Annotated in this window: 110 protein-coding genes, 3 tRNA genes and 1 riboswitch (1 of these 114 cut by a window edge); of the genes, 68 read left to right on the top strand and 45 right to left on the bottom strand. The window is 57.5% G+C overall.

From position 1 onward, the window contains the following. Window positions 1-493, bottom strand: the beginning of a protein-coding gene (locus PSES9_RS0104290) for a molybdopterin oxidoreductase family protein (protein ID WP_010484477.1). The gene continues 1,616 nt to the left of window position 1, outside the view; only the first 493 of its 2,109 coding nucleotides appear in the window; it begins with the start codon at window positions 491-493; its stop codon lies beyond the left edge, outside the window. Window positions 494-813: 320 nt separating this feature from the next. Here PSES9_RS0104290 and argF point away from each other — a divergent pair, with 320 nt between their 5' ends. After that, window positions 814-1,734 carry an ornithine carbamoyltransferase gene (argF, locus tag PSES9_RS0104280; protein WP_010484475.1) on the top strand — a complete coding sequence of 307 codons (921 nt, stop codon included), beginning with the start codon at window positions 814-816 and terminating at the stop codon, window positions 1,732-1,734. Then, on the top strand, window positions 1,731-2,840 hold the full coding sequence (locus PSES9_RS0104275) for an ABC transporter ATP-binding protein (RefSeq protein ID WP_010484474.1): 1,110 nt from the start codon (window positions 1,731-1,733) through the stop codon (window positions 2,838-2,840). Before argF ends, PSES9_RS0104275 begins: the two co-directional genes overlap by 4 nt. An 18-nt stretch (window positions 2,841-2,858) precedes the next feature. Here PSES9_RS0104275 and PSES9_RS0104270 read toward each other — a convergent pair whose 3' ends face one another. The 4 genes from PSES9_RS0104270 to ybaK all read right to left on the bottom strand — a co-directional run bounded on the left by PSES9_RS0104270 (window position 2,859) and on the right by ybaK (window position 6,591). Continuing rightward, window positions 2,859-3,650 (bottom strand): PhzF family phenazine biosynthesis protein, encoded by a 792-nt coding sequence (locus PSES9_RS0104270; protein WP_010484472.1) that lies wholly within the window; start codon window positions 3,648-3,650, stop codon window positions 2,859-2,861. A gap of 27 nt (window positions 3,651-3,677) precedes the next feature. Beyond that, entirely contained in the window at window positions 3,678-4,505 is an 828-nt protein-coding gene (locus PSES9_RS0104265; protein ID WP_010484470.1) for a substrate-binding periplasmic protein, read from the bottom strand. Between the two features lie 30 nt (window positions 4,506-4,535). Beyond that, the gene (gene glpK / locus PSES9_RS0104260) at window positions 4,536-6,023 is read right to left on the bottom strand and encodes a glycerol kinase GlpK (protein WP_010484468.1); all 1,488 of its coding nucleotides are present in this window, start codon (window positions 6,021-6,023) and stop codon (window positions 4,536-4,538) included. 97 nt (window positions 6,024-6,120) lie between these two features. Continuing rightward, entirely contained in the window at window positions 6,121-6,591 is a 471-nt protein-coding gene (ybaK, locus tag PSES9_RS0104255) for a Cys-tRNA(Pro) deacylase (protein ID WP_010484466.1), read from the bottom strand. A gap of 93 nt (window positions 6,592-6,684) precedes the next feature. On the opposite strand from ybaK, the gene PSES9_RS0104250 reads away from it, so the two are divergent. Both PSES9_RS0104250 and glpD read left to right on the top strand, forming a co-directional pair. Then, window positions 6,685-7,443 (top strand): DeoR family transcriptional regulator, encoded by a 759-nt coding sequence (locus tag PSES9_RS0104250; RefSeq protein ID WP_010484464.1) that lies wholly within the window; start codon window positions 6,685-6,687, stop codon window positions 7,441-7,443. A gap of 162 nt (window positions 7,444-7,605) precedes the next feature. Next, window positions 7,606-9,162 (top strand): glycerol-3-phosphate dehydrogenase, encoded by a 1,557-nt coding sequence (gene glpD / locus PSES9_RS0104245; RefSeq protein ID WP_010484462.1) that lies wholly within the window; start codon window positions 7,606-7,608, stop codon window positions 9,160-9,162. A 32-nt stretch (window positions 9,163-9,194) separates the two neighbouring features. Here the strand turns inward: glpD and PSES9_RS0104240 are convergent, their stop codons facing one another. Both PSES9_RS0104240 and metE read right to left on the bottom strand, forming a co-directional pair. Continuing rightward, entirely contained in the window at window positions 9,195-10,184 is a 990-nt protein-coding gene (locus PSES9_RS0104240) for an alpha/beta fold hydrolase (RefSeq protein WP_010484460.1), read from the bottom strand. 193 nt (window positions 10,185-10,377) lie between these two features. Next, window positions 10,378-12,666, bottom strand: a complete 2,289-nt coding sequence (gene metE, locus PSES9_RS0104235; RefSeq protein ID WP_010484458.1) for a 5-methyltetrahydropteroyltriglutamate--homocysteine S-methyltransferase — start codon at window positions 12,664-12,666, stop codon at window positions 10,378-10,380. Window positions 12,667-12,833: 167 nt separating this feature from the next. Between metE and metR the strand changes: the two genes are divergently transcribed. Next, the gene (metR, locus tag PSES9_RS0104230; RefSeq protein ID WP_010484457.1) at window positions 12,834-13,751 is read left to right on the top strand and encodes a transcriptional regulator MetR; all 918 of its coding nucleotides are present in this window, start codon (window positions 12,834-12,836) and stop codon (window positions 13,749-13,751) included. On the opposite strand, the gene PSES9_RS0104225 is transcribed toward metR, so the two are convergent. Then, the gene (locus PSES9_RS0104225) at window positions 13,748-14,461 is read right to left on the bottom strand and encodes a class I SAM-dependent methyltransferase (RefSeq protein WP_010484455.1); all 714 of its coding nucleotides are present in this window, start codon (window positions 14,459-14,461) and stop codon (window positions 13,748-13,750) included. The genes metR and PSES9_RS0104225 overlap by 4 nt on opposite strands. 283 nt (window positions 14,462-14,744) lie before the next feature. Here PSES9_RS0104225 and PSES9_RS0104220 point away from each other — a divergent pair, with 283 nt between their 5' ends. Next, window positions 14,745-15,158 (top strand): hypothetical protein, encoded by a 414-nt coding sequence (locus tag PSES9_RS0104220; protein ID WP_010484454.1) that lies wholly within the window; start codon window positions 14,745-14,747, stop codon window positions 15,156-15,158. A gap of 69 nt (window positions 15,159-15,227) precedes the next feature. On the opposite strand, the gene PSES9_RS0104215 is transcribed toward PSES9_RS0104220, so the two are convergent. The 5 genes from PSES9_RS0104215 to PSES9_RS0104195 form a co-directional block, all read right to left on the bottom strand. Continuing rightward, window positions 15,228-15,449 (bottom strand): VF530 family DNA-binding protein, encoded by a 222-nt coding sequence (locus PSES9_RS0104215; protein WP_010484452.1) that lies wholly within the window; start codon window positions 15,447-15,449, stop codon window positions 15,228-15,230. 156 nt (window positions 15,450-15,605) lie between these two features. Then, window positions 15,606-17,090, bottom strand: coding sequence for a sodium/proline symporter PutP (putP, locus tag PSES9_RS0104210; RefSeq protein ID WP_010484450.1), 1,485 nt, complete (start codon window positions 17,088-17,090; stop codon window positions 15,606-15,608). Window positions 17,091-17,512: 422 nt separating this feature from the next. Beyond that, on the bottom strand, window positions 17,513-20,692 hold the full coding sequence (putA, locus tag PSES9_RS0104205; protein WP_010484448.1) for a bifunctional proline dehydrogenase/L-glutamate gamma-semialdehyde dehydrogenase PutA: 3,180 nt from the start codon (window positions 20,690-20,692) through the stop codon (window positions 17,513-17,515). 370 nt (window positions 20,693-21,062) lie between these two features. Continuing rightward, window positions 21,063-21,527 (bottom strand): GNAT family N-acetyltransferase, encoded by a 465-nt coding sequence (locus PSES9_RS0104200; protein WP_010484446.1) that lies wholly within the window; start codon window positions 21,525-21,527, stop codon window positions 21,063-21,065. 53 nt (window positions 21,528-21,580) lie between these two features. Further along, window positions 21,581-22,333: an AraC family transcriptional regulator gene (locus PSES9_RS0104195; RefSeq protein WP_010484445.1), complete on the bottom strand. Its 753-nt coding sequence runs from the start codon at window positions 22,331-22,333 to the stop codon at window positions 21,581-21,583. 167 nt (window positions 22,334-22,500) lie between these two features. On the opposite strand from PSES9_RS0104195, the gene lon reads away from it, so the two are divergent. The 5 genes from lon (at window position 22,501) to cmoB (ending at window position 28,017) form a co-directional block, all read left to right on the top strand. Continuing rightward, window positions 22,501-24,888, top strand: coding sequence for an endopeptidase La (lon, locus tag PSES9_RS0104190; RefSeq protein ID WP_010484442.1), 2,388 nt, complete (start codon window positions 22,501-22,503; stop codon window positions 24,886-24,888). 145 nt (window positions 24,889-25,033) lie between these two features. Then, window positions 25,034-25,426, top strand: coding sequence for a protease inhibitor I42 family protein (locus PSES9_RS0104185; RefSeq protein WP_010484440.1), 393 nt, complete (start codon window positions 25,034-25,036; stop codon window positions 25,424-25,426). 127 nt (window positions 25,427-25,553) lie between these two features. Beyond that, window positions 25,554-26,189 carry a lysoplasmalogenase gene (locus tag PSES9_RS0104180; RefSeq protein ID WP_010484438.1) on the top strand — a complete coding sequence of 212 codons (636 nt, stop codon included), beginning with the start codon at window positions 25,554-25,556 and terminating at the stop codon, window positions 26,187-26,189. A 119-nt stretch (window positions 26,190-26,308) separates the two neighbouring features. Beyond that, on the top strand, window positions 26,309-27,052 hold the full coding sequence (cmoA, locus tag PSES9_RS0104175; RefSeq protein WP_010484436.1) for a carboxy-S-adenosyl-L-methionine synthase CmoA: 744 nt from the start codon (window positions 26,309-26,311) through the stop codon (window positions 27,050-27,052). Next, window positions 27,049-28,017 (top strand): tRNA 5-methoxyuridine(34)/uridine 5-oxyacetic acid(34) synthase CmoB, encoded by a 969-nt coding sequence (gene cmoB, locus PSES9_RS0104170; RefSeq protein WP_010484434.1) that lies wholly within the window; start codon window positions 27,049-27,051, stop codon window positions 28,015-28,017. Before cmoA ends, cmoB begins: the two co-directional genes overlap by 4 nt. 255 nt (window positions 28,018-28,272) lie before the next feature. Here the strand turns inward: cmoB and PSES9_RS0104165 are convergent, their stop codons facing one another. Next, window positions 28,273-28,710: a helix-turn-helix domain-containing protein gene (locus tag PSES9_RS0104165; protein WP_029529364.1), complete on the bottom strand. Its 438-nt coding sequence runs from the start codon at window positions 28,708-28,710 to the stop codon at window positions 28,273-28,275. 79 nt (window positions 28,711-28,789) lie between these two features. On the opposite strand from PSES9_RS0104165, the gene PSES9_RS0104160 reads away from it, so the two are divergent. Beyond that, entirely contained in the window at window positions 28,790-29,305 is a 516-nt protein-coding gene (locus tag PSES9_RS0104160) for a DUF2938 domain-containing protein (protein ID WP_010484430.1), read from the top strand. An 80-nt stretch (window positions 29,306-29,385) separates the two neighbouring features. Here PSES9_RS0104160 and pdxJ read toward each other — a convergent pair whose 3' ends face one another. The 12 genes from pdxJ to rpoE form a co-directional block, all read right to left on the bottom strand. Continuing rightward, entirely contained in the window at window positions 29,386-30,132 is a 747-nt protein-coding gene (pdxJ, locus tag PSES9_RS0104155) for a pyridoxine 5'-phosphate synthase (protein ID WP_010484428.1), read from the bottom strand. Then, a complete protein-coding gene (recO, locus tag PSES9_RS0104150; RefSeq protein ID WP_010484426.1) occupies window positions 30,125-30,823 on the bottom strand; it encodes a DNA repair protein RecO in 699 nt (232 codons plus the stop codon). The genes pdxJ and recO overlap by 8 nt, the downstream gene beginning before the upstream one ends. A gap of 98 nt (window positions 30,824-30,921) precedes the next feature. After that, window positions 30,922-31,824: a GTPase Era gene (era, locus tag PSES9_RS0104145; protein ID WP_010484424.1), complete on the bottom strand. Its 903-nt coding sequence runs from the start codon at window positions 31,822-31,824 to the stop codon at window positions 30,922-30,924. Beyond that, entirely contained in the window at window positions 31,817-32,506 is a 690-nt protein-coding gene (gene rnc / locus PSES9_RS0104140) for a ribonuclease III (RefSeq protein WP_010484422.1), read from the bottom strand. The genes era and rnc overlap by 8 nt, the downstream gene beginning before the upstream one ends. Continuing rightward, window positions 32,503-32,880, bottom strand: a complete 378-nt coding sequence (locus PSES9_RS0104135) for a DUF4845 domain-containing protein (RefSeq protein WP_010484420.1) — start codon at window positions 32,878-32,880, stop codon at window positions 32,503-32,505. The genes rnc and PSES9_RS0104135 overlap by 4 nt, the downstream gene beginning before the upstream one ends. Window positions 32,881-32,986: 106 nt before the next feature. Then, the gene (gene lepB / locus PSES9_RS0104130) at window positions 32,987-33,844 is read right to left on the bottom strand and encodes a signal peptidase I (RefSeq protein ID WP_010484418.1); all 858 of its coding nucleotides are present in this window, start codon (window positions 33,842-33,844) and stop codon (window positions 32,987-32,989) included. A 5-nt stretch (window positions 33,845-33,849) separates the two neighbouring features. After that, a complete protein-coding gene (gene lepA / locus PSES9_RS0104125; RefSeq protein ID WP_010484416.1) occupies window positions 33,850-35,649 on the bottom strand; it encodes a translation elongation factor 4 in 1,800 nt (599 codons plus the stop codon). A 204-nt stretch (window positions 35,650-35,853) separates the two neighbouring features. Next, entirely contained in the window at window positions 35,854-37,281 is a 1,428-nt protein-coding gene (locus PSES9_RS0104120) for a DegQ family serine endoprotease (protein WP_029529363.1), read from the bottom strand. A 33-nt stretch (window positions 37,282-37,314) separates the two neighbouring features. After that, window positions 37,315-37,770 (bottom strand): SoxR reducing system RseC family protein, encoded by a 456-nt coding sequence (locus PSES9_RS0104115; RefSeq protein WP_010484412.1) that lies wholly within the window; start codon window positions 37,768-37,770, stop codon window positions 37,315-37,317. Continuing rightward, on the bottom strand, window positions 37,767-38,720 hold the full coding sequence (locus tag PSES9_RS0104110) for a MucB/RseB C-terminal domain-containing protein (RefSeq protein ID WP_010484410.1): 954 nt from the start codon (window positions 38,718-38,720) through the stop codon (window positions 37,767-37,769). The genes PSES9_RS0104115 and PSES9_RS0104110 overlap by 4 nt, the downstream gene beginning before the upstream one ends. Before the next feature lie 8 nt (window positions 38,721-38,728). Next, complete coding sequence (locus tag PSES9_RS0104105) at window positions 38,729-39,322, bottom strand: sigma-E factor negative regulatory protein (protein WP_010484409.1); 594 nt, start codon at window positions 39,320-39,322, stop codon at window positions 38,729-38,731. Window positions 39,323-39,353: 31 nt separating this feature from the next. Continuing rightward, window positions 39,354-39,935, bottom strand: a complete 582-nt coding sequence (rpoE, locus tag PSES9_RS0104100) for an RNA polymerase sigma factor RpoE (protein ID WP_010484408.1) — start codon at window positions 39,933-39,935, stop codon at window positions 39,354-39,356. 376 nt (window positions 39,936-40,311) lie between these two features. Here rpoE and nadB point away from each other — a divergent pair, with 376 nt between their 5' ends. Further along, entirely contained in the window at window positions 40,312-41,928 is a 1,617-nt protein-coding gene (nadB, locus tag PSES9_RS0104095) for an L-aspartate oxidase (protein ID WP_010484406.1), read from the top strand. Here the strand turns inward: nadB and PSES9_RS0104090 are convergent. Beyond that, a complete protein-coding gene (locus tag PSES9_RS0104090; protein WP_029529362.1) occupies window positions 41,897-42,373 on the bottom strand; it encodes a protein YgfX in 477 nt (158 codons plus the stop codon). The genes nadB and PSES9_RS0104090 overlap by 32 nt on opposite strands. Further along, window positions 42,357-42,611: an FAD assembly factor SdhE gene (locus PSES9_RS0104085; protein WP_010484402.1), complete on the bottom strand. Its 255-nt coding sequence runs from the start codon at window positions 42,609-42,611 to the stop codon at window positions 42,357-42,359. Before PSES9_RS0104085 ends, PSES9_RS0104090 begins: the two co-directional genes overlap by 17 nt. Before the next feature lie 180 nt (window positions 42,612-42,791). On the opposite strand from PSES9_RS0104085, the gene ygfZ reads away from it, so the two are divergent. Together ygfZ and PSES9_RS0104075 are read left to right on the top strand one after the other, a co-directional pair. Then, window positions 42,792-43,733: a CAF17-like 4Fe-4S cluster assembly/insertion protein YgfZ gene (gene ygfZ / locus PSES9_RS0104080; protein WP_010484400.1), complete on the top strand. Its 942-nt coding sequence runs from the start codon at window positions 42,792-42,794 to the stop codon at window positions 43,731-43,733. Between the two features lie 96 nt (window positions 43,734-43,829). Next, window positions 43,830-44,666 carry an HDOD domain-containing protein gene (locus PSES9_RS0104075; protein WP_010484398.1) on the top strand — a complete coding sequence of 279 codons (837 nt, stop codon included), beginning with the start codon at window positions 43,830-43,832 and terminating at the stop codon, window positions 44,664-44,666. Between the two features lie 54 nt (window positions 44,667-44,720). On the opposite strand, the gene PSES9_RS0104070 is transcribed toward PSES9_RS0104075, so the two are convergent. Together PSES9_RS0104070 and PSES9_RS0104065 are read right to left on the bottom strand one after the other, a co-directional pair. Continuing rightward, the gene (locus PSES9_RS0104070) at window positions 44,721-46,115 is read right to left on the bottom strand and encodes a sensor histidine kinase (protein ID WP_010484397.1); all 1,395 of its coding nucleotides are present in this window, start codon (window positions 46,113-46,115) and stop codon (window positions 44,721-44,723) included. Beyond that, window positions 46,108-46,779, bottom strand: coding sequence for a response regulator (locus tag PSES9_RS0104065; RefSeq protein ID WP_010484395.1), 672 nt, complete (start codon window positions 46,777-46,779; stop codon window positions 46,108-46,110). Before PSES9_RS0104065 ends, PSES9_RS0104070 begins: the two co-directional genes overlap by 8 nt. A 234-nt stretch (window positions 46,780-47,013) precedes the next feature. On the opposite strand from PSES9_RS0104065, the gene PSES9_RS0104055 reads away from it, so the two are divergent. The 6 genes from PSES9_RS0104055 to PSES9_RS0104030 all read left to right on the top strand — a co-directional run bounded on the left by PSES9_RS0104055 (window position 47,014) and on the right by PSES9_RS0104030 (window position 53,379). Next, window positions 47,014-48,261 (top strand): OprD family porin, encoded by a 1,248-nt coding sequence (locus PSES9_RS0104055; RefSeq protein ID WP_010484393.1) that lies wholly within the window; start codon window positions 47,014-47,016, stop codon window positions 48,259-48,261. A 47-nt stretch (window positions 48,262-48,308) separates the two neighbouring features. Beyond that, window positions 48,309-49,286, top strand: a complete 978-nt coding sequence (locus tag PSES9_RS0104050; RefSeq protein ID WP_010484390.1) for a Bug family tripartite tricarboxylate transporter substrate binding protein — start codon at window positions 48,309-48,311, stop codon at window positions 49,284-49,286. Window positions 49,287-49,390: 104 nt separating this feature from the next. After that, window positions 49,391-49,834, top strand: coding sequence for a tripartite tricarboxylate transporter TctB family protein (locus tag PSES9_RS0104045; protein ID WP_010484388.1), 444 nt, complete (start codon window positions 49,391-49,393; stop codon window positions 49,832-49,834). 1 nt (window position 49,835) lies between these two features. Beyond that, window positions 49,836-51,341 carry a tripartite tricarboxylate transporter permease gene (locus PSES9_RS0104040; RefSeq protein WP_010484387.1) on the top strand — a complete coding sequence of 502 codons (1,506 nt, stop codon included), beginning with the start codon at window positions 49,836-49,838 and terminating at the stop codon, window positions 51,339-51,341. Beyond that, window positions 51,334-52,365: an AbrB family transcriptional regulator gene (locus tag PSES9_RS0104035; protein ID WP_010484385.1), complete on the top strand. Its 1,032-nt coding sequence runs from the start codon at window positions 51,334-51,336 to the stop codon at window positions 52,363-52,365. Before PSES9_RS0104040 ends, PSES9_RS0104035 begins: the two co-directional genes overlap by 8 nt. Before the next feature lie 153 nt (window positions 52,366-52,518). Beyond that, complete coding sequence (locus PSES9_RS0104030; RefSeq protein WP_036988073.1) at window positions 52,519-53,379, top strand: DUF6279 family lipoprotein; 861 nt, start codon at window positions 52,519-52,521, stop codon at window positions 53,377-53,379. Between the two features lie 14 nt (window positions 53,380-53,393). Here PSES9_RS0104030 and ung read toward each other — a convergent pair whose 3' ends face one another. Continuing rightward, on the bottom strand, window positions 53,394-54,101 hold the full coding sequence (ung, locus tag PSES9_RS0104025) for a uracil-DNA glycosylase (protein ID WP_010484381.1): 708 nt from the start codon (window positions 54,099-54,101) through the stop codon (window positions 53,394-53,396). 177 nt (window positions 54,102-54,278) lie between these two features. On the opposite strand from ung, the gene PSES9_RS0104015 reads away from it, so the two are divergent. Further along, the gene (locus PSES9_RS0104015) at window positions 54,279-54,737 is read left to right on the top strand and encodes a PaaI family thioesterase (protein WP_010484379.1); all 459 of its coding nucleotides are present in this window, start codon (window positions 54,279-54,281) and stop codon (window positions 54,735-54,737) included. A 10-nt stretch (window positions 54,738-54,747) separates the two neighbouring features. On the opposite strand, the gene PSES9_RS0104010 is transcribed toward PSES9_RS0104015, so the two are convergent. Next, window positions 54,748-55,629, bottom strand: coding sequence for an AraC family transcriptional regulator (locus tag PSES9_RS0104010; RefSeq protein WP_010484377.1), 882 nt, complete (start codon window positions 55,627-55,629; stop codon window positions 54,748-54,750). A gap of 174 nt (window positions 55,630-55,803) precedes the next feature. Here PSES9_RS0104010 and PSES9_RS0104005 point away from each other — a divergent pair, with 174 nt between their 5' ends. From PSES9_RS0104005 to PSES9_RS0103915, 17 genes are all read left to right on the top strand, one after another. After that, complete coding sequence (locus tag PSES9_RS0104005) at window positions 55,804-57,297, top strand: CoA-acylating methylmalonate-semialdehyde dehydrogenase (RefSeq protein ID WP_010484375.1); 1,494 nt, start codon at window positions 55,804-55,806, stop codon at window positions 57,295-57,297. A 79-nt stretch (window positions 57,298-57,376) separates the two neighbouring features. Beyond that, window positions 57,377-58,540 carry an acyl-CoA dehydrogenase family protein gene (locus PSES9_RS0104000; RefSeq protein ID WP_010484373.1) on the top strand — a complete coding sequence of 388 codons (1,164 nt, stop codon included), beginning with the start codon at window positions 57,377-57,379 and terminating at the stop codon, window positions 58,538-58,540. A 30-nt stretch (window positions 58,541-58,570) separates the two neighbouring features. Further along, a complete protein-coding gene (locus PSES9_RS0103995) occupies window positions 58,571-59,389 on the top strand; it encodes an enoyl-CoA hydratase (protein ID WP_010484371.1) in 819 nt (272 codons plus the stop codon). A gap of 48 nt (window positions 59,390-59,437) precedes the next feature. Beyond that, window positions 59,438-60,541 (top strand): enoyl-CoA hydratase/isomerase family protein, encoded by a 1,104-nt coding sequence (locus PSES9_RS0103990; protein ID WP_010484369.1) that lies wholly within the window; start codon window positions 59,438-59,440, stop codon window positions 60,539-60,541. A 31-nt stretch (window positions 60,542-60,572) separates the two neighbouring features. Continuing rightward, window positions 60,573-61,457, top strand: coding sequence for a 3-hydroxyisobutyrate dehydrogenase (gene mmsB / locus PSES9_RS0103985; protein WP_010484367.1), 885 nt, complete (start codon window positions 60,573-60,575; stop codon window positions 61,455-61,457). Window positions 61,458-61,563: 106 nt separating this feature from the next. Continuing rightward, window positions 61,564-62,202, top strand: a complete 639-nt coding sequence (locus PSES9_RS0103980; RefSeq protein ID WP_010484365.1) for a potassium channel family protein — start codon at window positions 61,564-61,566, stop codon at window positions 62,200-62,202. A 194-nt stretch (window positions 62,203-62,396) separates the two neighbouring features. After that, window positions 62,397-62,502, top strand: a riboswitch (guanidine-I (ykkC/yxkD leader). 63 nt (window positions 62,503-62,565) lie between these two features. Further along, on the top strand, window positions 62,566-63,633 hold the full coding sequence (locus PSES9_RS0103975) for a putative urea ABC transporter substrate-binding protein (protein ID WP_010484362.1): 1,068 nt from the start codon (window positions 62,566-62,568) through the stop codon (window positions 63,631-63,633). 70 nt (window positions 63,634-63,703) lie between these two features. Further along, window positions 63,704-64,519 carry an ABC transporter permease gene (locus PSES9_RS0103970; RefSeq protein WP_010484360.1) on the top strand — a complete coding sequence of 272 codons (816 nt, stop codon included), beginning with the start codon at window positions 63,704-63,706 and terminating at the stop codon, window positions 64,517-64,519. Beyond that, entirely contained in the window at window positions 64,516-65,325 is an 810-nt protein-coding gene (locus PSES9_RS0103965) for an ABC transporter ATP-binding protein (RefSeq protein WP_010484359.1), read from the top strand. Before PSES9_RS0103970 ends, PSES9_RS0103965 begins: the two co-directional genes overlap by 4 nt. A 10-nt stretch (window positions 65,326-65,335) precedes the next feature. Next, on the top strand, window positions 65,336-66,064 hold the full coding sequence (locus PSES9_RS0103960; protein ID WP_010484358.1) for an urea amidolyase associated protein UAAP1: 729 nt from the start codon (window positions 65,336-65,338) through the stop codon (window positions 66,062-66,064). Window positions 66,065-66,074: 10 nt separating this feature from the next. Beyond that, window positions 66,075-66,725, top strand: a complete 651-nt coding sequence (locus tag PSES9_RS0103955; protein WP_010484357.1) for an urea amidolyase associated protein UAAP2 — start codon at window positions 66,075-66,077, stop codon at window positions 66,723-66,725. 198 nt (window positions 66,726-66,923) lie between these two features. Beyond that, the gene (gene uca / locus PSES9_RS0103945) at window positions 66,924-70,547 is read left to right on the top strand and encodes an urea carboxylase (protein ID WP_010484356.1); all 3,624 of its coding nucleotides are present in this window, start codon (window positions 66,924-66,926) and stop codon (window positions 70,545-70,547) included. An 82-nt stretch (window positions 70,548-70,629) separates the two neighbouring features. Next, window positions 70,630-72,432 carry an allophanate hydrolase gene (gene atzF, locus PSES9_RS0103940; RefSeq protein ID WP_010484355.1) on the top strand — a complete coding sequence of 601 codons (1,803 nt, stop codon included), beginning with the start codon at window positions 70,630-70,632 and terminating at the stop codon, window positions 72,430-72,432. Between the two features lie 135 nt (window positions 72,433-72,567). Further along, on the top strand, window positions 72,568-72,798 hold the full coding sequence (locus tag PSES9_RS0103930; protein WP_010484354.1) for a cysteine-rich CWC family protein: 231 nt from the start codon (window positions 72,568-72,570) through the stop codon (window positions 72,796-72,798). 4 nt (window positions 72,799-72,802) lie between these two features. After that, the gene (locus PSES9_RS0103925) at window positions 72,803-73,495 is read left to right on the top strand and encodes a pseudouridine synthase (protein WP_010484353.1); all 693 of its coding nucleotides are present in this window, start codon (window positions 72,803-72,805) and stop codon (window positions 73,493-73,495) included. Between the two features lie 398 nt (window positions 73,496-73,893). Then, window positions 73,894-74,769, top strand: coding sequence for an alpha/beta fold hydrolase (locus tag PSES9_RS0103920; protein ID WP_010484352.1), 876 nt, complete (start codon window positions 73,894-73,896; stop codon window positions 74,767-74,769). A 168-nt stretch (window positions 74,770-74,937) separates the two neighbouring features. Further along, a tRNA-Gly gene (locus tag PSES9_RS0103915) sits at window positions 74,938-75,011 on the top strand. A gap of 75 nt (window positions 75,012-75,086) precedes the next feature. Here the strand turns inward: PSES9_RS0103915 and PSES9_RS0103910 are convergent. After that, entirely contained in the window at window positions 75,087-76,103 is a 1,017-nt protein-coding gene (locus tag PSES9_RS0103910) for an AraC family transcriptional regulator (RefSeq protein ID WP_010484351.1), read from the bottom strand. Between the two features lie 141 nt (window positions 76,104-76,244). On the opposite strand from PSES9_RS0103910, the gene PSES9_RS0103905 reads away from it, so the two are divergent. The 5 genes from PSES9_RS0103905 to PSES9_RS0103885 all read left to right on the top strand — a co-directional run bounded on the left by PSES9_RS0103905 (window position 76,245) and on the right by PSES9_RS0103885 (window position 81,327). Then, complete coding sequence (locus tag PSES9_RS0103905; RefSeq protein WP_010484349.1) at window positions 76,245-77,141, top strand: TauD/TfdA dioxygenase family protein; 897 nt, start codon at window positions 76,245-76,247, stop codon at window positions 77,139-77,141. Window positions 77,142-77,298: 157 nt separating this feature from the next. Continuing rightward, window positions 77,299-77,865, top strand: coding sequence for a YdeI/OmpD-associated family protein (locus PSES9_RS0103900; protein WP_010484347.1), 567 nt, complete (start codon window positions 77,299-77,301; stop codon window positions 77,863-77,865). 146 nt (window positions 77,866-78,011) lie between these two features. Beyond that, window positions 78,012-79,031, top strand: a complete 1,020-nt coding sequence (locus PSES9_RS0103895) for an extracellular solute-binding protein (RefSeq protein ID WP_010484345.1) — start codon at window positions 78,012-78,014, stop codon at window positions 79,029-79,031. Between the two features lie 2 nt (window positions 79,032-79,033). Next, complete coding sequence (locus PSES9_RS0103890; protein ID WP_010484343.1) at window positions 79,034-80,614, top strand: ABC transporter permease; 1,581 nt, start codon at window positions 79,034-79,036, stop codon at window positions 80,612-80,614. A 164-nt stretch (window positions 80,615-80,778) separates the two neighbouring features. Then, window positions 80,779-81,327: an AAA family ATPase gene (locus tag PSES9_RS0103885; RefSeq protein ID WP_029529357.1), complete on the top strand. Its 549-nt coding sequence runs from the start codon at window positions 80,779-80,781 to the stop codon at window positions 81,325-81,327. A gap of 21 nt (window positions 81,328-81,348) precedes the next feature. Here PSES9_RS0103885 and PSES9_RS25640 read toward each other — a convergent pair whose 3' ends face one another. Continuing rightward, window positions 81,349-81,627 (bottom strand): DUF4236 domain-containing protein, encoded by a 279-nt coding sequence (locus tag PSES9_RS25640; protein WP_051120922.1) that lies wholly within the window; start codon window positions 81,625-81,627, stop codon window positions 81,349-81,351. Window positions 81,628-81,868: 241 nt separating this feature from the next. Between PSES9_RS25640 and PSES9_RS0103875 the strand changes: the two genes are divergently transcribed. The 3 genes from PSES9_RS0103875 (at window position 81,869) to PSES9_RS0103865 (ending at window position 83,801) form a co-directional block, all read left to right on the top strand. Further along, window positions 81,869-82,411, top strand: a complete 543-nt coding sequence (locus PSES9_RS0103875; protein WP_010484339.1) for a DUF3455 domain-containing protein — start codon at window positions 81,869-81,871, stop codon at window positions 82,409-82,411. 125 nt (window positions 82,412-82,536) lie between these two features. Continuing rightward, window positions 82,537-83,085, top strand: a complete 549-nt coding sequence (locus PSES9_RS0103870) for a sigma-70 family RNA polymerase sigma factor (RefSeq protein ID WP_083840249.1) — start codon at window positions 82,537-82,539, stop codon at window positions 83,083-83,085. Then, a complete protein-coding gene (locus PSES9_RS0103865) occupies window positions 83,082-83,801 on the top strand; it encodes an anti-sigma factor (RefSeq protein ID WP_010484336.1) in 720 nt (239 codons plus the stop codon). The genes PSES9_RS0103870 and PSES9_RS0103865 overlap by 4 nt, the downstream gene beginning before the upstream one ends. Before the next feature lie 19 nt (window positions 83,802-83,820). On the opposite strand, the gene PSES9_RS0103860 is transcribed toward PSES9_RS0103865, so the two are convergent. From PSES9_RS0103860 to PSES9_RS0103845, 4 genes are all read right to left on the bottom strand, one after another. Continuing rightward, window positions 83,821-85,104, bottom strand: coding sequence for an arsenic transporter (locus tag PSES9_RS0103860; protein ID WP_010484334.1), 1,284 nt, complete (start codon window positions 85,102-85,104; stop codon window positions 83,821-83,823). Window positions 85,105-85,451: 347 nt separating this feature from the next. Beyond that, window positions 85,452-86,831: a spinster family MFS transporter gene (locus PSES9_RS0103855; RefSeq protein WP_010484332.1), complete on the bottom strand. Its 1,380-nt coding sequence runs from the start codon at window positions 86,829-86,831 to the stop codon at window positions 85,452-85,454. Window positions 86,832-87,001: 170 nt separating this feature from the next. After that, entirely contained in the window at window positions 87,002-88,027 is a 1,026-nt protein-coding gene (hemH, locus tag PSES9_RS0103850; protein WP_010484330.1) for a ferrochelatase, read from the bottom strand. Between the two features lie 33 nt (window positions 88,028-88,060). Further along, on the bottom strand, window positions 88,061-88,966 hold the full coding sequence (locus tag PSES9_RS0103845; protein WP_010484328.1) for a TIGR01777 family oxidoreductase: 906 nt from the start codon (window positions 88,964-88,966) through the stop codon (window positions 88,061-88,063). A gap of 255 nt (window positions 88,967-89,221) precedes the next feature. Between PSES9_RS0103845 and PSES9_RS0103840 the strand changes: the two genes are divergently transcribed. The 12 genes from PSES9_RS0103840 to PSES9_RS0103785 all read left to right on the top strand — a co-directional run bounded on the left by PSES9_RS0103840 (window position 89,222) and on the right by PSES9_RS0103785 (window position 99,310). Then, window positions 89,222-90,214: an NAD(P)/FAD-dependent oxidoreductase gene (locus PSES9_RS0103840; protein WP_010484326.1), complete on the top strand. Its 993-nt coding sequence runs from the start codon at window positions 89,222-89,224 to the stop codon at window positions 90,212-90,214. Continuing rightward, window positions 90,211-90,444, top strand: a complete 234-nt coding sequence (locus PSES9_RS0103835) for a TIGR02450 family Trp-rich protein (RefSeq protein WP_010484324.1) — start codon at window positions 90,211-90,213, stop codon at window positions 90,442-90,444. The genes PSES9_RS0103840 and PSES9_RS0103835 overlap by 4 nt, the downstream gene beginning before the upstream one ends. 129 nt (window positions 90,445-90,573) lie before the next feature. Continuing rightward, window positions 90,574-91,536, top strand: a complete 963-nt coding sequence (locus tag PSES9_RS0103830; RefSeq protein ID WP_029529356.1) for a YbgA family protein — start codon at window positions 90,574-90,576, stop codon at window positions 91,534-91,536. Next, window positions 91,533-92,486 carry a MerR family transcriptional regulator gene (locus PSES9_RS0103825; protein ID WP_010484320.1) on the top strand — a complete coding sequence of 318 codons (954 nt, stop codon included), beginning with the start codon at window positions 91,533-91,535 and terminating at the stop codon, window positions 92,484-92,486. The genes PSES9_RS0103830 and PSES9_RS0103825 overlap by 4 nt, the downstream gene beginning before the upstream one ends. After that, a complete protein-coding gene (gene phrB, locus PSES9_RS0103820; protein ID WP_010484318.1) occupies window positions 92,486-93,931 on the top strand; it encodes a deoxyribodipyrimidine photo-lyase in 1,446 nt (481 codons plus the stop codon). The genes PSES9_RS0103825 and phrB overlap by 1 nt, the downstream gene beginning before the upstream one ends. After that, a complete protein-coding gene (locus PSES9_RS0103815; protein WP_010484317.1) occupies window positions 93,924-94,349 on the top strand; it encodes a nuclear transport factor 2 family protein in 426 nt (141 codons plus the stop codon). The genes phrB and PSES9_RS0103815 overlap by 8 nt, the downstream gene beginning before the upstream one ends. Beyond that, complete coding sequence (locus PSES9_RS0103810; RefSeq protein ID WP_010484315.1) at window positions 94,346-95,095, top strand: SDR family NAD(P)-dependent oxidoreductase; 750 nt, start codon at window positions 94,346-94,348, stop codon at window positions 95,093-95,095. Before PSES9_RS0103815 ends, PSES9_RS0103810 begins: the two co-directional genes overlap by 4 nt. A 19-nt stretch (window positions 95,096-95,114) precedes the next feature. Next, a complete protein-coding gene (locus tag PSES9_RS0103805) occupies window positions 95,115-96,362 on the top strand; it encodes an NAD(P)/FAD-dependent oxidoreductase (protein WP_010484313.1) in 1,248 nt (415 codons plus the stop codon). Then, on the top strand, window positions 96,362-97,162 hold the full coding sequence (locus PSES9_RS0103800; RefSeq protein WP_010484311.1) for a DUF1365 domain-containing protein: 801 nt from the start codon (window positions 96,362-96,364) through the stop codon (window positions 97,160-97,162). The genes PSES9_RS0103805 and PSES9_RS0103800 overlap by 1 nt, the downstream gene beginning before the upstream one ends. After that, entirely contained in the window at window positions 97,149-98,423 is a 1,275-nt protein-coding gene (locus PSES9_RS0103795) for an SAM-dependent methyltransferase (protein WP_029529355.1), read from the top strand. The genes PSES9_RS0103800 and PSES9_RS0103795 overlap by 14 nt, the downstream gene beginning before the upstream one ends. Next, window positions 98,416-98,943, top strand: coding sequence for a DUF2878 domain-containing protein (locus PSES9_RS0103790; protein WP_010484308.1), 528 nt, complete (start codon window positions 98,416-98,418; stop codon window positions 98,941-98,943). The genes PSES9_RS0103795 and PSES9_RS0103790 overlap by 8 nt, the downstream gene beginning before the upstream one ends. A gap of 37 nt (window positions 98,944-98,980) precedes the next feature. After that, window positions 98,981-99,310: a YkgJ family cysteine cluster protein gene (locus PSES9_RS0103785; protein ID WP_010484307.1), complete on the top strand. Its 330-nt coding sequence runs from the start codon at window positions 98,981-98,983 to the stop codon at window positions 99,308-99,310. A gap of 41 nt (window positions 99,311-99,351) precedes the next feature. Here PSES9_RS0103785 and PSES9_RS0103780 read toward each other — a convergent pair whose 3' ends face one another. The 6 genes from PSES9_RS0103780 to hemA form a co-directional block, all read right to left on the bottom strand. Continuing rightward, window positions 99,352-99,870 carry an acyloxyacyl hydrolase gene (locus PSES9_RS0103780; RefSeq protein WP_010484305.1) on the bottom strand — a complete coding sequence of 173 codons (519 nt, stop codon included), beginning with the start codon at window positions 99,868-99,870 and terminating at the stop codon, window positions 99,352-99,354. Between the two features lie 48 nt (window positions 99,871-99,918). Further along, window positions 99,919-100,710 carry a glutamate racemase gene (gene murI / locus PSES9_RS0103775; protein ID WP_010484303.1) on the bottom strand — a complete coding sequence of 264 codons (792 nt, stop codon included), beginning with the start codon at window positions 100,708-100,710 and terminating at the stop codon, window positions 99,919-99,921. Next, a complete protein-coding gene (locus PSES9_RS22955; protein WP_010484301.1) occupies window positions 100,703-101,515 on the bottom strand; it encodes a molybdopterin-synthase adenylyltransferase MoeB in 813 nt (270 codons plus the stop codon). The genes murI and PSES9_RS22955 overlap by 8 nt, the downstream gene beginning before the upstream one ends. Continuing rightward, the gene (prmC, locus tag PSES9_RS0103765) at window positions 101,508-102,341 is read right to left on the bottom strand and encodes a peptide chain release factor N(5)-glutamine methyltransferase (RefSeq protein ID WP_010484299.1); all 834 of its coding nucleotides are present in this window, start codon (window positions 102,339-102,341) and stop codon (window positions 101,508-101,510) included. Before prmC ends, PSES9_RS22955 begins: the two co-directional genes overlap by 8 nt. A 72-nt stretch (window positions 102,342-102,413) precedes the next feature. After that, complete coding sequence (gene prfA / locus PSES9_RS0103760) at window positions 102,414-103,496, bottom strand: peptide chain release factor 1 (RefSeq protein WP_010484298.1); 1,083 nt, start codon at window positions 103,494-103,496, stop codon at window positions 102,414-102,416. Further along, the gene (hemA, locus tag PSES9_RS0103755; protein WP_010484297.1) at window positions 103,493-104,773 is read right to left on the bottom strand and encodes a glutamyl-tRNA reductase; all 1,281 of its coding nucleotides are present in this window, start codon (window positions 104,771-104,773) and stop codon (window positions 103,493-103,495) included. Before hemA ends, prfA begins: the two co-directional genes overlap by 4 nt. Window positions 104,774-105,097: 324 nt before the next feature. Between hemA and PSES9_RS0103750 the strand changes: the two genes are divergently transcribed. The 9 genes from PSES9_RS0103750 (at window position 105,098) to ychF (ending at window position 112,099) form a co-directional block, all read left to right on the top strand. Beyond that, window positions 105,098-106,825, top strand: a complete 1,728-nt coding sequence (locus PSES9_RS0103750) for a tetratricopeptide repeat protein (protein WP_010484295.1) — start codon at window positions 105,098-105,100, stop codon at window positions 106,823-106,825. Further along, complete coding sequence (lolB, locus tag PSES9_RS0103745) at window positions 106,825-107,442, top strand: lipoprotein insertase outer membrane protein LolB (RefSeq protein WP_010484293.1); 618 nt, start codon at window positions 106,825-106,827, stop codon at window positions 107,440-107,442. The genes PSES9_RS0103750 and lolB overlap by 1 nt, the downstream gene beginning before the upstream one ends. After that, entirely contained in the window at window positions 107,442-108,314 is an 873-nt protein-coding gene (ispE, locus tag PSES9_RS0103740) for a 4-(cytidine 5'-diphospho)-2-C-methyl-D-erythritol kinase (protein WP_010484292.1), read from the top strand. Before lolB ends, ispE begins: the two co-directional genes overlap by 1 nt. A gap of 26 nt (window positions 108,315-108,340) precedes the next feature. After that, a tRNA-OTHER gene (locus PSES9_RS0103735) sits at window positions 108,341-108,415 on the top strand. A 62-nt stretch (window positions 108,416-108,477) separates the two neighbouring features. Continuing rightward, window positions 108,478-108,552: transfer RNA gene (locus PSES9_RS0103730), tRNA-Gln, on the top strand. A 46-nt stretch (window positions 108,553-108,598) separates the two neighbouring features. Then, window positions 108,599-109,540, top strand: a complete 942-nt coding sequence (locus PSES9_RS0103725; protein ID WP_010484291.1) for a ribose-phosphate pyrophosphokinase — start codon at window positions 108,599-108,601, stop codon at window positions 109,538-109,540. A 118-nt stretch (window positions 109,541-109,658) separates the two neighbouring features. Further along, on the top strand, window positions 109,659-110,309 hold the full coding sequence (locus tag PSES9_RS0103720) for a 50S ribosomal protein L25/general stress protein Ctc (RefSeq protein WP_010484290.1): 651 nt from the start codon (window positions 109,659-109,661) through the stop codon (window positions 110,307-110,309). Between the two features lie 68 nt (window positions 110,310-110,377). Beyond that, window positions 110,378-110,962: an aminoacyl-tRNA hydrolase gene (gene pth / locus PSES9_RS0103715; RefSeq protein ID WP_010484288.1), complete on the top strand. Its 585-nt coding sequence runs from the start codon at window positions 110,378-110,380 to the stop codon at window positions 110,960-110,962. Between the two features lie 36 nt (window positions 110,963-110,998). Next, entirely contained in the window at window positions 110,999-112,099 is a 1,101-nt protein-coding gene (ychF, locus tag PSES9_RS0103710; protein ID WP_010484286.1) for a redox-regulated ATPase YchF, read from the top strand. A gap of 83 nt (window positions 112,100-112,182) precedes the next feature. Here the strand turns inward: ychF and PSES9_RS0103705 are convergent, their stop codons facing one another. Beyond that, a complete protein-coding gene (locus PSES9_RS0103705; RefSeq protein WP_010484283.1) occupies window positions 112,183-113,370 on the bottom strand; it encodes a CynX/NimT family MFS transporter in 1,188 nt (395 codons plus the stop codon). Window positions 113,371-113,788: the final 418 nt, after the last annotated feature.

Here is a 113,788-nt window from a genome sequence, read left to right as displayed (position 1 = left end):
TATCCGGAATCGGAAACAGAAAGCCATGGCCATACATTTGATGGCTGGTGAGGTGATGCGGCAACTGGTCGACCGAGGTTGCCGAAAAGCGGTTACGGGTTTTCAACTGCCCTAGAAAATAGTTGCTGTGAGTCATCAGCCCGTAGTTGTGCACGCTCGGGTTTCCCTGGTAGATCGCCACAGCATTGTTACCGTGCCGCGCCTGGATATCGCTCAGGCGTTCGGCAACCAGGGCAAAGGCCTCGTCCCACTCGATGGCCTGCCACTCACCGCCCACACGACGCATTGGCTGACGTATCCGGTCGGGGTCGTTCTGGATATCCTGCAGTGCCACCGCTTTTGGGCAGATGTGACCACGGCTGAAGGTGTCCTGTGCATCGCCTTTAATGGATACGATTTGCTGACGGCCGTCCGGCGCACGCTCGGTTTCGATCGTCAGGCCGCAGATGGCTTCGCATAGATGACACGCACGGTGATGGAGAGTCTTGCTCATGGCCGGCCTCGCTTTATTATTCGAGTGCACCCGCAGGAGTGCAAATAACGACTATGGCGCGCAGCCCGATATCGCACCAGCAGCGTTAGTCCTGTGAATTGACAGGCATCAGGGCAACCAATCCAGCACCAGCAGGCCGCCGCCGAGCAGGCTGGCAAAGCCTGAAACAGCAGACAATTTGCGCCGAATCGTCATTTGCTTATAAGATTTCGCCTTTCCCTGTTACGTCGCACTGTGCGGCCTCCTGCCGCAGGTCCAGCCATTTCTACTATTTATAGTGCTTGTGCCACCTGCGCCCTGTTGTAAAAAAGGTATTTTTGATGAGCGCAAGACACTTTCTCTCGCTGATGGACTGTAGCCCCACTGAGCTGGTGAGCTTGATCCGCCGCGCCATGGAGCTAAAGGATTTGCGCAACCGAGGCGTGCTTTTCGAACCGCTCAAGAACCGTGTACTGGGCATGATTTTCGAGAAGGCCTCGACCCGGACACGCCTGTCCTTTGAAGCGGGCATGATCCAGTTTGGCGGCCAGGCTATTTTCCTGTCGCCACGCGACACCCAACTGGGCCGTGGCGAACCCATTGCCGACGCAGCCAAGGTGATGTCTCGCATGCTCGATGCGGTCATGATCCGCACATTCGCCCACGACACCCTGACCGAATTTGCCGCGAACTCGCGCGTACCTGTCATCAATGGTTTGTCAGATGACCTGCACCCCTGCCAGTTGCTGGCCGACATGCAGACCTACCTTGAACACCGTGGCAGCATCGCGGGCAAAACCGTGGTCTGGATCGGTGATGGCAACAACATGTGCAACTCCTATATAGAGGCTGCCATCCAGTTCGACTTCCAGTTGCGCGTTGCCTGCCCCGAGGGCTACGAGCCTAGCGCCAGGCTGCTGGCCGAAGCTGGAGAGCGGGTACAGATCATCCGCGATCCACGCCAGGCAGTGGTTGGTGCGCACTTGGTGACGACCGACGTATGGGCCTCGATGGGCCAGGAAGACGAAGCGCAAGAACGCATGAAGCTGTTCAAGCCCTACCAGGTCGATCGTGCCCTGCTCGATATGGCGGACGAAAGCGTATTGTTCCTGCACTGCCTGCCGGCCCACCGTGGCGAAGAGATCAGCGAAGACTTGCTTGACGATCCGCGCTCGGCCGCATGGGACCAGGCGGAAAACCGTCTTCATGCGCAAAAGGCCTTGCTTGAATTCCTAGTCGAAGCGTCACACCACCACGTATGACACACTCAATGCTGCTTAACCTGCGCGACCTGAGCTGTGGCTACAACGAGCACAAGGTAGTACAGGACCTCAATCTACACCTCAATGCCGGCGATATTGGCTGCCTGCTCGGCTCATCCGGCTGCGGCAAGACCACGACATTGCGCGCGATTGCCGGCTTTGAGCCGGTGCACAGCGGCGAGATAAGCCTGGCCGGCGAAGTGATTTCCAGTGCCGGCTTTACCCTAGCGCCGGAGAAGCGACGGATCGGCATGGTGTTTCAGGACTACGCCCTGTTCCCCCACCTTAGCGTGGCGCAGAACATCGCCTTTGGCATTCGCAAACAACCAGACTGCGAGCGCATCACCGAGGAATTGCTGGCGCTGGTCAAGCTTGACCACCTTGGCAAACGCTACCCGCACGAGTTGTCTGGCGGACAGCAGCAGCGGGTATCGCTGGCCCGTGCACTGGCGCCAGAACCCCAGTTGCTATTACTTGATGAGCCCTTCTCCAACCTTGATGGCGAACTGCGCCGCAGCTTGAGCCGTGAGGTTCGTGAAATCCTCAAGAGCCGTGGCACCAGCGCGATCCTGGTGACTCACGATCAAGAAGAAGCCTTTGCTGTCAGCGATCATGTCGGAGTGTTCAAGGAAGGCAAGCTGGAGCAGTGGGACACCCCCTACAACCTGTACCACGAACCCAAGACCCCTTTTGTCGCCAGCTTTATCGGCCAGGGTTATTTCATCCGTGGCCAGTTGCTGAGCCCGGAAAAGGTGCAGACCGAACTGGGGGTGATCAGCGGTGATCGTGCCTATATCTGGCCGACCGGCAGCGCGGTAGATGTACTACTGCGGCCCGACGACATTGTTTACGCTCCGGAAAGTTCGCTGACAGCACTGATTGTCGGCAAGACCTTCCTGGGTGCGGCAACCCTGTATCGCCTGCAACTGCCAACCGGGAGCCAGCTTGAGGCGCTATTTCCCAGCCACGCGGATCATCAGCCAGGTGAAAGCGTGGGGATTCGCGTTGCAGCGGAGCACTTGGTCGCATTTGCAGTACCCGGCAGCGTCGCAACCCACGCCAACCCGCCAAGCTCTGGCGTACGCCGCCACAGCGCTGGCAGCTAGCCCAGGTCACAAGGGGGACTAGACGTCCCCCAGCAACAAGGTTGCCTTGGCGACCAGAACGGCGTCACCGGCAATTTTCACCCGCTCCCCCGCCAACCGACAATGCAATTCCCCGCCCCGCGCAGAGGCCTGGTACGCACGCATCTCAAGCTTGGCCAGGCGCTTCGACCAATAGGGAATCAAGCTGCAGTGGATGGCGCCGGTAACGGGGTCCTCGGCAATCCCGATCGAAGGGGCAAAGTAGCGAGAGACAAAATCATATTGCTGCCCTGGCGCGGTGATGATGACACCCATGCCCGGCAATTTGGCGACTTCAGCCAAGTCAGGCTGGCAATTGCGCACCGTAGCTTCATCCGCCACCACCGCGAGCAGTTCCGGACCGACAAATGCGGCCTCGACAACAACCCCCAGCGCTGCAGACACCGCGTCGAGCAACCGATGATCGGGCTCAATATTTTGCGCAGGGAAGTCCAGCTCCAAACGTTGCCCGGCGCGCCTGACCCGTAGCGGCCCGGACAGGCTGTGAAACTCGATAACCTCGCCCGGCTCTGCATAGATATTGAACAGCACATAAGCGCTGGCCAGCGTCGCGTGACCGCACAACGGCACCTCGGTAGCCGGTGTGAACCAGCGTATGTGCCAATGCTCGGACTGCTTTACTAGAAATGCGGTTTCCGCCAGGTTGTGTTCGGCCGCGATACGCTGCATCAGCGCGTCATCGAGCCAGTGATCAAGGCGATAAACAATAGCTGGGTTACCGCAAAATGGGCGGTTGGAAAAAGCATCGACTTGATGATATTCGAGTTGCATCACGATAATCCTTGGTTGTCTGGGTCATCACCGCTGCGGGTCAGGGGCCGGGGAGGAATGATCAGGGTCGATAGCCGGCGGGCTGATGCCATAACGCCGATATAGCGCAGCCACTTTTCCCGTGGCGGCATAGCGTTCCAGGCCCTGCTCGAAAATATCGACATAACGCTGGCTGGCCCCCAGTGCGGGGCTGAACGCGACGTAGATCGGAACATCTATCTTGCGACAACCAACTTCAAGCAGGGCATCGGTTTGCCCCTGCCTGGCCAAATAGGCTTGCATGACCCAGTTATTCTCAATAATGGTGTCCACGCGGCCTTTGCGCAATTTATCAATATTGAGGGCTAGCGCCCGATCACCGGACGCCATCTGCACTCGTGCCGAATCAGCACGGTAACGCTCGAAATAGGTGTTCAGCTCCTGGCCATAGCTATAGCCATTAATAGCTCCGACCGTGACCCTGGCCAGCGAATCGACCCCTTGGTAGCGCCAGCCAGGGCCTGGCTTGGCGTAGAAGCAATTACGCGAGATGCCCACAGCCGTCTTGGTAAAGATGAAATCTGGAGCGTCTCTGACGCCAGCGCCAAGCAACGCATTGGCTTTACCTAGCCGAACCTCATGAACAGCCCGCGCCCAATTGGTCACCCGGTACTCGACCTCAATCCCGCGTTCGGCAAAGATGTCTTGCACCAACTCTACGAATATCCCTGGCTGCTGCCCATCCGGCGCGCAGTTCACAGGGCACCAAAGGTCGCCGGTGATGACCAGGGTTTCGTTATCCGCCCCTGCGGCCCAGAGCACCTGCGCGCAAAAACTTGCAATAAAAGCCAGCCATAAGCGAAGAAAGCGAATCAAAGGTCTGCCTCACAAAAAAGCCGATGTGGGCTAGTTCTCGCTGCGTACCCGCTTTACGGCATCCAACCAGCCCTTGTAAAGCGTATCACGATGGCTATCTGCCATTAACGGGGTAAAGCGTTGCTCGCAGTGCCAATGGCTGGCAATTGCTTCGAGGTCAGGGTAGATACCCGCTTGCAGCCCTGCAAGGTATGCGACCCCGAGCGCCGTCGTTTCTGTAACCTTAGGACGCTCTACAGTGACCCCGAGAATATCGGCCAAAAACTGCAGGACCCAGTTATTTTCAACCATGCCGCCGTCAACCCGAAGAGCACTGGGCGCAGCGGCGCCGTCCTGGCGCATGGCCTCAAGCAGGTCCAGGGTTTGGTAGCAAACCGACTGCAAGCCTGCGGTGACGATTTCCTTGATACCAGTATCGCGGGTCAGGCCAAAGATCGCGCCCCGCGCTTTGGGGTCCCAATAAGGTGCTCCCAACCCCGTAAAGGCAGGTACCAGATACACGCCACACGCATCACCAGTTTGCACGGCCATTGCTTCGCTGTCGCGCGCATGATTGATCAGCTTGATACCGTCACGCAGCCACTGAACGGCTGCGCCAGCTACGAAAATGCTGCCTTCGACGGCGTATGTAACCTTGCCATTGAGGCGATAACCCACTGTGGTCAACAAGCGGTTCTGCGAGGTAACCGGCGTATCACCGGTATTCTGGATCATGAAGCAGCCAGTGCCGTAGGTGCTCTTGACCATCCCCGGCTGAAAACAGGCCTGACCAACCAACGCCGCCTGCTGATCGCCCGCAATACCCAGCACCGGAATGGCCGCCCCCAGGAGCTCGGGCAAGCAAGCACCAAAATCCGCAGCCGAATCCATGACCTCGGGTAGCATGTTCACCGGGATATCAAACAACTCCAGCAACTCGGCATCCCATTGCTGAGTATGGATATTGAACATCAAGGTACGCGAGGCGTTGGTCGCATCGGTCTTATGTGATTGGCCGCCCGTCAGGCGCCACAGCAAGAAGCTGTCGACCGTACCAAAGCGCAACTCGCCCCGCTCTGCTCGCTCGCGAGCGCCGGGTACATTTTCCAGAATCCAGCGCAGCTTGGTCGCGGAAAAATAGGGGTCGATCAGCAGTCCGGTCTTGGCTGCCACGCGAGCCTCATGCCCGGCCTGCTTGAGCTGTGCACAGTAATCAGCGGTACGCCGGTCCTGCCAGACAATGGCGTGATGGATTGGCTCGCCACTTTGGGCATCCCATACCAAGGTGGTTTCACGCTGGTTGGTGATGCCTATTGCAGCAATCTGGTCAATCTCCAGACCACTGTGTTCCAGCGCCTGCCGACAAACATCCAGGGTGCTCTGCCAAAGCTCCTCGGCATCATGTTCGACCCAGCCGTCTTGCGGGAAATACTGCTTGAACTCCTGCTGCGCCTGCGCCACAGGCAAGCCCTGGGCACTGAATACAATTGCGCGACTGCTCGTCGTGCCTTGGTCGATCGCCAGCAGAAACCGTGACATGTATGTGTCCTTATTATTGTCGGGCCTTCACAACCGAAAATGTGTTGGCCAAGGTGAATGAGTGCACGCCGCACCCAAGGCATGCAGCAAACTGAAATTACTCGCGGCCAATTGCCGCAAATTGGGCATTGGTGTGTTGCGCCAGGACGGCACCCGATAACTCGACCTCAAGTCCGCGCCGCCCGGCACTGACATGAATGCTCGGAAACTGTTGGGCCGAGGTGTCGATAAAGGTACGCAGCCGCTTCTTTTGCCCCAACGGGCTAATGCCACCGAGCAAGTAACCCGTTGACCTTTGCGCGGCAACTGGATCGGCCATATCGGCCTTCTTGACCCCGGCTGCAGCGGCCAGCGCCTTCAAGTCCAGGCTACCGGCGACGGGCACCACAGCAACTATAAGCTCGCCCTTCTCGCTTGCCGCCAGCAGCGTCTTGAACACACGCGCAGGATCAAGGTTAAGTTTCTCGGCAGCCTCCAGCCCATAGGAAGCCGTTTTCGGATCATGGCTGTAGCTGTGAACCTGGAACGGCGCCTTGGCCTTTTTTAACAGATCGATTGCAGGGGTCATGTTCGTTTGTGAAAATACTCAGACAAAGTCTCATTACCATAGCCGAAAATTTCTTCCTGAGCAGCCTATAATGGCGCAAAAAAGGACTCGCCCATGACCCTGCCACCGCGCCAGCAAGACATTCTCAATCTCGCCCGCGAGCGCGGATACGTCAGCATCGAGGAACTTGCCCAGGCATTCACTGTAACCCCGCAGACTATCCGCCGCGACATCAACCAGCTCGCCGAACAGGGCTTGCTACGCCGTACTCACGGCGGCGCGGCGTGCGAAAGCTCCAGCACGCAAAACACTGCCTACACCATGCGCGCCGGGCAAATGCGCGAAGAAAAGCTGCGCATTGCCGAAGCCGTTGCTGCCCAAATACCTGATCACGCTTCATTGTTCATCAACATAGGCACGACCACCGAAGCCATTGCCCGCGCGCTACAGAACCACAAAGGCTTGAAAATCATCACCAACAACCTGCATGTGGCCGCACAACTGAGCACCAAGGCTGATTTCGAAGTACTGGTGGCCGGCGGAACGGTGCGTGCCGACGGCGGAATCGTGGGCCAGGCCGCAGTCGACTTCATCGAGCAATTCAAGGTCGACTTTGCCCTGGTTGGCATCAGCGGCATTGATGAAGACGGCAGCTTGCTCGACTTTGACTATCAGGAAGTGCGGGTATCCCAGGCAATCATCAACAATGCCCGCCGGGTTCTGTTGGCCGCTGACTCAAATAAATTCGGACGTAACGCCGTGGTGCGCCTGGGGTCGATCAACCTGGTCGACCAAGTATTTACCGACGCAGCGCCAAGCCCGGCGATCTGCCGGCTTTTGCGCGACGCCAAGATCCAACTCAACCTGGTCTAGACAGCCCCTGTAGCAAGACGCGACGCAAACCAGGGCGCAGCTGAAGACTCAAAGCAGACAAACTTTCGTGGCTTGTCGACTGGCGAAGCCAGGTTTATTCAACTAGCATATGTTCGGAAGTGAACATCAATAGTTCAATTTCGATCCCTGGTGAGTGTCAGCATGTCCAAACACAGCAGCCACAGCGCACCCATTGCCGAAGTTTATGATGTTGCCATCGTTGGCGGCGGCATTAACGGAGTCGGAATTGCCGCCGATGCAGCAGGGCGCGGTTTATCAGTGTTTCTTTGCGAGCGCGACGACCTGGCCGAACACACTTCTTCCGCCAGCAGCAAACTGATCCACGGCGGCCTGCGCTACCTTGAGCACTATGAATTTCGCCTGGTGCGCGAAGCACTTGCCGAACGCGAAGTGCTGCTGGCCAAGGCCCCCCATATCATCAAGCCCATGCGGTTTATCCTGCCGCACCGCCCGCACTTGCGGCCTGCATGGATGATCCGCGCGGGGCTGTTTCTCTATGATCATCTTGGCAAGCGTGAAAAACTGCCGGCGTCCAACGCTGTACGCTTCGCCGCAAACAGCCCAATGCAAGCGCATATCACCCGAGGCTTTGAATATTCGGATTGCTGGGTCGACGACGCCAGGCTGGTGGTGCTAAACGCCATGGCCGCCCGTGAGAGCGGCGCCCACATCCACACCCAAACCCGCTGCACCAGCGCACGACGCAGCAAAGGCTTATGGCACATTCATCTTGAACGCGGCGATGGCAGCCTGTTTTCAATTCGCGCCCGTGCGCTGGTCAATGCCGCCGGCCCCTGGGTGGCGAAATTTATTCGCGACGATCTCAAGCAAGAATCCCCCTACGGGGTTCGCCTGATCCAAGGTAGCCACATCATAGTGCCGCGCAGGTTCGAAGGTGAGCAGGCATATATCCTGCAGAACGAAGACCAACGCGTGGTGTTTGCGATCCCCTACCTCGATCAATTCACCATGATCGGCACCACCGACCGTGAGTATCAAGGTGACCCACGCACGGTGGCCATCACCGAAGAAGAAACCGATTACCTGCTCAATGTGTTCAACGCGCACTTTCGCCAGTCTCTTGGACGCGTGGATATCCTGCATAGTTTTTCAGGGGTCCGGCCACTCTGTGATGACGAGTCTGCCGAACCGTCAGCCGTCACCCGCGACTACACCCTGTCACTCTCTGGGCATCCCGGTGAGGCTCCTCTGCTTTCGGTATTCGGCGGCAAGCTGACCACCTACCGCAAGCTGGCCGAATCCGCACTGAAACTGCTGGCCAGCCACTTCCCGCAAATGGGGCCAGGCTGGACCGCGACCAGTTTGCTACCCGGCGCCGAGGACTTTACAAGCCAGGCCGCCTTGGTCGACGCGCTCAGCGCCAGGTTCAACTGGTTGCCGAACAGCTTGGTTCGGCGCTGGGCAACCACCTATGGCAACCGCAGCTGGCTGTTGTTGGACGGAGTAGACAAGCTACAAGACCTGGGCGAGCATTTTGGCGCCCAGTTGTATGCCCGGGAAGTTGAATACCTGTGCGCCGAGGAGTGGGCTACGGCGCCTGCCGATATTCTTTGGCGCCGCACCAAGCTTGGCCTGTTCATGAGCGCCGCAGAACAACTACGCCTTGGCCAATACCTGCAGGAACGCCGTTCGCAGGCTGCGAAACCAGTGCCCCTGGGCCCGGCGCTGCTTCAATAGGCAAATTGTTTGCCCGCACAAGCTTCCCCAGCCTACAACTGGGCGATATGAGTATCCCTACGGTGGGCAATCAAATAGGGCAGCACCGCTGCAAGCAACGGCTTTTTAAACGCAGCCTGAAAACGATGGGCCAAGCCGGGAATCAGTTTTAACTGGCTGCCGCGAATGTGCGCCGCCAGGTGTACGCCGTGCATTACCGGCAATAGCGGGTCTGCCGTGCCATGCACCACCAGAGTCGGAACCCGTAGGCGATTGAGCAGCTCCACCCGGCTCGGCTCGGCCAGAATGGCTGCGATCTGTCGCTCAACCCCTTGCGGATTGAATGCGCGATCGTAGGAAACCTGCGCTTCGTGCAGCAACTGCTGGCGATCATCCTTGACCTCGGGACTGCCCAAAGCAGCGAGCAGATCCGCTTGTTGTTCCAAGGCCACCGCCCTGTTGGGCGCTTCACGGCGGCCCAATAACGCCAGCAGCTTTGGACTTGGCGCCGGTAAGCCCGCGGCTCCCGAGCTACTCATGATCAACGTCAGGCTTTGCACCCGCTGCGGCGCGAGATCCGCCAGGTGCTGGGCGATCATGCCCCCCATGCTTGCACCCAGGACATGGAAGCGTTCAATGCCCAGTGCATCCATCAAACCCAGTGAATCACGGGCCATATCTGTCAGGCTGTAAGGCGCCGACACACTGATGCCGATTCTGTAGCGCAACGCTTGGATGGTCAGGTTTACCGGCGCCACGGGCTGATGCCAACGGCTCAAACCGCCATCGCGATTGTCGAAGCGAATCACCCGAAACCCCTGCTCACACAGCGATTCCACCACCTCATCCGGCCAGTGGATCAGTTGGCCGCCCAGGCCCATCACCAGCAATAAGGCGGGATCACGGGTACGACCGACACTTTGATAGGCAAGACTCAGCTCACCCACATCGGCAAATTGTGTAGCGGATGTCAGGTCGCAACGGACCGCAGAAAAAGACGACACGCTGAATAACAGCGCGACCATAAATAAAAACGCACGCATAAAAACACCAAAACGCAGAACCCCATCAAGGTGCAATCTTGATGATATTTATGCTTTCGCGCTGCCACAGAACCATGACAATTTGATGAACCCTGCTCAGTGGTCGTTTTAGCCATGAAGCACTTGATTGATAGCGTTTTAAAGCCTGCCAGAGCGCCCGCACATTGCATGCGCGCTCTGGCATTTCGCCGATTTAAGCCAGCTGAGTGCGCAACTGACGCGCTGCCGCGACCATATTTACCAACGCAGCTTCGGTTTCGGCCCAGCCACGGGTTTTCAAGCCACAGTCGGGGTTAATCCACAGCCGTTCCGCCGGGATGCGCTGCACTGCCTTGGTCATCAACTTGATGATTTCAGCGGTTTCCGGCACCCGTGGCGAATGGATGTCGTAGACACCAGGGCCAATGTCATTGGGATAATCGAAGGCTTCGAATGCATCAAGCAACTCCATGTCCGAACGCGAAGTCTCGATGGTGATGACATCGGCATCCATCGCCGCGATTGACTCGATCACATCATTAAATTCGCTGTAGCACATGTGCGTGTGGATCTGGGTTTGGTCCTGTACACCCGATGCACACAAGCGGAATGCCTCGGTCGCCCAGTCGAGATAATACTGCCAGGCCGCCTTGCGCAACGGCAGGCCCTCACGGAACGCGGCCTCGTCGATCTGGATGATCTTGATTCCGGCTCGCTCCAGGTCAACCACTTCATCACGAATTGCCAGTGCCAACTGCCGCGCCTGGACTTCAGGGCTGACATCTTCACGCGGGAAGGACCACATCAGCATGGTCACCGGCCCGGTCAGCATCCCCTTCATGACTTTGCTGGTCAGGCCCTGCGCATAACGAATCCATTCGACCGTCATGGCTTTAGGTCGGCTCAAATCACCAAAGATCACCGCTGGTTTCACGCAGCGCGAGCCATAGCTCTGGACCCAGCCAAAACGGGTGAACGCATAGCCATCGAGCTGCTCGGCGAAATACTCGACCATGTCATTACGCTCTGCCTCGCCATGCACCAGCACATCCAGGCCAAGGTCTTCTTGCACTTGAACTGCGTGGCGGATCTCACTGAACATCGCCTCGGTGTATTCAGCGCCTGACAATTTGCCTTGCTTGAATGACTGACGCGCCAGACGAATAGAGGCGGTCTGTGGGAAAGAGCCGATGGTGGTGGTTGGGAACGCTGGTAACTGCAGCCGTTCGCGTTGCAGGTCAATACGTTCAACAAAGGCTGATTTACGCTGGCTGTCTGCTGCTGTCACCGCACTCAAGCGCGCTTGCACCTCAGGTTTGTGAATGCGTTTTGACTGCTTACGGCTGAGCTGGACCTGTGCACTCTCGGCCAATGCAGCCTTGACCTCGGCAGACTCAGGATCGTTCAAGGCCTTGCCCAACAGCGCAATTTCCGAGCACTTTTGCACGGCAAACGACAGCCAGCCTTTAAGCTCGGTATCCAGCGCATCTTCTGGCTGCAGATCAACCGGGCTGTGCAGTAGCGAGCATGATCCAGCAACCCAAAGGTTGTCACCGAAGCGAACTTGCGCCTGCTTCAACGCCTGCAGCGCAGCACCCAGGTCGCAACGCCAGACATTGCGTCCATTGACCACGCCCAGTGACAGCACCTTATAGCTTGGCAGGCGATCAATCAGCAGCGGCAGTTGTTCGGGCGCCCGCACCCAATCGACATGCAAGCCATCGACTGGCAAGCCCACGACCAGACCAAGGTTGTCTTCAAGACCGCTAAAATAGGTCGCGACCAGTTTTTTCAGCGGCGCATGCTGGAGCAAGTGATAAGCGCGCTCGAAGGCGTTTTTCCAATCCTGCGGCAGGTCCAGGCCAAGAATGGGTTCGTCGATTTGCACCCACTCGACATCCAGGGCAGCCAGGCGTCCGAGAATCTCACCGTAGAGTGGCAACAGGCGCTCAAGCAGATCCAGTTTATCGAACTCATCGCCCTTGGCTTTACCCAGCCACAAATAGGTCAGCGGGCCAATCACTACAGGCTTGAACTTTTGCCCCAGGGCCTGGGCCTCGGCGACCTCCTCAAACAGCTGCTCCCAGCTCAGCTGGAAGCGCTGATCAACGCTGAACTCAGGCACCAGGTAGTGATAATTGGTATCGAACCACTTCGTCATCTCTTGCGCATGGGCGCCGCCACAACAGCTTTTGCTGACACCGCGAGCCATGCCAAATAAGGTATCCAAGGTTGGCTGGCCGACGTCAGGCCGAAAACGCTGGGGGATCACCCCAAATGTCAGGGAGTGTGTGAGCACCTGGTCGTACCAGGCAAAGTCACCCACTGGCAGCAAGTCGATTCCCGCATCCTTTTGCAGTTGCCAATGCGCAGCGCGCAGTTGGCGACCCACCGCACGCAAACCGGCCTCATCCAGCTCGCCTCGCCAATGGGCTTCCAGCGCCTTTTTTAATTCGCGGTCGCGACCGATGCGAGGAAAACCGAGGGAATGAGATACAGCCATGACTAATTACTCCATACAGATGATGGCCTGTATTCTCAACAACCGCTAATCATGAGACAAACTCAACATATTCGTATTGATCTATAGTTTTACTCATGTTCATATAGCGCCACGTCTGAACCTGCACACCGCTTTGTCTTTATTGCGCCCGCGACCGTGAGATCACCATGCTTGAACTTCGCCACCTGAAAACTCTGCACGCACTGCGCGAAAGCGACAGCCTGGTTGATGCAGCCGAACGCTTGCACCTGACTCAATCCGCTCTCTCGCATCAGTTCAAGGAGCTTGAAGAACGTTTGGGCATGCAGCTATTTGTGCGCAAGACCAAGCCTGTGCGCTTCACCAGTGCCGGCTTGCGCTTGTTGCAACTGTCGGACTCGGTATTGCCACTGCTGCGCAGGGCCGAACGTGACCTGTCGCGTTTGGCTGGCGGCACTGCTGGCAGATTGCATATGGCGATTGAATGCCACAGTTGTTTCCAGTGGCTGATGCCGACCATTGACCAGTTCCGCGATGCCTGGCCCGAGGTGGAACTCGACCTGGCCTCTGGTTTTTCCTTTGCACCCTTGCCAGCCTTGGCGCGTGGCGATCTCGACCTGGTAGTGACCTCGGACCCCCTCGAACTGGCGGGCATTACCTATATCCCGCTGTTCACCTATGAGGCCATGCTCGCCGTCGCCAACCAGCATGCGTTGGCAACCAAGGCCTTTATCGTCGCCGAGGATCTAGAGCAGGAAACGCTGATCACCTACCCTGTGGAGCGTGATCGCCTGGATATTTTTACCCGTTTCCTGGAGCCCGCCGACATCGAACCTGCGCAGGTTCGCACCTCCGAACTGACGGTGATGATGATGCAGTTGGTCGCCAGCGGCCGGGGCGTCTGTGGGTTGCCAAACTGGGCGCTGCACGAGTACAGCTCGCGCGGTTATGTGACCGCCAAGCGACTTGGCGAAAAGGGTTTGCTGGCCACACTCTATGCAGGAATTCGCACCGACATGCTCGATGCGCCCTTTATGCGTGACTTTTTGCTGACCGCCAAGGACACCTCATTCGCCAACCTTGAAGGTGTCAGCGTCGCCCGCTAACCAGCGCCTGGCTGCTCAGAGCCAGGTTCAGCCTGCGCGCGCAACAACAGCAACATCGACGCAGGCTGCATCTGCTGCGGCTGTTTGGGTTCCTGCAACCACTGCAATTGCCACCCCGCCTCGGCCAGCAAAGCGAGCCAGGATTGCAAGGTGCGAAAGAACCACGGCATGGGTTGGGTGAACTCATTGCCAAAGTCACTGAATGACTCAACCCGCCAACCGTCGACGTAGGGCTGGCTGGCGCAGGCCTGCCAGGGGTGCAAGGTCTGGATCAGCAGCAGGCCAGCGTCAGTCGCCCGGCTGCGCATGGCCTTGAGGCTGGGTAAAAGATCTTCCTCAAGCAGGGCAAAATTGCATACCAGTAAGTCAAATTTGCCCAATGCCTGCCCCGCCTCGGCGAGCTGGTCATAGCCAAGCTCATGATAGCGTTGCGCATAAGGGTCAGCTGCGCGAGCCTGCAAGATCAATGGCCGCGAGGCATCGACACCCAGCACCTCAATACCGCTTGCCGCCAGTGCCCGACACAGCCAGCCCTCACCGCAACCGACATCCAGCACGCGCCTGGGCGCACATTCAGCGATGGCATCAAGCACCGCAGCATCCGTAACCAGGCGACGGCTGGGCAGACACTGTTCACGAACAACCCTGGCCCACGCCTCGGCATTGGCCTGCCAACTGCGCATCAGTTGCCTGGGCTTATCAACTGGCATATCAACCTCGCTTCGGCTGGCTTTGGTGCCAGCCCTTGATCCTTTAACCTTGCTCCGTGCCTGCACTTTAGCCAAGCAGCGACTACCATCAAATATAGTGCTTGCTCGCCCATGGCCGAGCCCCGTGCGGTGGTAATATCTGCCCCTACGGATGAACCATAGGCATGCATGGAAATCGAAAGCTGACCGATGGTCTTTTTCCTTTAATACTTGCTGACTATGGTTTGCTGTCAGTCACCGCTGCTGAAACTACCAGCACAGGGCCACATACATGGAGCTAGACGTGCCACCACTCGACCCGCAAAAGCGCCTTGCCGCGCGCAATGCCACCTTGACCCACGAAGACGCACTGAACTGCATGGTTTATCGTCCGGATGAGCAAGACCCTGATGCTGAAGAGATTGACCTGGGCGATGCCAAGATTCTTTTCACCGGCGTCTTCGAAGCGCCAGCCGACTGGGATGAGCAGGAACGGGAAGAGTTTTTTGGCGATACCAACCCCGAGCTGTTCATGACTGCATTTATCGAGTGCGAGTCCAAGCCCGAGTCAGCACAGTTCTTCACGGTGGAAGGCAACGACTATGTCGCGACCATGCCGAACCCGGGTGAAGTGGTGATGTTCTACGTGCTCGACTACAGCGAAGATGACAACGGCCGTGAATACATCCTGGTGCGCGACGACGAACCCATGAGCTGATGAGCGCCGATGGGCCGCCAGCTTGGCGGCTCGATTTGCTGGCAGTGCTGTCCGCAAAGCCTTCCGGTGTCAGGTTCGGCGTTGCGTCTTGATATACAGCGCTTCGACTTTCTCCCGCGCCCAAGGCGTCTTGCGCAAGAAGGTCAGGCTCGACTTGATACTCGGGTCGCTTTTAAAGCAGCGGATATCAATACGCTGCGCCAGGCCATCCCACCCGTAAGCTGCAACCAACTGATTGAGAATTGCCTCAAGCGTGACGCCGTGTAGCGGATTGTTTGCGGTTTGAGTCATGCCATGCCCATGCAGCGAGTCGGTTGAGAAGCGCACCATAGCCAAGCCCGGGTGCGAACGGAAGCAATAAACGTAATTTCACCCGCAGTGCAGGCATTAAAAAACCGGTCCATGGTAACGCCCATGGACCGGTTTTGTGCTGCTCAACACTGGCTATCAGACAGCGTTGTACTCTTTCTCGGCGTCAGCGAAGCGCTTCTGCATGGTTGCAGACGGTTCTTTATCCAGCAGGCTGAAAAGCAAAATCGCCAGCGTTGCGAGGATGAAGCCAGGAATGATCTCGTACAGACCCAGACCGATGTAGTTCTTCCACACGATCACGGTGATGGCGCCGACCAACATACCGGCAAGTGCCCCGTTGCGGGTCATGCGGCCCCAGATGACGGAAAGCAGGACAACGGGTCCGAATGCAGCACCGAAACCGGCCCAGGCATAGGACACCAGGCCCAATACGCGGTTTTCTGGATCAGCAGCGAGCAAGATCGCGACCAAGGCAATCAGCAACACCATGCCACGACCCACCCAGACCAGCTCGGTTTGCGAAGCATCTTTGCGCAGGAAAGCTTTGTAGAAATCTTCTGTCAGCGCGCTCGAGCAGACCAACAGCTGGCAGCTCAAGGTACTCATCACGGCAGCCAGGATGGCCGACAACAGAACGCCTGCAACCCATGGGTTGAACAACAATTTGGCCAGTTCGATGAAGACCCGCTCAGGGTTTTCAGTTACTGGACCTGCAACCTCCGGGTGTACCGTGAAGTAAGCAATACCGAAGAAACCAACAGACACGGTACCGATCAGGCAAAGGATCATCCAGGCCATGGAGATACGACGTGCTGCAGGAATGGTTTTAACCGAGTCGGCCGCCATGAAGCGCGCCAGGATGTGCGGCTGGCCGAAGTAGCCCAGGCCCCAGGCCATCAGCGAAATCACACCAATGAAGGTTGCACCTTTGAACATGTCAAAGTTGGTGGCGTCTTGCATTTCAATTGCAGCGAATGTTGGATCTACGCCGCCGGTGGCGATCATTACGACCACTGGTGTCAGGATCAAGGCGAAGATCATCAGCGTTGCCTGTACGGTGTCAGTCCAGCTGACAGCCAGGAAGCCACCGATAAAGGTATAGGCGATGGTTGCCGCGGCACCGGCCCACAGTGCAGTCTCGTATGACATGCCAAAGGTGCTTTCAAACAGACGCGCACCTGCTACTACGCCCGATGCGCAATAAATGGTGAAGAACACCAGGATGACCAGCGCAGAGAAGATCCGCAGCACACGGCTATTGTCTTCGAAGCGGTTAGTGAAGTAATCCGGCAGGGTCAGTGCATTACCGTTGTGCTCGGTCTGCACCCGCAGGCGGCCTGCAACAAACAGCCAGTTCAGGTATGCACCGATCACCAGGCCAATGGCAATCCAGGCTTCGGACAAGCCTGACAGGTATACCGCGCCCGGCAAGCCCATCAGCAACCAGCCGCTCATGTCCGATGCACCTGCTGACAACGCAGTTACATAGCTGCCGAGGCTACGGCCACCGAGGATGTAATCGGACAGGTTCTTGGTACGCAGATAGGCAAACAGGCCGATCCCGATCATCAAAGCAATGTACACCACAAAGGTGACAAGCATGGGTGTGTTCGCAGTCATTGGGGTGTTCCCCTCTCGTTTGTTGTTATGGCAGCACGGGGTTGGCCCATGCCCTGTATGGCAAGCAGCGGTCGCGTGTAGCGCCCGCACCTCGGAATCCCTGAAAAGCTACTGCGCTAGATATTACGGCGTTAAAAACTGCTCAAATGCGCACTTAGGCCCACTAAACTCCGCTTTTCGCAGTTTTGTCCCTTGTCCTATCGTCGCTCGCTACCTTTTCACAGGATCCCACGTAATAAAGCGGATACCTTGTCTATACCCTGCGGCCGGAAAGCCCGGCCCAGCGTAATATCAGAACAACCGGCCCCCCCTTTAAGATCGAGCAATTAACCTGCAAGTCACTCAATCCGAGACGTCAGGCTCTTTTGAGCCCTCAATAAAACAACGGGCGAGGCCCGAAGGCACCCGCCCGTTAAAACTGCTTAAATCTCGTCGCCCAATGATAACAGCGACGCATTACCTCCGACTGCAGTGGTATTCACCGAAGTCGTGCGTTCGTTAACAAAGCGCAGCAAGTAGCTTGGACCGCCAGCTTTGGGCCCCGTACCGGATAACCCACAACCACCGAAAGGCTGCACGCCGACCACCGCACCAATCTGGTTACGGTTGATGTACAGGTTGCCCACGCGCGCCAAGGCTTCGATGCGCGCTGCGGTTTCCTCGTTGCGGCTGTGCACTCCAAGGGTCAAGCCATAACCGGTGCCGTTGATTGCACCGACCACGGCTTCCAGCTCGCTGGCCTGATAACGCACAAAATGCAGAATCGGACCAAAATTCTCTTTCTTCAACTCATTGATGCCGCCGATTTCGAAGGCGACGGGCGCCACGAAATGCCCATCAAGATCAGCCGCGAGTTGGGTTTCGGCAATCAGCTTGCCTTCGCTCTTGAGCGCAGCAATGTGGGCATCCAGGCCGGCCTTGGCTTCGGCATCGATCACCGGGCCAATATCATTGGCACGCAGGTGCGTCGGGCCAACCTTGAGCTCGGCCATCGCACCTTTGAGCAATTCCACTACGCGGTCGGCAATATCCGCCTGAACATAGAGCACACGCAGAGCCGAACAACGCTGGCCCGCACTGGTAAAGGCCGATTGCACGGCATCTTTGACCACTTGTTCTGGAAGGGCTGTCGAGTCAACGATCATCGCATTCTGGCCGCCGGTTTCGGCAATCAGCGCGGCGATTGGGCCTTCCTTTTCAGCCAGTTGGCGATTGATGATCCGCGCGGTATCGGTCGAACCGGTGAAGCACACGCCGGATACACGGGCATCGCGGCAGAACACACCGCCCAGGGTCGCACCATCACCCGGCAGGAATGCAATCACATCCTTGGGCAGGCCGGCCTCGAACATCAGCTCCAGCGCCCGTGCGGCGATCAGGCTGGTCTGCTCGGCCGGTTTTGCCAGCACGCAGTTACCGGCAACCAGCGCTGCGGCGATCTGGCCCAGGTAGATTGCCAGGGGGAAGTTCCAGGGGCTGACGCAGACAAAAATACCGCGACCTTCATGGAACAGCTCATTGCGTTCGCCGGTAGGGCCTTGCAGCTCTTCGCGGCCCAGGCGCAGACGCGCTTGCTGGGCGTAGTAGCGACAGAAATCGACGGCCTCGCGGACTTCATCAATACCGTCCTGCAGGCTCTTGCCTGCTTCCAGCGTGCACATTGCCATCAGCTCTGCGCGATGAGTTTCCAGCAGGTCTGCCAGGCGCTCGAAGATGCTGGCGCGATCGTCGATAGCAGTGGCATTCCAACGCGGCCAGGCGGCGCTCAATACATCCAGCGCCTGGGCGGCCTGGGCGGCACTGGCAAACTCAGCGCTGCCCACCACTTTGCTCAATTCATAGGGGCAGTGCACAGCCTGCGCAGTACCGGTGAGTTTTTCACCGTTGATAACCGGCGCGGCATGCCATTGGCGATTGAGATGAGGCTGATAGGCACTGTTCAATTCTGCCCAGGAATGTTCGATATTCATGTTGATGCCTTGGGAGTTTTTCCGAGCAGCACCAAACAGCGCAGGCGGAAGTGGAATTTTCTCATTGCTGAGCGATTTGAACTTGCGCAACTGCGTCACCGGGTGATCAAGAAGTGACTCAATCGGCGTGCCTGGATCAACCAGTTGATGCACGAACGACGAGTTGGCTCCGTTTTCCAGCAGGCGACGAACCAGGTATGGCAGCAAGTCCTTGTGAGCCCCCACCGGCGCGTAGATGCGCACATTGGTGGCGTGCTTTTCCAGTACGGTGTCATACAGTGCATCGCCCATGCCGTGCAGACGCTGGAACTCGAAATCACGCGGCTCTGGCAGTTCAGCGGCCATGGTCAGAATGCAACTGACCGTGTGCGCGTTGTGGCTGGCAAATTGCGGATAGATCACCCCACGGGTGAACTCTGACAACAAGAAACGAGCACAGGCCAGGTACGAGCTGTCGGTGCCTTCCTTGCGGGTAAATACCGGAAAGCCGTCCAGCCCCTGGACATGGCACTGCTTGATTTCGCTGTCCCAATAGGCACCCTTGACCAGGCGCAGCGGCATTTTCTCGTCCAGCTCTTTGCCCAGCAAGGTCAGCCATACCAGCACTGGCAGGCAACGCTTGGAGTAAGCCTGGATGACCAGGCCAACCTCGCCCCAGCCACTGATTGCCGGGTCACGCAGCAGTTTTTCGTAGAGCTCAAGTGACAGTTCTAGGCGGTCCGCTTCTTCGGCATCGATCGAGATGCCAACGTTCAACTTGCGGGCCCGTACACACAGCTCGCGCACGTTAGCGAACAGCTCAGTCAGCACACGCTCACGCTGCGCCACTTCATAGCGCGGGTGCAGCGCGGAAAGCTTGATGGAAACCGATGGCCGCGGGCCTTTACCGACTTGTGGTTCCGCACCGACGGTATCAATCGCCTGGCGATAGTCAGCCATATATTTATTGGCGTCTGCGGCGGTCAGCGCAGCCTCACCCAGCATATCGAAGGAGTAGCTGTAGCCCTTCTCACGCTCAGGACGACCATTTTTCAGTGCTTCGCTGATGGTGCGACCAAGTACGAACTGCTTGCCCATGAGTTTCATGGCCTGGTTCATGGCCGCGCGTATAACCGGCTCGCCGGAACGCTTGATCAGCTTGCCCAATACGTTTTTCGGGCGTCCATCTGCTGTTTCCGGGTCAACCACCTTGCCGGTCATGACCAGGCCCCAGGCGGCAAAATTGACCAGTACGCTGTCACTCTTGCCCAGGTGACGCTCCCACTCGGCGGCACTGAGCTTGTCGCGAATCAACGCATCGGCGGTAACGGCGTCCGGCACGCGCAGTAAAGCCTCGGCCAGGCACATGAGCATCAGCCCTTCCTGGGTGTCGAGGCTGTACTGACGAAGAAGTGCGTCGAGGGTATCGACAGCATTGTCCCGGCTACGCACATCTTCGATCAATGTGCGGGCATTCTGGCGGATAGCCTCAATACCGGCTTCACCGGGGTCGGCGAGCTGCAATAGCTCAGTAAGATAGGCTGCCTCGTCAACGCTGTAATTTGCGCTGATGACAGGGAAAAAATCGGCGGCCTTGGCGGCAGAGATCCGGGTTAGGAACTCGTCCTGCAAGACGTGACTGGCTTTAAACATCACGCCCATCCTCTTATGGAGACTGTTGTTGTGAGCACCTTTGCAGACTTCAATGCAGCTGTGTTGCCCGAACGACAAAACTTAGGCAACCCAACCAGGCGCAACTGGATGGCTGAATTTAGTGGCAGAGTGATTACAGCTTCTTACTGAAACCTCTGGAGTTTTTGCAGAAAGCTATGGGGCGGGGAACTAATTCCAGGCTGTTTTTTCAACCGGAACACCCGAAAAACAACCAGAGAGCCCGAACTAGAAGGTGTAAGAACCCTGAATCCGGCTAAAACCTGGCCTAATGGACAAAACCTTCCGCGCCACACTGCCCGGAGCATTGAGGCGGCGCATCAAGCATCCTGTGACGGGATGCGAACGGCAGTCAGGAACGGCGCATGCCGATGTGTTCGATACCGTCTTCCAGGTAAATATCAGTGCATGCAACAAAGTCATAACGCCCGTAGTAACCTTGCAAATGGGCTTGCGCCGATAAATATATCGGCACTTGCGGCCAGCGTCTGGCGCAGGCGTCCAGTGCATATACCATTAGTTCATGGCCCAGCCCGGAACCTCGCGCCGAAGGATCGGTGACCACACGGCCTATCACAACATGCCCATCATTGCGCGCAGGGTCGAGCAAGCGTAGATAGGCCTCCAGCCTGTCGTCTTGCCATGCCATCACATGAAGGGTGTCGCCCTGCATGTCGAGACCATCGATATCATTGTAGACACAATTCTGCTCGACCACGAAAACCGCACTGCGCAGCTTCAATATGGCGTATAGATCGGCCACGCTCAACTCGCCATGGTGCTTGGTCTGCCAGGTAACGGGCGGTGAAAGGGTCAAGACAAAGTCCTCTGTAAAGGTCTCGGCGCAAGCGGGCGCGTGAGGAGGTAACGCTAAATTGAGCTGCGCATGCGCTTAGGCGTCAAGCCCATGTAGCGGCGCATTGCTGTTGTCAGGGCGCTTTGTGAAGAGAAGCCGCACTCCTCGGCGATCCGAACCAGCGGCAAGTTGCTTTCTCGCAGTAAACGCGCAGCTTGATCCAGGCGGCTTTTAAGCAGGTATTGATGTGGGGTAAGGCCAACGCTGTCTTTGAACTGCGCATGAAAATGGCTTGGGCTCAGGCAAACGGTCTGGGCCAGTTCGGCCACGCTGATGCGCCGCGACAGATGCTCGACTATATAGCGATCCAGGCGCTCCAGGTTAAGTGCGCCGCTGACCTGGCGCCGCTGTTCGCCAAACAGGCGCAGGTGCAAGGCGCGCAACAATACGCCCCCCAGCGAGCGCGCAAGAATAGGATCGCTGCCGTAGCGCTCAAGCTCCGCGCCGGCATAGCTGAGCAAGTGCTGGAAGTCTGCATCCAGCTGCGGATAGCGCGGCGTTTCGAACAGATGCGTCAATAACGCTAGGTCTTCGCTGGTGGTGTCCTGCTCATCAAGATCGATGATCAGCATGCGGTTGTCGCCCATGCCCGCAAACTGGTGATCGGCATCGCCGGGAACCAGGCAGGCGCGCATCCGACAAACCTCTCCACCACTGCCGTTGACTTCGAATTCAGCACGACCGGACAACGAAAGCACCAACTGGTGGTGATCGTGGGTGTGTTCGTGGGCTTTATCATCGAGGCGGATTAGGCGGGCATTGAGCATCGCAAGGCGGCGTCCGAAGAGTGATTGCACATTTTACCTTCTAAACTGCCAAAACAGCAGCGTCGACGACAAATGGACAGGCCGTGACCATGCGCCGCAGGCAATCGGTGATTGAAAACCCCAAGTTACCCCCCATGTTTATGTCATAGCCCAACTGCAGGTGCAGCATGAACGAAGATAACGATATCGTCGTAGAACCAGAAAATAAGGATGACCAACGTCTGGCCCTGCCTAATCAGCAACTGCCAGACAAGCTCTATGTGATTCCGATTCACAATCGCCCGCTCTTCCCTGCCCAGGTGTTGCCGATCATCGTCAATCCCGACCCCTGGAGTTCGACCTTGCAACGGGTCAGCGATACGCCGCACAAGAGCATGGCACTGTTCTTTATCGATAATCCCCCCGCCGATGGAACAGCCCTGGACCCTGATGACTTGCCCGAGCACGGCACCCTGGTGCGCGTGCTCAATGCTTCCGAGGAAGGTGGCAAGTTGCAGTTTGTTGCCCAGGGCCTGACCCGCGTACGCATTCGTGGCTGGTTGAGCCGCAAGCCACCCTACCTGGCCGAGGTTGAATACCCGAAAACCCTGCTTGAGTCCCGTGACGAAATCAAAGCCTATGGCATGGCACTGATCAATGCGATCAAGGAACTGCTGCCGCTCAACCCGCTGTATAGCGAAGAACTGAAGAACTACCTCAATCGCTTCAGCCCCAACGACCCCTCGCCGCTGACCGACTTTGCCGCCGCCCTGACCACAGTGCCTGGCAATGAGCTGCAAGAAGTCCTCGACACTGTGCCGATGCTCAAGCGCATGGAGAAAGTGCTGCCGCTACTGCGCAAAGAGGTTGAAGTGGCACGGCTGCAAGGTGAGTTGTCGGCGGAGGTCAACCGCAAGATATCCGAGCATCAACGTGAGTTCTTCCTCAAGGAACAACTGAAAATCATCCAGCAGGAGCTGGGCCTGAGCAAGGATGATCGCAGCGCCGATATCGAGCAGTTCGAGCAGCGCCTGGAAGGTAAAACCCTGTCCGAGCATGCCCAAAAGCGTATTGATGAAGAGCTGGGCAAGCTGGCGATACTGGAAACCGGCTCACCCGAATATGCCGTCACCCGCAATTACCTGGATTGGGCCACGGCGCTGCCATGGGGCGTGTTTGGCGAAGACAAGCTTGACCTCAAGCATTCACGCAAAGTGCTCGACAAACATCACTCGGGCATGGACGACATCAAGTCGCGAATCACCGAGTTCCTTGCTGTAGGCGCCTTCAAAGGCGAAATCGCAGGCTCCATCGTATTGCTTGTCGGCCCGCCCGGAGTGGGCAAGACCAGTATCGGCAAATCGATTGCCGAATCCCTGGGCCGTCCTTTTTATCGCTTCAGCGTTGGCGGCATGCGCGACGAGGCCGAGATCAAGGGCCATCGGCGTACCTACATTGGCGCCCTGCCCGGCAAGCTGGTGCAAGCGCTGAAGGAAGTCGAGGTGATGAACCCGGTAATCATGCTCGATGAAATCGACAAGATGGGCAGCAGTTTTCAAGGCGACCCGGCTTCTGCCCTGCTGGAAACCCTCGATCCGGAGCAGAATGTCGAGTTTCTCGACCACTATCTCGACTTACGCATAGACCTGTCGAAAGTCTTGTTCATCTGTACCGCGAACACCCTCGACTCGATTCCTGGGCCACTGCTCGATCGCATGGAGATTATTCGTCTTTCCGGCTATATCACCGAAGAGAAACTGGCGATTGCTAAAAATCACCTGTGGCCAAAACAATTGGAAAAAGCCGGGGTACCGAAAAAACACCTGAGCATTACCGATGCAGCGCTACGTGGTGTCATTGAAGGCTACGCCCGTGAAGCCGGTGTGCGCCAGCTCGAAAAGCAACTGGGCAAGCTGGTGCGCAAGGCGGTCGTGCAATTGCTGGAGGCACCCGACACGCCGGTAAAAATCGGCCACAAGGACCTTGAGCGCTATCTCGGCATTGCGGTTTTCCGTAACGAACGGGTGCTCTCCGGCAAGGGCGTGATTACCGGTCTTGCATGGACCAGCATGGGCGGGGCCACGCTGCCGATCGAGGCCACACGCATTCACACCCTCAACCGTGGTTTCAAACTCACAGGCCAACTCGGCGAAGTGATGAAAGAGTCTGCTGAAATCGCCTACAGCTATATCAGCTCGAACCTTAAAAAATTTGGCGGTGACAGCAGCTTCTTCGACCAGGCATTTATTCACCTTCACGTCCCCGAAGGCGCAACCCCGAAAGACGGGCCAAGCGCTGGCGTGACCATGGCAAGTGCGCTGCTTTCGCTGGCACGCAACCAGGTGCCGAAAAAAGGCGTGGCTATGACCGGCGAACTGACGCTGACCGGGCAAGTGCTGCCCATTGGTGGGGTTCGCGAGAAAGTGATTGCCGCACGCCGGCAGAAAATCCATGAACTGATCCTGCCAGATGCCAACCGAGGCTCGTTTGAGGAACTGCCGGACTACTTGAAGGAAGGCATTACCGTGCACTTCGCCAAACGCTATAGCGATGTAGCCAAGGTGCTGTTTGAGTAAAGCTACAGGCAAGCAAAGGCTCAAGGGCGGACCTGCACTTGAGCCTTTGTCATCAGGGCAATGCTGTTTTTCGATGCGCTCAGGCTTACGTTTGGACATCGTCTGGGGCTATGCTGGACAACCATTTCCATCACCGGAGCCAAACATGACCGCAGTTTACCGCCTGCTGCCGCCACTCAGCCTCGCGTTGCTAGCCGGCTGCTCCACCCAATCAACGACCGTTAACCTGCAACAGCAAAGCGATTGCCCGCTGAGCCTCAGCACCGAGCAGCAACTGATCATCAGTTTGCCAAGCAACCCGACCACAGGTTTCCGCTGGGTTGTGCGCGATGCGGCCCCGGCTGTATTGACCAGCCTTGGCCCCGAGGTATACAGCAACCCTGAAGAATCGGGACTGGTCGGCAGTGCGGGTAAATCAACCTGGCGCTACACGGTCAAGCAACCGGGAGAAGGTCACCTGGTCATGACTTATCAACGGCCATGGGAAACCGAGGTTGCACCTGCGCAAACCTTTGACTGCACCATCAAGGTCAAGTAATTCGCCCGACTACACCGGTTCACCCGGGGTCGGCGCGAAAAGCTACTTCAAGCGTCATCTTCAGCGTTGGCAAGCAGCAATCAAAACGACATAGTCATGGCTTCCGCCACCTGGTCGAGAATTTGATATGCGTTGGTTGCTTTTAGCCCTCAGTGGCGCGGCACTGTTCATCTATGCAAGAGTTGCCGATCTTGCCCTGCTGGGTCTGCTGAGCAAAGGCATCCCGGTCATTGCGCTGCTGCTGTGGATGCAACAAGCGCCCGCTGGCACCTATAGCCGCTGGATTCGCATCGGGCTGCTGTGCTCGCTGGCTGGCGATATCCTGCTCGACTGGCCGGGCGACCTGTTCGTGTTTGGTCTGGGCGCCTTCCTGCTGGCCCACCTCGCTTATTTGCGCGCTTATTTCAGTGACTGCAAGCGGCCTGCCTGGCCCGCGCTGTTCATTGCGATCATAGTCGGTGGCGGCATGTTCAGCGTTCTGGCCAGTGCCGGACTCGGTCCTCTCCTGATTCCCGTGCTCTGCTATGCCACCGCTATCGGCGCCATGCTCTGGCGTGCCCTTGCCCGCCTGAACCAGCCACATATCAATCAGCAAGGCGCCTGGTTGGCGGCTGGTTGCGCGCTGCTTTTCGTGTTGTCCGATAGCCTTATCGGTATCAACCGCTTTGTCGCACCATTCGCCGCCGCGCCCTATGCGATTATCCTCACCTACTGGCTGGCGCAATGGGCAATCGCCGCGTCCGCTCAGCAGCGTTTTCGCTGAGACATCAACCGACACGGGCGTGCCTGGGCCGTTTTCCGGCCCATTGACACAATCATGGTTTGGTTAAGCAGCCAAGTTGGCTAAAATACGCGGATTTCCCGTCCTGTTTCGGAACCACCGTGAGCAAAGAGCCCGACCGCATATTTTCCCAACCGCTGGCGCAAGTACCGGACTTTGCCTTTAACGAGGATGTGGTCAGGGTATTTCCGGACATGATCAAACGCTCGGTGCCTGGTTATCCGACCATTGTTGAAAACATTGGCGTGCTCGCCAGCCAGTTCGCCAAGCCCCATAGCGTGCTCTACGACTTGGGCAGCTCGTTGGGCGCGGTCACCCAGGCACTACGTCGCCATGTACAGATTGAAGACTGCCGGGTCATCGCTATCGACAACTCCAGCGCAATGGTTGAGCGCTGCCGCGAATACCTGCATGCACAGGATTCGATGTTTCAAGAGTTGTTACCGGTCGAAGTGATCGAGGCCGACATCCTCAGCCTCCAATTCCAGCCAACATCACTGGTCGCGTTGAACTTCACCCTGCAGTTCATCAAGCCTGACCAGCGGCTTGAGTTGCTCGGGCGTATCCGCAATGCCTTGCTGCCTGGCGGCGCCTTGATCCTTTCGGAAAAGCTCTGCTTCGAAGATGATGAACAACAGCAATTGCTCACCGACCTGCACATCGCCTTCAAACGCGCCAATGGCTACAGCGAGCTGGAAATAGCCCAGAAACGCAGCGCTATTGAAAACGTGATGATTCCCGACAGCCTTGAAACCCACCGCGAACGCCTGCTTAGCGCAGGCTTCAGCAAGGTGACGCCTTGGTTCCAGTGCCTTAATTTTGCCTCGATGATTGCCCTACCATGATCCAGCGTTTTGATTTAGATGCACTGCAATCACAGCTCGCCGGGACGCCACTGCAGGAGTGGAGCGGCGACCTGCCACGGCAAATAGACAGCAAGCTGGCGATCGGCCATGGTGACCTGGAACGCTGGTATGCAGCGGTTCAAGCCTTGCCGCCCCTGGCAATCACTGAGCTGGAAATGCTGCAGGCGTTCAGCTTCGACGGCCCCTGCGACGAGTCGAGCCGTGAACAGTTAAAAACGGCTCTGCAGGGCTTGATCCCATGGCGCAAAGGCCCTTTTCAACTGTTTGGCGTGCATATTGATACCGAGTGGCGCTCCGACTGGAAATGGCAGCGCGTCGCGCCCTATCTGGATCTCAAGGACAAGCGCATCCTCGATGTTGGCTGCGGCAATGGCTATTACATGTGGCGCATGCTCGGCGCGGGCGCCAGCTGCGTGGTGGGCATCGATCCAAACTGGCTGTTTTTCAATCAGTTTCTGGCCATGAAGAACTACCTGCCGGAACAGCCCATCTGGCACCTGCCTTTGGCTGGCGAGGAACTACCACCGAAGCTGCAAGGCTTTGACACGGTGTTCTCGATGGGCGTGCTCTACCACCGGCGCTCCCCCATCGACCACCTGCTCGATCTCAAGGATTGCCTGGTCAAAGGTGGTGAGCTTGTGCTCGAAACCCTGGTTGTAGAGGGTGATGCCCAGCAAGTATTGCTGCCTGAGGATCGCTACGCGCAGATGCGTAACGTGTGGTTCTTGCCATCAGTTCCAGCATTGGAGTTGTGGCTACGCCGCGCAGGTTTTGTCGACATCCAATGTGTTGATGTGAGCACCACCTCAATCGAAGAGCAACGCGCCACCGAGTGGATGCGTTATCAGTCATTGCCCGAGTTTCTCGACCCAGCCGATCACAGCCGCACGATCGAAGGTCTACCGGCGCCGACGCGGGCCGTGATTACCGCACGTAAAGCTTAGGACCACTCCTCGGGGATTCCTTGAAGCCTGTAGTCGACTTCGGCCACATCATTGCATGGGCTGGGCAGTCGTCGTTGGCGGCTTGGTTCTGCTCACTCCATTCGCAGCTTTCATTGCTTGGCTTATACGTGCCAGTGGCGGTTGAAGTGATGACCACTTAGGGTCGACTCCAGTCTGTCGCGACAGGCTGAATACGGCCCACAACTGCCTATCCGAGAGGATTGCTGCTGTCGATCCAAAACGTTCTATTTCCCTTCATACGCCAGGTTTGCGCAGGCCACCCTTTCCAGCCTTTCTCTCGCCCCCCGCCCCGACCGCCCCCAGCATTTTCTGGAAGCTTGGGCATTCAATATGACGATCAGCAGGGCAGGACGCTACTCGGCGGAGCTCGTCGCGTATGGCGCTGAGTCGTTCGATGGTGCTGTCCAGTTCGTCAGCCTTTTGCTTGAGCCGCTGACGATCAATATCGGGCTGCCCCTCTGCGTCCAGCATGGCGACAAGATCGTCCAGTGAAAGCTCTGCCGATTGCCCGAGTGCGATCAAGGACAACCGCTCAAGTACATCGGCATGAAACACGCGACTCAGGCCACGCCGACCGATCGAACGGATAAGGCCTTTTTCTTCGTAGTAGCGCAGCGTTGAAGCCGGTATACCGGAACGTCGTGCCACTTCACCAATAACCAGCTCTTTCATGCTTGACCTCAAGTCGACTTGAACTTGCAGACTGCTCGTATCAAACCGCCAAAACAGGTTGAAGGCAAGGAGGTACGGCATGGAAATAAGCGAGACAGCACTGCGCATTCTGTTTGTTGGAATGGGGGCCACGCTGATTATGGACCTATCGGGTTTTATTCAAGCACGAGTGTTTGGTCTAGCGTCGCTTGACTATGGACTGGTCGGTCGTTGGCTGGGCCACATGTTGCGAGGGCGGTTTCGTCATGCCCCGATCATGGAGGCGGCTCCAGTCAGGAATGAACGCTTGGTCGGGTGGGCATTCCATTACATCACCGGTATTGTCTTCGCGATGGTGCTGATCGGTGCGAAAGGATCTGCCTGGCTCTGCAACCCCACACTGGCGCCTGCTCTGGTTATGGGGTTGGTCAGCGTAATTGCGCCCTTTTTCATCATGCAACCCGCGCTCGGTTTCGGCGTTGCCGGTTCGAAGACTGGGGTGCCGAGGGTAACAAGGCGCAGAAGCGTCACTGCGCACCTGACCTTCGGACTGGGACTTTTTGTGGCGGGATGGCTGCTGATGCTGCTCTTTCCGGCATCAATCTGCCTGCCTTGAGCGCCTTCGGTGCAGCAATGGTGCGGGGTGAGAGCCTAGGTTGAAAATGCCTGGCTTTGGCCGCTGCCTGCCTGACGCAATCACCCGCGGTTAGCTGCTGCCACTATCAATTGCTTCATTTCCCCCACGGCCTGTTTAAAACCGACAAACAAGGCGTGGGCGACCAGCGCATGGCCGATATTCAATTCGTTGATCCCGGCAATCGCCGCCACGGGTTCAACGTTGTGATAGTGCAAGCCATGCCCGGCGTTGACGATCAAACCCTGGCTGACGCCACGCTTCACACCATCGGCAATACGTGCCAATTCGACGGCTTGCTCCTGGGCTGTATGCGCATCGGCATAACGACCGGTATGCAACTCAACAGCAGGCGCGCCGACACGTTTGGAAGCGTCGATCTGTTGCGGGTCCGGGTCGATAAACAACGAAACCTCACAGCCTATCTTGCTCAAGCGCTCCACCGCCGCACGAATGCGCTCCTCCTGGCCTGCAACATCGAGCCCGCCTTCGGTGGTCAGCTCCTGGCGCGTTTCCGGCACCAGGCATACATGCTCGGGACGGATGCTTTCAGCAAATGCGAGCATCTCCTCAGTCACGCCCATCTCGAAGTTCATGCGTGTTTGCATCACCTCTTTAAGCAGGCGCACGTCGCGCTCCTGGATGTGCCGGCGATCTTCACGCAGGTGCACGGTAATGCCGTCGGCACCCGCTTCCTCGGCGTCCAACGCAGCCTTCACCGGATCTGGGTAACGTGTGCCACGGGCTTGGCGCAGCGTAGCGACATGATCAATATTCACACCCAGCAAAACACGATTGGCATCAGTCACGAGTAGGCTCCTTGAGGGTCATAAACAATTCACGGCTAACCAGCGGCTTGCCGCCTAGATGGGGGGCCAGTGCTTGGCGCATCAACCGTTTGGCAGCTGCTAGCGCACCCGGAGTTTGCCAGTTGGCGTCGGCCATGGCTAACAATTCGGCACCCTGGAATGCACCTGGCTGCCATTGGCCTATAGGCACCAGGCCGTCGTCTGTCTGCAAGCGATAGATACCATCACTGACCACGGCCTGGCCGTGCAAATCCCGGTCGAGGGCAAAACCATAGCCCAGTTGGTCGAGCAAACGCCACTCGAAGGAGCGCAACAAAGGCTCGATGGCCCGCCCCTGGCCAAGCGCAAGCAAGGTCAGGGCATAGTGATCGAAAATCGCTGGCTGGGCATCTTCGGCGGGTAACAAGCGAATCAGCAGTTCATTGAGATAAAGCCCACTGAACAGCGCCTCGCCTGACAATAGATTGGGGATGCCGGTTGCCTCGAGGCGCGAGACATTCTTCAACTCACCGCGACCGCGAAACTCGGCATCCAGGGCAACAAAAGGCCGCGCCAGGGTTCCGGCCTTGCCCCGTGCACCTCGTAAAACGGCGCGCAAGCGCCCTTGAGGCGTAAGGAAATCCACCAGCGCGCTGCTCTCGCGATACGCACGGCTGTGCAACACATAAGCGGGCTGGTTCAGCACAAGCATGGCAAGTATTGACTCGAAATGAACCGCGCGTGGCTGGGTGCCACGCGCGCATTGGAGCAAGCTTAACTGATCATGACGGCCTAATCTGCCGTGCTTGCTCAGATGTCGTCGTAACCGAGCGAACGCAAAGCCCGCTCATCATCCGACCAACCACCTTTGACCTTGACCCAGAGGTTGAGCATGACCTTGGAATCGAACAGCACTTCCATGTCCTTGCGCGCTTCCTGTCCAACTCGCTTGATGCGCTCACCCTTGTCGCCAATGATGATTTTCTTCTGGCCGTCGCGTTCAACCAGAATAAGCGCATGAATATGCAGAATCCGGCCTTCTTGCTTGAACTCTTCAATTTCAACGGTGATCTGGTAGGGCAACTCGGCGCCCAGTTGACGCATGATTTTTTCGCGCACCAACTCGGCGGCGAAGAAACGACTGGAGCGGTCAGTGATCTGGTCTTCGGGGAAGAAGTGATCGCCTTCCGGCAGGTGCGAGCTCACCAGTTTCTCAAGGGTTTCGAGATTATGGCCGTGGTGCGCGGAGATAGGCACGATCTCAGCCTTGGGCAACTGGGTAGCCAACCACTCCAGGTGCGGCATCAGGTCTGACTTGTCTTCAAGGCGATCGGTCTTGTTGATCGCCAGAATCACCGGGCCTTCAACGTACTGGATACGCTCAAGCACCATCTGGTCTTCATCCGTCCAACGGGTGCGATCAACCACAAAAATCACCACATCAACGTCTTTCAACGCCGAAGATGCGCTTTTGTTCATGTAGCGATTAAGCGCTTTCTCGTTGTTTTTATGCAGGCCTGGGGTATCGACATAGATAGCCTGGGCGCCATGTTCGGTCTTGATGCCGAGCATATTGTGGCGAGTGGTTTGCGGCTTGTGCGGGGTAATTGCAAGCTTTTGCCCAAGGATATGGTTCAGCAGCGTTGACTTGCCCCCGTTAGGCCGCCCAACGATGGCGACATAGCCACAGCGTGAAACAGGTGAATCAGTCATGGCCTTTCTCCACACCCAGGGCGATCAGGGCTGCCGCGGCGGCAACCTGTTCAGCAATGCGCCGACTAGCGCCCTGCCCCAGTGTTTTGTCATTCAATAAAGTCACCTGGCATTCAACGATGAATGTCCGACAGTGAGGCTCGCCCTGAATATCAACCACATCGTAACGCGGCAATTCGCAGGCACGGGACTGCAGGAACTCCTGCAGCCGCGTTTTTGGATCCTTGTTGGTATCGACCAGGGTCAGGCTTTCCAGCTCATTGGTCAGCCATGCCAGCACACGCTCACGCGCCGCCTCCATGCCCGAATCCAGGTAGATAGCACCGATCAATGCTTCCAGTGCATCGGCCAGGATCGACTCACGTCGAAAACCGCCGCTTTTAAGCTCGCCGGAACCCAGTCGCAGGTATTCACCCAGATCAAAGCCACGGGCCAGGATCGCCAGAGTTTCGCCCTTGACCAAGCGCGCGCGCAAGCGTGACAACTGGCCTTCTCGGGCTTGCGGGAAGCGCTCGAACAGCGCCTCTCCCGCAACAAAGTTAAGAATAGCGTCACCGAGGAATTCCAGGCGCTCATTATTGCGCCCAGCAAAACTGCGATGGGTCAGGGCCAGGACCATGTGGTCCTGGTCTTTAAAGGTGTAACCGAGCTTGCGCTCTAAACGGGCTAACGAATCATTCACGGCATACGCACACGGAATTCTTTATCAAAATGGACCACCAGATCGAGGTTCTCGATCAGCGGCTCACGCTTCTCGTATTTGAGATGAGCACGAAATTCATTGTTCTCGACTGTTACTTCAAGGGCATCCCGAAGCTTCAGGTCGCGAATACTGTTGACCTGCATGCCCTTGCTGACATGGTTGTAAAAATCACCAACGGTGCGGATATCCGCAGCCTTGTCGGTCTCGACCGAAGTGATGATCTTTTCCATCGACATATAGTCAAGGTAATGCGGTATTACCTTGAAAGCCGCGCTGGCAAAAAACGCAACAAGCCCCAGCACCAGCAACCAACTAATAATAGACATTCCCTTTTGCGAACGCGCAAATGTCATGATTAACCCCATTTATTAGAATTTTAAAACGCCAAAACGGCGAGCTAACAGACTATATATAGACTGCGGCGCTGATTTGAACAGCGCCGCATTTTCAGGTTTTAAATCAGTGAATCAGGCCAACGCGTGAAAAGTTTGGCAGATTACTCATTTTCGGATCCGGCCAGCTCATCCATACCGCAAAGGCCTTACCCACGATATTTTTGTCTGGAACCATGCCCAGCAAGGGCTTTGGAATGTTTGGGTCATTCCAGTAACGGCTGTCGTTGGAGTTGTCGCGGTTATCGCCCATCATGAAGTAGTGCCCTTCAGGCACCACCCACTCACCGCCGGGAACGGCGTGATAACGCTTCATTTCCTTGCGAATCAAATGCTCAGCTTCGCCCAGTTTCTCGTTGTAGAGCATCACGCTGCCGAGGCTGCCTGGCTCTTCACCGATCAGCTGTTGAGCGACCAGCTTGCCGTTCACATAGAGGTGCTTGTCCTTGGTGTAACGGATCTGGTCGCCCGGCAAGCCCACTACCCGCTTGATGTAGTTGATGTTCGGATCGCTTGGATAGCGAAACACCATTACATCACCACGCTGCGGGTCTTCGACCTGGATAACCTTGGTATCGATGACCGGCAAACGAATACCGTAGGCAAACTTGTTTACCAGGATGAAGTCACCGACTTCCAGAGTCGGGCGCATTGAGCCCGATGGAATCTGGAAGGGTTCAACCAGAAAGGAGCGCAGTATCAGCACAATCGCCAATACGGGAAAGAAAGACTTGCCGTACTCGACCAGCAGCGGCTCTTTATTCAGTCGTTCAATCACCTGCTCGTCGGCCTCGCCAGCAACCTGACCTTGATAGGTTGCGATTGCATTACGCCGACGTGGAGCCAGAAACACCAAGTCAAATAAAGCCAAGGCACCACACACGGCAACTGCGATGACCAGTAACAGCGGGAAATTGATCGACATATGTCTTAACTATCCACTTTGAGAACAGCAAGGAAGGCGTCTTGTGGTATTTCCACATTACCGACCTGCTTCATTCTTTTCTTACCGGCCTTCTGCTTTTCCAGCAGCTTACGTTTACGACTTACGTCGCCACCGTAGCATTTGGCCAGTACGTTTTTACGCAAAGCCTTGACGCTTGTACGCGCAATGATTTGCCCACCAATTGCAGCCTGAATTGCCACATCGAACATCTGACGCGGAATCAGTTCCTTCATTTTCTCGGTCAACTGGCGACCTTTGTATTGCGCCTTGTCACGGTGCACGATCAGCGCCAATGCATCGACCTTGTCGCCGTTGATCAGCACATCCAACTTGACCAGATTAGCCGACTGGAAACGGTCGAAGCTGTAGTCCAGCGACGCATAACCACGACTTACCGACTTGAGGCGGTCGAAAAAGTCGAGCACCACCTCGTTCATTGGCAGGTCGTAGGAAACCTGGACCTGACTGCTCAGGTACTGCATATCGATTTGTACGCCGCGCTTTTCGATACACAGGGTAATGACGTTACCCAAATGCTCCTGCGGCACCAGGATATTGGCGCGCACTATGGGCTCGCGCATATCTTCGATAGCCGAGATATCCGGCAACTTCGATGGGTTGTCGACGTAGATGGTTTCGCCGGTTTTTAGCACGACCTCAAAGACTACGGTCGGCGCCGTGGTAATCAGGTCCAGGTCATACTCACGCTCAAGGCGCTCCTGGATGATCTCCATGTGCAGCATGCCGAGGAAGCCAATGCGGAAACCAAAGCCCAAGGCGTCGGAGCTTTCCGGCTCGTACTGCAATGCAGCATCGTTGAGCGTCAGCTTCTGCAGGGCTTCACGGAAGTCTTCAAAGTCATCGGAGCTGACCGGGAACAAGCCAGCGTAGACCTGCGGCTTGACGCGTTTGAAGCCGGGCAGCATATCGACATCAGGGGTCGTCGACAGGGTCAGGGTATCGCCCACTGGCGCACCATGAATGTCCTTGATACCGGCGATAATAAAGCCCACTTCACCGGCTTTAAGATCGGCTGTGGCAGTGTGCTTGGGGTTGAAGACGCCAACGCTGTCGACCTGATGCATCTTGCCGGTGGATTTGACCAGCACCTTGTCGCCCTTCTTGATCCGCCCGTGACGCACGCGCACCAGGGAGACAACACCCAGGTAGTTGTCAAACCAGGAGTCGATGATCAACGCTTGCAGCGGTGCATCAATCTCGCCGGTTGGTGCCGGAATGGTGGTAACAAGACGCTCCAGCACTTCATCGACGCCCATGCCGCTCTTGGCACTACAGGCCACGGCATCAGTCGCATCGATACCGATGATATGTTCGATTTCTTCCTTGACTCGCTCAGGCTCGGCCTGCGGCAAGTCCATCTTGTTCAGTACCGGCATGACCTCAAGGCCCTGCTCGATAGCGGTATAGCAGTTAGCTACCGACTGCGCCTCAACACCCTGGCCGGCATCGACCACCAGCAACGCGCCTTCGCACGCAGCCAGCGAACGACTGACTTCATAGGTGAAGTCAACGTGGCCAGGCGTATCAATGAAGTTCAACTGATAGGTTTTGCCGTCACGCGCCTTGTAATACAAGGTCACGCTGTGCGCCTTGATGGTAATGCCGCGCTCGCGCTCCAAGTCCATGGAGTCCAGCACCTGGGCCTCCATTTCGCGCTCAGTCAGACCACCGCACATTTGAATAAAGCGGTCAGCAAGCGTCGACTTGCCGTGGTCAATATGGGCAATAATACTGAAATTACGTATGTGGCTCAGGTCACTCACAAGACAACACTCAAAAAGATCGCAGGCGACGGCCCGCCGAAAATAGCCGCGAAGTGTACCCGATTTACCGCCAACTCGTCACCCACGGCCCCAACCTCGCTGATATAAGGCTGACAACCTGCCGCAAAGCCTGCACAGCGGCAGATTCGCCGGGGGCAAGACACAAAAAAGGGCGATTAAATCGCCCTTTTCCGCTGCCGACTGTTACTCAGACAATTTGAAGGTAATGAAGCTTGCGCGGCCCTTGCGCAATACGCGCATCGACACCGAGCGATCCTTCGGCAGGGCCTTGGCGACAGCCGCAAAGGTTTTGCCAGAGTCAATCGCCTGATTGTTCAGGTGAGTAATGACATCCCCCTGACGCAAACCGATCAACGCAGCCGGTCCATCCATGACCTCGCTGATCACCACGCCACCCTTGAGATCCAGCGCTTTCTTTTGCTCGGCGCTCAACTCAGCCACTTTAACGCCCAGGCGGTTGCTGCTTTGCTCGGCGCTTGGTGCCGCATCGCCAGCCAGAGCAGTGCCATCTTCAGGTAGCGAGCCGATGGTCAGGTCAAGCGTCTTGCGAGCGCCATCACGAACAACTTCCATCTTCGCCTTGGAACCAGGCTTCAAGCCACCGACAAGGTGCGGCAGGTCAGCAGACATGATGATCGGCTTGCCATTGAGGCTCAGGATTACATCACCCACCTGCAAACCACTCTTGGCACCCGGGCCACCTTCAAGCACCGGGGCAACCAGGGCGCCTGCCGGCTTGTCCAAGCCAAACGACTCGGCCAGGTCCTTGTTCACTTCCTGGATGACCACGCCCAGCCAGCCGCGACTGACCTTACCATCAGCCTTGAGTTGATCAGCTACATCCATTGCCACGCTCATGGGAATCGCAAAGGACAACCCCATGAAACCACCGGAACGGGTGAAAATCTGCGAGTTGATGCCTACGACCTCACCCTCGAGGTTGAACAGCGGACCGCCTGAGTTGCCTGGGTTGATCGCCACATCGGTCTGAATAAAAGGCACGTAGCTTTCATTCGGCAGACTACGCCCCTTGGCGCTGACGATACCGGCCGTCACCGAATGGTCGAAACCAAATGGCGAACCAATGGCCAACACCCACTCACCGACCTTGAGGTCTTCCGACTTGCCCAGCTTTACTGTGGGCAGGTCCTTGGCATCGACCTTGAGCAGGGCCACGTCACTGCGCGGGTCTGCGCCGATCACCTTGGCCTCGAGCTCACTGCGATCCGACAGGCGAACAATGATTTCATCGGCATCGGCGATCACATGATTGTTGGTCATGATGTAGCCGTCGGAGGAAATAATGAACCCAGAACCCAGCGATTGCGCTTCACGCTGACGGCCATGGCTCGGCGGTCGTGGCTGCTGTGGAATGCTGCGCTCGAAGAATTCACGAAACATCGGCGGCAGCCCCTCAAGGTCGGGTGCAGACATACCGCCAGAGCTTGCGACTGCATCTGGGATTTTTTGCCGCGTACTGATGTTTACAACTGCGGGCGAGGCCTTCTCAACCAACTCAGTGAAGTCAGGCAGCTCAGCACGAGCGGTGAGCGCCTGCCCCATTAGCAACAATGAGAGCACAGCGGAACAACATATTTTCAGGCTAGGCATTAACGTAAAGCTCCCCATCCGGAATAGATTGACTCATTGAACAGTCGTAGCATTCGCCAATATGGCACGCATTACTACCGGCTGAAATTGTGGATTTTCCGCCACACGAGACGTCCGCCAGCGCACCCCGAGCCAGGATGCAACCAACCCCGCGAAACTTGACAGAATTACCCACGGCTCACTCAGAGACAGCTGATCAGCAAGAACAGCTGCCGCAAATAGCCCAATCAAGGGCATCAGGTAGACGAGCAGTGAACCGCGCACAAGCAAATCCTCGCGCACCCCAATCACTACTTGGTCGCCAACAGTTAAATGCAGATTTGATAGCGCTCGCACATAGCCTCGACGGCTATCAACGCCTAGCTTATCGAGCAAACCCTGGCCGCAGCCGGCATTTGCCGAGCATGTAGAGCAGGTGCTTTTGCGAAGTGTCTCGACCCATACCGCGCCGGACTCTACTGCAACGACCCGCCCCTGCTCTTCGATCATGGCTGAGGTTGAGCCTCACCCTGGCGAACTGACAATGCCACTCGCTCGGCAGTCCCAAGCGGGATTTCCCCCACGACAGTGACCATGACATCCCCCCCCGAGGTCGCCAAACGCCGCGACACCGCGACTGTTGGGCCAAGCTGAGTGCGCGCATCCCCTGCGGTTGCGCCATCGAGAGGTTCAAGAAAGACTGAAAAGCGCGCCAGGCCATCGTCGTATAGAAGGCAGGCTACGGGCTCTTCGGAAATTGAGCTGACCTTCTGGGTCGTTGAACTCAAGCTAAAACCAGGAGGCAACCAGTCGGTACGCCATGCCTTGGCATCCAGCGGCGTTGCCGCAACGACCTTGACTGGCTGGCAGTCAGCGCTCGGAGTAACAGGTTCGGTATTGGTGGCTTGGCTCGCATCGAACTGAGTGAACTGGAATCGCTCTAACATCTGCCCCTTGTCATTGAGCAACAAAGACTTGAGCGGCACACCAGTCTCGCTGTCGAGGTGCAGTTCAATACCGTAGCGGTGCTGGTCTCGCGGAAGCAGCCCAAGAACCACAGCGCTTCGCCCGGCAACGCGGGAATTGCCCATGACGCGGATGTCGTACCATTTGGCTAGCTCGTTTGCATTCAGTTCACGCGCGGGCCATGCCTGGGCGTCACTGACTTCATCAACCAGGCCGCCAACCACGCACTCAGTACGCCCATTGACACGGAAGCTTTCATGGGCAGGACCATCAAGCTGAAGAAGACGGTCATGCACGACCTTGTCCTTATCAACCTGATGCCAAATGCTATGAGTGGAAAAGCTACCATTACGCTCATATATGAACGTGCCATGGTAGCTTTGATTCTGGCTTGCATCGGATAAGCGTCGCAACCAATCTTGCGCATCAGATGCAGCAGCAGGTAACGCCAAACAACCGCCTAACAATAAGGCGGTCAGGGGTATAAAGCGCATGCGTTTCCTTAACGGCTTTCCAGACTTGCTGCGCGTGCGTATGGCAGTGCGCCTTCAGTCACATTTGAACCAATTTGCTCAGCATGCTGACGCACGTAGGACGGCAAGCGCTGCTCATGCCATGTTGGCTCAGCTTTACTCGACGGTATCATGGATGAGCCCTGATCATCAGTGGTAAAACCGGCCAACATTGCAGGTCCCTGCACCTGGACATGGTTGATCGCAGGTTGGGCCGCTGCTTGCTGGGCAAGCTCAGTACCGGTCAGCTCATCCTGGTTGTACAGTCGCACACCCGCCAACACAGCCACTGTCACCGAGGCAGCAACAGCCAACCGGCCAACCGCACGCCATGGGCCACGAGTCACATTGCCCGGCGCTTGCGGCATGGCTTCATCGGCAATCGCAGCAGAGACCGCACTGGCAATGTCCAAACGTGGCTCAAGCAGCTCTTTGTGCATTACGGCACGGGCTATCTGGTAGCGCGACCATTTGGCTCGCAACTCGGCATCATGACTGGCGCCGAGCACTCGCCGAAGCTCCATTTCGTCCGCTTCGTTATCCATCACCGCGGACAGCGATTCCTGCAGGGCTTCACGACTCATAATGATTCCTCTCTTGGCTGTCGCCGCTGTCTTAGGTTTCTTGCAACAAAGGCTGCAGTGACTTATCAATTGCTTCTCGCGCCCGGAAAATCCGTGAGCGCACCGTACCAACCGGACACTGCATCACACTTGCAATGTCTTCATAGCTGAGACCATCAAATTCACGCAATGTTAGGGCCGTTCGTAAATCTTCTGGTAACTGCTGGATGCAACGATGCACGGTGGCTTCGATTTCATCCCTCAGCAATGCCCGCTCTGGAGACTCGATATCCTTGAGGGCGTGATCGCCATCATAGAATTCGGCATCTTCAGCACTTACATCGCTATCTGGCGGCCGACGACCTCTCGACACCAGGTAGTTCTTTGCCGTGTTAATGGCAATGCGGTACAGCCATGTATAGAAAGCACTGTCACCGCGAAAGTTTCCCAATGCTCGATAGGCTTTAACAAAAGCTTCCTGAGCAACGTCTTGCGCCTCATGGGTGTCGTGCACGAATCGCACGATAAGCCCTAGAATCTTGTGCTGATACTTCAACACCAATAGATCAAACGCTCGCTTATCGCCGCGCTGGACACGCTCAACAAGCTGCTGATCCTCTTCCTGGCTTAGCATGAACACTCCTTAGTGAATTGTGAGGAGTGCAGCGCCAGCCAATAAACCGGCTTGCAAAAATAGACTCGGGCGTTGCGCAAAAGTTCTCCCCTCCAACCAAGCTTCTTGCAGATTTTTTCTGCTCTGCATGAAACTGCGCAGGTCAAGGCGGCGCCATTGACCTGCGCAAATAATCTTAGAACGTTTGGATTATCGTCAAAAGCCGCGATCTAGAGGCAATCTGGCACGATAAGCAAACAATGTCCCTCTCCGGGTGACCGCTAATAGAACCTGAAAACTCATAAAAAGTTCCCTTGGCGCTCACACCGCATCAAGCCGGCTATTGTGACGCGCCCCCCCTCTATATACTAGTGGGGCATTCTCGCGGAATCAGCTCATGAACCACCATTTTCAACACGATGTTCTGGTTATTGGTAGCGGCGCTGCCGGCCTTACCCTCGCCCTGACCTTGCCGGCGCACCTCAATATCGCGGTATTGAGCAAGGGCGCATTGGCCAATGGCTCGACTTTCTGGGCCCAAGGCGGTGTCGCGGCAGTGCTTGACGACCTCGATACCGTTGAGTCGCACGTAGAAGACACCCTTAATGCCGGTGGTGGCTTGTGTCGCGAGGATGCCGTGCGTTTCACCGTTGAACACAGCCGTGAAGCAATCCAATGGCTGATCGACCAGGGCGTGCCGTTCACCCGTGATGATGAAACCGCACGCGAGGACGGTGGATTTGAGTTCCACCTGACCCGCGAAGGTGGTCACAGCCACAGACGTATTATTCACGCAGCCGATGCAACCGGTGCAGCAATATTCAAAACCCTGCTTGAACAAGCCCAGCAGCGCGACAATATACAGCTGCTTGAACAGCGCGTTGCAGTCGACCTGATTACCGAGCGCAAGCTGGGCCTGGAGGGCGAACGCTGTCTCGGGGCCTACGTGCTCAATCGCGAGACCGGCCACGTCGACACCTATAGCGCGCGTTTCGTTATTCTCGCCACCGGCGGAGCAGCGAAGGTATACCTGTACACCAGCAACCCAGATGGTGCTTGCGGAGACGGCATCGCCATGGCCTGGCGGGCGGGCTGCCGGGTTGGCAACCTGGAGTTCAACCAGTTCCATCCGACTTGCCTGTACCACCCGCAAGCCAAGAGCTTCCTGATCACCGAGGCCTTGCGTGGCGAAGGCGCCCATCTCAAGCTCCCCAATGGCTCGCGCTTTATGCAGCGCTTCGATGAGCGTGCCGAACTCGCACCGCGCGATATCGTGGCCCGGGCAATCGACCATGAAATGAAGCGCCTGGGTATCGATTGCGTCTACCTGGATATCAGCCACAAGCCTGCCGATTTCGTGAAATCGCACTTCCCCACTGTTTATGAACGCTGCCTGGACTTCGGTATCGACATCACCAAAGAGCCCATCCCGGTGGTACCAGCGGCGCACTACACCTGTGGCGGCGTGGTTGTCGATCAAGCGGGACACACCGATGTTCCCGGCCTCTATGCAATTGGCGAAACCAGTTTCACCGGTTTGCATGGCGCCAACCGCATGGCCAGCAACTCATTGCTGGAGTGCTTCGTCTATGCCCGCGCGGCGGCGGACGACATAGCCCGCCAACTAGACGACATAGCCATACCGCACAACGTGCCCGACTGGGATGCGAGCCAGGTTACCGACTCTGACGAGGATGTGATCATTGCGCATAACTGGGACGAACTTCGACGCTTCATGTGGGATTACGTTGGCATTGTACGGACCAATAAGCGCCTGCAACGCGCCGAGCACCGCGTCCGTCTGCTGCTTGACGAGATCGATGAGTTCTACAGCAACTATAAAGTCAGCAGGGACCTGATCGAGCTGCGCAACCTGGCGCAAGTGGCTGAACTGATGATTCGCTCAGCCATGCAACGCAAGGAGTCACGGGGCCTGCACTACACCCTGGATTACCCCGGGATGCTCGCGCACGCAGAAGACACTATCCTGCAGCCTCCCATCTACGCGGGCTGAATCTAAGCCGAACGCGCAAGCGCCTGTGCCCGGTCTCGGACATGGCGTCGCGCGGGATGCAAAGGCTATGCGCCATTGCGATACCAGCCATGCGGTCCGGTGCCGGGCCTGCCCAGCGGAAGCGCAAGAAGATCAACCACGGCAACGCCAGGCTGTCTGGCAACAACTGGATGGAGCGCCAACCCTCGGCGTCACTCCACAGTTGCCAATCATCATCGACCCGGCGCAACGCCGTCAGGGCTTCGGGAGCGGCCAACGATATATATCTTGGATAAACCCAGGCCATGTGCAGCCCACAGGCCAATGTCGCGGCGGCGCTCGCCCAGATGGGAAGATCAATTACCCACAGGGTTATCAGGGCGAGCGATTGGACAGCCAGGTAGAAAACACCCAGGCGCACCGATGGCCGCCAGCGGAACTCAAGGCGACTACTTGGGCTGGACACGGTCCAGGATCATGCGAACCATACGCTTCAAATCCTCATCTTCCGGCTCAGCGCGCTGCATGAACCAGCCGAACATGTCCTGATCCTCACATTCAAGTAGCTTGACGTAGCGCGCCTGGTCTTCAGGGTCGAGGTCTGAATAGACTTCTTTAACAAAGGGCACCAGCAACACATCCAGCTCAAGCATGCCGCGACGGCTATGCCAGAAAAGACGATTGAGTTCAGTCGAGTCGACCATTGGAAAGATCCTTGAGCAAGCCAGGCATTGATATAGCGCGCCAGTATACCGGCGAATGCCCAGGCTGTTGACCCTGACTGTCGGCCATTATCCATAAAAGCAATCGCATACTGGCGCTGACAAGCGCTTACGGGCGCTCTATGATGAGGCCCTAACTTTTACCAGCGATACTTGATTGCCATGGTTGATACCGCTTTCTTTTGCCCCCTCAGTCACGAAGGCATACTCACCGTACGCGGCGCGGACGCCAACAAATTCCTGCAGGGCCAACTGACCTGCAACCTCAACTACCTCGACGAAAGCCATTCGAGCCTTGGTGCACGCTGTACGCCCAAAGGCCGGATGATCTCCAGCTTCCGGGTTGTGAGCGTGGATGACGGCTACCTTCTGGCAATGGCGCTTGAACTGGTGGAACCGCAGCTCGCTGACCTGCAGAAATATGCCGTGTTTTCCAAGTCGAAACTGACTGACGAAACCGACCAGTGGGTACGTTTTGGCCTCAACAACTGCGATCAAGCCTTGCTTGACCTGGGTATTGATCTGGCGCCGAGCAATGACAGCGTTGCCCGTAGCGAACAACTGATTGCCGTGCGCGTCGGTGAAAACCGCGCTGAGCTATGGGCACCCGCCGAGCAAGCACAGGCCCTGCAGGAGCGCCTGAATAAACAGGCGCCGCTGGCGGACCTCAATCAATGGCAACTGCAACAAATTCGCCAGGGTATTGGCCATGTGCAAGGCAGCACCCGCGAGCTGTTCATTCCACAGATGCTCAACCTGCAAGCCCTGGGCGGGGTGAGCTTCAAGAAAGGCTGCTACACCGGCCAGGAAATCGTCGCACGCATGCAATACCTGGGTAAGCTCAAGCGCCGCTTGTACCGCCTGGCCCTCGACAGCCAGCAATTGCCTGCACCGGCAACAGAGATATTCTCCAGCGTGCACAGCTCCTCGGTTGGTGAAGTCGTGGCGGCGGCGCGCAGTGACGACGGCATCGAGTTACTGGCCGTATTGCAAAATGACGCAGCCCAAAGCGCTGACTTGAAGCTGGGTGACGCTGAGGGCTTGCCCCTGCACCTGCTCGACCTGCCCTATACCCTGGATTCGGATCGCGACATCCAGCGCTGACGCCATGCGGCAAACCTCATAAAAGCGAAATACCACACGCGATAAAACTGAACCGCTGCGTAAACTTCAAGTTGCCCAACCTACACGAGAACAACGATGAGCAAACTTGCCGAGAAGGTCCAACAGGAACTGATTGAGGCCATTGATAACGATCAACTCGTCTTACCGACATTGCCTGAAGTAGCACTGAAAGTACGCGATGCTGCCGAAGACCCGGACATCGGCGTGCCACAGATCAGCAAAGTCATCGGCAACGACGCAGCGCTCACGGCTCGCATTATCAAGGTGGTTAACAGCCCGCTTTTGCGCTCCAGCCGCGAAATCACCGATTTGCAGATGGCGATCAGCCGCCTGGGTATCAATTACACCTGCAACCTGGCTATCGGCCTGGCCATGGAGCAAATGTTCCAGGCAACCACGGATGTGGTGGATCGAAAAATGCGCGAGGTCTGGACCAAAAGCACCGAAATTGCAGGCATCTGCCATGTACTTTGCCGCCACTACACGCGTTTGATGCCAGACCAGGCAACCCTCGCCGGATTGGTGCACCAGATTGGCGTGCTGCCGATCCTGACCTATGCAGAAGAAAACAGTGAGTTACTGGCCGACGCCATCAGCCTGAGCCATGTGATCGACAATATTCACCCCATCATTGGCGACCGCATTCTACGCGCCTGGGATTTCCCCGAGCTGATCAGCATGGTGCCCAGCCAGCACCTGGATTTCAGCCGCAATAGTGCCAAGGTCGATTACGTCGATATCGTCCAAGTGGCCACACTGCAAAGCTACCTGGGTACCGACCATCCCTATACTCAGCTTGACTGGGGTACGGTTCCGGCGTTCGCCAAGCTGGGCCTGGACCCCAACGTTGACGTCCAGGAAGACAAGGACCTGGCGGCAGACATGGAAGCAGCCATGAAAATGCTGCAGTGATGTTGGCCCAAGACTTCCTTGGCAGGTTCGAGGAAGTCTTGGCTCGCAGTGGCCTCAGGCACCTTCAGCGGCAAGAAATGATACGCGCACGCGCAAGCCACCACTGGCTGACTGATGAAGGCTGACCTGCGCCTGATGCGCGCGACAGATCTCACCGACTATCGCTAAGCCCAGACCTGCCCCTGAACCCTGGGCGTTGCGCCGGTAAAACCGCTCGAAGACCTTCTCACGCTCAGCCTCTGGAATGCCAGGCCCATCATCTTCGACCTCAAGGATGCAGGGCTCGATGACCCGAATAATCACATTGCCGCCCGATGGGGCGTGGGCGATGGCGTTATCCACCAGGTTGGAAAGCAACTCATTGAGCAATGTCGGCTCGCCATGCAGCCAGATCGGCTTGTCCGCCTCCAAGGCCAGAGAAACGCCCTGGGCGTGCGCCAAGGGCGCCAGCGCCAAACCCAGCTCGCGAGCCAACTGACTCAGGTCAAGCTGCTCGGCACCGCCCTCGGTTATAGCTCGTGCACCGCTTTCAATTCGCGCCATGGATAACAGCTGGTTGGCCAAATGCGTCAGGCGATCGGTATTTTGCGCCGCAGACTCCAACGTACTCTTCCAGACATCAGGGTTATCCGAACGCAGCCCCAGTTCAACCCTTGCCTTGATCGCCGCCAGCGGAGTGCGTAACTCATGCGCCGCATCGGCAATAAATTGCGACTGGCGCTCGAATAACTGGTGCAAGCGCTCATTGAACTGATTCAACGCCCCGACCAGAGGCCGCAACTCACGTGGCATGTCAGCGTCCGGCAACGGACGCAAATCTTCCCGAGCACGCTCAGCGACTGTACGGCGCAAACGGTTCAGCGGGCGCAAGGTGGCACTGACCGCCAACCACACCAGGCCCAGGGCGCTGACTGAAAGCAACCCCATGCGCCACAGGGTGCCGTACAACAGGTCCCGCGCCAGACGCTCACGGGCGCCCTGGGTTTCCGCGACCCTAATCTCGGCCAGGCCGTTCAACTGCGGTTCGCTGACGGGTTGCCAAAGGCTGACGACACGCACGCCCTGGCCTCGATATTGACCATTATAAAAATGCGCCAGCGCCGGGTAATCATCGGTTCGCTTGGTGCCAGGCGGCGCTGCAGGCAAGTCATCATAACCAGAGACCAGGGCACCGTTGAGGCCAATGACCTGGTAATAGATCCGTCCGGCGCTGTCATAGGCAAAGGTGTCCAGCGCTACATAGGGAACGTTGGCCCTGAGCCTGCCCTCTTCCGTATACAGGCCATCGGCAATCGCCCTGGCGGACGCCAGCAATGTGCGGTCATAGGCGGTATCCGCCGCACGCCGGGCACTCAGGTAAGCACTGACACTGCTGACCAGCAGTATGATCGCAAGCAAAATAGCCAATCGCCAAAGCAGGCGCCCGCGCAAGCTGCCCACTTCAGTCACCGACAGCCTCCAGCAGATAACCCAGGCCCCGGAAAGTCACGATTTTCACTGCATTGCCTTCGAGCTTTTTACGCAAGCGATGGATATAGATTTCAATTGCATCGGCACTGGCATCCTCGTCCAGACCAAACACCTGTGCGGCCAATTGCTCTTTGCTCATGACCCGTCCAGGGCGGGCAATCATCGCTTCGAGCACGGCTTGCTCTCGCGAGGTCAGGGTCAGCAACTCTTCATGCAGATGAAAGCGTCGCGTCGCCAGATCGTAGACCAACTCGCCACAACGCTGTACTTGCTCGCCGCCCAGTACGGTACGCCGCAGCAATGCCTTGACCCGCGCTTCCAACTCGCTCAACTCGAAGGGCTTGGCCAGGTAGTCATCAGCCCCAAGATTGAGGCCATGAACACGGTCTTTGACTTCTCCACGCGCCGTGAGCATCAGCACCGGCAAGGTGTTGCCACGATCTCGCAAGCGAGCCAGCACCTCGAAACCGTCCATGCGTGGCAGGCCGATATCAAGAATCGCCAGGGCATATTGCTCACTGCTCAGGGCTAGGTCAGCCGCCACGCCGTCATGCAGCATATCGACAGTCCAGCCAGCGCTCTTGAGGGCCTGCGCCACACTTGCCGCAAGCTGCGGATGGTCTTCAACCAACAGTATTCGCACCATCGTCTCCAAGATCAAAGTAGCCGGTTAAAAGCAGCGCTGCAGTTTACCCCACCGGGTCAATTGTGAAGCAGGCAATCACCTGCCTGGCGCCAGGGAAAAACTTTCAGCAATGAAAGGTTGCTGAAAGCTTGGCCCAATAGCATCGCTCTCAAGTGGCTCGATCCACTTACCCGAGCGGATAGCACAGTGGCGTGCATCTGCTACAAAAACAACAACATCGGAGACCACAGGATGCCATCAGCATCAAGCAAGACTTTTACGCCTGTTAATCTGCTTAGCGTAGCTGTCAGCAGCGCCTTGCTCGCACCTACCGCCCATGCCGAGTTCTTTAAAGACAGCTCCGGCACCCTGACCGCCAACAATATTTACCTGAATCGCGACTTCCGTGAAGGCACAGGCCAGAACAAACGCGAAGAATGGGCCCAGGGTTTTATCTTCGATATTCAATCAGGCTACACCGAAGGCACTGTTGGCTTCGGGGTTGATGCATTGGGGTTGCTCGGCCTGAAACTTGACTCCAGCCCGGATCGCACCGGTACCGGCCTGTTGCCGACCCATGACGATGGTCGCGCAGCGGATGACTACTCGCACCTGGGGCTGACCGGCAAGGTCAAGATTTCGGCGACCGAATTGAAGATCGGTACCTTGATGCCTGAACTGCCTACGCTCAAAACCAACGACAGTCGGATTCTGCCGCAAACATTCGAAGGCGGCCTGGTCACCTCCAAGGACATCAGCAACCTGACCTTCACCGGCGGCCGTATCGATGAAGTCAAGGATCGTGACTCAAGTAACAACCAGGACCTTGCGCTGAATAACAAGAACCGTCGCTTTGCCAGCTCGGCAACGGCTGATCACTTGACCCTGGCTGGGGCCGACTACCAGTTCACCGACCGCATTACCGGCCGTTATCACTTCGCCGAACTTGATGACATCTATCGCCAGCACTTCTTTGGTCTCAAGGCCTCGCAACCGATTGGCCCAGGCACCTTTACCGCCGACCTGCGTCTTTCGCTCAGCGACGACCACGGCGCCGCCAACGCAGGCAAAGTAGATAACCGCGCACTCAACGGCATGGTCAGCTATGGCCTCAGCGGCCATAAGCTAAGCTTGGCCTATCAAGACATGAGCGGAGACACCGGCTTCGCCTATGTCGACGGCACTGATCCGTTCCTGGTCAACTTTGTGCAAATAAACGACTTCGCCAATGCCGATGAACGCTCGTGGCAAGCGCGCTACGACTACGACTTCGGCGCGATAGGCGTGCCTGGCCTGAGCTTCCTTACCCGCTACATCAGTGGCAGCGACGCGCAAATCGCTGGCAGCAACGAAACGGGCGATGAGTGGGAGCGTGACATTGAACTCAAGTACGTGGTCCAAAGCGGCCCAATGAAAGACCTGTATGTACGGCTGCGTAACGCTTCTTTCCGTTCTGACTTTGCCCGCAACGCCGACGAAAACCGCATCGTGATCGGCTAATCGCTAACCGTCTGGTAAGCACAATAAAAACCCAAGAGGAACAGTCAATGAAAACTGCCTTTACCCGAATCGCCCTGGCCACAGCCTGCCTGGCATTTGCCGGTCAACTGCTCGCCGCAGAACCCAAGCGTCCCGAATGTATCGCCCCGGCCAAGCCCGGCGGTGGTTTCGACCTGACCTGCAAGCTGGCACAAAGTGGCCTGAAAGATGGCGGCCTGCTGAAAAAGCCCATGCGCGTTACCTATATGCCTGGCGGTGTTGGCGCCGTTGCCTACAACGCCGTTGTCGCCCAGCGCGCGGATGACCCGGGCACTATCGTGGCGTTTTCCAGTGGTTCGCTGCTTAACCTGGCACAGGGCAAATTCGGGCGTTATGACGAATCAGCCGTGCGCTGGCTGGCGGCGGTCGGTACTGACTACGGCGCGATCACCGTACGTGCAGACTCGCCTTATCAGAACCTTGACGACCTGATCAAAGCCCTGAAAAAAGATCCATCGAGCGTAGTATTCGGCGCAGGTGCAACCATCGGCGGCCAGGATTGGATGCAAACCGCGCTGATTGCCCGCGCAGCCGGTATCGATCCGAAAAACCTGCGCTATGTGGCCTTTGAAGGCGGCGGCGAAACCGTAACAGCCATGCTCGGTGGCCATGTTCAGGTGACCAGCAGCGGCCTGGGTGAAGTCACCCCGCAGATCGAAGCCAAGAAGATCCGCATTCTTGCGGTGCTTTCCGATGAACGCCTGCCGGGCAAACTGGCCGATATCCCAACAGCTAAAGAGCAAGGCTACGACATCAGCTGGCCGGTTATTCGCGGCTTCTACGTAGGCCCGGAAGTCAGCGACGAGCAGTACAACTGGTGGAAACAGCAGTTCGACACCATGCTCGCCAGCGAAGACTTCGCCAAGTTGCGTGAACAACGCGACCTGTTGCCACTGTCGCTGACCGGTGATGAGTTGAAAACCTTCGTCTTCAAGCAAGTTGAAGACTACAAGAAGCTTGCCGGTGAGTTCGGCCTGGTCCAGTAAAGCCAGGACCAGCAAAACCGGGCTCATCCAGCCTCAATGACGTGGGCGCACTGCGCCCACGCACTGGACGCCTGTCAGCGTCGATTTTTTACGAGACTTCCGCCATGTATGTCCGCTTGTTCTCTGCGATCTGGTTGCTGCTGTGCATCTGGCTCGCCTTCGTCGCCTGGGGGTTCCAGGCACCCTTCGCCTACGACCCTGTAGGCCCTCGCGCTTATCCGCTGCTGCTGCTGGGGCTGATGGGGGCTGGCGCGTTGTGGCTGATCATCAAGCCAGGTCTGATGGAACAACAGCTGCACATCCCAACCGTGAAACGGTCGGCCATGTGTGTGCTCGTACTGCTGGCCTATGCCCTGACGTTCGAGCCCCTGGGGTTTGTTTTGAGTACCTGTGTTGCAGTTTTCCTGCTTGGCCTGCTGTTCACTGGCCGCCCGCTGCCGTGCCTGATCAGCGCCGTATTGATGGGCATCCTGCTGTTCCTGTTGTTTGATTATTTGCTGGATGTGCCTCTGCCGCTTGGCGTGCTAGAAGCCTTCGTGGAGGATTGAGATGGAAACGCTAACTTATTTGTTGCAAGGCTTCGATGTCGCCACCCGCCCGGCAAACCTGTTGGCTGCGCTGTTCGGTGCTTTCGTCGGCACCGTTGTTGGCTTGCTGCCGGGCCTTGGCCCGATTAACGGTGTAGCACTGCTGCTGCCCTTGGCATTCGCCCTGGGCTTACCTCCCGAAACAGCTCTGATCCTGCTGGCGGCGGTGTATCTGGGCTGTGAGTACGGCGGCCGTATTTCGGCAATTCTGCTCAATGTGCCGGGCGATGCTGCAGCGGTAATGACCACCCTCGATGGCTATCTATTGGCGCGTCAGGGTAAAGCGGGCATTGCCCTGTCGCTATCGGCGGTCAGCTCGTTCATCGGCAGTATTATCGCCACCTGCGGCGTGGTGTTGTTTGCCCCGCTATTGGCCAAGTGGGCCGTAGCATTTGGCCCTGCCGAATACTTTGTGCTGATGATTTTCGCCATTGCCTGCCTCGGCGGCATGGTTGGCGACAAACCGGTAAAAACCCTGATGGCCGCGCTGATTGGCCTGGCGCTTGCCACAGTCGGAGTGGACTCGACCACGGGTGTCTACCGTTTTACCTTCGGCAGCGTCAGTCTTTCGGACGGCATCCAGTTTGTCATAGTGGTGATCGGGTTCTTCAGCGTCAGTGAAGTGCTCTTGATGCTGGAAAAGACCCACAACGGTCAAAAAGCGGTCAAGGCCAGCGGCCGCCTGTTGTTCAACTTCAAAGAGTTCTGCTTCACCTTCTGGACCATGGTGCGCAGTGCGGTCGCCGGTTTTGTCATCGGCACCCTGCCTGGGGCCGGCGCAACCATTGCCAGCGCCATGACCTACATGACTGAAAAGCGCATGGCAGGTAACAGCGGCAAATTCGGTGAAGGCGACCTGCGTGGTCTGGCAGCGCCAGAAGCCGCCAACAACGCATCAGCTTGCGGCTCGCTGATCCCGATGTTGACCCTGGGTGTTCCAGGTTCTGGCACCACGGCAGTGATGATCGGCGCACTGACCCTGTACAACATCACGCCGGGTCCATTGCTGTTTGAACAGCAGCCCGATGTGGTCTGGGGCCTGATTGCTTCGCTGTTCATCGGCAACGTGATCCTGCTGGTGATGAACATCCCGCTGGTTGGCCTGTTCTCCCGCATGCTCAGCGTGCCGAACTGGGTACTGGTACCGGCAATCACCGTGATCAGCATGGTCGGTGTATACGCCGTACACAGCACCACGTTCGACCTGGTGCTGATGATTTTGCTCGGTGTGTTCGGCTACATCTTGCGCAAGCTCGACTTCCCGCTCTCGGCGGTGATTCTCGGCTTCGTGCTGGGCGAACTCATGGAAGACAACCTGCGCCGCGCCTTGTCCATTTCGGCGGGCGACCTGGGCATCCTCTGGTCCAGCCCTATCACGCTGATCCTCTGGGCGCTGGTGGTGTTGATGCTATCGCTGCCGGGCTTGCGCTGGTGGCGGGCGCGTAAAGCACGCATCGCACATGCCTAAGCTGCCCTTCCTGGCACGCCTGCCTAGCTGGTGGGCGACGCCACTGATCGGTGCGGTCGGTGGTTATTTGGCCAGCCTTGTCGGCTGGCCTTTGCCCTGGATCATTGGCTCACTGCTAGCGGTCATAATCGCCCGCTGCAGTGGCTGGCTGGTGACCGAAGTCCCTTCGGGTCGCAAAGCCGGACAATGGATAGTCTCCAGCGCCATCGGCCTACACTTCACCAGTGAAGTCATGGGCCAACTGCATGATCATTTCGGAGTCATCCTCGCTGGTGCATTCGGCACCTTGCTCCTGAGCGTGATCGGCATTGCAGTATTGCGCCGATCAGGGGTTGATCGCGCCACTGCATTTTTTTCCAGCATGCCGGGCGGTGCCAGCGAGATGGTTAATTTCGCCCAACGGCACAATGCCCAGACCGCCCGCGTTGCCGCAGCCCATAGCATGCGCCTGTTGCTGGTGGTATTGATTGTTCCGGCACTTTTTACCTGGAGCCTGCCGCCCATGGAGCGCCCTGCTCCAGCTCCCGTTGATTGGGTGTGGCTCGCAATACTGATGCCCGCTGGTGCGCTACTTGCGCTTATCTGGGGCAAGCTCAAGCAACCCAACCCCTGGATGCTAGGCCCACTGACTGCCTGCGCCATTGCGGCCTGCACCTTTGACTTGCACATCGGTCTGCCGCCAGGCATGGGTCAAATCGGCCAATGGCTGATTGGCTGTGCACTGGGCTGTCACTTTGATCGCGCCTTTTTCCGTAGTGCTCCAGGCTTCTTGCTGCGCATCCTGCTGTTCACCTTGCTGGCGATGATCACCGCTGTATTGCTGGCCAAGGGCTTGGGCCTGATTGCCGGACAAGACCCAACCTCGTTGATGCTTGGGATGATGCCGGGCGGTATTACTGAACTCTGCCTCACCGCTGAGGCCTTACAACTGTCGGTGGCCTTGGTGACCGCGCTGCAAGTGTTGCGCTTGTTCATGGTGATGTTCTTGGCTGAGCCCTTGTTCAAGGTTTGGCAAAAAACTTGAACAGGCTCCAAGCGCAACAATGACCACGTTTAACCCGCCCTATGTGCGGGTTCTTTTTTACTGAAGATGTCAGGAACACAGTCGGTCTGTACAAGCTGTCATAAGCTTGATGTCAGATGGTGTCTGAGGCAGTACGAGACAGAGGCAGGTTAAATGATACGACTCAAAGCACTGGCCGGCGCAACGTTGCTCTGCATTACCCTATGCGCATGCAGCATGGTCGGATTCTCGTACAAGCATATGGACTGGTGGTTGATGTGGAAGATTGATGACGCCCTCAATCTCACGTCCGAGCAAAAGGACCTGCTCGAACCCCAGCTGCATACTCTGTTGAACTGGCACTGCAGCGCGGAATTACCCAATGCCATCAGTTGGCTTGAGCAAAACCAGCTGTTTCTTGAGCAATCCACACCCAGCAGCGAAGCCATACGTGCGCAGATCGATCAGGTCGACACTGCCTTCAAGCGGATTGCCCGGCAGGTCACACCAACGGCCACGCAACTGCTTGGCGGCTTTTCCGACCAGCAGGTTACCCATTTGTATGCATTCCTGAAGGAGCAAAACCAGGAAGACCGGGAAGAGTTTCTCGATCCGCCGCTTGCCACCCAGATAACTGAGCGCAGCACACGCATGCAGGAGCGCCTTGAACCCTGGTTTGGCCAGTTGAGCGCATCACAGATAAAACGCATCGACAGCTGGTCCGCCGACCTCGGCGAGCAGAACCGTATCTGGCTGGAAAACCGCGAAGCCTGGCAAAGCGCACTGCGCAGCGCGCTGAAGATCCGTCACACACAAGCCTTTGCGGCGCGGCTACGGCCCTTGATTGAGTCCCGCGAGGACTTCTACACAAAAGACTACAAGCAGGCCAACCCCAAGGCGCAAATGGCACTGGCTGCTCTGCTTGGCGATCTGGTTGGTCAGGCCTCTGAGGAACAACATGAGCAGATCAGCAAGCGACTGGACAAGTTGCAAGCGCAACTGGCGCAGCAAGTCTGTATTCCTGCAGCGCCATAACCTGTCGCACCGGTTCAGCCCAGGGCCTGGACCGTTGTCGGCAACTTCCAGTTGATCCCTTGCAACCCGTGCTGCTCAAGGAATTTATTGGCGCGGGTGAAGTGACCATTGCCGATAAAACCGCGATAGGCCGATAAGGGCGAAGGGTGCACGGAGCGCAAGACCAGATGCTTGGTGCTATCAATCAGTTTCTCTTTGCTCTGCGCATGAGCGCCCCACAGCATAAACACCACGTGCTGCTGATGGCTGCTAACCGTCTCAATCACCTTGTCGGTAAAGAACTGCCAGCCTTTCTTGGCGTGGGAGCCTGCATTGGCACGCTCCACTGTGAGTGAGGTGTTGAGCAACAACACGCCCTGCTCGGCCCAGGATTGAAGGTAACCGTGTTGAGCAATATCGATATTCAAGTCGCGCTTGAGTTCTTTATAGATGTTGACCAAGGAAGGCGGCGTGGCGACGCCTGGCTGCACCGAGAAGCACATGCCATGCGCCTGCCCCGGCCCATGGTAGGGGTCCTGACCAATAATGACCACTTTGACCTGATCCAGCGGCGTCGAATTGAATGCACTGAAGATCATCGACCCCGGCGGGTATATTTCTTTGCCTGCCGCTTTTTCGGCGCGTAAAAACTCACCCAGTTGCTTCATATAAGGCTGTTCAAACTCATTACTCAACGCTGCTTTCCAGCCAGCCTCAAGTTTGATGCGATCACTTGCGCTCATAGGTGCCTTGACGCTCATCAAGAATAAAAAACAAGGCGCAGCCCAGGGTTGCTGCGGTTGCGCCAACTGGCGAAATGGTAACAGACCCATTGATTGGCCTGCATCACAGCCTTGGATACAGCTTGTTTGCCGCCACCAGGCGGCCAACACTGAAAATCCATCGCCGAGGATACGCCCATGCACAACTCAACCGAGATAGATGCCGTATCAGAACTGCCAGGCCCGCCTGCCGAACCCCGTATCAGCCGTGAACAGCTTGAGCAGGCGCTGGAGAAATCCCCTTTCGCCCAACTCATCGGTTTCAGCCTGACCCACTACAGCGCCGGTTCGATCGAAATGGAGGTGGTTCCACGCAAGGAACTGAGCCAGCACCACGGGTACGTCCATGGTGCTGTGATAGGTTTTATGATCGACAGTGCCTGCGCCTGGGCGGCGGCTTCAATGGTGGGTGATGTGGTGACCAGCGAATACAAGGTCAACATGCTCGCCCCGGCGCTAGGCGAGAAGTTGATTTGCCGCAGTGATGTGATCAAGGCAGGGAAACGCCAGGTGGTGACGCGAGCAGATGTTTTTGCCGTACGCGATGGCCAGCAGAAGATAGTTGCCACCGGACTGGCCACCATCGCCCGCGTCTAGGCTGAACAGGTCAACCCTGATGCAGCGCGCGGTAATGACTGGGCGCCATGCCGACCACTTTGCGAAACAGGCGCGAGAAGTAATACACATCCTCATAGCCAAGCTGCTCGGCGACCTGGCGAATCCCCTGTTCGCCCTCGTCGAGCAGGCGGCAAGCGTGAGCCATTTTCAGTTGGATGAAATCCTCGATCGGTGCTTGCCCGGTCAGCGCCCGGTAGGTCTTGGCAAAGTGAAAACGGGACAGCTTGAACTGCGCAGCCAGCTCATCAAGACTCAAGCTGCCATGCAGGTGCGCGCGCATCACCGCTTGCACCGCATCGACATCCAGCACCCGGCCAGACTTCAACTTGACCCGCGCCGGCAACACCGCTAGCGAAGCCAGCAATGCCTGAAGCTGATGCGCCGCATAGATAAAGTGACGCAGGCCCAACCCCTGCTTGCGCAAGTTGAGCAATGCATCGAGCTCGGCCAGCAGCCGGGGTTGAACACCGATTCGCAACAGCGGCCCCTTGCCCAGTGGGCGCAAGAAGTCACCGACCAACTCGCCATCAAAATGAATCCAGTAGATGCTCCAGGGCCTGGCATTGTCGGCGCCATAGGCATGGGCCTGGTCCTTGGGCAGAAGTAGCAAATCACCGCCAGCCACATCCAATCGTCCATCAGGTGTTTCAAGCCAGCCCTGCCCGGAGCGACAGTAGATCAACAAATAGTCCTCCGGCGCCGAGCGCTGCATACGATGATTAAGCGCATTGGGATAGAAACCCAAGGCCAGGGGATAACAGCCTTGGGTCAATGTATTTCGGGCCATAACCCGGCGCAGGCGCGGTGGTGTGATAAAGCGCAAGCCATTGGCGGGCAACGGCCAACTGGAAGTTTCGACTTGGCTGCTCATTGGCTATTGTCCATTGCTAGCGAATGCGTAAGGCCAAGATAGTCCATCTGCCTGACAAGATCGTCAATCCACAAGTCTCGGCACAAGCGCTATAACAAGCTGAAAATAACAATCAGACCCAACCAGGCGTGCTGAAAAATCACGCACAAGGTTGAGGTTTTCAGCGGAGGCAAAATGTCCAAGACAATTCCCCAGTTGATCGAAGGCCAGTGGCGGCAGAGCCGCAGCAGTGAGTTTATCGAAGTCACTGACCCTGCAACCCAGGAGGTGCTGGCGCTTGCTCCAAAGGCCACCGCTGAAGAAATCGAAACCGCAATCGCCAGCGCCAAGGCAGCCTTCCTGACCTGGCGTGAAGTGCCTGTGCCAGAGCGCGCACGGGTCATGTTGCGTTACCAGCATCTGCTCAAGGAACATCACGACGAACTTGCCGAAATTCTTGCCCAGGAAACCGGCAAGACCTTTGCCGACGCCAAAGGTGATGTCTGGCGCGGGATCGAGGGGGTCGAAAAAGCTGCCAATATATCCAGCCTGATGATGGGCGAAACCGCCGAGAATGTTGCCCGCGATATCGACACCTCCAGCTGGATCCAACCGCTGGGCGTTTGTGTCGGCATTACTCCCTTCAATTTTCCGGCGATGATTCCGTTGTGGATGTTTCCGCTGGCCATTGCCGCGGGCAACAGCTTCATCCTCAAGCCTTCCGAGCAGGATCCACTGACGCCCAACCGCCTGGCCGAGCTGTTTATCGAAGCGGGGGCGCCCAAAGGTGTGCTGCAAGTGCTGCATGGCGCCCGCGAAGTGGTCGACAGCTTGTTGACCCACCCAGATGTACGCGCCGTCTCATTCGTCGGTTCAGTACCCGTTGGCCAACATGTGTATCGCACAGGCACCGCACACCTGAAGCGAGTGCAAGCCTTCGCCGGAGCGAAAAACCATATGGTAATCATGCCTGACGCCAACAAGGATCAGGTCTTGAGCAACCTGGTCGGTGCCAGCTGCGGCGCCGCCGGTCAGCGCTGCATGGCCATCAGCGTGGCGGTGTTCGTTGGCGAATCGAAACAGTGGATTGATGAGTTGCGTGCACAAATGGCCGAGCTCAAGCCCGGTTACTGGAATGATGCCTCTGCTGCCTATGGCCCGCTGATCAACCAGCAAGCCAAGCAACGAGTCCTGCGCCTGATCGCCGAAGGCAAGGCCGAAGGCGCCGAGTGCTTGCTTGATGGTTCGCAGTGCCAGGTTGAAGGCTACCCCAACGGTAACTGGGTTGGGCCGACCTTGTTCAGCGGCGTGACCCAGAAGATGGCGCTGTACCGTGAAGAAATCTTTGGCCCGGTGCTGGTGTGCATGCAGGTCGATACGCTGGAGGAAGCCATTGAGCTGGTCAACGCCAGTCCATACGGCAATGGCACCTCGATCTTCACCCGCTCCGGCGGCGCGGCGCGACGTTACCAGCATGAAGTTGAGGTGGGTCAGGTCGGGATCAACGTCCCGGTACCGGTGCCGCTGCCGTTTTTCTCCTTTACCGGTTGGAAAGGCTCGTTCTACGGCGACCTGCACGCTTATGGTAAGCAGGGCGTGCGCTTTTTCACCGAGACCAAGACAGTCACCAGCCGCTGGTTTGATGAAGACTCAGTAGCCAGCCACAACATGACGATCCAACTGAAATAACTCGCAGCGGGTGATTGAGCCTGGACAGGACATACACCCGCGTTAACCACATGTTTTGAGGCTGCGAAAGGGACGAGGCATGGATTTTGAGTTAAGTGACGGGCAGCGTTTACTGGTCGATAGCGGACAGGCTTTTGCGCGCAAGGAACTGGCCCCCCATGCCGCAGACTGGGATCGTGACCATCACTTCCCACTGGATGTCATACGCCGCGCGGCAGAGCAAGGTTTTCTCGGCCTGTATATTGATGAAGACAACGGCGGGCTTGGCCTGTCGCGCCTGTCATCGGCGCTGATATTCGAACAGCTTGCAACCGGATGCGTGGCCACCACTGCGTTTATCAGCATTCATAACATGGCCGCCTGGATGCTCGCCTCCTTTGCCGACCAGGCGTTGAAGGACCGCTGGCTCCCCGGGTTGATCAGCGGTGAGTTGCTGGCATCCTATTGCTTGACCGAGCCTGATGCTGGCTCCGATGCCGCCAATCTGCGCACCCGCGCCAGGCTCGACGGCGATTCCTATGTACTCGATGGCAGCAAGTGCTTTATCTCCGGCGCCGGTGCCACCGAGGTGCTTATCGTCATGGCGCGTACCGGTGCAGAAGGCGCCAAGGGCATTTCGTGCTTTTTGGTCCCGGCCGATACCGACGGCATCACCTACGGACGCAATGAATTGAAAATGGGCTGGTGCGCCCAACCCACTCGCACCATCACCTTTGCCAATGTTCGCATTCCTGCAGGCAATCGCATCGGCCCCGAAGGCCAGGGATTTGTCTATGCCATGAAAGGCCTCGATGGCGGGCGTATCAACATTGCCAGTTGCTCGCTCGGTGCCGCACAGGCAGCGCTCGAACAATCCCTGGGCTATGTTGAACAGCGCAAGCAATTTGGCCAGCAGTTGAGCGATTTCCAATCGGTGCAATTCAAATTGGCGGATATGCTCACCGACCTCACCGCCAGCCGGCAAATGGTGCGCATGGCCGCCGCCAAGCTGGATACCCGGCACAGTGAAGCCAGCCTCTACTGCGCAATGGCCAAGCGCTTTGCCACCGACCACTGCTTCACCCTCTGTAACGAAGCGCTGCAAATTCATGGCGGCTATGGTTATCTAAACGACTATCCATTGGAGCGATGGGTGCGCGACAGCCGCGCGCACCAGATACTCGAAGGCAGCAATGAAATCATGCGCCTGATCATCGCCCGCCGGCTTTTGCAGCAAGATGGCATGCTGGATCGGCTGCTGTAAGACAAACAAGGTTCCTAATCAGGAGTTTTCATGACCACCGCAATAGAAGCCTACAACCCAAGCGCCTTTGACCTGACCCACAAGCTCACGGTCGAAAAGCACGCTCACACCGCCCTGATCACCATCAACCATCCACCCGCCAATACCTGGGATCGCGAATCCCTGATTGGCCTGAAACAACTGGTTGAACACCTTAACCGCGACGATGACATCTATGCACTGGTGATCACCGGCCAAGGCGGCAAGTTCTTCTCTGCGGGCGCCGACCTCAAGCTGTTTGCCGATGGCGACAAAGCCCGCGCCCGTGAAATGGCCCGCTTGTTTGGCCAGGCATTCGAAGCCTTGCGTGACTTTCGTGGCGTGTCGATTGCCGCCATTAACGGCTTTGCCATGGGTGGCGGCCTTGAGTGCGCGCTGGCCTGCGACATTCGCATCGCCGAACAGCAAGCCCTTATGGCACTGCCGGAGGCAACCGTTGGCCTGCTGCCCTGCGCTGGCGGCACCCAGGCATTGCCTTGGCTGGTGGGTGAAGGTTGGGCCAAGCGCATGATTCTCTGCGGCGAGCGCGTCGATGCCAATACGGCGCTGCGCATTGGCCTGGTCGAGCAAGTGGTCGAAGCCGGTGAAGCGCGCAATCACGCTCTGCTCCTGGCCTCCAAGGTTGCCCGCCAGAGCCCGGTTGCAGTGCGCACCATCAAGCCCCTGTTGCAAGGCGCGCGCGAGCGCAACCCAAATAGCTGGCTCCCAGAAGAACGCGAGCGGTTTGTCGACCTGTTCAATGCCGATGACACCCGCGAAGGGGTGAATGCATTTCTCGAGAAACGCGAGCCGCAGTGGCGTAACCGTTAAGGCGTGGCTGGAAACTGATCCAGCCCTGATGAGCACAATGGATAACCGATGAACGTAATTTTTGAAGAGTTTCCCAGCCTGCACGGCGTCAGTATTGGGGTGGCGACCCTGGATGCAGAGAAGAGCCTGAATGCACTGACGCTGCCGATGATTGAAGCGCTCGACAGCCAATTCGCCGCGTGGGCAGATGACCCGCAAATCGCCTGCGTCATGCTGCGCGGCAATGGTCCAAAAGCCTTTTGCGCCGGTGGCGATGTGGTGCAACTGGTCGAGGAATGCCGCGCGCATCCCAACCAGGTACCGCCACTGGCAAGGCGTTTTTTTGCCGATGAATACCGCCTCGACTACCGCATCCACACCTTCCCCAAACCCTTTATCTGCTGGGCCCATGGCCATGTTCTGGGCGGTGGCATGGGCCTGATGCAAGGCGCCAGCACGCGAATCGTTACGCCTTCGAGTCGCTTGGGCATGCCTGAAATCAACATCGGCTTGTACCCCGACGTTGGCGGCAGCTGGTTCCTGGCGAGAATGCCAGGGGCGCTTGGCTTGTTCTTTGGCCTGACCGCCAGCGGCATGAATGCGCGCGATGCCCTGGACCTGGATCTGGCTGATCGCTTTTTGCTCGATAGCCAACAGGACGCATTGCTTGATGGCCTGATCCAGCTCAACTGGCAAATCCAGCCTGAAACCCAATTGCACAGCCTGCTCAAAGCCCTTGAACAACAAGCCATTGCTGAAATGCCCGAGGCACAGTGGCTGCCGCGACGCTCGCGCATTGACCAGCTACTCGACCAGGCCGACTTACCCAGCGCCTACAACGCATTGCTCGCGCTGCAAAACGATGACGACAAGTTGCTGGCCCGCGCAGCCAAAACCCTGGCGGGCGGTTGCCCACTGACAGCGTATCTGGTCTGGGAGCAGATTGCCCGCGCCAGGCACCTGTCGCTGGCCGAGGTGTTTCGCATGGAGTACGCCATGAGCCTCAATTGCTGTCGTCACCCGGAATTCCCTGAAGGCGTACGTGCCCGCCTGATCGACAAGGATCAAGCGCCCAAATGGCGCTGGCCGGACATCGCCAGCATCAGCCCGGAAACCCTCGCCGCGCACTTTGAACCGGTCTGGCAAGGCGACCACCCGCTGGCCGACCTGTAGAAGTTGTACTTAACAGATAAGGAAAATAACAATGACAACTATCGCCTTTATCGGTCTGGGTAATATGGGCCTGCCAATGGCCCGCAACCTGCTCCGCGCAGGGCATGCCTTGCGCGTCTTCGACTTGCTTGAAGCATCCGTTGCTGAGCTTGCCGGAGAAGGTGCGACAGCTGCCAAAAGCGCGCATGACGCCGTGCAGGGCGCAGAAATCGTCGTCAGCATGCTGCCCGCCAGTCGTCACGTCGAGAGCTTGTACCTGGGCGAGTCGGGCCTGTTTGGCAGCCTGCAACCCGGCACCCTGGTGCTGGAGTGTTCCACCATTGCCCCTGAGTCTGCGCGCAAGGTGCACCAGGCTGCCGCTGAGCGAAATATCCCTCTGCTGGATGCGCCGGTTTCTGGCGGCACGGCGGGCGCGGCGGCGGGCACGCTGACATTCATGATTGGCGGTAAAGTCGAGCATCTTGAACAGGCACGACCGATCTTCGAGTTGATGGGCAAGAATATTTTCCATGCCGGCCCCGACGGAGCCGGCCAAGTGGCCAAGGTGTGCAACAACCAGGTCTTGGCGGTACAGATGATCGCCACAGCGGAAGCCATGGCAATGGGCGTTGCCAACGGCCTGGACCCGGCAACGCTGGCCGAGATCATGCGCCAGAGTTCAGGTGGGAACTGGACGCTGGAAAAATACAATCCCTGGCCAGGCGTCATGGCCAATGCTCCGGCCAGCAAAGGCTACAGTGGCGGCTTCATGGCTGAATTAATGACCAAGGACCTGGGCCTTGCTCAGGAAACGGCGCAACACTTTGGCAACAGTGCGCCAATGGGTGCCCTGGCCTTGCAGCTCTACCGCATGCTGCTCAAGCAAGGCAAAGGCAAGCAGGACTTCTCGGTGATCCAGCAGCTGTTTATCGATTAAGTGCAATTGGACGAGCGCTGTACTTGACCAACAGGGCTCGTCCATAAATATCCTTATATACTGTATGACTAATTTGGCTCAGTCAGACTTTCATAGGGATTTTTCAGTGATCAACGCTTTTTTGCTGCGCTACCGATTTCGCCTGTTGTTTGCCAGTAGCGTCTTGCTCACCAGCGTCAGCGGTTGGCCGGCGCCAAATCTTGCCTTGAAGTGGACGGCCTTTTCGCTATTGGTGTTATCCGCCATGAACACCCTGCGCCACAAAGGCGTACTGCTGAGAATTGCGCTGGCTTTGGGCATAGTGAACCTGAGCTTGTTTTTCCTGGAAAAGTACATCGTCATGCCCGGCCCGCTCAGTGATGGCTTTGGCTTGATCGCCTTTTACATGCTGGTGGGCTTTTCACTGTTCAACCGAGTCATTCACCAGCGCCCGGTCACCCAGGAACTGCTCTATGGCCTGCTCGCCCTGTACCTGCAACTGGCACTGGCCTTCGCCGCATCATTCCACGTCATCAACAGCTTTGTACCCAATGCATTCTGGAGCGAACACGGCCCCCTTGAACTGCATGACTTTGTCTACTACAGCCTGGTTACCCTGACCACCGTGGGCTATGGCGACATACATGCACTAGCCCCGGGGGCACGCCTGCTGGCCGGTGCGGAGGCCTTCGCCGGGGTGATGTTCATTGCCGTGGCCGTAGCCCGCACATTGACCCTGATGAGCGATAACGACCCAGTGGACTAGCTTGCCCCGCATCGCAGCACTCGCAGTCATAAACGCACCATTGCGATGCAAAAAGCAGCCCCTGACACAAGGTTCATTGCGCAACACCACATTCTAGAAGCCTCGTCTCAACTGGCACGATGTTCGCTTTAGCTAACTTGAAGCAGGACAACCCCGCCAGCGCCAAACGTTGCGGGGACGCGGCTGACAATTTGCAAATGGCTGACTAGGGTTCCGGCTCATCGATGGTTCGATGAGTGGCTGGTCCGAGAGTTGGCGACCTCCAGTGAGGTTACACGGCGGGATAAAAGCCCGGGAGAACGCGCCTCATTTGAGGATCCGCCGCGAACTCCTGCCCGCCCAAATTCGAACTGGAGGTTCCACATGCGTACACCCCGTCTGTTCTCCCTATTGGCTGCTGGTTTAGCGGTCGCGATCAGCATCAACGCCCCCGCAGCCCAGAAAGACAATTTCAGTGTGTGCTGGACCATCTATGCCGGCTGGATGCCTTGGGAATATGCCAAGGCACAAGGCATCGTCGATAAATGGGCGAAAAAATACGACATCAATATTGATGTGGTGCAAATCAACGATTACGTCGAGTCCATCAACCAATATACCGCCGGCCAGTTTGACGGCTGCACCATGACCAACATGGATGCGCTCACCATTCCTGCCGCCGGAGGCGTTGATTCCACCGCGCTGGTCATCGGCGATTTCTCCAATGGCAACGATGGCGTGGTGATCAAGGGCGCCAACAAAACCCTGGCTGACCTCAAAGGCATGCCCGTCAACCTGGTGGAGCTGTCGGTTTCACACTACCTGCTGGCACGCGGCCTTGAACGCGCCGACCTCAGCGAAAAAGACCTCAAGGTGGTCAACACCTCAGACGCCGATATGGTCGCGGCCTTCCAGACCGATGACGTAAAGGCTGTCACTACCTGGAACCCGCTGCTGGCCGAAATTGAGGCCACGCCCAACGTCACCAAGGTCTTTGACTCAAGCAAGATCCCGGGCGAAATCATCGATCTCATGGTGGTCAACAGCGACACCTTGAAAGACAACCCCAACTTCGGCAAGGCCCTCACGGGTGCCTGGTATGAAGTGATGGCCACCATGAGCGCCGACAGCCCTGAAGGCAAGGCCGCACGCGAAAGCATGGCCAAGGCTTCAGGCACCGACCTGGTCGGTTACGAATCACAGCTTGCCGCCACCAAAATGTTCTACAGCGCCAGCGACGCGGTGGCCTTCGCCAACAGCCCGAAACTGCCTGCAACCATGAGCAAAGTGGCCGAGTTCTCGTTCAACCATGGCCTGCTCGGTGAAGGTGCGCAATCTGCCGAAGCGGTCGGCATGAGCTTTGCCAAGGGCGTGAGCACCGGCGACAAGAGCAATATCAAGCTGCGTTTCGACCCAAGCTATATGCAAATGGCGGCAGATAACAGCCTGTAACCCATCGCAACTGCGGTTCGGCCACTGATCTGCCGAGCCGCAGAGGCGTCACCTGATACGGGATGACTTAATGCGCTTAATCAACCGCCACCCAGACAGAGCCGGTCGATTGATGCTGGTGTTGCTACCGTTCGCACTGTTGCTGTTCGCCTACTTTGTCGGATCGGCCAATCGCCTCGCGGAAAACGCCAACGACAAGTTGCTGCCCAGCGCCACCCAGATGGTGGCAGCGGTAGATCGCCTGGCGTTCACCGAAGACAAACGCAGCGGCAACTACCTGTTCTGGCAGGATATTTTATCGAGCCTGAAGCGCCTGGGCATGGGCCTTGGCATCGCTGCGCTGGTTGGCCTGTGCCTGGGTATGGCTGCAGGTACCCTGCCACTCCTCAGCGCCCCCTTATCACCCTTGCTCACGGTTTTGTCGATGGTGCCCCCGCTGGCGATCCTGCCGATTCTGTTCATCGTCTTTGGCTTGGGCGAGCTGTCCAAAGTGATGCTGATCGTCATTGGCATCACCCCGGTGCTGGCCCGCGACCTTGAACAACGTGCCCGTGAAATTCCCACTGAATTGCTGATCAAGGCGCAAACCCTCGGCGCCAATACCTGGACCCTGATGCTGCGTGTGGTCCTGCCCCATTTGCTGCCGCGCCTGCTGATTGCACTGCGACTGGTACTGGGCTCGGCCTGGCTGTTCCTGATCGCAGCCGAAGCCATCGCCAGCACCGACGGGCTCGGTTACCGGATATTCCTGGTACGTCGCTACCTGGCCATGGATGTGATAGTGCCCTATGTCATCTGTATCACCCTTCTAGCCTGGCTCATGGACCTTGGGCTACGCCAGATCGCACGCCTGGCATTCCCATGGTACGAAGGAGCCAAGGCATGACCCAGGCCCAGCACAACAACTTTATTGAAGTGACCAACGTCTGGCAGCAATACGCCGACCAAGTGGTGCTTGAGCGGCTAAACCTGTCGATCAGCGAAGGCGAGTTCTGCACCCTGGTCGGAGCCTCTGGCTGCGGCAAATCAACCTTCCTGCGCTTGCTGCTCGGTCAGGAGCGGCCGAGCAAAGGACAAATCCTGCTTGCGGGCAAACCCTTGGCGGGCGAGCCGGATGCCAGTCGCGGCGTGGTCTTCCAACGTTATTCGGTGTTTGCCCACCTCAGCGTGCTGGACAACGTGGCGATCGGCCTGGAGTTAGTGCAATCGCCCCTGCTCGGCCGACTGTTTGGCAATGCCAAACGTGAAGCACGCGAACAGGCTGCCGAGTTGCTGACCAAGGTCGGTTTGGGTCACGCGCTGGACAAATACCCAAGCCAACTCTCTGGCGGCATGCAACAGCGCCTGGCCATTGCCCAAGCCCTGATCATGAAGCCCCGGGTGTTGCTGCTTGATGAGCCCTTCGGTGCGCTGGACCCTGGCATTCGCAAAGATATGCACGCCCTGCTGCTGGAGTTATGGAACGAGATCAAACTCACAGTGTTCATGGTCACCCACGACCTCGCCGAGGGCTTCAGCCTGGGCACCCGCCTGCTGGTGTTCGACAAGCCCCGCATTGATCCCCACGCACCTAATGCCTTTGGTGCACGCATTACCTACGACATCCCGCTCAACCCCCAGCGCCGCGCCAACCGCGCAGTGTTCGATGAGCTACCTGCGCACGTTGCCGCCAGCCTGCAACCTGCTGTCTAAGGAGTTTTTGATGACTGCCTCATTAAGCTTTCGCCCGACCCTGTACGAAGAGTTTGTCCCCGGCGGTGGCCACACCTCCTTTGTCCTCAAGCGCGGCCAACTGCTGCGGATCACCGACCTTGAAGGCAACGCCAATGCCAGCATGATGCTGCTCAATGCCAACGAGAAAAGCGAACGCTTGAGCTTGCCCGATACACTCAAAGGCCAGCACACCGCCAAGCTCACCAGCGGCCATTGCCTGTATTCGGACATGGGCCGGGTGCTGGCCGCCATCACCGCCGACACCTGCGGCTGGCACGACAGTTTTGGCGGCGTACTCAACGCCCGGGAAGTGGCCGAGAAATACGGCGAAGGCAGCTATCAAGCCTTGCGCAACGGCTTCTATCGCAATGGCGTGGATAACTTGCTGGTTGAGATGGGCAAGTGGAATCTCAACCTGCAAGACCTGCTGATGTGCCTCAACCTGTTCAGCCGGGTCAGTGTCGACCACGATGGCTGCTTCCAATTCGAGCCGGACAACTCGCAAGCCGGCGACTACATCGAACTCTATGCACCGATGGACAGCCTGGTGGTACTCACCGCGCTGCAACACCCGATGGACCCCAACCCGAACTATGCCCCAAAACCGCTAAAACTGAGCTGGCACAAGGTCGAAAGCGACGGTATCAGCGTGCTCTGCCGCACCTCGCGCGAAGAAAACGCACGCGCCTTCCATAACACTGAACGCCTTTATATCTGAGGAGCGGCCCATGTCTGAGCAGCCAAACAGCCTGATACACAGCAACAATCATCCAGAGGCCGCCGTCTTCCGTGCCCGGATTGGCGCTGGCGAACCCTTCATGACCGAAGTCAAAGCCGGACAAACCTTGCGTTTGCTCGACCTTGAAGGCAATCAGGCAGTCGATACCTTGTTCTATAGCGCGCGTAATCCGCGCGAGCGCTATGACGTGCAACGCACACTGCGCAAACAGAACCGCGTCTACCTGACCACCGGCACCGTGCTGTACTCCAACCTCGGTCAGCCAATGCTGACCATCACCGCTGACACCTGTGGCAGCCACGACACCCTCGGAGGCGCTTGTGCACAAGAAAGCAACACCGTGCGCTACGCCCTGGACAAGCGCTACATGCACAGCTGCCGCGACAACTTCCTGCGCGCGAGCCTGCACGATGGGCGCCTGAATAAAGCCGACATCAGCGCCAACATCAACTTCTTCATGAACGTGCCGGTCACGCCGCAAGGTGGCTTGACCTTTGAAGACGGTATTTCCGCAGCCGGAAAATATGTCGAGTTACGCGCCGAGATGGACATCATCGTACTGATTTCCAACTGCCCGCAGCTCAACAACCCCTGTAACGCCTACAACCCGACACCTGCCGAGGTATTGATATGGGACTGATCAACGCACGGCTGCGCCAGTGGCTGTTCAGCCTGTGTCAAAGCCGTTCAGGCCAGTGCTTGCAGCCGCCTGAAAAGCCATCGCCGACAAAGCCGCAACAGCGCGCCGAATAGAGCCACATCCAACATTCAGCCGCGGACGACCGTGGCGCAGATCACTCACAGCGGGACGACCCGCTGCCCTTTCGAGGGACGCAAGATGTTCAACAAAGTATTAATTGCCAACCGTGGCGCCATTGCCTGCCGCATCCTGCGCACCTTGCGCAGCCTTGGTTGCCAAGGCGTTGCGCTGTACGCCGAAGCCGACGCCGCCAGCCTGCATATCCAACAAGCCGACGAGGCATTCAGCCTGGGCGATGGCCCCGCCGCCGACACCTATTTGCACGTCCAGAAAGTCCTGGCGATTGCCCGCGAGTCCGGGGCCACTGCGATTCACCCAGGCTATGGTTTTCTCTCTGAAAACGCCGCATTTGCTGAAGCCTGCGAGGCAGCCGGTATCGCCTTTGTCGGACCAACGCCTGAACAACTGCGGATCTTTGGTCTTAAACATACCGCCCGCGCCCTGGCCAAAGCGCAAGGCGTGCCAATGCTTGAAGGCACTGGGCTACTGGAAAATATCGAAGCAGCGCTGGGCGCAGGGGCAAGCGTCGGTTACCCGGTGATGCTTAAAAGTACAGCCGGCGGCGGTGGCATTGGCATGCGCGTTTGCCGTGATGCCGAGGAACTTGCGGATGCCTTTGAAACCGTCAAACGCCTGGGCCAGAACAATTTCAGCGATAGTGGCGTGTTTATCGAAAAATACATCGAGCATGCACGCCACCTTGAAGTGCAAATATTCGGTGACGGCCTTGGTGAAGTGCTCGCCTTTGGCGTGCGCGATTGCTCGGTGCAACGGCGCAACCAGAAAGTCATCGAGGAAACCCCTGCGCCCAACCTGCCAAGCGGCATGGACCTGGAACTGTGCGCGGCAGCGATCAAGCTGGCCAAGGCAATCAATTACCGCAGTGCCGGCACAGTGGAGTTTGTCTACGACAGCAAGGCCGAGCGCTTTTACTTTCTCGAAGTCAACACCCGTCTACAAGTCGAGCACGGCGTCACCGAGCAGGTCTGGGGTGTAGACCTGGTCAGCTGGATGATCGAACTAGCCGCTGGTGAACTGGCGCCGCTGGCACAACTGCAAAGGCAGCTCAAGCCCAGCGGCCATGCCATCCAGGCGCGTGTTTATGCCGAGGACCCGGGCCGCGACTTTCAGCCGAGCCCCGGTTTGCTGACAACGGTTGGTTTTCCCGAGCCTGATGGCAAGGCCCTGCGTATCGACACCTGGGTTGAAGCAGGCTGTGAAATCCCCGCCTATTTCGACCCGATGATCGCCAAGCTGATTTGCTGGGCACCTGAACGTGAGTCCGCACGCAGCGCGCTAGCGGATGCACTGGGCCAAACCACGCTGTATGGGGTTGAGAACAACCGCGACTATCTGCGCCAGATCCTCGGCTACGGCCCCTTTGTCGATGGCCAGCCCTGGACCCGCTGCCTTGAGGGTTTGCGCTATCAAGCCGAGACCATTGAGGTGCTCAGTGCAGGCACCCAAACCAGCGTGCAGGACTATCCCGGCCGACTTGGCTACTGGGCGGTTGGTGTCCCGCCATCAGGGCCAATGGATGATCGTGCGCTGCGGCTGGGTAACCGTCTGCTGGGTAATTCCCCCGGTGCGTCATCATTGGAAATCACCATGAGTGGGCCAAGCCTGCGTTTTAACACGGACGCGGTGATTGCCGTGACCGGCGCGGCCATCGACTTGCAACTCGACGGTGTTGACCAGCCGCTGCACACGGCCATAAAAATCAATGCTGGCAACGTCTTGAGCATTGGCAGCATCCAGGGCAGTGGCGCGCGCAGCTACCTGTGCGTGCGCGGCGGCATTGATGTACCCGATTACCTGGGCAGCAAAAGTACCTTCACCCTCGGCCAGTTCGGCGGCCACGGTGGCCGGGCATTACGTGCAGGTGATGTCTTGCACATTGCCAAGCTGACCCAAGCCAGCTACGGCGAACGCCTGCCAGCAGCGCTGTGCTGCGAACTCCCTGCCGTGCGCGAACTCCGGGTGATTTATGGCCCCCATGGCGCACCGGAATATTTCAGCGAAGACTACATCAACACCTTTTTCAACACCGCCTGGGAGGTTCACTTCAACTCCAGTCGCACCGGCGTACGCCTGATCGGCCCGAAACCGCAATGGGTACGTGACAGCGGCGGCGAAGCGGGTTTGCATCCGTCGAATATCCATGACAACCCCTACGCCGTAGGTGCGGTCGACTTCACAGGCGACATGCCGGTAATCCTCGGCCCCGACGGCCCAAGCCTTGGGGGCTTTGTTTGCCCGGTGACCATCATCGAAGCCGACCTGTGGCAACTGGGTCAGCTCAAGGCGGGCGACAAGGTCCGCTTCACCGCTGTCGACATCAACAGCGCCCGGGCCTTGGCACAGTCACGCCTCAGTGAGCTCGACGCATTGAGTGCGCAAACCTACGCCGCATCCTTGAGCAACTGGGAGACGCCGGCCAACCCTGTCTTACTGGCCTCGCCAATTGTGCTTGACCTGGGCCAGGACGATACCCGACTGGTCGCACGGCTTTCCGGTGACACTCACTTGCTGTTGGAGATCGGCGCACCGGAACTGGACCTGGTCTTGCGCTTTCGCGCCCATGCCCTGATGCAGGCGCTGGAGAGCAAAGCACTGGCGGGCGTAATCGACCTGACGCCCGGCATTCGTTCGCTGCAAGTGCACTATCAGCCCGAGACGCTGAGCCTTGATGACTTGCTGGCGATTGTCGCCGGTGAATGGGACGCCGTCTGTGCCAGCCAAAACCTGACAGTGCCTTCGCGGATTGTCCATTTGCCATTGTCCTGGGATGACCCGGCCTGCCAACTGGCAATCGAAAAATACATGACCACAGTACGCAAGGATGCGCCCTGGTGCCCAAGCAACCTGGAGTTCATCCGCCGCATCAATGATCTGGAAAATCTCGACCAGGTATACCGCACGGTATTTGAAGCCAGCTATCTGGTCATGGGCCTTGGCGACGTTTATCTCGGCGCGCCGGTAGCCACACCGCTCGACCCGCGCCACCGCCTGGTCACCACCAAGTACAACCCGGCGCGCACCTGGACGGCAGAAAACTCAGTTGGCATCGGCGGGGCTTACATGTGCGTCTATGGCATGGAAGGCCCGGGGGGGTATCAATTTGTCGGGCGCACATTGCAGATGTGGAATCGCTATCGCGAGGTGGCTGCATTCCAGGGCAAACCCTGGCTGCTGAGGTTCTTCGACCAAATCCGCTTCTATCCGGTCAGCCCTGAGGAACTGCTGAAAATTCGTCGCGACTTCCCCTTGGGGCGCTTCGATCTGAGCATCGAGCACAGCCAGTTGTCACTGGCTGACTACCAACAATTCCTGGCCAGCGAAGCCGACGGGATCGCTGCATTTCGCAGTCAGCAACGCAATGCCTTCGACGCCGAGCGTCAGCGCTGGATAGACAGCGGCCAGGCCCATTTTGATAGCGAAGAGGCCATTCCAGAACAGCTCGAAGAAACACCCTTGAGCGCCGGGCAACATGCGATAGAAAGTCATATTGCGGGCAACCTTTGGCAGGTTCAGGTCAGCGAAGGCAGCCGCGTCAACGCTGGCGATGTGCTGGTGATTCTCGAATCGATGAAGATGGAGATCCCATTGCTCGCTCCGCACGACGGCATCATCAAGAGCATCAGCGTACAACCGGGGTCTGCGATTCGAGCAGGCCAGCGGGTTGCGGTGCTCGAACAGTAACCCTTAATCATTTGCGCCCGGCCCGCCAGTCAAGACCTGCAAGCAGGCCCTGGCGGGCTCACTCAGCATGGGAATTATGACGATGAAACATCAATTTGACCTACGCCTCAGCGCCTTGGGTAGCGCCTACAAAAACCAAAGGCTGACACCGCGCCATCTCATCGCTGCTCTGCGCGAACAAGCGGTGGCGCTCAACCCTGAATTCAACCTGTTTATCCATTTGCTGACGGAGGCCGAACAGGAACCTTATCTGGCGGCGCTCGATAGCCGCTCGCCAGATGAGTTGCCGCTCTACGGCGTGCCCTTTGCGATCAAGGACAATATCGATTTAGCCGGTATTCCGACCACTGCTGCTTGCCCGGCATTTGCCTATACACCAACGCAAAGCGCCACCATTGTTGAGCAGTTAATCGCCCTGGGTGCAGTGCCCATGGGCAAAACCAATCTCGATCAATTTGCCACCGGCCTCAACGGTACACGCTCACCCTACGGCGAATGCCGTAACAGCGTACACCCGGATTATCCATCCGGCGGCTCCAGCGCAGGCTCATCACTGGCTGTCGCCCTGGGCTTCGCCAGCTTTGCCTTGGGCACCGATACTGCAGGATCAGGCCGCGTTCCGGCCGCGCTGAACAACCTGGTCGGCCTCAAAGCCAGTAAAGGGCTGATCTCGACAGCCGGAGTGGTACCCGCCTGCCGCACCCTGGATTGCGTAACCTTTTTCACCGCCTCGGCAGCGGAAGCCAGCCAGCTACTGGCCCTGACCGCAGCGCTGGACCCTCGCGACGAATACAGCCGCGCCAACCCCATGTGGAACTCGGCCAATGCCTTCGGTACTCCTCGCCCCTTCCGTTTTGGCGTGCCCAGGCAGCTTGAGTTCCTGGGTTGCAGCGAAAGCCCAGCCCTGTTTGCAGCCACCATTGAGCGGCTCAAGGCGCTGGGTGGTGAAGCGGTCGAGATAGACTTCTCGCCCTTTCTGGAGGCGGCACGCCTGCTCTATGAAGGGCCCTGGGTGGCGGAACGCTACAGCGTCGCCGGTGAATTGATCGAAGCGCAACCAGAGGCGGTCTTGCCGGTGATCCATGCCGTGCTTGCCAAAGCGCCCGGCACCACGGCGGTCGATGCCTTTCGCTCGCAGTATCGCCTGCAGGCGCTCAAGGCGATCTGCCAGCCAATCATGGACAGTGTTGACTGCGTCCTGACGCCTGCGTATCCGCGCCCGGTGACACTGACTGAACTGCATGCCGAGCCGGTCGCGCGCAACTCGGACCTTGGCTACTACACAAACTTCATGAACATGCTCGACTATGCGGCGGTCGCCGTTCCAGCAGGTTTTATGAATAACGGCTTTCCTTTGGGCGTGACCCTGTTTGGCCGCGTGTTTACTGATCAGTACCTGCTCAGCATCGCCAATGCCTTACAGCACCAGCACAAGCTGCCGCTGTGTGGTGATCGACCTGCAGATTGCAGCCTGCCAGTGAATCCGGCAGGCAATGACCTGGTCCGTGTTGTGGTGTGCGGCGCGCACTTGCAAGGCTTCCCCTTGAACTGGCAACTGCTCAATCGCGGTGCAAGGCTGCTTGAGGTAACGCGCAGCTCGCCTGACTATCAGCTTTATGCGCTGGCTGGCGGCCCGCCATATCGTCCCGGCATGGTACGTGTAGCAGAGGGCGGCGCGGCAATCGAGGTAGAAGTCTGGGAACTGCCGAGCAGCGAGCTGGGTTCCTTTCTCTGCGGCATCCCTGCGCCCCTTGGCCTGGGAAAAGTACAGCTGGCGGATGGCCGTTGGGAGGTTGGCTTTTTCTGGGAGCCACAGGGTATCGAAGGCGCGCAGAACATTACCGAACTGGGTGGCTGGCGAGCCTATATGCAAGCCAAGGCCTAGTCGGCGGCACTGCGCATGATCGACCTGCAAGCATCATGCGCAGTGCAGTGTCAGCCAACGGTTTTGCGCTACAACCAGCTGAAGCGCTTTATACTGCTGCCATCCTGGTCACTCACTGGTTATTGATATTTAGCCATGAACAATTCCGCAAGCACTTGCCCCTTGTGCGGTCAGCTCAACCAGTGTGCGCAAGCTGGCGTGCCATCGCCGGTTGCAAGCTGCTGGTGCTTTGCCGAAAAGATCCCGCCCGAAGTGCTGGAAAAAATTCCGCCGGGTATTGACCGCCGCTGTATTTGTCCGCGTTGCGCCAAAGGCCTCGCAGCCACAGATAACAACAATAAAACGCCCCAAACCGCCCATAAGTGAGCCAATGCGTCTCGACCGAATCCTCAGCAACCTGCCGAGCCTGAACCGCCAGGACGTGCGCCAGCTTATTGCCAGTGGCCGGGTGCGGGTTGATGGCTTGTGCTGCCGGGACTCCCGCTGCGATATCAGGTTTTTTAATCGGGTTGAGCTGGATGATCAAATCGTCCAGGCGGGCAGGCCAGCACGCTACTTCATGCTTAACAAACCGATCGGCGTGGTCAGCGCGACTGAACACCCAGGGCACCAGACCGTCATCGACTTGCTCAATGAACCGGACAAGCACGAACTGCACCTGGCCGGTCGCCTCGACCTCAACACCAGTGGCCTGTTGTTGATAACCAATGACGGGCAATGGTCGCGCCGCGTGACCCAACCCACCAGCAAGCAGCCCAAGGTCTATTGGGTCTCGACTGAACAGCCGATTGAAGCGCACTACATCGACAGCTTTGCGGCCGGCATGTACTTCAAGTTCGAAGACCTCACCACCCTGCCCGCCAGGCTTGAGATCCTGGCCACCTACAACGCGCGGCTGTGGTTGCATGAAGGCCGCTATCATCAGGTCAAGCGCATGTTCGGCCACTTTCAGAACAAAGTCACCGGCCTGCATCGTGAGCGCATAGGTGCCATAACGCTCGACCCGCGGCTCACACCCGGCCAGTATCGCGCACTGACAGCAGACGAAATTGCCAGCGTCTAACCAGACTCTGCGACAAACTCACCAGTGCTGATTTATCCGCCACCGATAAACGGCAAGCAATCGCTCAAATAAATGCTTGTCAGCACCACAGGCGACTGCTTAAATCCAATCACAAGGTGAAAAGTGACTGGACAGTCACAAACACCATCTAAGCGCTCTTTTGGTTTCTTGCGCTCTGCGCAAATTGGGTTCCTGCCTGGTTACAAGACACCCTCCACAGCTGACCGGCTGCGGGGCGGCTGCTCTATTTCAGCCCTTACCGATTGATCAAAAATAATCCAATAAAATCCACGTCTGACATCGCTTTGTCACGTCCAGGCGTTTACCTACTGTCCTGCTCTAGTTCGGTTTACGCCTATGCGTAGGCCATGGTTTGGATTGCGCCGAGAGGAAACGACATGAAGCCAATCAACGCTGTCGTCGATGTTCACAGGACGTTCAAGGTACACACCGAGTTCTACGCCAACCCAATGGCCCGCAAGACCATCATCTTGGTCAACGGCTCCCTGGCGACTACCTCCTCATTCGCGCAAACGGTTAAGTACCTGCAACCACAGTTCAATGTGGTGCTCTACGATCAACCCTATGCAGGGCAATCGAAGGCGCATAACAGCAACCATCAGCCGATCAGCAAGGAAGATGAGGCCAACATATTGCTTGAGCTCATCGAACACTTCGAAGCCAGCTACCTGATGTCATTTTCCTGGGGTGGCGTCGCGGCGATGCTGGCGCTGGCCAAATGTCCCGAGCGCATCGAGAAAGCGGTGATCAGCTCCTTCTCGCCACTGCTCAACGAGCCAATGCTCGACTACCTGGAAAAAGGCCTGATCTACCTCAAGGCAGTTGATCGCGACGGTGTCGGCCACTTGGTCAATGACACAATAGGCAAGCATCTGCCCTCGCTGTTCAAGCGCTACAACTATCGCCATATCAGCCAGCTCGACGAGCACGAGTACCTGCAAATGCACGCGCATATCAACCAGGTCGTGCGCATGGAGGCTCACTGCCAGATGGAATACCTGGCGCGCATCAATGTGCCGCTGCTGTTCATCAATGGCGAGAAGGATGAATACACCACCGGGCAAGACGTGCGCGTATTCGCCGACTATCTGGATGACTGCCAGTTCGCGACCATCGAAGATGCCGGGCACTTCCTCGACATGGAACACAAGAGCGCCTGCCAGCAAAGCAAAACCCTGCTGCTGAACTTCCTGCAGCACACAACACAGCGCCACATTCGCTACCATGCCCAACCACAAGCCATCGCGGTTTAACCGATGAAAGCAAGTACCAAGGCGGCCCCTGAAAAGTGATGTTCCGGCTTTATCAGGGGCTGTCCATCGGCGAACCGGAGAAATAGCCATCCCTAGCGCTTCAATTTCCCCTGAACATCTGGTACAAAGTCACCCGCAAAAGCGGACGTCGCAAACAAGACGTGCCAAGCGGGTATAGTTTAGTGGTAGAACGAAAGCTTCCCAAGCTTTAGATGAGGGTTCGATTCCCTCTACCCGCTCCAGATCCATCGCAATCAGGCCTCGTCATCGAACGGGGCCTTGTTGTTTCTGGGGGTTGGTTCGAGGCCGGCGCCCGACTATTGCCCCTGTCGCTTCCACTGCCCGGGCGGGCAGCCTGTCCAGCGGCTGAAGGCGCGCGAGAAACTGGCGGCTTCGGCGTATCCCAGACGCTGGGCGATACTGTTGAGATCCAGCGCTGAGTCGCTCAGCAGGCGTTCGGCCAGACGCTGCTTGATCTGCTCGTTGAGCTGCTGGAAGGAATGCCCCTCACTCGCCAAACGCCGATGCAGGGTACGCTCGGACAAGCCAAGTCGCTCGGCCACTGTGCGACTGCTGAGCAAGCTGGCCGAATCACGAATCAACACCTGCTGTACCAACCGTGCGGTCATGGCCCTGGCCAGGCTATGGGAAATTTCCAGGCACAGACGCTCGCACAGCTGCTCACCTTCGCTATGGGCGCTGATGTGGGCCTGTGGCAGCTTGAACTTCAGGTCCGCATGGGAAAACAGGATGCCATTGCGCCTGGCATCAAAACGCAGCGGGTAAGGAAAGTCGCGCTGCAAGGCACTCAGGTCCGTGGGTGCGCGGCTCATCATCTCTACCGCCAGAGGCTCAATCGGCCGTTGCAGCAGTTCGCCAGCCACGCCCAGGCAGGCAGACAGTCCCCGCTCGATAACGAAGGCTCGGGCATCCTGCGGCAATACACTGGCATCGAACAACAGCCACATCCCTCGCCGATCAGGCTCGGTGTGCGCCGGACACAGGGTCAATGCCAACAACTGGAAGCGACTGAAGGTGGCAAATGCCTCGTCGAGGCTGCGGCTGGCAAGCATGGTGAAGCCCAGCAGCCCCAGCGAGGTCAAGTGGTAACGCTGCCCGGCGATAAAGCCCAGCCCAGGCCGACCGGCATGCTCGATCAGGTTGCGGATTACCGCCAGCTCCTGCCAGGCCTCGATCTGGGCATTACGTTGTTGCAGCGCTGCACTGCTGATGGCGCTACCGATCAGGCAAGCCTGGATGTCCACGCCAACGGCCTGGGCGGTTTCCAATAGATAGCGCACGCCAGTGAGCGGGCGGTTCTGGCGCCAGTCCATCAGCTAGATCCTTGTGTCGCGTCGCTGCCAAAGCCTGCATTGTCATGGCAGCGATTATCAATTTTTGGCAGTGATTATCATGGCTGAGCCTAGCACTCACCCTGCATCCTGCAAGCACTCCAATAACAATGAGTGCGAGCCATGAGCGAATTTATCTACAGCCTGCCCAGCCATAACCGCGCCGCCAGTTACCAGCACTTTCGCGCGACGCCAAGCACCGGCGCCATAGGCGCAGATATTGAAGAACTCGACCTGACCCGCCTGAGCGACGAAGGCTTTGCCGAACTGCGCCAGGCGTTGCTTGCGCATAAAGTCGTCTTTATCCGCGACCAGTCCCTGAGCGTCAGTGACCTGGAGCGCGTGACCCAACATTTCGGCGAATTCGGTCGCGAACCCTACGTGACCTGCATGGACGACCATCCCCATGTGGTACATGTGCTCAAGGAAGCCACCGAGAAAACCCCTTTTGTCTTCGGCGGTGCCTGGCACACCGACTGGACCTTCCAGGAACGTCCGCCTGCGTTCACCTTGCTTTATGGCCATGACATCCCGCCCTTTGGCGGCGATACCTGCTACGCCAACCTGGCGCTGGCCTACGAATGGCTGTCGCCGGGGATGAAGAAACTACTGGCCAACCTGGATGCAGTGCACAGCCCGGAAATGGCCTACGGGGTCAATGCCCGGCACAACGCCCTGCTGGAAAACATGGCCATACGTTACGGCAGCGACACCTCAGCAGAAGTGCGTAGCCATCCGCTGGTAATTACGCATCCAGAAACCGGGCAAAAGGTGCTGTTCATCAACCCGGCCTACACCACGGGCATCAAGGGCTTGCGCCCGGATGAAGCGCGACCGCTATTGGACTACCTGTTCAAGCTGGCGACCAGCGAGGCCTTTACCTGTCGCATGCGCTGGCGCCAGGGCACCTTGGCGATCTGGGACAACCGCAGCACCTGGCATATGCCGGTGGCCGACTACCACGGCATGCGCCGCGAAATGTACCGCACCACTGTGGTCGGTGAAGTGCCGAGTCGCTGATCCTGCAATCGCGTATCAAGCTGCAAATGCCTGCCCGGGTTCGAGACAGGCGTTTGCGCCGGTGAAACTTCCGACCTATAACTGTTTGGGCTAAAAATACAGAGCTCAGCTAAATACCGGCTGGTTCCTATTATCCATGTTGCACAGCAGCTCAACCATGACGGCACAAGACTCAAGATCACAATTCGAGGCGCAATTACTGAGCCCTCGCGAACATGGCAACAGCGGTGCCTGGGCGTTCGTGATCCTGCCCAAAGCGGCCAGCGCCAAGTTGCCCAGGCGCGGCCGGGTAACGGTAGAGGGCCGTATCAACGACCAATACTTCCAGGCGCTGGCTGAACCCGATGGCCAAAAGAGCCACTGGTTGAAAATCGATGAGCAACTGCTTGAAAAGCTCGGAGCCCCTATTGGCGAGATGGCTAGGTTTGACCTGAATGCCATGGCGCAAGAACCTGAGCCCCAGGTTCCTGCCGAGCTGAGCGAGGCCTTGAAGGTGTCTCCCGAAGCGCTGGCCACCTGGCAAGACACAACCACCGTTGCGCGGCTTGACTGGATCCATTGGATCACATCAGCCAAACAGGCAAAGACGCGCGCCAAGCGGATCATTGATGCCTGCGACATGTTGTCATCGGGCAAGAAAAGAGTCTGCTGCTTTGATTCTTCGGGCTACTACAGCAAGGCGTTCAGTGCGCCACGTGCCGCCGACCCGGCAGGCCAGGGCTAGCAACTCCCTCTCCTACCTTACCTAAGTGTTCCTTTAACCCAATGACCTGCGCCTGTTCCTGGCCATGCGTCGAGAGTTTTTGAGAATCATCATCAATTGGCCTGTATAATCCCTCGGTAACTTTTTGTGTCAGAGGAAAGAGGCTTATGTCCGTACATCGAGTAACCGGGTTGGCGCGTGTAATCAGCGCCGGGGTTCTGTCCATCGGCATGCTGTTCGCCAGTGGCGTGTACGCCGATGATCCGGTAACCCTGACCCTCTACAACGGCCAGCATGAAGCCACTGGCAAGGCCGTGGCCAAGGCGTTCGAGGAGAAGACCGGGATCAAGGTACTGATCCGCAAGGGCGGTGGCGGCCAACTGGCGAACCAGATCGCCGAAGAAGGCGAGCGCTCCCCGGCTGACATCATTTACACCGAAGAGGCGCCGCCGCTGATCAAGCTGGGCAGCCAAGGCCTCCTGGCCAAGGTAGACCCAAGCACGCTTAAGCAGATCGACCCCAAGTTCTCCGACAACAACGGCAACTGGCTCGGTATTACCTCCCGCGTACGCGTGCTGGCCTACAACCCTGACCTGATCACTGAAGCCGAACTGCCAAGCAGCGTGCTGGAAGTGGCCGATCCGGAGTGGGCTGGCAAGATCGCCTTTGTCCCGAGCAGCGGTGAATTCCTTGGCCAGACTGCCGCAGTCATCAGTCTCAATGGCCGAGAGGCTGCCGAAGAATGGCTGACCGGCCTCAAGGCGTTCGGCTCCACCTACACCAACAACGTCGTCGCCATGAAGGCGGTGGAGAACGGTGAAATTGGGGCTGCATTGGTCAACAGCTACTACTGGACCGCGCTGAAGAAAGAAAAAGGCGAGCTCAAGTCCAAGCTGCACTACTTCGCCGATGGCGATGCCGGTGGCCTGTCCAGTGTTTCGGGTGCCGCAGTGATCAAAGCCAGCAAGCACCCCAAAGAAGCCCAGCAATTCCTGGCATTCATGATCAGTGATGAAGGGCAAAAAGCCATTTTGAGCAAATCCGCCGAGTACCCGGTCAACCCCAACGTGCCAGCCGACCCGCTGCTCAAGCCGTACGACCAGCTCAAGCCACCAGCGATCACCGCAGCGCAAATTGGCCTGGCTGAAGATGCACTGGAATTGCAACGCGAAGTCGGAATGAACTGATCATGCAGCCCCAAGCGGTAACCCCCGACCTGCCGTTACCGGCGGCAGGCCATGCCAGCCGGCGGCGCAAGTCGCCGCCGATCTGGCTGCAGCTACCGGTACTGGCTTTGCTGCTGGTGGCGGCCCTGCCGTTGTTCTTCGTAGTCGCCCGTGCCGCAGAAACCGGCTTTTCCGAAGCCTTTTCGCTGCTCTGGCGGCCGTTTTTCTTCGGCTTGCTGGCCAATACCATGAAGTTGATGGTCCTGGTGACTATTGGCTGCGCGGTGATCGGGCTGGGGCTGGCCTGGCTGGTTGAACGCAGCGACCTGCGCTGGCGGCGGCACTGGAACGTGCTGCTGTGCCTGCCGTTCGCCATTCCGTCGTTCGTCAGTGGGTTTACCTGGGTATCGATGAGCCCCATGTTCGAAGGGCTGGGCGGTACGGTATTGGTGATGGTGCTGTCGAAATACCCGCTGATCTACCTGCCCGTGGTAGCGACTCTGCGCAGTCTCGACCCGGCACTGGAAGAGTCGGCACGCATGCTCGGCTTGAACCGTCGCCAGGTGTTCTGGCAGGTTACGCTGCCGCTGCTGCGACCAGTGCTGATGGCCACCAGCTTGCTGGTTGCGATACACATGCTGGTTGAGTTTGGCGCACCGTCGATCATGCGCTATCAAACCTTTACCACCGCAATCTACCAACAGTTCGAGCTCGAATTTAATGGTAACAACGCGGCCATGCTTTCCGCGCTACTGCTGGCGCTGTGCATGATTCTGCTGTGGGGCGAGTTTCGTCTGCGCGGTCGTGGTTATGCACGCACCGGCCAAGGTGTAGCCCGCAGCGCGGCACCAGTACGCCTGGGCCGTTGGCAAGTGCCTGCACAGCTGATGCTGCTGGTATTGGTCATTATCGGGTGTGGAACACCGCTGACCATGCTCGCTTTTTGGATAATAGAAGGCAGTTCGGCCAGCTTTCCGGTCGCCGAGATCATTCAAACACTGTGGGCGTCGCTGTCCTACTCCTTCGGCGGTGCCTTGCTCAGCTGCCTGCTGGCTTTGCCGGTGTGTCTGGTGGTGGTGCGCTACTACGGCCGCATGGCTACGCTCGCGGATCGCCTGCCCTACTTGCTCCATGCATTGCCGGGGCTGGTAATCGCTTTATCCTTTGTGTTCTTTGCCCTTGGCTACATGCCGGTGCTGTACCAAACCAGTATCCTGCTGCTGATCGCCTATGCGCTGTTGTTTATGCCGATGGCGCAAGGCCCGATTCGCGTGGCGCTGGAAAAAGCCTCGCCACAACTGGAAGAAGCGGCACGCACGCTGGGGCATACGCCCATTGCGACCTTTCTCCGGGTGACCCTGCCGATCATCTCGCCGGCCATCGGCGCCGGCTTCGTGCTGGTTTTTCTCGACTGCATGAAGGAACTGACGGCAACCCTGATCCTCGGCCCAACCGGCCTGGAGACCTTGGCAACAAAGGTCTGGTCCCATACCGGCAACCTTGAGTACGCCGGTGCGGCCCCTTATGCCGCGCTGATCGTACTGGTATCGGGTCTACCGGTTTACCTGCTGACCACAAGGGCCTACCGCCACAAGGCAGGCTGAAACCAGGGGGCAATTGCCCCCTGGAACGCAAGCAGGCCTGTTGCTCAACCCTGGCTCTGCCTCTGGCCTGCAAGAGCGGATGGCCAGGTTTCACCTGAAACCACTCCCCTTGGTTGAACCGCATTAAACCAATCGACCCAAAGCGCATTCACGGAGCTGGGCAGTTGAATAATTTTATCGTTTTCACCGGTGGCCCCGGCTCGGGGAAAACCGCTGTAATTGAACAGATAAAAGCCCTTGGCCACAGATGCAGGTACGAGGTTGGCCGGATGGTGATTCGCCAGCAGCAAGAGCTGGGGGCTGATGCCCTGCCGTGGAAAAATAAAACGGCCTTCAGGGATGAAATGGTCCGCGCAGAAATTGCCAGCTACAACCAACAACCAACGCTGGCCAAACCGGTGTTTTTCGACAGGGGCATTATCGATTGCCTCGGCTACTCGCTCCTTGAGGGGCTTGAGCTGCCTGCAGCCTTGATAAGCCTGGCCAACTCAATGACCTACAGCCGTCATGTCTTTATCTTCCCGCCGTGGAAACACATCTACGAAAATGACGCCGAGCGCAAACAAAGCTTTGCCCAGGCGGTGCAAACCTACAAGGCGATGGTCAAAGTTTATCAGCAGTTCGGCTATGAACTGATTGAAGTCCCGCAGCTAAGTATCAGCCAGCGAGCAGGCTTCATCCTTGACAGCCTCAGCTTGGATTCGCAGTCATGACTCACGGCGCTCGCCAAAGCATCAGAAGCTAAGGAACCAGGCCAATAGCGCAATGCCAACCACGACTGCAGCCAGCCCAAAACTGAGTGATTGCTTCTGATCGCTCCCGGCCCGATCGGACGCATACAGCTTTGATGCTGAAAGCCCGGTGCCACGGATGCTGCCAGTCACACGCGTACCTTTTTTGCTGAGGTTTGCGGTAAGCCCCTTGCCACCAAGCGATGTACTGACGCCACTTTTACTTACGTTCAACCGTATACCCGGGGCCACCTTGAAGCTCCTACGCAATCGAATCGCCATATCGATACCGCCAGTCAAGTGTTGTCATTGCTGCTTGATTAAGCATTGATCCTTAGCATAGGCGGGAAATAAGCGACTGTGGTTTTGACAACGCTCTCAATGGCTGGCGCATCCAAGCTGACCACCAATGCGCACCTCTGAAAAAATATTTCACCTGCACTGCATCCAATTGCGTTTCTGCCGGGTAGTACCAGTAGCAGCCCACTAAATGCTGCTCCTTTTGGCTTATGGAGAGACTCGCATGAACGCTAAGAAAATTTTCAGCCTTGCCAGTACAACCCTCGCAGCAGCTTGCTTGTTTGCCACTGTACCCGCGGCCTATGCGCAGATGGGCTTACCTGACAGCATCAAGGTGCCTGACGGCAACAAAGTGGCGATGGAAACTGTCGGTGTAGGCGAAATCACTTATGAATGCCGTGACAAAGCCAATGCCGCAGGCGAAACCGAGTGGGTGTTTGTCGGTCCCAAGGCTGCCCTGAATGATCGCAGTGGCAAACAGGTTGGCGAGTATTTTGGCCCGCCTGCAACCTGGCAGGCCAAAGACGGCTCGAAAGTTACTGGCACCCAGCTGGCAGTCGCGCCTGCTGGTGACGGCAACATTCCTTACCAGTTGGTCAAGGCCAACCCGGCTGAAGGCAAAGGTGCAATGAGCGGTGTCAGCTACATCCAGCGTGTCGCAATCAAAGGTGGCGTGGCCCCTGCCAAGGCGTGCACAGCCGAGACCAAGGGCAGCAAGGAGATCGTGAAATATCAGGCAGACTATATTTTCTGGACTGCTAGCTAAAAACTCCGCTAATAGAGGATCTGGTCAGGTTACGCATTTTGCAAAGTCGTCTAATCTGATCAGATCAAACCCCAGTCCATGCGGCTGGGGTATTTACTAATTAATGGCGTCTGAAGCTATTGTCCTTGCCTGAACCCACCTTTGATTATGAAGCCTGCCTCACACGTTGCGCCCAAGGCGACCAGCAGGCATTGCGCGTTTTGTACGACCAGGAAAGCGCGCGCCTACTCGGCGTGGCCAAGCGTATTGTCGGCGATAATGCGCTGGCCGAAGACATCGTGCATGACGCTTTTATCAAAATCTGGGCACGAGCCAATAGCTATGACTCCTCGAGAGGTTCTGCCCGTGGCTGGATCTTCAGCGTGACGCGCCATCTGGCACTTAATTTCATCCGCGACAATGCCAACCATGCCCTCGCCGACGAGCTCGACCATGAGTCAATGGCTGATCAGGCGTCGCCTGGCATTGCTGACTCCTTTGAGTATCGTGCGCGCTCGGGGCGGATCTATACCTGCCTTGAACAACTGGAACCAGCACGGCGCAATTGCATCCTGCATGCCTATGTTGATGGCTACCCCCATGCGCAAATCGCCCAGAAACTCGGCACGCCGCTTGGCACCGTCAAAGCCTGGATCAAGCGCAGCCTGCTGGCGTTGCGGGAGTGCATGGGATGAGCAAGGTGACTGGCAGCAACAGCCCGGAGAATATCGACGAACTGGCAAGCGAGTACGTGCTCGGCACCTTGTCGGCGCAGCAGCGCAATGAGGTACGCAAGCGCATGGCGACCGAGCCTGAACTGCGGGCGGCGGTCGATGGCTGGGAAAGACGCTTACTGGAACTGACCGAGCAAGCTGATGCGCAAACACCCTCGCCTTTTTTGTGGCGGCGTGTGCAGCGCAGCATTAACTCAAGCCTGCAGCAGGGTTCATCAACCGCTGCCACATCTTGGTGGAATCTGTTGCCGCTGTGGCGCAGCCTTGCCGCCAGCGGTATCGCCGCGACTTTGGTGCTGGCTGCTGTCTTGCTGCTACGCAATGCACCACTCAATGAAACAGCTTATCTGGTGGTGCTGGTGGCTCCGCAAGACAAAGCCCCGGGCTGGGTTATCCAAACCAGTAACCGACAGGAAATCCAGTTGATACCGCTGGGGGTTGCCGAGGTGCCGCGCGACAAGGCGCTCGAATTCTGGACCAAAGGCGAGGATTGGCAAGCGCCGGTTTCCTTGGGCTTGGTCAAGCCTGGGCAAAAGCTGTCAATCTCGCTCGACAAGCTCCCGCCACTGGCACCCAACCAACTGTTTGAGCTGACCCTGGAAAACCCCAATGGCTCACCCACGGGTAAACCAACAGGACCGATACAATTTATTGGCCGTGCGGTGAAGGTCATATAAGCAGCTTTTATACAGCGGCTCAAATACTCAAGCGCAGGGCCAAGGCGCCAAGGGTGGCAAGCAAAATTGGCACCGTCAGAACGATGCCGGTCTTGAAATAGTAACCCCAGCCAATCGTCATGTTCTTGCGCGCCAGGACGTGCAACCACAACAGCGTGGCAAGGCTGCCGATCGGGGTTATTTTAGGGCCGAGGTCACAGCCAATGATATTGGCGTAGATCATCGCCTGCTGAGTCACCCCGCTGACATCTGCGGCATGGATGGATAGCGCCCCCACCAGCACGGTCGGCAGGTTATTCATCAGCGACGACAACAATGCGGTCAGCAGCCCCGTGCCCAGGGTCGCGCCCCACACGCCATATTCAGCAAACACATTGAGCAATTGCGCGATATGGTCAGTCAGCCCGGCGTTCTTCAGCCCGTAAACGACCAAATACATGCCCAGGGAAAACACCACGATTTGCCACGGCGCCTCCTTGAGCACCTTACGGGTTGAGATTACATGCCCGCGTGCGGCAATCAGGTAAAGCACAAAGGCCGCCACGGCGGCGATCGCATTGATAGGCACGCCTAGCGGCTCAAGCAAAAAAAAGCCAATCAGCAGCAGCGCCAGCACCCACCATCCGGCAATAAAGGTCGCCCGGTCACGGATCGCCTCGACGGGAGGCTTGATATCCGCAAGGTTGTAGCCCGCCGGTAAATCCTTGCGGAAAAACCACATCAACATGCCCAGCGTGGCCGCGATGCTGACCATGTTGACCGGCACCATCACCGAGGCATACTCGCTGAAACTGATACCGAAATAGTCAGCGGTAACGATGTTCACCAAATTCGATATCACCAACGGCAGGCTGGCGGTATCGGCAATAAAGCCTGCCCCCATGACGAATGCCAGGGTCGCAGCAGCGGAAAAACGCAGCGCCAGGAGCATGGCAATAACGATTGGCGTAAGAATCAGCGCCGCGCCATCATTGGCAAATAGCGCAGAAACCACAGCGCCCAACAGAATGATAAAGGCATAGAGCCGACGACTGCTGCCGCCTCCCCACTTGGCCACATGCAGCGCCGCCCACTCGAAAAGCCCTGCTTCATCGAGCAATAGACTGATGATGATTATCGCGATAAACGCCCCGGTGGCGTTCCACACAATCTGCCAAACCGTCGGGATATCACCAAGGCCAATCACCCCGAAGAGCAGTGCCAGTACAGCACCAAAGCTCGCACTCCAGCCGACGCCAAGCCCTTTTGGCTGCCAAATGACCAAGGTGATGGTAATGATGAATATCGACAGCGCGATCAGCATGCAGGTTACTCAATAGGATAAAAATTGATCAGTCGCACATCGACTTTAGGGCGGGCCAGTTGAATAAAGCCCCCCATTCGAAATACAAAGTGCCGTGAACGGCAACAGCCCTCAGGCCCAAGCCTGGACAGCACGACGATGGGAAGTTTTTCTTATGGGAGGGGCGAATATATAGAAAACCCAAGGTGGGTAAAACAGGTATTTGCCAGTGCTTGGCTCAGTGCGCTGCCCCATCAAAGCCCTTGACGGGACATGTCGATCTTTAAGCTGTTCGCCCACGGTGGACACTAATGCCCTAAACCACAAGCGCATGCAGTATGCCTGTCTGCATGCGCGGGAATCGATGCTTATGGGCGGTTAGGCGCTGGCGTCGCAGCACTGTCATACGCTGTTTGCTGATCTGCAGCTGCAGACCAAGCACCGAGTTGCTCGATACTTTCGCGGTATGGCTTGAGCCCTTTGCTCAGCAAGATAATCGAAGTGCTAACCGCCAGTATGGTCACGATCAACAGCGAGTAACGCAGCGCGTTATCGTCGGCAAACACGTAGTCAGTCACCAACGCAACGGCTGTCGGGCCTATCCCCAGACCGAGCAAGGTGATGACAAACAGATAAATCGCCGAGGCCTGCCCGCGCATGGAGTTAGGCATGATCTCCTGAATCGCAGCCGGCGCCACACCAAATGGCATGCTCAGGCAAAACACCGTTGGCGCCATCAGGACCGAAGCCCAAAAGGCGCTTTCCATCAAGGGAAAGCCCAACACAAAGGGCACGGAACCGATTGCCGCATACAAGCCCACCCGCATGTTGGCGTCTGTGCGACCACGCTTGGCCATCCAATCTGCCAAGCGCCCGCCGAAGACGATGCCCAAGCACCCAAACACCGCCACAATACTGCCGTAGACGATCCCGACGTGGCTGGCATCCCAACCGTAAGTGCGAATGTAGAAGGTAGGTACCCAAGCCGCGCTGCCATAACCGGCAAAGGCTAGGCCTGCGAAACCAAAGTTGTGGCACAGCACCGTACGCCGATTCTTGCGGATGTAGCTGGCAACTTGTGACAGCGGCACCACGACACCGGCCCCGGCACCACGGCGTGCAGGCTCTTTAACTGCCAGCATCAATAGGGTAAAGAGCACGCCGGCAGCGCCAAGGACGAGGAAGATCAGCTGCCAGGGCCGGACCTCACCCAGCACTGGCAACATCACATCACCCTGCGCCGAGGCGAACTTGATCACCAGTCCGCCCAGCAAGAATGCCAAGCCCGAGCCCAGGTAAACCCCCATCGAATAAACGCTGATCGCGGTTGCGCGGCGCTCCAACGGGAAACTGTCGGCAATCAATGAATAGGCGGCGGGCGACAACGCAGCCTCACCAACGCCCACGCCAATCCGGCACAGCAAAAATTGCCAATACAGGCGCACCATCCCACATGCAGCGGTGGCGGCACTCCAAAACAGGACGCCAAAGGCAATCAGCCCGCGACGACTCTTGCTATCCGCCAAGCGACCAAGCGGAATACCGCACACTGTATAGAACAAGGCGAAGGACAAGCCCATCAGCAGGCTCATTTCAGTATCGGAAATCGCCAGGTCACGGCGAATGGGGCCAACCAGCAAATTGAGAATCTGCCGGTCAATAAATGACAGCACATAGGCAACCATCAAAATGCTGACGGTGGTCCAAGCGCGAATATTTGAAGGATAGCCATTGTTGTTATTGGGCATGGGCAGTTTCCTCGACAGCGCAAATGCGGTGCGCGACGGTTTAAAGTACTGCCAGCTTAGGCGGATATGCCGCCTGGTGAGTATCGCTCGTAGGCGTTATTAACAGGATGAATATCATCCTTTGGAGTGACAGGCGCCAACCTGCGCCCGCCCTCCAGCGGAGCTGCAACTCAAAGGTCGATAGGCGCGCGTTCACATAAAACGGCAAGGGTCTCGGTCCAGCTTGGATGATCGTTCAGGCAAGGCACCAGTTGCAGGGTTTCACCGCCTGCCTCTTGAAACTGCTCCAATCCGCGATCACCAATCTCTTCAAGCGTTTCGATACAGTCGGCAACAAAGGCCGGGCACATCACCAGCAGGTTTTTAACCCCCTGCTTCGCCAACTCCTCAAGCCGAACCTCAGTATAGGGTTCGATCCACTTTGCCCGGCCAAGGCGAGACTGAAACGACACCGACCACTGCCCAGGCTGCAAGCCCATTTTTTCGGCAAATGCCTGGGCGCTGCGCATGCATTGCGCGCGATAACAGGTGGCCAGGACTTCAGGCGATGCGCTCTGGCAACAGTCCGCGCCTTTCAAGCAATGACCAGCGCTTGGATCACGCTTGTGCAAGTGACGCTCTGGCAAACCGTGGAAACTCAGGAGTAAATGGTCAAAGCCCTTGGCCAGATAGGGTTTCGCACTGTCGACCAGCGCCGATATGTATTCTGGCTGGTCGTAGAATGGCTGCAGAATCGATAATTGCACCTCGGACTTACTCTCGCCAAGAACCCGACGCGCTTCTTCAATCACCGTAGTTGTGGTGCTATCCGCAAACTGCGGATACAGCGGAGCCAAGGTGATTTTTTTCACGCCTTGGGCAAGCAATTTTTGCAGCTGCGACTCGATTGAGGGCTCACCATAGCGCATTGCCAGCTCCACCGGGCCGTGCGTCCACTTGGCGTGCATTGCCTGTTGCAAGCGTTTGCTGAGCACAACCAGGGGCGATCCCTCTTCCCACCAGATAGAGGCATAGGCATGGGCAGACTGCTCGGGTCGCTTGATCAGGATCAACGACACCAACAGCCGCCGAATCGGCCACGGCAGGTCAATCACATAGGGGTCCATCAAGAACTGATTGAGGTAGCTGCGGACATCGGCAACTTTTGTCGAGGCTGGCGAACCCAGGTTAACCAGCAGTAACGCGTGATCGGTCATGCAAATTCCTAGTGCGGCCCGCTTTGATCGGGCTCAGTCTGTCGGATTCAATAAATCCGTTAATGCGACATCCAAATGAGTGAAGCGGAACTCAAAACCGAGGTCGGTCAAACGCTTGGGTTGCGCACGCTGGCCACCCAACAGCAGGATCGACATTTCACCAAGGCCTGCACGCAATAAAAAACCGGGGACAGGCAATACAGTGAAGCGGTTGAGCGCATGCCCCAACTCATAGGTAAATTCACCATTGCGCACCGGATGCGGCGAGCAGGCATTATAAGGACCACTGGCCTGTTGATGCTGCAAGAGAAAATCAATCAAGGCGATTTGATCGCTCAAATGCACCCATGGCATCCATTGCTTGCCACTGCCGATACGACCGCCCAGGCCGAGCCTGAACGGTAACAACAGGCGCTTCAACATGCCGCCGTCTGCAGCAAGCACCAAACCTGTGCGCACCAGCACCACACGAATACCCAGCGCCTGGGCCTGCAGCGCTGCGCTCTCCCAATCGGCACACAAGCGGGAGGCAAAATCATCGCTCATCTGTGGCGACTCTTCAGTCAGCACTTGATCACCACCGTCGCCATACCAACCAACAGCCGAGCCGGATATAAGCACGCCTGGTTTTTGCTCACGCTGTGCGAGCCAGGTGATGAGCTGTTCGGTCAGGGCGATTCGACTTTCACGCAGAAGGGCCTTGCGCGCGGTGCTCCAGGGCTTATCGGCAATGGGCGCGCCCGCCAGATTAATCACAGCATCGATAGATTGATCCTTGAGCTCTTCGAGCCTTGCAACGCCTCGAACCGAGTCACCACACAGCGCTTTGACCTGATCAGGACGGCGACTCCAAACGCTCAACTGGTGCCCCTTAGCGGCCCAGTAATGACACAAGCCCTGACCGATCAGACCGGTACCGCCAGTCAGCAAAATATGCATGGCATCTTCCTCGCATGTATCTAGCCCAAGGCAATTTTTCACAGCTTAAACAGTCTACCTTTGACATAGGGCGCGGCGTTTCATCAACAATGGCTAAGCTTACCGAGTAGCTTGAAAACCGCGTCATTAAGCTTTGTGTTGAGCCTTAAACTATAGATGAGTCCTGTCTTGGGCCGCACAATCTTATACATAAAAATAAAATTGTATAGCTTTACACCAAAGCGTAGCCTAAGGTTCTAGAACATGAGGCAGACCATGAACTCAAGCATTCCCATCGCTATTATCGGCACAGGAATTGCCGGATTATCCGCCGCTCAAGCCCTGCAAAGCGCCGGCTACAACGTTCAACTTTTCGATAAGAGCCGTGGCAGCGGTGGTCGCATGGCCAGCAAGCGCAGCGACGCTGGCGCCCTCGACCTTGGCGCACAATATTTCACCGCTCGTGACCGGCGTTTTGTCGAAGTTGTGCAGCAATGGCAAGCACGGGGCTGGGCCAGTCAGTGGCAACCAAGCCTGTACAACTATCGAGACGGCGAGCTCAGTGCCTCACCCGACGAACAGGTACGCTGGGTGGGTTCGCCCCGCATGAGCGCAATAACCCGCGCCATGCTGGGTGCGCTGCCGGTAAAATTCAGTTGCCGTATCACCGAGGTTTATCGCGGTGAACACCATTGGAGCTTGCAGGATGCCGAAGGCCAGAGCCACGGCCCATTCAGCCATGTGGTGATCGCCATGCCCGCGCCGCAAGCCACTACTCTGCTTGCCGCTGCGCCCAAACTTGCCGCTGCGGCAGCAAGTGTTTCAATGGATCCAACCTGGGCCGTCGCCCTGTCATTCGCAAGCCCACTCGACACCCGTGTGGAAGGCTGCTTCGTGCAGGACAGTGCCCTTGACTGGCTAGCACGCAGCACCAGCAAACCCGGTCGCGACAACAGCAACGACACCTGGATACTGCATGCAACCAGTCAGTGGAGCCGCCAGCATATCGACCTGGCCAAGGAACAGGTCATCGAGCATTTGCACGGGGCTTTCGCCGAATTGATCGGCTGCGCCGTCCCGGCACCGACCTTCACCCTGGGCCATCGCTGGTTATACGCACGTCCATCCGCTGCACATCAACTGGGCGCTTTGGCCGATGCGGACCTGGGTCTGTATGCCTGTGGTGACTGGTGTTTGTCAGGCCGGGTTGAAGGTGCCTGGTTGAGTGGCCAGGAAGCCGCTCGCAAACTGCTCGAGCATATGCAATGAATGCATGCCAGGCCCCACGGCGAATTAACCCGCAAAAGCTGCTGCTGTCGAAATGGACCGCTGTCACCCCGCGCAATCGTGAAAAGCACTTCATCGTTACCGACCTAGTGCGCGATGAACAAGGCCAGGTGTTGTGCATCGAACTCCAGGCTGTATTGACCAAACGCAGTGAACTGCTTGCCTGGCAGAGCTTGCAGCACAAGGAGCAATGGTTGATGGGCTGGAAATAACCCAGCTCAACCTTTACCCTCTTAAAAACTTGTACAAAAATTTGACTTGTACAAGAACAACTCTATGATGAAGAAAAGTTGTACACGTTTTTATTTTGTACAACTAATCATCATAGGGTCATCATGGCTATGTCAGACGCAAGGGTCAGCAAACCGAAAATCGCTATAAGCGCCTGCCTGATGGGCGAGCCTGTGCGCTTCAACGGCGGTCACAAAGAATCGCGACTGTGCAGCCGCAGCCTGAATGATTATTTTGAGTTTGTCTCGATCTGTCCTGAAGTAGCCATTGGCCTGGGCACACCACGCGAACCCATACGCCTGGTCGGTGACCCCGAAGCGCCAAGAGCGGTAGGCACCGTCAACAAAGACCTCGACGTGACCGAGCGACTGGCAGTTTATGGCCAGCAAGTTGCTGGCGAACTGACAGATATATGCGGCTATATCTTCATGCAGCAGTCGCCATCTTGCGGCTTATACCGGGTCAAGGTTTACCAGGATAACGGCAACCCCAGCGAGCCCCAGGGCACGGGCATCTATGCCGCTGAGTTTACCGCCCGCCATCCCGACCTGCCGGTGGAAGAAGCAGGCCGCCTGAACGACCCGGTTCTGCGCGAGAACTTCCTCTGCCGCGTGTTTGCCTATGCCGACTGGCAGCAACTGATGCAAACCGGCCTGACCCGTAAAAGCCTGATCGGCTACCACTCACGCTACAAATACCTGCTAATGGCAAGCAACCCATTGCAATACAAAATGCTGGGCCGCCTGCTGGGTAACCTCGGCACCCATGATCTGCAAGAACTTGCGCCCAAGTATTTCAGCCAACTGATGGCCGCGCTGAAAAACTGCGCAACCCGTGGCACCCACAGCAATGTATTGCAGCACATCAGCGGCTATCTCAAGCAATCACTGAGCGCACAAGAGAAACAAGAAATGCAGCACCTCATCAGCCAGTACCGCCAAGGCGTGGTGCCGTTGGTGGTGCCTCTGACGCTGCTTAAACATCACTTCCGAATGCATCCCGACCCTTATATCGATCAACAGGTTTACTTGCAGCCGCACCCGGAAAACCTCAGCTTGCGAAATGCCTTATGACCCACATAGACCAAGCCCCCATCGACGGGGATTACCAAGCCGCACTCGCGAATGGTTTGCGACCTATCCGTGATGTCGCGCGTATTACCGGCGTTAACCCGGTGACGCTGCGCGCCTGGGAACGGCGCTATGGCCTGATCGTGCCGCAGCGCACGGCCAAAGGTCACCGCCTGTACAACGAGCAACAGATTAGCCAGATCCAAACGATCCTGATGTGGATCAACCGTGGTGTTTCGGTCAGCCAGGTAAAGGGGCTGCTGGACACAGGCGCCCCAGCACTAGCCGTGGCTGGCGCGCAATGGGCTGATTCGCAATGGGCATACAAGTGCCAGCAACTACTTGAGGCCATCAGCGCCTTGGCTGAGCGGCGCATCGACGACATATTCAACAGCGAGCTGGCAGTTTACCCGCCGCAGGTGCTGTGCAAGCAACTGCTGCTACCGCTGCTGGTCGAGCTCGAACAACGCTGGCATGGGCAATTTGGCGCCTGTCTTGAGCAAGTGTTCTTTCACTCATGGCTGCGCAGCAAGCTCGGTGCCCGGCTTTACCACAACAACCGCCAGAACATGGGCGACCCGCTGTTGATGGTCAACTGCTCCGACTTGCCCATGGCCCCAGGACTGTGGCTCAGCGCCTGGCTGGCAAGCAGCGCCGAATCGCGGGTTGAAGTGTTTGACTGGCCCGTGCCCCTGACTGAGCTGGGCATGGCCATCGAACACATTCAGCCTTGTGCGGTACTGCTGTATTCAACCCACCCCTTGACCCTCAGCCAGTTCCCGACACTGCTCCAGGGACATGACATCCCCCTGCTCATCACCGGGCCAACGGTAAACATTCATCAAGCCCAATTACTGGAGTTACTCAGCCAGCACAGCAACCTGGCCATTGCCCTTGATCCGATCAGCGCCATGCAAGTGCTGACCGATAGACGCCTGCTAGAGGAGGCCTGATGCAGCAGTTGATGTGGTTCCGTACCGACCTCAGGGTGCATGACAATACCGCGCTGGCCGCAGCAATGGCACAGGGGCCGACTGTCGCCGTATTTTTGTTGAGCCCCGCACAATGGCAAGCTCACGACGATGCCCCCTGCAAGATCGATTTCTGGCTGCGCAACCTCAGCCACCTGAGTACCGAACTGGGCAAGCTGAACGTGCCCTTGCTGGTCCGAACTGCCGAGCACTGGGATCAGGCAGCAGGCGTAATTAGCGAGCTGTGCCAACAATTCGACATTGGCCAGGTACATCTCAACCAGGAATACGGCGTCAACGAAAGCCTGCGCGACGACCAGGTAGGCCAAGCGCTGGACGCCCTGGACATTGGGCTGCGCCGCCACCTTGACCAGTTATTTTTCCAGCCGGGCAGCGTACTGACCAAGACCGGCACCTACTTTCAGGTTTACAGCCAGTTCCGCAAGGTTTGCTATCAGCGTCTGCACGACAACATTCCAGGGTTGATAGCCAAGCCCGCCGCACAAGCGGCATTGGCAATCGAAGCCGACCCGGTACCGCTGCAAGTCGAACCATTCGCAACGCCCAGCAAGCAACTGCAACAACTCTGGCCTGCCGGCGAGGATGAAGCCATGCGCCGCCTGGCCCGCTTCGTCGACGAACCCATAGCGGACTATCAAGCAGAGCGTGATATCCCGTCCAGCCCTGGCACTAGCCAGTTGTCTGCATACCTGGCCGCTGGCGTTATTTCGCCGCGCCAATGCCTGCATGCGGCGCTGGCATTTAACCGCGGTGAATTCGACAGCGGCAATGCCCGCGCCACCACCTGGATCAACGAGTTGCTGTGGCGCGAGTTCTACAAACATATCCTGGTTGGTTATCCACGGGTTTCGAAACACCGGGCATTCCGGGTTGAAACCGACTTGCTCAAATGGCGCAAGGCCCCTGCAGAACTGGATGCATGGCAGCAGGGCCGCACAGGTATTCCGATCATCGATGCGGCGATCCGCCAACTACTGAGCACGGGCTGGATGCATAACCGACTGCGCATGGTGGTGGCCATGTTCCTGACTAAAAACCTGCTGATTGACTGGCGCGAAGGCGAGCGTTTCTTTATGCGCCACCTGATCGATGGCGACCTCGCTGCGAACAACGGCGGCTGGCAATGGAGCGCCTCGACCGGAACGGATGCGGCGCCCTATTTCCGCATATTCAACCCTGTCAGCCAGTCACAGCGCTTCGATCCGGATGGACGCTTTATCCGCCAATGGCTGCCTGAACTGGATGGCTTGGGAAAAAAGGAAATCCATGATCCCTCGGCGCTCGGCGGCTTGTTTGGCATGGCGGACTATCCAAGCCCGATCGTTGATTTAAAAAGCAGCCGTGAGCGGGCGATCAACGCCTTCAGGGACCTGAGTGAAGAACCGAGGCATGTTTTCCATGAATGATTTCCTGAAGGACTTCGCCCGCGAATTCGCCGCGCTGAACAAGCACAACCTTGAGCGCCTGGTCGATTTGTACAGCGAAGATGCCGTGTTTCAAGACCCGCTGCACACGCTCCATGGCCTGGCAAACATACGCGGCTATTTTGCCGAGTTATACGCGAACGTCAGCGATTTAAGCTTCGACTTCAAGGGGTATGACCAGGTCGGAAGTGGCGAAGGCTATCTGCGCTGGACCATGAGCTATCGCCACCCGCGCCTCGCGGGTGGCAACCTGATCCAGGTTGAAGGCTGTTCTCACCTGTTGTGGCATACCAGGGTTTATCAACATCGCGACTACTTTGACGCAGGCAGTTTGCTTTATGAACACCTGCCAGTCCTGGGCACAGTCATCTCATGGCTGAAAGGCAGGTTAAGCCAATGAACGAACGTCGCTATTGGGTCACCGGCGCCAGCAGTGGCATTGGTGCAGAACTCGCCGAGTTGCTGCTCGGCATGGGCCATCGCGTGGCGCTGAGCGCTCGCTCCGTGGAGCCGCTGCAGGCCATGGCGGAGCGCTACCCACATCAGGTGCTGGTACTTGCGGGAGATCTCTGTGATCGCTACCAAGTGCAGGACATCACCAATCGCATCAACTCGACCTGGGGCTGGCTGGATACGGCGATTCTCAATGCAGGCACCTGCGAATACCTCGATGCGTCCAAATTCGATGCCGCGCTGATTGAACGGGTGTGCAAGACCAATCTCTTCGCCACCAGCTACTGCATCGAAGCCGCCCTGCCCTTGCTGCGCAAAAGCCAGAATCCACATCTGGTCGCGGTTGCCAGTTCGGTCACCTATTTGCCACTGCCACGCGCTGAAGCCTATGGCGCGTCGAAGGCTGCGGTGCGCTACCTGTTTGAGTCGCTGCGCCTTGACCTGGCACATGAGGGAATCGATGTGACCCTGGTCAGCCCCGGTTTTGTAGAGACACCGCTGACGCAGAAAAACGATTTCCCGATGCCCATGCGCGTCACCGCGACAACTGCCGCGCAGCACATCGTAAAGCGCCTCGACAAGCGCCCTTATGAGATTGCCTTTCCGTGGCTGTTTATCCGTTGCCTGCGGTTACTCGGCGCGCTACCCAAAGCGATGCAAGTTGCCATTGGCAAACGCATGGCTCGTACCTAACCAGCAATTGGGATCAGACATGAAAATTGCCATTATCGGCAGTGGTATTTCAGGACTAACCAGTGCCTATTTGCTTAATCGCAAGCATCAAATCACTGTGTTTGAAGCCAGCGACTGGATCGGCGGTCACACCCATACGGTTGAAGTTGAAACTGCTGGGAAACGCTTTGCAATCGATACCGGCTTCATTGTCTTCAATAACTGGACCTACCCCCATTTCATTCGTTTGCTCGGCCAGCTTGGAGTGGCTTACAAACCTACACAGATGAGTTTTTCGGTCAGCGATCCGGTCAGCGGTACCGAGTACAACGGCAACAGCCTCAACAGTTTATTTGCCCAGCGCAGCAACCTGATTTCGCCCAGGTTCTGGAACATGGTCCGCGATATTCTGCGCTTCAATCGCGAGGTCATCGACGACCTCAATAACTACCGAATCCACCCCAGCATGACCTTGGGCCAATACCTCAAGGCGGGCGGCTACTGCAGCCGCTTCACCGAACACTACATAGTCCCCATGGGCGCGGCGATATGGTCAATGTCGCTGCAAGACATGCTCGATTTCCCCCTGCAGTTCTTCGTGCGTTTTTTCAAGAATCACGGCCTGCTATCAGTCAACAATCGGCCGCAGTGGTGTGTAATCGAGGGCGGCTCCAGCCGTTATATAGACCCCCTGAGCGCCTCATTCAAACAACACATCCGGCTTAACTGCCCAGTGCAGAGGGTCGAACGCGACGCCGAAGGCGTGAACATCTACAGCACCAACGGCCTTGAGCGTTTCGATAAAGTCGTCTTCGCCTGCCACAGTGACCAGGCCCTGGCACTGCTGGCGCAGCCCAGCGCGCAGGAACGGCAAATCCTCGGCGCCTTGCGTTACGCAGACAATGACGTGGTACTGCACACCGACACTCGCCTCTTGCCCCAGCGACCGCTGGCCTGGGCCAGTTGGAACTACCGCCTGGGCGGCCCCGTCGAACAACCGGCGGCGGTGACCTACAACATGAATATCCTGCAGGGCATACAAAGCGATACCACCTTCTGCGTCAGCCTTAACCAGAGCGCCCAGATTGAACCGAGCAAGATCCTCGGCCGCTACAGCTACTCGCACCCCCAATACAGCCTCGACAGTGTTGGTGCACAAAGTCGCCATGAAGAGTTGCTGGGCCCCAACCACAGCTATTTCTGCGGTGCCTACTGGGCCAACGGCTTCCATGAAGACGGCGTCGTGAGTGCATTGCGCGTCGCCCGCCACTTCGATGAGGCCCTGTGATGAACAGCGCACTCTACAGCGGCACGGTGCAGCATCGACGCTTTGCCCCAAAGCCACACGACTTCAGGTATCGCATGGGTTTTATATACCTTGACCTGGATGAACAGGATCAGGTCCTGGGTTTGTCCTGGCTGGCCGGGCGTGGTCGATTTGCGCCATTTGCATTTCGCGAAACAGACTTTCTGCCACAGTTCACCCGCGTGGGCATTCGTTTGATTGATGCGGTACGGCTACGCGGGCAACAAGCCACCGGGCAAATGCCCGAAGGGTCCATTTGCCTGCTTGCACAGCCGCGCAGTTGGGGACTGGCCTTCAACCCGGCAAGTTTTTTCTATTGCCACGACCGCAACGGCAAGCTGCTAGCCATTCTCTGCGAGGTCAGCAACACGCCGTGGCGCGAGCGTTATCACTATGTCGTGCCCGCCAGCGACGATGCCAGGCAAGAGGTCTGCGTCAACAAGGCATTCCATGTCTCACCCTTCTTGCCGCGCGATATCCAATACCGAATGAGGTTCAGCCCGGTCAGCCAACGACTGGGAATCCACATGGCCGACTGGCAAGGCCCCGACAAGCTGTTCGATGCCAGCCTGAGCGTGACCCGCCGCGAGCTCACGCGCAAAAACCTGTATCGCTACCTGGCCAGCTTCCCCTGGATGACCGGCAAGACAGTCATTGCGATCTACTGGCAAGCGCTGCGCTTGCTGATCAAACGAACACCATTGTTCAACCACCTGCCGGCAACTGATTCATTCAGCGTTGCCCGCCAGCATGCGAAGGAATCCACCCATGAAAAGCTCTAGCTTCAGTTCTTCCAGGAGCGCGTTAATGATGGGTAGCGGCCTGGGCGCGGGTTTGCTGCGGCGCGGTGTGCTACGCCAGCTGAAAGGTCTGCGTCATGGCTCCCTGACGGTAATCGAGGGCGGTCAGCGCTTTGAGTTTGGCGACCCGCACGCCAGCATCCATGCCGAAATCAAGGTCAACGACAGTGCCGTCTGGGCCATGGTTGCCAAGAACGGATCCATCGGAGCCGGTGAGGCTTATATCCACGGCCACTGGAGCTCGCCGGACCTCACCGCCGTGGTGCGCGTATTTGTCACTAACCTCGACACCCTGGATGCCATGGAAACCGGTCTTGCTCGCTTGGGGCGTCCGCTCGTATTGGGCCTGCATTGGCTCAACAGCAATACCCGCAAAGGCTCGCGAAAAAATATCGCGGCCCATTACGACATTGGCAACGAGCTGTTCGAGGAGTTTCTCGACCCCAGCATGATGTATTCAGCGGCGCAATTCCTTAGTGCCGAAGACAGCCTGCATCAAGCCCAGTTGAATAAACTGGAGCGCATTTGCCAGAAGCTCGACCTGCAAGCCCAGGATCATCTGCTCGAAATTGGCACAGGCTGGGGCAGCATGGCGATTTATGCCGCACTTAATTACGGCTGCAAAGTCACCACCACCACGCTCTCCAAGGAGCAGTTCGATTACACCCAGCGACGTATTAAAGAACAGGGCCTGGAAGATCGCGTAACCTTATTGCTCAAAGACTATCGCGACCTGGAAGGCAGCTACGACAAACTGGTATCGATCGAGATGATCGAAGCTGTTGGCCATCGCTTTCTCAGCAGCTACTTTCAGACATGCGCCAATCTGCTCAAGCCAGATGGATTGATGCTACTGCAAGCCATTACTATTCGTGACCAACGCTACGAGCAGGCCCGCAATAGCGTCGACTTCATCCAACGTTACATTTTCCCGGGCGGTGCGCTGCCCTCAATCACCAAGATGCTCGATATCATTACCGACAAGACCGACATGAACCTGCATCACATGGAGGACTTCGGCCAGCACTATGCGCGCACGCTGCGCTTATGGCACGAGAACCTGCATCAGGCCCGCCATAACCTGGAAAAGCTCGGTTACGACGAATACTTCTACCGCATGTGGGAGTTCTACCTGTGCTATTGCGAGGGCGGCTTTATTGAGCGCACCATCGGTACCGCACAACTGCTGCTGGCAAAACCTGGCGCACGACCCGCCCCCTTACTTGGACGCTTTAATGCCTAAACTGATCGTCAATGCCCTGCTCTTCCAACTTGGCTGGTTCACCTGTGTGTTCGCCGGTGACAGCCTGTGGTTGCTGATAGTGGCGGGCATATTGGCGGTTCACTTTTTCTGGACCAGCAGTTGGGCCGCTGAAGGCAAGCTGTTAATCAGCGTTTTCTGCGCAGGCAGCGCACTGGACAGCTTTTTGCTGAACCTTGGTGTGTTTGAGTTTTCCGAGCCTCGCACGCTGATACCTCTGTGGCTGGCACTGCTCTGGATACTGCTGGCCAGCACGCTTAACCACTGCCTGGCGTGGACAGCCAAGCCCTGGTGGCGCGCCAGCCTGCTGGGCGCAGTTGCAGGGCCTTTGTCCTACTATGCCGGGGCGCAGATCGCAGATGTGCGCTTGCCTCTCGGTACCGCGCCCACCCTGTTGCTGCTGGCGCTGGTCTGGGCCCTGGTGATGCCCGTGCTGCATGGCTTTGCCAAGCTCTATCGCGCGCAATACGAGCAAGCCTTGCGCACACGTCGATCGGCTTGAGCCACCAAAGCCTGCTGGCTGGCGTACACTGCTGGCCATGACCGACTCAGCGCACATCCCTGTAACCAAACTGCAACCACCTAGCGCAGACAGCGAAGCCGTGGCCTGCTCGAACTGCGCCGCATGCTGCTGCCAGCTGGAAGTCATGCTGATCACCGAAACTGGCGTTCCTGAACGCTACATCAGCACTGACGATTGGGGTGGAGAAGTGATGCTACGCCTGGATGATGGCTGGTGTGCAGCACTGGATCGCGACAGCATGCGTTGCAGCATTTATGAACAACGCCCGCTGATTTGCCGGGAGTTTGAAATGGCATCGCCAGAGTGCATCGAAGAGCGGCGTGGCATGGCCACCATCTACCGCTAGAACAGCGCTGGCAGTTGCCAGCGCTGTTACTGCCAGGCCATTTAGAAACTCAGGCGATAATGCAGCGCGTAGGACTCAACCCCGTCGTTAGGATTCTTGATCCCGGCGTTGGAGTAGTGAATAGCCCTGATACCGACTTCCTGCCCCGAGAAGCGCAGGCCCGCACCAATGCGGTCTTCAAACTGAAACGAGGTACTCAAATCGTTATTTTCGATTTCAGTACTGGAGAAGAATGCGATACCAATACCGGCTTCAACATAGGGACGCACGTTCTCTCCCGCGAACTCGTACACAAACACTGGAGCCAATGAGACGCTGTGATTACTTGAAGTCTCGTCACCGTCCCAGTATGTGTATGCACCGTCCCAATAACCGGTCAGGCGCCCTACATCGCTTTGCAGCCAGCTTCTGTCGAAATCGAACTGGGCGCCAAAACGATAGGTCGTGGTTGAGTCACTGGTTTGCCCGATAGAAAAACTAAGGTCCGCAGCCTGAGCAGAACTGCAAACACTCCCCCACGCAGCAATTGCTGCAGCAACTAGAGTGATAGATTTTTTCATACCTTTTCCTATTCTTTCGTGAGTCCTATTCACAAGGCCTGTCTATTTTTATTCAAACGCCATGACTCTGGCGCTCCCCACCCCAAGCATGGGCAACACTGCCTGCATCTTTTGCGGATCCGCGCTGCTCCAGAAAAGCTGTTTAACATCAGATTGCCCTGCAAGTAAATTACGTTCGGCCAATAAACGTTGTAATTGCTTGGCTACTGCCGCGCCCGTATCAATTAAACCAACATTGTCGGGGACAAGTTGACGCAATAGCGGTTTGATAAACGGATAGTGGGTACAGCCCAGGATTAGCGTGTCACAGCCCTGCGCCAACAAAGGCTCGACATAGCGCTCAAGTAAGGCCCGAGTAGCCGGCCCTTCCAGATCACCGGCCTCTATCTGCTCAACCAGGCCCGGGCAAGGCTGGGTGACAACGCGCACGCCGGAGGCAAATTGATCGAGCAAGGCGGCAAACTTCGCACTCTTGAGTGTGCCACTGGTGGCCAGCACTCCGACCACGCCTGAACGGGTTATGGCAGCAGCGGGCTTGACCGCAGGCTCCATGCCGATAATGGGAAGATCCGGATACAGCTGGCGCAGATCGGCCGCCCCCGCGACCGTCGCGGTATTGCAGGCCAACACCAGTGCCTTGGCGCCTTGCTCCAGCAGGAAACCAGCAATTGCCCGGCAACGCTGGCGAATGAACTCCGGGCTTTTCTCGCCATATGGCACATGGGCACTGTCGGCGACATAGAGCAATGACTCATGGGGCAGCAACTGGCGAATCTCTGCCAACACCGATAAACCACCGACACCGGAATCAAAGACGCCAACGGGCGCGTTGCTATTCATTGCCCAATGGCTCATCCGGGACCTGTTGACAGGCAACAGCGCAGACCCTGCAAGCGGGATCACGCTTGACGCGCAGCTCACGAAAGCGCGAGCCCAGTGCATCTATCAACAACAGGCGTCCAATCATGGGCTCACCGAACCCGGCCAGCAGCTTCAGTGCCTCAAGCGCTTGCAGGCTACCGACCAAACCGACCAAAGGACCAACCACGCCCGCCTCACTACAGGTTAATTCAGCCTCGCTGCCATGGCCGTAAAGGCAGTGGTAGCAAGGGCTGGTATCACTGCGTGGGTCAAAGACCGACAACTGCCCCTCGAGGCGAATAGCGGCGCCACTTACCAGCGGAATCCGAGCGGCAACACAGGCCGCGTTGACGGCCTCACGCGTGGTGAAGTTATCCGAGCAATCAAGCACCAGATCGACAGCAGCAACGGCACTGGCCAATGAATCCTGGTCCAGGGCGCTACGCAGTAGTTGCAACTTGATAAGCGGATTGACTGCCTTGAGCCGCGCGGCCGCCGAATCGACCTTGGGCTGGCCCACCGTCAAGCTGTCATGGACAACCTGGCGCTGCAGGTTGCTCAGGTCAACGCTGTCGAAGTCCGCCAGGTGCAGCTCGCCAACCCCGGCTGCCGCGAGATAAAGTGCAACCGGCGACCCCAGCCCACCAACGCCGACTATCAGTACACGGCTATTTTTCAGGCGTAACTGACCGGCTACATCAATTTGCTGGACCAGAATCTGTCGGCTGTAGCGCATCAACTCTTCGTCGCTTAGCTCTGCAAAAAAACCAGCCTGTTCACTCATGGGCAAAACATCCAATGCTAATGCGTTGATGACCACCAAGGTCGCGGCGACTTTCAACCTGGCCAAATCCCCGCGCGCTCAACAGCTCGCACACCGCCGCGGCTTGATCATAACCATGTTTAAACAATAGCCAGCCTTTGGCACTGAGAAAGTGAGGGGCCTGTTCGATAATCAAGCGAATATCGTCAAGGCCGTCTGGGCCTGCAACCAGCGCACTGCTCGGCTCAAAACGCACATCGCCCTGGCTCAGGTGCTGATCATCTGCTGCGATATAGGGCGGGTTACTGACAATCATCTGGTAGCGCTGGTCATCAAGCGCAGCAAACCAGTTGCTCTGCATGAAGCGGGCGTTGGCCAGCTGTAACCGGCGGCGATTGCGCTCGGCCAACTCGACGGCTTGCGGCACTCGATCAAGCCCACAAAGCTGCCACGCAGGTCGCTCACAGGCCAGCGCCAGGGCAATAGCCCCGGTGCCCGTGCCCAGATCGAGCACCGCAGCAGGCGTCGCCGGTATCAACTGCAATGCGGTTTCAACCAGCAATTCCGTGTCGGGGCGCGGAATAAGCGTATGCGGTGCAACGTCCAGATCAAGAGTCCAAAAGCCTTGCTGGCCGATGATATAGGCCACAGGTTCACCGGCCTGGCGGCGCTTGATCGCCGCGGCGAACTGCTCGAACTGGGTATCAGTCAGTGCCTTGTCGGCCCAGGTGTGCAAGTAGCTGCGCGACTTGCCCAGTACGTGCGCCAGCAATAACTCGACATCCAACCGGGCACTGGGTGAGTCCGGCAGCTGTGTGCTGCTCAGTAGCGCTTGGATAGTCGGCATGGGTTCAAGATCGGCTCAGGCAATGGTGATATAGAGTAGCGCGCCGAGCCGCAGCTGTTAACGCGCGCTGGATCAGTCGCCCAGGGCTGCCAACTGGTCGGCCTGGTACTCGGCGAGCAGTGGTTCGATCACCGCATCGACACCACCGGACATGACTTCAGCCAGCGAGTACAGGGTCAGGTTGATGCGGTGATCGGTCACCCGCCCCTGGGGGAAGTTGTAGGTGCGAATGCGTTCGGAGCGATCACCCGAACCCACCAGCAGCTTACGGGTATCGGAAATCTCCTTGTGCGCGGCGGCATCCTGTTGATCCTTGAGTTTGGCCCCCAGCCAGGCCATCGCCTTGGCGCGGTTCTTGTGCTGGGAACGTTCTTCCTGGCACTCGACCACTGTCCCCGTCGGGATGTGGGTAATGCGGATAGCCGAGTCAGTGGTGTTGACGTGCTGGCCACCGGCACCGGAAGAGCGATAAGTATCAACGCGCAAATCGGCCGGATTGATATTGATCTCGGCCTGCTCGTCTGGCTCGGGCAGGACCGCAACCGTACAAGCCGAGGTGTGCACCCGCCCCTGGGATTCGGTTTCAGGTACGCGCTGTACGCGGTGTGCGCCGGACTCGAACTTGAGCTTGCTGTAGACGTTATCGCCTTCGATGCGGGCGATGACCTCTTTATAGCCACCGTGCTCGCCTTCACTGGCCGAGAGAATCTCGACCCGCCAGCCGCGACGCTCGGCATAACGCGAATACATGCGGAATAGATCACCGGAGAAAATCGCCGCTTCATCCCCGCCCGTGCCGGCACGCACCTCAAGGAATACGTTGCGGTCATCGTTGGGGTCTTTGGGCAGCAGCATGCGCTGCAAATCAGCCTCGAGCTTGAGCAACTGCTCTTTGGCCTCGGCAACTTCCTCCTCGGCCATTTCACGCATATCCGGATCGCTGTCTTTCAACAGCGCCTGGGCGCTTTCGAGATCGGCCAGGACTTTACGGTATTCGCCAAACGTAGCATTTACCGGCTCGATCTCGGCATATTCCTTGGAATACGCGCGAAATTGCTGTTGATTGCTGATCACTTCGGCATCACCAAGCAACGCCGTCAGTTCCTCGAAGCGGTCCTGCATCAAATCAAGTTTATTGAGCAGCGAAGGTTTCATTGCATGCCTTTGTTGGATGACACGCCCTCATCGAGGGCAAAAAGTTCTTGTGCCACGGCCAGCGCGTCGATGCGCCCGTCAGCAGACAGTTTTTTCATCTGCACGCTAGGCGCATGCAGCAGTTTATTGGTCAAGCCTCGCGCCAGCTGCGCCAGGACATCCTCGGCGCTTGCCCCGTTGCTCAACATACGCTGGGCCTTGGCCAGCTCCTCATCGCGCAGGCGCTCGGCTTGCTGACGATAGGCTTTAAGCACATCGACAGCAGCCAACTCGCGCAGACGCAACATAAAATCATCGGCACCGACCGAGACCAGCTCTTCTGCAGCCTCTGCCGCACCTTGGCGACTCTTGAGGTTTTCGGCAATGACTTCGTGCAGGTCATCGACTGTATAGAGGTACACATCGTCAAGCTCGCCAACTTCCGGTTCGATATCCCGTGGAACGGCGATGTCGACCATGAAGATAGGCTTGTGCTTACGCTGCTTGAGCGCGCTTTCCACAGCACCTTTACCTAAGATTGGTAACTGACTCGCTGTCGAGCTGATCACGATGTCACTCTTGGCAAGCTCCTGCGGAATATCCGAAAGCAACACTGCATGGGCACCGAACTGCTCTGCCAGGCTGCTGGCGCGCTCCAAGGTACGGTTGGCGACAACAATCCGCTTGACCCCTTGGTCATGCAGATGGCGGGCAACCAGGCTGATGGTTTCGCCCGCCCCTATCAGCAGCGCCTGGCTGCGATTGAGGTCGCTGAATATTTGCTTGGCCAGGCTGACGGCTGCAAATGCCACCGATACCGGGTTTTCACCAATGGTGGTATCAGTGCGCACCTGCTTGGCAGTGCTGAAGGTGGCCTGAAACAAGCGCCCCAGCAAAGGCCCCATGGTACCCGCCTCGCGGGCGACCGCGAAGGCTGACTTCATTTGTCCGAGAATCTGCGGTTCGCCCAGCACCATTGAGTCGAGGCCAGATGCCACGCGCATCATGTGACGAACTGCCGCATCGTCTTCATGTACATAAGCACAGGCGCGCAGGTCTTCCAGGTTCAGATTATGGTAACTGGCCAGCCATTGCAGGACCGCATCGGATGTGAGGCTGTCTTGCTCGATGTACAGTTCGCTGCGATTACAGGTCGAGAGAATTGCAGCTTCACGGCTAGCCGTATCCCTGCACAGTAGCTGCAATGCCTCAACCAACTGCTCTGGAGTGAATGCCACGCGTTCGCGGACGTCCACCGAGGCGGTTTTGTGGTTAATACCGAGGGCAATAAAGGCCATGCATGTTCGCTGACAGATGAAATAAGCCGGCAATTGTCCTACTTCGACCGTTTGAGAACAACCACCGCTCGTTATTGTCACAACATCTCAAGCAGAATTTATCTTGCCCGGCGGGCACCGAATAATGGATGCCAGGGGCAAGAAACCTATAAATTTGCATGTAATTCGTAAAATATTTGCGCTGCACTGTTGTTCATTGCTCAGCTTTAACTCAGCATCATGCAATAGTTGGAGCAGGTTCAATTGCCCAATTAATGATCCCATGGGCTTGCCCAAGGGCTTGTGTCATGATGCTCCGACCGCAGGTTAGCCGTCTCGTCTTCTATGAATAGATCTTTAGCACTACTGACAGCCATGGCTTTTTTGGGTGGCTGCCAAACCTTTAATACCTCGACTGATGGTTCGCCACCGGTTGAGGACGTGACCGCAACCGAGCAAGCTGCCCAGCCCGAGGTCTACAGCTCGTTCAGCAAGGAAACCTTGCTGGCACTGCTGACCGCTGAAATGGCCGGCCAACGCAACCGCTTTGACATTGCACTGGGCAACTACGTGCAGCAAGCCAATGCGACGCAGGATGCGGGTGTTGCCGAGCGCGGCTTTCGCATTGCCGAGTACCTGGGCGCAGACCAGGCTGCCCTGGACACCGCGCTGATCTGGGCGAAAAATGCCCCCGACGCCATCGATGCGCAACGGGCAGCAGCAGTGCAGTTGGCGCGGGCCGGGCGTTATGACGAGTCCATGACCTACATGGAAAAGGTCCTGCAACGCCAGGGCGATACGCACTTCGACTTCCTGGCCCTGTCGGCCGCAGAAACCGACCCGGAGACCCGCGCAGGCTTGCTGCAGAGCTTTGATCGGCTGCTGAACAAGTACCCGGCAAACGGCCAGCTGATTTTTGGCAAGGCCCTGCTGCTTCAGGAGGATGGCCGTTCCGAAGAAGCCCTTGAGCTGCTCGAAAGCCACCCCGCCAAAACCGACGAGGTAGCACCGCTGCTGCTGCAAGCCCGCTTGCTCCAAAGCCTGGAGCGTGGCGATGAAGCCTTGCCATTGCTTGAAAAAGGCATCCGCGAACATCCGGACGACAAGCGCTTGCGCTTGAGCTATGCACGCGCGCTGGTCGAACAGGGCCGCATGGAAGATGCCAAGGGCGAATTTTCGTCGCTGGTGCAACAGTTCCCCGAAGACGACGACTTGCGCTTCTCCCTGGCCCTGGTCTGCCTGGAGGCCCAGGCATGGCAAGAGGCTATCGTTTACCTCCAGGAGCTCATAGAGCGTGGCAGTCACGTTGATGCAGCGCACTACAACCTGGCCCGCGCCTACGAAGAGCTTGGTGATTCAGACAGCGCCCTGATCGAGTACGGCCTGGTCGGCCCTGGCAATGACTACCTGCCCGCCCAGGCCCGCCAGACCGAGCTACTCTTCGCCAGCGATCGCATCAGCGAGGCCTCGGCCAAACTCGAGAAAGCCCGTGGCGCCGAGCCTGACTACGCCATCCAGCTGTACCTGATAGAGGCCGAAGCACTGGCCGGCAAGCAACGCAAGGAACAAGCCTGGCAACTGATCCAGCAAGGGCTCGAGCAGTTCCCGGACGACCTCAACCTGCTCTATACCCGCGCCATGCTCGCCGAGGACCGTGACGACCTTGGCCAACTGGAAACCGACCTGCGCTTTATTCTTGAGCGTGACCCGGAAAACACCATGGCGCTCAACGCCCTGGGCTATACCCTGGCTGATCGCACCACCCGCTACCAGGAAGCCGACGAACTGATCGATAAAGCTTATCGTTTAAGTCCGAACGACCCGGCAATTCTCGACAGCAAAGGCTGGATCAACTATCGCCTGGGCAAGCTTGACGAGGCTGAGCGCTTCCTGCGTAAGGCACTGGAAGACTTCCCTGATCATGAGGTCGCCGCCCACCTCGGTGAAGTCCTTTGGGTCCAGGGCAAGCAAAGCGAAGCCCGTGATATTTGGGCCAGCGCCCTGGAAAAACAACCCGACAGCGAAGTCTTGCGCAGCACCATCAAGCGCCTGACAGGAGCAGAGAAACCCTAATGCGTTTGCGCTACCTTATCGCCTGCAGCCTAGTCGCGCTGCTGACCGGCTGCGCCGGCTTGATCTCCCACGAATCAGTCCAAGGCCAGGGAAACCAGGCCGCCTGGCAAGCCCACAAAGAGCAGTTGAGCGCGCTGGATGCCTGGCAAATCAGCGGAAAAATCGGCATCCGCGCCCCCAAGGACTCAGGCAGCGCGACCCTGTTCTGGCTACAACGCCAGGACTACTTCGACATTCGCCTGTCCGGCCCGCTGGGTGGTGGCGCCGCACGCTTGACCGGTCGCCCGGGCGAAGTGCTGCTTGAGGTCGCCAACAAGGGCCGCTATAAAGCCGAGTCACCTGAAGCCCTGCTGCAACAACAGCTGCGCATGAACCTGCCGGTCTCGCACCTGCTCTGGTGGGTTCGCGGCCTGCCCGCCCCCGATACCAAGAGCAACGTCACCCTGGACACCGACAGCCACCTGTCAAAGCTGACGCAAGATGGCTGGCAAGTCGAATACCTGAGCTATGTTGAGCAAAACGGCTATTGGCTGCCCGAGCGCATCAAGCTGCATGGCCAGGACCTGCAGGTCACCATAGTGGTCAAGGACTGGCAGCCTCGCCAGTTGGGCCAATAATGCCCGGGCAACACCATGCCGCCGCACGCCTGACACTGCCTGCGCCCGCCAAGCTCAACCTGATGCTGCATATCCTCGGCCGCCGTGCCGATGGCTATCACGAGCTGCAAACCCTGTTTCAGTTTCTCGATTTCGGCGACGAGCTGAGTTTTGCCCCGCGCACCGATGGCAAAATCCAGTTGCACACCGAAATTACCGGCGTGGCCCATGACAGCAACCTAATCGTGCGGGCCGCGCGCCTGCTGCAGAAGCACACCGGCTGCGCCCAGGGCGCCGATATCTGGCTGGATAAACAATTGCCGATGGGCGGCGGCATCGGTGGCGGCAGCTCGGATGCGGCCACCACCCTGCTCGGCCTCAACCACTTGTGGCAACTCAACTGCAGCCTGGACGAACTGGCAAGCATAGGCCTGGCGCTGGGTGCAGACGTGCCGGTATTCGTTCGCGGGCACGCCGCATTTGCCGAAGGCGTGGGTGAAAAACTGACGCCAATCGAGCTTCCCGAACCCTGGTTTCTCGTGGCAATACCGCAAGTACTTGTACCCACAGTAGAAATTTTCTCCGACGCCGAGTTGACACGCGATACGCCGCCCATTAAAGTTCGCAGCCTTCTTGAGGGGGGCGGTCGAAATGATTGCCAGCCAGTTGTAGAAAAGCGTTATCCAGAAGTACGTAACGCTCTGATCTTGTTGAACAAATTTGTTCCCGCAAGATTAACTGGCACTGGAGCTTGTGTATTTGGGAGCTTCCCAAATGAGGTCGATGCTGATAAAGTCGCCCGCCAACTTCCAGCCACTTTGCCAAGTTTTGTTGCACAAGGGCGTAACATCTCGATGTTGCACCGAGCGCTTCAGGAGTTGGACAGGAAGTAGATGCAAAGTAGTGAGCTTCACCAGATAGGGGCGTCGCAAAGCGGTAAGGCAGCGGTTTTTGATCCGGCCATGCGTTGGTTCGAATCCAGCCGCCCCTGCCATTAACGCCTTATTGGGCTTTAATGTCTGGAGAGCTACAAGCATCAGCAATGAAATACGATACAGGGGCGTCGCCAAGCGGTAAGGCGGCAGGTTTTGATCCTGCCATGCGTTGGTTCGAATCCAGCCGCCCCTGCCAATTTCTATACTCATCCAGGTATACCCTCAGCCGGTAGGTACTGCGCGTGTCCAAGATGATGGTCTTTACGGGGAACGCTAACCCCGATCTGGCGCGGCGTATTGTACGCCAGCTGCACATCCCCCTCGGCGATGCCTCTGTCGGTAAATTCTCCGACGGCGAAATCAGCATTGAAATCAACGAAAACGTTCGTGGTAAAGACGTCTTCCTGATTCAGCCGACGTGCGCGCCAACAAACGATAACCTGATGGAACTGGTGGTAATGGCCGACGCCTTCCGCCGCTCATCAGCTACCCGAATCACTGCTGTTATCCCCTACTTTGGCTATGCACGCCAGGATCGCCGTCCGCGCTCCGCTCGCGTTGCAATCAGCGCTAAAGTCGTGGCTGACATGCTCACCGTTGTAGGCATTGACCGTGTTCTGACTGTCGACCTGCACGCTGACCAGATTCAAGGTTTCTTCGATATCCCGGTAGATAACATCTACGGTTCCCCGGTCCTGGTGGATGATATTGAAGATCAACGCTTCGAAAATCTGATGATCGTCTCCCCGGACATCGGCGGTGTAGTGCGTGCGCGTGCTGTAGCCAAGTCGCTGGGTGTTGATCTGGCGATCATCGACAAGCGTCGCGAGAAAGCCAACCACTCCGAGGTGATGCACATCATCGGTGACGTGGAAGGCCGCACCTGTATCCTGGTCGACGACATGGTCGATACCGCTGGCACCCTGTGCCACGGTGCCAAGGCACTGAAAGAACACGGCGCTGCCAAGGTCTTCGCTTACGCCACCCACGCCGTATTGTCGGGTCGCGCCATCGAGAACCTTGAGAATTCGGTACTGGACGAACTGGTGGTGACCAACCCCATCCCGCTGTCCGCTGCCGCACAATCGTGCTCGCGTATTCGCCAGCTCGATATTGGCCCTATTGTCGCCGAAGCGGTTCGCCGCATCAGCAACGAAGAATCGATCAGCGCAATGTTCCGTTAATCCGGAACCCTGTGCCCTGAGCGAAATGCGCCCCGCCTTAATGCGGGGCTTTTTTACCTAACCACCCTGTCGCTGGTCGCAAGCGTAACGGGTGGAAAGGTTATTTTGGAGAAATGAAATGAGTGATTTTAACATTGACGCACAAGCGCGTTCAGACCTGGGGAAAGGTGCGAGCCGCCGCCTGCGTCGTAACGCCAGCCTGGTTCCAGCCGTAGTTTACGGTGGCGAAAAGGCTCCACAATCCATCAGCCTGGTTGCCAAAGATTTCGCCAAGCTGCTGGAAAACGAAGCTTCGTTCAGCCACATCCTGTCGCTGTCCATCGACGGCGCCAAGGAAAACGTCCTGATCAAAGCTCTGCAGCGTCACCCGTCGAAAGGTTTCGTACTGCACGCTGACTTCATCCGTGTTGTTGCTGGCCAGAAACTGACTACTCAGGTTCCACTGCACTTCATCAACGAAGACAAAGCAGTTGCAGTCAAGAAGCAAGGCGGCGAGATCTCTCACACCGCTACTGAAGTTGAAATCAGCGTACTGCCACGCAACCTGCCTGAGTTCATCGAAGTCGACATGGCCAAGATCGAAGTCGGCCAGACTCTGCACTTGTCTGACCTGGTTCTGCCAAAAGGCGTTGAACTGGTTGCACTGGCTCACGATAGCGACCTGGCCGTGGCTAACGCCCACATGCCTCGCGTTACCAAAGCTGAAGATCTTGAAGTTGACGCGGAAACTCCAGACGCTCCGGCAGCTGACGCTCCTGAAGCTGAGTAACACCCGCTACGCTGATCAACAGCTCAAGTGCATTTGCGCTTGAGCTGTTTTCGATAAAGGGCTCCAGTATGACTGCCGTACAACTGATCGTTGGCCTTGGTAACCCAGGCCCTGAATACGACCAGACTCGGCATAATGCCGGGGCCCTTTTCGTTGAACGACTGGCAGACAGTCAACGCATCAACCTCAGTGTTGATCGCAAGTATTTTGGCCTGACTGGCAAATTCAGCCATCAAGGCCGCGACGTTCGTTTACTGATCCCCACCACCTTTATGAATCGCAGCGGTCAATCCGTGGCAGCGCTGGCGAACTTCTTTCGCATCCCTGCCGAAGCGATCCTGGTGGCTCACGACGAACTGGATATGCCGCCTGGCGTCGCCAAACTCAAACAGGGTGGCGGGCACGGCGGGCATAACGGCTTACGCGATATCATCGCGCAGCTGGGCAACCAGAATAACTTTTACCGCTTGCGGCTTGGCATCGGCCATCCAGGGCATAGCAGCATGGTGTCCAATTACGTTCTAGGACGCGCCCCGCGCAGCGAACAGGAACTACTCGACACCAGCATCGACTTTGCACTCGGCGTACTCCCAGAGATGCTCGCCGGAGAGTGGAACAAAGCGATGCAAAAGCTGCACAGCCAAAAAGCCTAACCTAACTCTAGAAATCATCTGCGCGAGGAAAACACCATGGGATTCAATTGCGGCATCGTCGGCCTGCCGAACGTCGGCAAGTCCACCTTGTTCAACGCCCTGACCAAATCCGGTATCGCTGCGGAGAACTTCCCCTTCTGCACCATCGAACCGAATACGGGCATAGTACCGATGCCGGATCCGCGCTTGGATGCCCTGGCTGAGATCGTCAAGCCCGAGCGCGTGATTCCAACCACCATGGAGTTCGTCGACATCGCAGGCTTGGTAGCAGGCGCCTCGAAAGGTGAAGGCCTGGGCAACAAGTTCCTGGCCAACATCCGCGAAACCCACGCCATCGCCCACGTCGTTCGCTGCTTCGAAGATGAAAACGTCATCCACGTATCGAACAGCGTTGATCCAAAGCGCGATATCGAGATTATCGACCTTGAATTGATCTTCGCCGACCTCGACAGCTGCGAGAAGCAACTGCAGAAAACCACGCGCAACGCCAAGGGCGGCGACAAAGATGCTGTCGCACAGAAAGCCCTGCTGGAAAAGCTGATTCCGCACTTCACCGCAGGCAAACCCGCACGCACACTGCTCAAGGACCTGGCTGACGACGAGAAGCAACTGATACGCGGCTTCCACCTGCTCACCAGCAAGCCAGTCATGTACATTGCCAACGTCGCCGAAGACGGCTTCGAAAACAACCCATTGCTCGACATCGTGCGCGGCATTGCCGACGCCGAAGGTGCCGTCGTGGTGCCTGTCTGCAACAAGATCGAAGCCGAAATCGCCGAGCTGGATGATGGCGAGGAAAAGGACATGTTCCTGGAGTCGCTCGGCTTCGACGAGCCAGGCCTTAACCGCGTCATCCGCGCCGGCTATGAGCTGCTCAACCTGCAAACCTACTTCACCGCTGGCGTGAAGGAAGTACGCGCCTGGACCGTTCGCGTCGGCGCCACTGCCCCGCAGTCCGCCGCAGCCATCCACACCGACTTCGAGAAAGGCTTTATCCGCGCCGAAGTGATCGCCTACAACGACTTCATCCAGTACAAGGGCGAAGCAGGTGCTAAAGAAGCCGGCAAATGGCGCCTGGAAGGCAAGGAATACATCGTTAAAGACGGCGACGTAATGCACTTCCGCTTCAACGTTTAAACACCTCTGGCAGCCCAGGCTGCCAAACCAGGCCCTCGAGACTCACCTTGTGAGCCGGGGGCTTTTTATTGCCTTCGCATCGCCTAGCTGGCTCCCGAAGGCTGGCCTGGGTGATTGATCCTTGCGTAGCTGGCTGGGCTAAAACGCAAGGTCAACAGCAACATCAAGATCAGGCTGACCAGCATCACCAGCCAGGTGCTGTAGAACGACCCGCTCAGCTCACGCAGCCAACCGCCCATCGAGGGTGCAATGGCGTTGATCAAAAAACCGAAGCCCTGCACAAAAGCCACCAACTGCCCTGCCGCGCGAGGCTCATGCAGGTGGTCGAGGCTCAGCAACAGGCACAACACGAAACAGGCGCCCAAACCGAAGCCGACCAACCCGACCCAGGCTGCCGATGCCGCCAACGGCGCCCATAACAGCCCCGCATAACCTATTACTTGCGCCCCCAGGCTAATGCCGAGCAAAGGTCGTCGATCCTTGATGCGATGGGCCAGCACCGGCATCGACAGCGCCGCCAGCACCTGGAATATGGTCATCCACGCCAACAGCGCACCACTGGCCTGCTGGCTCCAACCCAACTGCTGGTAATAGGCTGGCAGCCAGGCAACCATGGTCATAAAGCCCCAATTACAGAAGCCGAAATAAATCGCCAGCAACCATGCCCGACGGTTGCCGACAAAGGCCTTGAATGAAACCCTTTGCGCCAAGGCCTGAGGCCTGTGCCAGGGCATCCTGAACCACAGCAAGGCGGCAAGCAGCGCAGGGATCAGCCAAACCCACAGCCCTGCCTGCCAATGACCAAATGCCTGGGCCATATGTGGGCTCAGCAAGGCAGCCAGGCCGCCGCCACTCATCAATGACGCCGAATAAACCCCCATCGCCAAAGCCACACAACCAACGAACTGACGCTTGACCATGCCTGGCACCAGCACCTGGATCAACGCGACACCAACACCGCCCAGCAACGCTGTGGCCAGCAACACATTGCCATCCGCGATAAAACCCCGCGCGAGACAAGCCAGGAAAATACACAGCAAACCCAAGGCAATGCCCCTGCCCTCACCCAGCCGCGCTTCAATCCACGAGCCACAGAGCGCCACCAGGCCAATACACACCACAGGCAAGGTCGTTAGCAGCGCCGCCCCTTGGAAGCTCATTGACGTGCTTAGCCGAATATCGTCCAGCAAGGGACTGATCGAGGTGAGAATCGGCCGCAGGTTAAGCCCCAAGGCAACCAGCACCAGCCAACCCCAAAACCTAATCCTCATTCAATCACTCCAGCATCACTGGTAAACCCTTGAACACGCTGCACAGACGCACGCTCCACACAAAACTCGCCCACTTGGGCGAACGATCAAACAGACGACTGCGGAGGATCATTGATACACCACAGCGAAAAAGACAAAGCCGAAGCTCGAAGAAGGGCAATTCAACACCCGAGCATTGTGCCACGCTCGCCCGAGAAAGTTGACGGATTGGACAGGTAATTAAAATTTAGCTTGGCACAGCGACGATCCAAACCACGCGAGTGCACGCATTGCGCGTAAGCACTTGATCAAACGCAATAACTTTATCAAAACATGCTTGACACAAAGCCCTCAGGCTAGAATAATGCGCGCCACTCGGCTACGTAGCTCAGCTGGTTAGAGCATAGCATTCATAATGCTGGGGTCCGGGGTTCAAGTC

Origin of the sequence: Pseudomonas sp. S9, assembly GCF_000222125.1 — a bacterium.
Classification (GTDB): domain Bacteria; phylum Pseudomonadota; class Gammaproteobacteria; order Pseudomonadales; family Pseudomonadaceae; genus Aquipseudomonas; species Aquipseudomonas segetis.
This window is presented reverse-complemented; position numbering and strand designations above follow the sequence as displayed.

What these genes read in the sequence shown, in the direction of transcription:
- argF (WP_010484475.1), top strand. Translation starts at nt 814, where the DNA reads ATGAGCGCAAGACACTTTCTCTCGCTGATGGACTGTAGCCCCACTGAG.
- PSES9_RS0104275 (WP_010484474.1), top strand. Translation starts at nt 1,731, where the DNA reads ATGACACACTCAATGCTGCTTAACCTGCGCGACCTGAGCTGTGGCTAC.
- PSES9_RS0104270 (WP_010484472.1), bottom strand. Translation starts at nt 3,650, where the DNA reads ATGCAACTCGAATATCATCAAGTCGATGCTTTTTCCAACCGCCCATTT.
- glpK (WP_010484468.1), bottom strand. Translation starts at nt 6,023, where the DNA reads ATGTCACGGTTTCTGCTGGCGATCGACCAAGGCACGACGAGCAGTCGC.
- ybaK (WP_010484466.1), bottom strand. Translation starts at nt 6,591, where the DNA reads ATGACCCCTGCAATCGATCTGTTAAAAAAGGCCAAGGCGCCGTTCCAG.
- PSES9_RS0104250 (WP_010484464.1), top strand. Translation starts at nt 6,685, where the DNA reads ATGACCCTGCCACCGCGCCAGCAAGACATTCTCAATCTCGCCCGCGAG.
- glpD (WP_010484462.1), top strand. Translation starts at nt 7,606, where the DNA reads ATGTCCAAACACAGCAGCCACAGCGCACCCATTGCCGAAGTTTATGAT.
- PSES9_RS0104240 (WP_010484460.1), bottom strand. Translation starts at nt 10,184, where the DNA reads ATGCGTGCGTTTTTATTTATGGTCGCGCTGTTATTCAGCGTGTCGTCT.
- metE (WP_010484458.1), bottom strand. Translation starts at nt 12,666, where the DNA reads ATGGCTGTATCTCATTCCCTCGGTTTTCCTCGCATCGGTCGCGACCGC.
- metR (WP_010484457.1), top strand. Translation starts at nt 12,834, where the DNA reads ATGCTTGAACTTCGCCACCTGAAAACTCTGCACGCACTGCGCGAAAGC.
- PSES9_RS0104225 (WP_010484455.1), bottom strand. Translation starts at nt 14,461, where the DNA reads ATGCCAGTTGATAAGCCCAGGCAACTGATGCGCAGTTGGCAGGCCAAT.
- PSES9_RS0104215 (WP_010484452.1), bottom strand. Translation starts at nt 15,449, where the DNA reads ATGACTCAAACCGCAAACAATCCGCTACACGGCGTCACGCTTGAGGCA.
- putP (WP_010484450.1), bottom strand. Translation starts at nt 17,090, where the DNA reads ATGACTGCGAACACACCCATGCTTGTCACCTTTGTGGTGTACATTGCT.
- putA (WP_010484448.1), bottom strand. Translation starts at nt 20,692, where the DNA reads ATGTTTAAAGCCAGTCACGTCTTGCAGGACGAGTTCCTAACCCGGATC.
- PSES9_RS0104195 (WP_010484445.1), bottom strand. Translation starts at nt 22,333, where the DNA reads ATGCTCAATGCCCGCCTAATCCGCCTCGATGATAAAGCCCACGAACAC.
- lon (WP_010484442.1), top strand. Translation starts at nt 22,501, where the DNA reads ATGAACGAAGATAACGATATCGTCGTAGAACCAGAAAATAAGGATGAC.
- PSES9_RS0104185 (WP_010484440.1), top strand. Translation starts at nt 25,034, where the DNA reads ATGACCGCAGTTTACCGCCTGCTGCCGCCACTCAGCCTCGCGTTGCTA.
- PSES9_RS0104180 (WP_010484438.1), top strand. Translation starts at nt 25,554, where the DNA reads ATGCGTTGGTTGCTTTTAGCCCTCAGTGGCGCGGCACTGTTCATCTAT.
- cmoB (WP_010484434.1), top strand. Translation starts at nt 27,049, where the DNA reads ATGATCCAGCGTTTTGATTTAGATGCACTGCAATCACAGCTCGCCGGG.
- PSES9_RS0104165 (WP_029529364.1), bottom strand. Translation starts at nt 28,710, where the DNA reads ATGAAAGAGCTGGTTATTGGTGAAGTGGCACGACGTTCCGGTATACCG.
- PSES9_RS0104160 (WP_010484430.1), top strand. Translation starts at nt 28,790, where the DNA reads ATGGAAATAAGCGAGACAGCACTGCGCATTCTGTTTGTTGGAATGGGG.
- recO (WP_010484426.1), bottom strand. Translation starts at nt 30,823, where the DNA reads ATGCTTGTGCTGAACCAGCCCGCTTATGTGTTGCACAGCCGTGCGTAT.
- era (WP_010484424.1), bottom strand. Translation starts at nt 31,824, where the DNA reads ATGACTGATTCACCTGTTTCACGCTGTGGCTATGTCGCCATCGTTGGG.
- PSES9_RS0104135 (WP_010484420.1), bottom strand. Translation starts at nt 32,880, where the DNA reads ATGACATTTGCGCGTTCGCAAAAGGGAATGTCTATTATTAGTTGGTTG.
- lepB (WP_010484418.1), bottom strand. Translation starts at nt 33,844, where the DNA reads ATGTCGATCAATTTCCCGCTGTTACTGGTCATCGCAGTTGCCGTGTGT.
- PSES9_RS0104120 (WP_029529363.1), bottom strand. Translation starts at nt 37,281, where the DNA reads ATGCCTAGCCTGAAAATATGTTGTTCCGCTGTGCTCTCATTGTTGCTA.
- PSES9_RS0104115 (WP_010484412.1), bottom strand. Translation starts at nt 37,770, where the DNA reads ATGATCGAAGAGCAGGGGCGGGTCGTTGCAGTAGAGTCCGGCGCGGTA.
- PSES9_RS0104110 (WP_010484410.1), bottom strand. Translation starts at nt 38,720, where the DNA reads ATGCGCTTTATACCCCTGACCGCCTTATTGTTAGGCGGTTGTTTGGCG.
- PSES9_RS0104105 (WP_010484409.1), bottom strand. Translation starts at nt 39,322, where the DNA reads ATGAGTCGTGAAGCCCTGCAGGAATCGCTGTCCGCGGTGATGGATAAC.
- rpoE (WP_010484408.1), bottom strand. Translation starts at nt 39,935, where the DNA reads ATGCTAAGCCAGGAAGAGGATCAGCAGCTTGTTGAGCGTGTCCAGCGC.
- nadB (WP_010484406.1), top strand. Translation starts at nt 40,312, where the DNA reads ATGAACCACCATTTTCAACACGATGTTCTGGTTATTGGTAGCGGCGCT.
- PSES9_RS0104085 (WP_010484402.1), bottom strand. Translation starts at nt 42,611, where the DNA reads ATGGTCGACTCGACTGAACTCAATCGTCTTTTCTGGCATAGCCGTCGC.
- ygfZ (WP_010484400.1), top strand. Translation starts at nt 42,792, where the DNA reads ATGGTTGATACCGCTTTCTTTTGCCCCCTCAGTCACGAAGGCATACTC.
- PSES9_RS0104075 (WP_010484398.1), top strand. Translation starts at nt 43,830, where the DNA reads ATGAGCAAACTTGCCGAGAAGGTCCAACAGGAACTGATTGAGGCCATT.
- PSES9_RS0104055 (WP_010484393.1), top strand. Translation starts at nt 47,014, where the DNA reads ATGCCATCAGCATCAAGCAAGACTTTTACGCCTGTTAATCTGCTTAGC.
- PSES9_RS0104050 (WP_010484390.1), top strand. Translation starts at nt 48,309, where the DNA reads ATGAAAACTGCCTTTACCCGAATCGCCCTGGCCACAGCCTGCCTGGCA.
- PSES9_RS0104045 (WP_010484388.1), top strand. Translation starts at nt 49,391, where the DNA reads ATGTATGTCCGCTTGTTCTCTGCGATCTGGTTGCTGCTGTGCATCTGG.
- PSES9_RS0104040 (WP_010484387.1), top strand. Translation starts at nt 49,836, where the DNA reads ATGGAAACGCTAACTTATTTGTTGCAAGGCTTCGATGTCGCCACCCGC.
- PSES9_RS0104035 (WP_010484385.1), top strand. Translation starts at nt 51,334, where the DNA reads ATGCCTAAGCTGCCCTTCCTGGCACGCCTGCCTAGCTGGTGGGCGACG.
- PSES9_RS0104030 (WP_036988073.1), top strand. Translation starts at nt 52,519, where the DNA reads ATGATACGACTCAAAGCACTGGCCGGCGCAACGTTGCTCTGCATTACC.
- ung (WP_010484381.1), bottom strand. Translation starts at nt 54,101, where the DNA reads ATGAGCGCAAGTGATCGCATCAAACTTGAGGCTGGCTGGAAAGCAGCG.
- PSES9_RS0104015 (WP_010484379.1), top strand. Translation starts at nt 54,279, where the DNA reads ATGCACAACTCAACCGAGATAGATGCCGTATCAGAACTGCCAGGCCCG.
- PSES9_RS0104010 (WP_010484377.1), bottom strand. Translation starts at nt 55,629, where the DNA reads ATGAGCAGCCAAGTCGAAACTTCCAGTTGGCCGTTGCCCGCCAATGGC.
- PSES9_RS0104005 (WP_010484375.1), top strand. Translation starts at nt 55,804, where the DNA reads ATGTCCAAGACAATTCCCCAGTTGATCGAAGGCCAGTGGCGGCAGAGC.
- PSES9_RS0104000 (WP_010484373.1), top strand. Translation starts at nt 57,377, where the DNA reads ATGGATTTTGAGTTAAGTGACGGGCAGCGTTTACTGGTCGATAGCGGA.
- PSES9_RS0103995 (WP_010484371.1), top strand. Translation starts at nt 58,571, where the DNA reads ATGACCACCGCAATAGAAGCCTACAACCCAAGCGCCTTTGACCTGACC.
- PSES9_RS0103990 (WP_010484369.1), top strand. Translation starts at nt 59,438, where the DNA reads ATGAACGTAATTTTTGAAGAGTTTCCCAGCCTGCACGGCGTCAGTATT.
- mmsB (WP_010484367.1), top strand. Translation starts at nt 60,573, where the DNA reads ATGACAACTATCGCCTTTATCGGTCTGGGTAATATGGGCCTGCCAATG.
- PSES9_RS0103975 (WP_010484362.1), top strand. Translation starts at nt 62,566, where the DNA reads ATGCGTACACCCCGTCTGTTCTCCCTATTGGCTGCTGGTTTAGCGGTC.
- PSES9_RS0103970 (WP_010484360.1), top strand. Translation starts at nt 63,704, where the DNA reads ATGCGCTTAATCAACCGCCACCCAGACAGAGCCGGTCGATTGATGCTG.
- PSES9_RS0103965 (WP_010484359.1), top strand. Translation starts at nt 64,516, where the DNA reads ATGACCCAGGCCCAGCACAACAACTTTATTGAAGTGACCAACGTCTGG.
- PSES9_RS0103960 (WP_010484358.1), top strand. Translation starts at nt 65,336, where the DNA reads ATGACTGCCTCATTAAGCTTTCGCCCGACCCTGTACGAAGAGTTTGTC.
- PSES9_RS0103955 (WP_010484357.1), top strand. Translation starts at nt 66,075, where the DNA reads ATGTCTGAGCAGCCAAACAGCCTGATACACAGCAACAATCATCCAGAG.
- uca (WP_010484356.1), top strand. Translation starts at nt 66,924, where the DNA reads ATGTTCAACAAAGTATTAATTGCCAACCGTGGCGCCATTGCCTGCCGC.
- atzF (WP_010484355.1), top strand. Translation starts at nt 70,630, where the DNA reads ATGAAACATCAATTTGACCTACGCCTCAGCGCCTTGGGTAGCGCCTAC.
- PSES9_RS0103930 (WP_010484354.1), top strand. Translation starts at nt 72,568, where the DNA reads ATGAACAATTCCGCAAGCACTTGCCCCTTGTGCGGTCAGCTCAACCAG.
- PSES9_RS0103925 (WP_010484353.1), top strand. Translation starts at nt 72,803, where the DNA reads ATGCGTCTCGACCGAATCCTCAGCAACCTGCCGAGCCTGAACCGCCAG.
- PSES9_RS0103920 (WP_010484352.1), top strand. Translation starts at nt 73,894, where the DNA reads ATGAAGCCAATCAACGCTGTCGTCGATGTTCACAGGACGTTCAAGGTA.
- PSES9_RS0103910 (WP_010484351.1), bottom strand. Translation starts at nt 76,103, where the DNA reads ATGGACTGGCGCCAGAACCGCCCGCTCACTGGCGTGCGCTATCTATTG.
- PSES9_RS0103905 (WP_010484349.1), top strand. Translation starts at nt 76,245, where the DNA reads ATGAGCGAATTTATCTACAGCCTGCCCAGCCATAACCGCGCCGCCAGT.
- PSES9_RS0103900 (WP_010484347.1), top strand. Translation starts at nt 77,299, where the DNA reads ATGACGGCACAAGACTCAAGATCACAATTCGAGGCGCAATTACTGAGC.
- PSES9_RS0103895 (WP_010484345.1), top strand. Translation starts at nt 78,012, where the DNA reads ATGTCCGTACATCGAGTAACCGGGTTGGCGCGTGTAATCAGCGCCGGG.
- PSES9_RS0103890 (WP_010484343.1), top strand. Translation starts at nt 79,034, where the DNA reads ATGCAGCCCCAAGCGGTAACCCCCGACCTGCCGTTACCGGCGGCAGGC.
- PSES9_RS25640 (WP_051120922.1), bottom strand. Translation starts at nt 81,627, where the DNA reads ATGGCGATTCGATTGCGTAGGAGCTTCAAGGTGGCCCCGGGTATACGG.
- PSES9_RS0103875 (WP_010484339.1), top strand. Translation starts at nt 81,869, where the DNA reads ATGAACGCTAAGAAAATTTTCAGCCTTGCCAGTACAACCCTCGCAGCA.
- PSES9_RS0103865 (WP_010484336.1), top strand. Translation starts at nt 83,082, where the DNA reads ATGAGCAAGGTGACTGGCAGCAACAGCCCGGAGAATATCGACGAACTG.
- PSES9_RS0103860 (WP_010484334.1), bottom strand. Translation starts at nt 85,104, where the DNA reads ATGCTGATCGCGCTGTCGATATTCATCATTACCATCACCTTGGTCATT.
- PSES9_RS0103855 (WP_010484332.1), bottom strand. Translation starts at nt 86,831, where the DNA reads ATGCCCAATAACAACAATGGCTATCCTTCAAATATTCGCGCTTGGACC.
- hemH (WP_010484330.1), bottom strand. Translation starts at nt 88,027, where the DNA reads ATGACCGATCACGCGTTACTGCTGGTTAACCTGGGTTCGCCAGCCTCG.
- PSES9_RS0103845 (WP_010484328.1), bottom strand. Translation starts at nt 88,966, where the DNA reads ATGCATATTTTGCTGACTGGCGGTACCGGTCTGATCGGTCAGGGCTTG.
- PSES9_RS0103840 (WP_010484326.1), top strand. Translation starts at nt 89,222, where the DNA reads ATGAACTCAAGCATTCCCATCGCTATTATCGGCACAGGAATTGCCGGA.
- PSES9_RS0103835 (WP_010484324.1), top strand. Translation starts at nt 90,211, where the DNA reads ATGAATGCATGCCAGGCCCCACGGCGAATTAACCCGCAAAAGCTGCTG.
- PSES9_RS0103830 (WP_029529356.1), top strand. Translation starts at nt 90,574, where the DNA reads ATGTCAGACGCAAGGGTCAGCAAACCGAAAATCGCTATAAGCGCCTGC.
- PSES9_RS0103825 (WP_010484320.1), top strand. Translation starts at nt 91,533, where the DNA reads ATGACCCACATAGACCAAGCCCCCATCGACGGGGATTACCAAGCCGCA.
- phrB (WP_010484318.1), top strand. Translation starts at nt 92,486, where the DNA reads ATGCAGCAGTTGATGTGGTTCCGTACCGACCTCAGGGTGCATGACAAT.
- PSES9_RS0103815 (WP_010484317.1), top strand. Translation starts at nt 93,924, where the DNA reads ATGAATGATTTCCTGAAGGACTTCGCCCGCGAATTCGCCGCGCTGAAC.
- PSES9_RS0103810 (WP_010484315.1), top strand. Translation starts at nt 94,346, where the DNA reads ATGAACGAACGTCGCTATTGGGTCACCGGCGCCAGCAGTGGCATTGGT.
- PSES9_RS0103805 (WP_010484313.1), top strand. Translation starts at nt 95,115, where the DNA reads ATGAAAATTGCCATTATCGGCAGTGGTATTTCAGGACTAACCAGTGCC.
- PSES9_RS0103800 (WP_010484311.1), top strand. Translation starts at nt 96,362, where the DNA reads ATGAACAGCGCACTCTACAGCGGCACGGTGCAGCATCGACGCTTTGCC.
- PSES9_RS0103795 (WP_029529355.1), top strand. Translation starts at nt 97,149, where the DNA reads ATGAAAAGCTCTAGCTTCAGTTCTTCCAGGAGCGCGTTAATGATGGGT.
- PSES9_RS0103790 (WP_010484308.1), top strand. Translation starts at nt 98,416, where the DNA reads ATGCCTAAACTGATCGTCAATGCCCTGCTCTTCCAACTTGGCTGGTTC.
- PSES9_RS0103785 (WP_010484307.1), top strand. Translation starts at nt 98,981, where the DNA reads ATGACCGACTCAGCGCACATCCCTGTAACCAAACTGCAACCACCTAGC.
- PSES9_RS0103780 (WP_010484305.1), bottom strand. Translation starts at nt 99,870, where the DNA reads ATGAAAAAATCTATCACTCTAGTTGCTGCAGCAATTGCTGCGTGGGGG.
- murI (WP_010484303.1), bottom strand. Translation starts at nt 100,710, where the DNA reads ATGAATAGCAACGCGCCCGTTGGCGTCTTTGATTCCGGTGTCGGTGGT.
- PSES9_RS22955 (WP_010484301.1), bottom strand. Translation starts at nt 101,515, where the DNA reads ATGAGTGAACAGGCTGGTTTTTTTGCAGAGCTAAGCGACGAAGAGTTG.
- prmC (WP_010484299.1), bottom strand. Translation starts at nt 102,341, where the DNA reads ATGCCGACTATCCAAGCGCTACTGAGCAGCACACAGCTGCCGGACTCA.
- prfA (WP_010484298.1), bottom strand. Translation starts at nt 103,496, where the DNA reads ATGAAACCTTCGCTGCTCAATAAACTTGATTTGATGCAGGACCGCTTC.
- hemA (WP_010484297.1), bottom strand. Translation starts at nt 104,773, where the DNA reads ATGGCCTTTATTGCCCTCGGTATTAACCACAAAACCGCCTCGGTGGAC.
- PSES9_RS0103750 (WP_010484295.1), top strand. Translation starts at nt 105,098, where the DNA reads ATGAATAGATCTTTAGCACTACTGACAGCCATGGCTTTTTTGGGTGGC.
- lolB (WP_010484293.1), top strand. Translation starts at nt 106,825, where the DNA reads ATGCGTTTGCGCTACCTTATCGCCTGCAGCCTAGTCGCGCTGCTGACC.
- ispE (WP_010484292.1), top strand. Translation starts at nt 107,442, where the DNA reads ATGCCCGGGCAACACCATGCCGCCGCACGCCTGACACTGCCTGCGCCC.
- PSES9_RS0103720 (WP_010484290.1), top strand. Translation starts at nt 109,659, where the DNA reads ATGAGTGATTTTAACATTGACGCACAAGCGCGTTCAGACCTGGGGAAA.
- pth (WP_010484288.1), top strand. Translation starts at nt 110,378, where the DNA reads ATGACTGCCGTACAACTGATCGTTGGCCTTGGTAACCCAGGCCCTGAA.
- ychF (WP_010484286.1), top strand. Translation starts at nt 110,999, where the DNA reads ATGGGATTCAATTGCGGCATCGTCGGCCTGCCGAACGTCGGCAAGTCC.
- PSES9_RS0103705 (WP_010484283.1), bottom strand. Translation starts at nt 113,370, where the DNA reads ATGAGGATTAGGTTTTGGGGTTGGCTGGTGCTGGTTGCCTTGGGGCTT.